The organism is Pseudomonas sp. 5Ae-yellow, assembly GCF_014077575.1.
Classification (GTDB): domain Bacteria; phylum Pseudomonadota; class Gammaproteobacteria; order Pseudomonadales; family Pseudomonadaceae; genus Halopseudomonas; species Halopseudomonas neustonica.
The window spans coordinates 1-115,343 of the sequence record NZ_JACGWE010000004.1 but is presented as its reverse complement, the minus strand read 5'-3'; the positions used below and the strand labels follow the sequence as shown (position 1 = coordinate 115,343).

Here is a 115,343-nt window from a genome sequence, read left to right as displayed (position 1 = left end):
TGTTGTGTCCTGATCATGAGCAAGGAGAAAAGGAATGCTGATACTCACTCGACGGGTTGGTGAGACCCTGATGGTAGGTGATGAAGTGACCGTGACCGTTCTGGGTGTCAAGGGCAACCAGGTTCGAATCGGCGTGAATGCCCCGAAAGAAGTGGCTGTACACCGTGAAGAAATTTACCAACGGATCCAGAAAGAAAAAGATGAAGAACCAAATAACTAATTTTATTAGGTTTTTCCTTGCAATAAGAAAAGCGCGCAGTTAATATTCTGCGCGTGTTACGGAGAGGTGGCCGAGTGGCTGAAGGCGCTCCCCTGCTAAGGGAGTATATCTCAAAAGGGTATCGCGGGTTCGAATCCCGCCCTCTCCGCCACTTTGTGGTTTGTAGGTTGTCAAACGTTAGCTTCTGAAATTTAAAGAAAAAAATGTTTGACAGGATAAAAAAACAGCCTATAATTCGCACCCATAATGCACTCGTAGCTCAGCTGGATAGAGTACTCGGCTACGAACCGAGCGGTCGGAGGTTCGAATCCTCCCGAGTGCACCAAACAGGAAAACCCACTGAATTCAGTGGGTTTTTTTTTGCTGTCACAAAAGTACAGCTGAGCGCGACGGCAAAGCCTGCTAGGCTGAAGCGCAATCTCATTGGTGTGATCTGCTTGATCCGCTTGTGCTGAATCCCGTGCTTCGGGCCTGCTAGGAATGCTGCTATGCCGGACCTCAATAGAAAGTCTCCAGAAAGCCTGCAGGACCGACTGGATCAGGTGCAGGAGCTCCTTAGTCGGCAACGTCTGGTCGAAGACCTGGTACACAAGCAGGAAGGTCCTCAGCAGGAGCTGGTTGAGCACTTGGTGCATCAGCAAAACCTGGTAAAGCTTCAGCGCAAGCTGGACGAGCTGCATCCCGCCGACGTCGCCTATATTCTCGAATCTCTCCCGCTATCTGAACGCCTTGCCGTATGGCAGTTGGTCAAAGTCGAGCGCGATGGTGAGATTCTGCTCGAAGTGTCCGATGCGGTGCGCGAAACGCTGATCGCCGATATGGATAGCGACGAGATCTTGGCTGCAGCCAATACCCTTGATGCGGATGAGCTGGCAGATCTTGCCCCCGACCTGCCGCGCGATGTTGTGCGTGAGCTTATGGATACGCTGGATGCCCAGCAGCGCGATCGCCTGAAGTCGGCGTTGTCGTACGACGATGATCAGGTCGGTGCGCTGATGGACTTCGATATGATCACCATCCGTGATGATGTCAGTCTGGAGGTGGTCAGTCGTTATCTGCGCCGCTTTGATGCCCTGCCAGACCATACCGATAAACTCTTTGTGGTAGATACCGATGGCCTGCTCAAGGGCGTATTGCCAATCAAGAAGCTATTGGTCGGTTCGCCTGATGATGTGGTTGTTGACGTCATGGTGGAGGATCCGGTCGTTTTTGATCCGCAAGACGATGCGGGTGAGGCCGCTCAGGCGTTTGAGCGCTACGACCTGGTATCTGCCCCAGTGGTTGATGCGCGTGGCCGCCTGTGCGGCCGTCTGACCATTGACGAGATGGTCGACTACATTCGTGAAGAGAGTGAGGCTGAGGTGCTGAGCGCGGCGGGTCTGCGTGAAGAGGAAGATATCTTTGCCTCGGTCTGGAAGTCGGTACGTAACCGCTGGGCCTGGTTGGCGCTCAATCTGTGTACTGCGTTAATTGCCTCGCGGGTTATTGGTCTGTTCGAACATTCGATTGAGCAACTGGTTGCTCTGGCGGCATTAATGCCTATTGTTGCTGGTATTGGCGGTAACTCGGGCAACCAGACCATTACCATGATTGTTCGTGGTGTGGCGACGGGGCAGGTGCAGGTAGCGCACGGCAAGCGCCTGTTGCGCAAGGAAGCCAGCGTTGCGCTGATCAATGGTTTTTTCTGGGGTGCAGTGTTGGCTGGCATAGCCATGGTTTTATACGGCAGTCTGCCGCTGGCGGTCGTGTTGATGTCCGCAATGACGCTGAATATGCTGCTGGCGGCCTGTATGGGAGTATTCATACCCTTGATTCGACTGCGCCTGGGTGGTGACCCGGCACTCGGTTCAAGTGTGCTGATTACCGCTATAACCGACAGCGGAGGCTTCTTTATCTTCCTCGGGTTGGCCACTATCTTCCTTCTTTGATCGGCTCGCAGGTGCAGGCTTGCGGTGTCGCGTTGATTGCCAAAAATGTCACATCAGGATACATTAAGCCGTTTTTCCGTGTGGGAGGGCCGCTTAACTGTGGTCCAGATGTGCTAGCACCCACTGTATTTTTCCAACTATAAGCAGCATGGCTTTACCCCATGCCCTGAGCTGCAGGAGATAAAATGGAACCGACCAATATGGTTGCCGAAGGCGTGGAACTGATGTTCCTTGGAATGGGATCAGTCTTTGGGTTTCTGATTCTGCTGGTTACTTGCACCAGCATCATGTCTGTAATCTTGTCGCGTTTTTTCCCCGAGGCGCTGCCCGCGCCAAAGAAGCCTGCGCGTAAGTCCAGCGCTGCCCCTGCCAGTGTTGACCCGGATGTTGTCGCCGCCATTGGCGCTGCTATCAAGCAGCATCGTTCGCGTCGCAGTTCCTGACACCTCTTTCGCGGTTTTCACCATTAAAATCATAAAGGCCATAACACTATGACCGATACTAAAAAGCCCTTGGGCATTACCGATGTGATCCTGCGTGATGCGCATCAATCCATTCTGGCTACCCGTATGCGACTTGACGACATGCTGCCGATTGCCGGCAAGCTTGATCAGGTTGGTTTCTGGTCTGTCGAATCCTGGGGCGGGGCGACTTTTGATTCCTGCATTCGCTATCTTGGCGAAGATCCATGGGAGCGCATTCGTGCGCTGAAGCAAGCGATGCCGAATACCCGCCAGCAAATGTTGCTGCGTGGTCAGAACTTGCTGGGTTATCGCCACTATGCTGATGACGTCGTAGAGAAGTTTGTTGAGCGCGCTGCCGTTAACGGCGTTGATGTGTTCCGCGTGTTTGATGCGATGAACGATCCGCGTAACCTGGAAACCGCGCTTAAGGCCGTCAAGGCGCAGGGCAAGCATGCCCAGGGCACCATCTCCTACACCACCAGCCCGGTGCACACCCTGCAGATGTGGGTCGACTTGGCCAAGCAGATCGAAGACATGGGCGCTGACTCCATCGCGATCAAGGATATGGCCGGCATCCTGAACCCTTATGTGGCGTTCGATCTGGTTACCCAGCTCAAGAGCACGCTAAGCATTCCGGTGCACATGCAGTGTCACGCAACAGCTGGTCTGTCGACTGCGGCAATCATGAAGGCAGCAGAAGCGGGTATCGATAACGTCGACTCTGCGATTTCCTCCATGTCCATGACCTACGGTCACTCACCGACCGAATCTGTTGTGGCAATCTTCCAGAACAGCGAGCGTGATACCGGTTTGAACCTGGAACTGCTGGAAGAGGTCGCCGCCTATTTCCGTGAAGTGCGGAAGAAGTACGCCAAGTTTGAAGGCAACCTGAAGGGCGTTGACTCGCGCATCCTGGTTGCGCAGGTGCCGGGCGGCATGCTGACTAACATGGAAAACCAGTTGAAAGAGCAGGGCGCCAGCGACAAGTTTGACGACGTTCTGGCTGAGATTCCACGTGTTCGCGAGGATCTTGGTTTTATCCCGCTGGTTACTCCGACTTCCCAGATTGTCGGTACTCAGGCAGTTATCAACGTACTGACGGGTGAGCGCTATAAATCGATCACCAAAGAAACCGCTGGCATTCTGAAAGGCGAGTATGGCTCTGCACCAGCGCCGTTCAATGCTGAGTTGCAAGCACGCGTGCTGGATGGTGCCGAGGCAATTACCTGTCGCCCTGCGGACCTGCTTGAGCCAGAGATGGATAAGCTGACTGCTGAGCTGAAAGGCCTGGCTAGTGAAAAAGGCATTAAGCTTGCGGACGATGCAATCGACGATGTCCTGACCTACGCCTTGTTCCCGCAGATTGGTCTCAAGTTCCTGGAAAACCGTGGCAATCCGGATGCATTTGAGCCGGTACCGACTGGTAACGAGCTGCCTGCGGCTGCCAAGGGTGCGGGCCCTGAGGCTTACACCGTCAGTGTTAACGGTAAAGAATATGTAGTGCAGGTTACTGATGGCGGCGATATCTCCGGTATCAAGCCCATTGGCGAGAGCGCCGCTCCCGCTGCTGCAGCTGCTCCGGTAGGTGACGGCGAGCCACAGGGTGCGCCACTCTCGGGTAACATCTTCAAAGTGCTGGTCAATGTCGGTGACGAAATTGACGAAGGTGAGGTCGTGATGATCCTCGAAGCGATGAAGATGGAAACCGAAGTACGTGCGCTGCGCGGCGGCACGGTTACTTCCATTGATATCAAGGTTGGCGACGCGGTTGCGGTCGGCGATACCTTGCTGACCATAGGTTAAGGGGGACTTAATGGATAAGCTCCTCCAACTGTGGCAGACCACAGGCATCTATCACATGGTCTGGGGACAGGCCGTCATGATTATTGTCTGTTTTGGTCTGATCTACCTGGCTATTCGCAAGGGTTTCGAGCCACTGCTGCTGATCCCGATCGGCTTCGGCGGTATTCTGGCCAACCTGCCCGTGGCCAACATGGCGCAAGGCAGCGGTATTCTGCACCTTATCTATGAAGTCGGCTTGCCGACCAGCGTCTTCCCGCTGCTGATCTTCATGGGTGTAGGCGCGATGACCGATTTCGGCCCCATGCTGGCGAACCCGCGTACGCTGTTGCTGGGTGCCGCTGCGCAGTTCGGTATCTTTGGCACGCTGCTGGGCGCATTGGCGTTGACCTCTGCCGGCATCCCCGGATTCGAGTTCTCGATGAAAGAGGCCGCTTCCATCGCCATCATTGGTGGTGCTGACGGACCGACCTCGATCTTTGTGACCGCGAAATTGGCGCCGGACCTACTGGGGCCGATTGCCGTTGCTGCCTACTCCTACATGGCGTTGGTGCCCTTGCTACAGCCGCCGATCATGCGCGCTCTGACGTCGCAGAAGGAGCGTGGCATTGTCATGACTCAGCTGCGCGTGGTTAGCAAAACCGAGAAAATCATTTTCCCGTTGTTGCTGCTGATGCTGGTCGCATTGCTGTTGCCTGACGCTGCACCATTGGTAGGTATGCTCTGCTTCGGCAACTTGATGCGTGAATCGGGTGTGGTTGAGCGTTTGGCTGACACTACGCGTAACGCGCTGATCAATATCGTCACCATAGGTTTGGGTTTGGCTGTTGGCTCCAAGCTATCTGCTGAGTCTTTTCTGCAGATCAAAACCCTGGGTATTCTGGTGTTGGGTATGCTGGCCTTCTGCGCAGGCACAGCCGCGGGTGTCTTGATGGCGAAGTTGCTGAACCTGTTCAGCAAAACACCGATCAACCCGCTGATCGGCTCTGCCGGTGTTTCAGCGGTGCCAATGGCGGCAAGGGTATCCAATAAGGTCGGCCTGGAAACCAATCCGCACAACTTCCTGCTGATGCACGCGATGGGTCCAAACCTTGCGGGTGTAATCGGCTCGGCGGTTGCCGCTGGTGTTCTGCTGAACTTTGTTGGTTAAGTCGTTTGCCAGACGTAAAAAACCCGCTCATTGAGCGGGTTTTTTTATGCTTGGTTGGTTACCAGGCGCTGCTAACCAAGCGATATACAGTGCGCAGCGAGCGTGGGTTACTGCTGCTCGTTAGCCAGCAGTGCCAACAGCGCATTTTGCTGACGGCGGCTCATTTCACGATACCGAACCAGGAGCGCCTGTTCTGAGGAGGACAGGTCATCCAGTTGCTCGTTTAACGCTTGGCGCGACGGTTGGGTTTGCTCAGGCAGAATGGGCAGATCAAGAAGGCTATGTTCGAGCCTGGCGATGATCTCGGAGTTCATGCTGCGGTGATGTTGCTTGGCGACGTCGGCAATGCGGTCGCGCATGCCCTCGGGCAGCCTTACAACGAACTTGTCTGCGGTGCGGCTGGTGTAGTTTTGAGTAGCAGTTTTCATAGGGCAACAATGATCGCTTGTTTGAAGTGAGTTGGTACTGGCCAAGCGGAAAAATGCAGCAATTTGCGCTTTGACAGACCACCACGCGGCTGAATGCAGCTGAATAATATAATTATAGACAACTAGAGCCTGTTAAGTGCCCTAGTTAATCCTGTTTTTTTACACTGCGCCAGTGGGTGACAAAAAAATGTCTCCGTTTTGTGACGGAATTACGACGAATGGCATTTAGCCATGAATGCCGATGCGGTGGTCAAAGTCGTCAGTATTCAGTTAACATGCGCTCTTAATTGATCGAGTTCAATGAGTTGGCACCGTCAGCTCATGCTCTTTACGCGCTTGTAGCTCAGCTGGATAGAGCAACCGCCTCCTAAGCGGTAGGTCCCCGGTTCGAATCCGGGCTCGCGCACCATTTATAGCAAAGGCTTGCGCGATGTTAATCGGCAAGCTTTTTTTGTTCCAGGTGGGCGCTCTTGCCTGCCGTTCAGCCGTTAAAATGTCCAGCATGCCTGCTTTTCCCGTGCGGGGTATAGAACCGAGCGGGCGGATGAATCAGGAGATTTCGGTGACTACTATCGGTTCGCAAGCCGTCTCTGATGCCTCGCTATCAGCTCGAGATGTTTATCAGTTATTCAAAAACGTAGCGCTAGGCCTGATTGAGGTGGAGCCCCTCACTCCGCAATGGTCTGAGGTGGAAACCGGGCGTGTGATTGTGTTGCTGGGGGACTATCGCGTGACCTTCTGCAAAGATGCAGGTGAGTTGGATTATTGCCTCAGCTGTGAGTCGCCTGACGGTCAGCTTGCCGATATAAATGATTGGCCGGCCAGAGGAACTGATCCACTTGAATTACTGAGCGTCTGGGAGCGCAGGCAGATGCTGTCAGCGCTCCAGGCTGCAAGCAAAGGTTAAGCGATTGTGTATTCAGGTGAGGGCAGTCCTTTCCTCGTTCTATATCTGGTGCTTTCCGCTCAGGCTCTTAATATCTAAACCTTTCTCCTTCCCCTCATGTAGATGCTCTTGTTGCTCATTGACGCACTCGGATATTCATTGATAGCGTATAGCTATAAGCCGCTTTGAATTATCTCAATGGCGTCAGCTGTCTGCCGTGCTTAACTTAGGGGCAGGTTGCAGGCACGCACCAAGGCTCATAACGCCTTCAACGCTGTTTGTGTAAGCCGTAACACCCAATACTGAAGCGGAGATCGACATGAGTGACAAGAAAGCAGGCGGATGCCCAGTGATGCATGGTTCAAACACCAAGTTAACGGGGCGGGGCACCATGAATAAGGATTGGTGGCCTAACCAGCTTAATCTGAGCATCCTGCATCAGCACAATCCCAAATCCGATCCCATGGGCGATGGTTTCGATTACGCTGCTGAATTTAATAAGCTCGACTTGGCTATGGTCAAGCGTGACGTTGCGGCACTGATGACCGACTCCAAGGACTGGTGGCCTGCCGATTACGGTCACTATGGTCCCTTCATGATTCGCATGGCGTGGCACTCTGCCGGTACTTACCGTACTGCTGACGGTCGCGGCGGCGCCTCCACCGGTAACCAGCGGTTTGCACCCTTGAATAGCTGGCCGGATAACGCCAACCTCGACAAGGCCCGTCGCTTGTTGTGGCCGATCAAGAAAAAGTACGGTAACAAGCTGTCCTGGGCCGATCTGTATATTCTCACCGGCAATATGGCGCTGGAAACCATGGGGCTTAAGCCTTTTGGCTTTGGCGGCGGTCGCGAGGATATCTGGGCCCCCGAAGAGGATATCTATTGGGGCGCAGAGGAGGAGTGGCTGGCAACCAGTGATAAACTCAATAGCCGCTACTCGGGTGACCGCGACCTGGAAAATCCGCTGGCCGCTGTGCAAATGGGTCTGATTTATGTCAACCCGGAAGGACCAGACGGTAAGCCGGATCCGTTGGCATCAGCACGCGACATTCGCGATACCTTTGAACGTATGGCGATGAATGACTACGAAACGGTTGCGCTCACTGCCGGTGGTCACACCTTCGGCAAGGTGCATGGTGCGGGCGACGCCGCGCATGTGGGGGCTGAGCCTGAAGCCGCGGCTATTGAAGAGATGGGTCTGGGCTGGAAGAGCAGCTTTGGTACCGGCAAAGGCGCTGACACCATTACTAGTGGTCTTGAAGGTTCCTGGACGCCGACGCCAACCCAATGGGATATGAGCTACTTCGATGTGCTCTTTGGCTACGAGTGGGAGCTGACCAAGAGCCCTGCCGGTGCTCACCAGTGGACACCGAAGAACCTGGCAGAGAAAGATCACGCGCCCGATGCCGCGGACCCAAGCAAGCGGGTGGGTATCATGATGTCTACCGCTGATATGGCGATGCGTGAAGATCCCCAGTACCGCAAGATCGCGCAGCATTTCCATCAGAATCCGGCTGAGTTCGCTGATGCCTTTGCACGTGCCTGGTTCAAGCTGACGCACCGTGACATGGGGCCAAAGGCACGCTACCTGGGACCGGACGTGCCAGCTGAAGACCTGTTGTGGCAGGACCCTGTGCCAGCAGTCGATCATGCTTTGGTTGATGCTCAGGATATTGCAACGTTGAAAGCCAAGCTGTTGGCATCGGGCTTATCGACAGCCGAACTGGTATCCACCGCCTGGGCCTCGGCCTCCACCTATCGCGACTCCGATAAACGTGGCGGCGCCAACGGGGCGCGCATTCGTTTGGCGCCCCAGAAAGACTGGGAAGCTAACCAGCCGCAGCAGTTGGCCAAGGTACTCAAGGCGCTGGAAGCAGTGCAAGCGGACTTTAACTCAGCCCAATCAGCGGGTAAGAAAGTGTCGCTGGCGGATTTGATCGTGCTTGGCGGAGCTGCAGCGATTGAGCAGGCAGCAGGCGCTGCTGGTCACCACATTGAGGTTCCGTTTGCACCGGGCCGCACTGACGCGACTGAGGAGCAAACAGATGCAGAGTCGTTTGAGCCTCTGAAGCCTGAAGCGGACGGTTTCCGTAATTATCGTCGCGCTCGCTTTACTGTCGCCGATGAGGAAATGCTGGTCGACAAGGCGCAGCTGCTGGGTCTCAGTGCCCCAGAGATGACGGTACTGGTGGGTGGTCTGCGCGTATTAGGCGCGAACCATGGTGCCAAGCAGCACGGAGTGTTTACCGACAGCCCCGGCACCTTGAGCAACGACTTTTTCGTTAACCTGGTGGATATGGATACTACCTGGGTACCCGTTGCTGGCGATGCTGATGTTTTTGAAGGGCGTGACAGTAGCACTGGCGCTATCAAGTGGACGGGGACACGAGTTGATCTGATTTTCGGTTCAAACTCGCAGCTGCGTGCGCTGGCGGAAGCCTATGCTCAGGACGATGCCAGTGAGAAGTTCGTCAGCGATTTCGTTTCAGCGTGGAACAAGGTAATGAACGCTGATCGCTATGACCTGATCTGATTCTCCTCTGTTAGTAAGCAGTAACCCTCGGGCGCCTTTTGGCGCCCGAGGTGTTTTCGGGCTTTGTTTCTGGCTTTGGCCCGTCGCTTGCTCAGCTTGATTCTCAGTACGAGAAATGAGGATGGATAGTTAGCCCGTAGGCTATTCTGAATAGTCTGATTTATGGGTTTTGATAAGCCGGTAGTGTTAATAGAGGCTCTGCCGTCGCAATCACCGTCGCAAACCAGGCAAAAGACCCAGAAAGATGTGCTCCATGTATATTTTCTGTCACGCCATACCTGTAACCTGCGGCTGCAATTGATACGGCTTGGATATACTAAGATTGTTCCTCTCTATGCTTTAAGGAACTCTGGTCCAGGCTGGTTGGTCCACAAGCGCTGATGGCTGGCCAGGTTTATGTCTGGCTGTGTCGCGGTCAGCTCTTTGAGCGTCAAGCGGAAGATGGTTCAAAATCTTGTCCGCGTTAAATTGCTATATCCACTCGTTTTGTATTGCACGACTATTTGCACTGGAGCATTGATGTCTCACGCCCTGATGGCTTTTTCCTCTCTGTATTTCGCTACTCTGCTGATGCTGCTCGGAAGTGGTTTGTTGAGCACTTATCTGGGTTTGTACCTGTCCGCGCGGGAGGTGAGTGAGATCTGGATTGGCGTGCTGATGACCGGCTACTATGCCGGCTTGGTGCTGGGGGCGTCGGTTGGCCACAGACTGATCGCACGAGTGGGTCATATTCGCGCATTTGTGGCCAGTGCCGGAATCGTTACTGCCTCTGTACTAGGGCATGCGCTCACAGACAACGTATCAGTCTGGTTGGCTCTGCGGCTGCTGACCGGTATGGCAATGATGTGCCAGTACATGGTGCTGGAGAGCTGGCTAAACGAGCAAGCCGAGTCGCACCAGCGCGGCATGGTGTTTGCCAGCTATATGGTGGTGACCTTCCTTGGGTTGGTGCTGGGGCAGGTGGTATTCACTGTCATGCCTGAACTGCAGATCGAGCATCTGCTGTTTGTAGCCATGTGTTTCTCGCTTTGTCTGGTGCCCGTCGCGGTCACCAAACAGATTCACCCTGCGCCGCTGCATCCCGCACCGCTAAAAGTGAAACTCTTTGTACAGCGCATTCCGCAGGCGTTGACCACGGTTGCAGTATCAGGGCTGATGCTGGGGGCTTTCTACGGTATGGCGCCGGTCTTCGCCAAGACCGAGGGGCTGACCACATCGCAGATTGGTGTTTTTATGGCGGTAACTATTTGCGCAGGCCTTATGGCGCAGTGGCCTGCGGGTTGGTTGTCTGACCGGGTTGACCGTAGTCATCTGATTCAACTGAATGCCATCGTACTTACGGGTGTTGCGCTATTGATGGCGCTTGATTTACTGCCAGGCATGGCCTTGATGGTCCTGACAGCGATCTTTGGTTTTCTGGTTTTTACGCTTTATCCGCTTGCCGTCGCCTTGGCCAATGACCATGTTGAGCCCGATGATCGGGTGCCGTTGTCGGCAATGCTGTTGGTGACCTTTGGCTTGGGTGCCAGCATTGGCCCGTTGTTGAGTTCGGTAATGATGAAGGTATGGGGGCCCGAAATGCTCTACATCTTCATGGCCTGCTGTTCGATGGTACTGGTCTTCAGAGTGCGTGCCGCTACGGTAACGGGTGAGCATCTGGTTGAAGAGGCGCCACTGCACTTTATGCCGGCAGCAGGTAACCTGGCCAGCTCGCCTTTGTCTGCAGCGTTCGACCCCCGCGTTGACGAACAGGCTGTCGCTGATCAGATGCAGGATGACGTCGTAGAAGAAGAGGAAGCCATGAGTGAAGCAGAGGTGGCGGCAGCCGATGCGGATCAGGATGATCATCGCCCCGGCTGATACGGTACTTTCTAAAAGAGATCTTCCTTCTCGATCCGGCGCGCCTCACGTTGCAAGTAGTTTACATAGCGATCTATTTGGCGCTGGGCGAGGGGGGAAGGCTGTTGGAAGTGAATGCCAATTTGTGTTTCGTTGGCGGTTTCTATGAAACTAACGTGGCGAATAACCACGGCCAGTTCAAGTCTTCCTGTCTCTGGTAGATGCAGGTGGCAGGGCGAGAATAGCTCGCCCGGCTGAAGTGATGAGCACTGATCCCCTTCAATACGCGCTTTGCATCCGGTCGCTGAAATATCCATCAAGTAGGTAGTCAGCGTGCGTTGACGTTCTGGGTGGTTCAGCTCTAATGGGACATCAGCTGTACGTCGCACACTCGCACGAAACGCGCCGCGCTTCTGATGATACATTAGCTCTTTAGGCAGTTTGGTTGAGTATGCCGGGGCTTCATCAAATACGATTTGAGTGGCTTGGCCAGCGGCACAGCTCCAGCGCATGTGTATGCCTTCATGCCATGCGTCTATTTTGAATCCTTCGCCCTGGCTGGCATAGCGATCGCCCTCACGGGGAATCATTTCGTCGAGACAAAGGGCGTCGGCATCTGAGTCGACGTTGACGATAAAGCTCTGAAACTTCTGCGCGCGGTCATCAAAGGTGATGATTAGTGGATCGCGAGACTGCATCAGAGTTTTGAGTAAGGCTGTTATCTCAATGGCGGAGCGAACTTCGCGGGGCGGCTGCGGGCCTGCTTCTTGTGATAGTAGGGTAGACACTTCGAGCTCTCGATTTTATTGATTTAGCTGAGATAACTATACAGCAAGCTGGCTGTTTGGTATCAGTCTTAGACCTTTGTGAGGTCGCGGGAGATACCGGTACGACTCCGATTACCCAGCTGGTCATAGACATTTTGTCCGGATTCACCCTGGTTGCGTAAAAGGTCGAGTAGGCTGGAAGTGCTGTTTTGACTATGGCGCACCAAACGCGCGTTGCCGTCGTTGGCTGCTTTGCATTGCCCAAGGCGCTCAATGAAGCCTTGGTAGGCTGCGCTTAGCTCTGCATCGCCCAAGCTGGCGATATGACTTTTCAGCCCGTCGTCAGCAATATGCTGTGCGCTGCAGTAAGCTTTGATGCGGAAGTCGTGATTCGCCAAGGCTTCGATGAGCGGGCGTTTTTCCTGCAGGATTTTTTCAAGTTCGTCCATGTTTTGCTGGACGATTGATTCTCTCTCGCGCTCTGACAGTGCAAGATAATGCTCACAGTCCTGATCAGCCTGTTGAAGGATAGAGCTCAACTCATGCATCGGTATCTCCGTAAGCATGGGCCTGGATCAGATAGCTGCTCAGCTTTCTAAGCTAAGCAGCTTGTCGGCAATCCGCGTACTGTCGACCTGATAGCTGCCGTCAGCAATGGCCTGTTTTATTTGGTTGACCCGCTCACTGTCGACTTCCGGAAGGTCGCGCAAACGTTCTTCGATCGCCTGAAATTGCTGTGCTTGCGGGCTCAGGCTGACAGAGGAACGCTCGGTGCTGGTTTCTTTCGCTGCAGTGGTAGTCGCTGTTTCTGTCGTGTCGAGCGCGGCGTCACGCTTGCCAGCTGTATTGCTTGTCTGGCTGTTACGACTGGCCCCAGAAGGACCATTTGTCGAGTTGAAGTCAATGACCATGATGGTTTCCTCAAACTGTAAAATCTTCTCTAATTGCTTTAACGGCCGCGAGGCTGAAAACTTTAGGGAAAATAAGTGTGAAAAGCATCACTGTTTGGCGTGCTCGGCTCTGACGTGAGTATATCCGAAAATTCCTTGTTCATCACATGTCTACCCTGACTTGCCCCGCCGCGCTCACACGCGCTTTTATTTCACGGTTTGATCGTGTGTTACGCACTCTTATCTGGGCGCCCACCGCACCGTTCTCCATCGCTTCACCTGGCATTTTCACTGACACGCTACCGTTGCTGGCGCTGATCACAACTTTGTCGCCGCGGCGGATAACTTCATTCTGCGCAATGATAGCGAAGGTAACTATGGTGTCGGGTGCTACTGGTCGGGTCAAGCGCATGCCGATGGCCTGCTCCGGCTCAACCAGATACTTGTCGCGCAGCAAGCTGGTGTCTCGCTCCTGTAGTGTCAGATCACTGGCGCTGAGTACGGTGTCCCTGGAAAGGGGGCGGGCGCTGACGAGCACCTGCTGATAGAGGCTGACCTGGCCCGGAACGAAAAGGCGCCAGGGTGAGTCGCTGTTGCAGGTTAGCCTGACGGTCACTCGACCAACGGGAATATTCGGACTTTCCAGTTCTGCGCTAAGCTGTTCTTCAGGGCATAGCGGCAGGCGTAATCGGGCATCAAGCCGATTGAGCTTGATTTCGTAGCGCCCGGGCTGGCCAGTGCGAGCAATATGTTCCTGTACTTCTTGCTCAAGAAACTGATTGGTCGCGCCGATAAGCTGATCAATGAGGGGGGTCGCGAACAGTGGCGAGGAAAAAAATATCGTCAATGCCGCGCACCTGGTGAGGAAACGCATACAATTACCTTTAATAACAAACGATCGGTGCGTGTCATTTTACTGTCGGTTCGATAGCCTTATTGTCGTACTGCATGAAATATGCCGCATTGAGCACAATACGAAAAGGAGCTGCCCATGGCTGGTGTAATGGATTCAGTCAATCAGCGTACACAGCTGGTTGGCCAGAATCGGTTGGAGCTGCTGCTGTTCAGGCTGGCAGGTAATCAGCTGTACGGTGTGAATGTGTTCAAGGTCAAAGAGGTGTTGCAATGCCCTCGCCTGACCATGATGCCGAGGCTGCATCCGGTCGTGCGCGGAGTGGCGCATATTCGCGGCGGAACCTTGCCCATTCTCGATTTGAACCGGGCGACCGGCGGCCCGGGGCTTGATAATCTCGACACCGCGTTTGTTATCATTACCGAGTACAACTATAAGGTGCAGGGGTTTCTGGTTCGCTCGGTCGAACGTATCGTCAATATGAACTGGTCAGAAATTCATCCGCCGCCAAAGGGCACTGGGCGTGATCATTATCTGACAGCAGTGACGCGCGTTGATAATCAGATGGTTGAGATTATTGATGTCGAGAAGGTCTTGGCTGAAGTCGTGCCAACCAACGAAAAAATCTCAGAGGGGGTCATCAGTCAGGAAACCCAGGCGGAAGCTGTCTCGCGCAAGGTGTTGATAGTCGATGACTCCTCTATCGCGCGCAAACAGGTGTCTCGATGTTTGCAGGAAGTGGGGGTAGAGATCATCACGCTCAACGATGGCCGGCAGGCGCTGGACTGGCTTCGCGCGCAAGCCGACCTGGGCGAAGATGTGAGCAAGACGCTACTGATGATGGTCTCGGATATTGAAATGCCCGAGATGGATGGCTACACGCTGACGGCAGAGATCCGCAATGATCCGCGGCTGAAAAACCTGCATGTGATGTTGCACACTTCACTGTCAGGGGTATTCAATCAGGCAATGGTCAAGAAAGTGGGCGCAGATGATTTTCTCGCCAAGTTCAAGCCTGATGATCTGGCTCAGCGTGTTATTGATCGGCTTCATGCTCTGCGCGAGCAGACTGATTAGCCGATGGTGATAACTTTATCGACTACAACAACACAAGGCGGCCCGTGTGACTTTGGCTAATCAGGACTTTCAGGCTTTTCGTGAGTTTTTGGAGAAGGCCTGCGGCATTGTGCTGGGTGATAACAAGCAGTATCTGGTATCAAGCCGGTTGAATCGCTTACTGGAGCAGGAAAAAATTGGCAGCCTGGGGGAGTTGGTAAAGCGTATTCAAAGTCAGCCGCGCAGTAATTTGCGCGAGTTGGTTATTGATGCAATGACGACTAATGAGACTCTCTGGTTTCGCGACGTCTATCCTTTCGAGGTGCTCAAGAAAAAGCTGATTCCGGAGTTTATCAAAAGCAATCCGAACCAGCGCTTGCGTATCTGGTCTGCTGCTTGCTCTTCCGGGCAGGAACCCTACTCGCTGAGCATGTCGATTGACGAGTTCGAGCGGAGCAATGCGGGCCAACTGCGCAGCGGTGCGCAAATTGTCGCGACCGATCTGTCTGGTGGTATTTTGAACGCCGCCAAAAGCGCAGAATACGACAGCCTTTCGGTTGCCAGGGGGCTTTCGCAGGAGCGGCTGGCACGTCATTTTGATCAGTTGGCGCCTGGCCGTTGGGCGCTGAAGCCGGCGTTGCGCAATCGCGTCGAGTTTCGTGCTATCAACCTGCTCGACAGTTATTCGATGCTTGGCAAGTTCGATATTGTGTTCTGCCGTAATGTGCTCATTTACTTCTCGGCTGACGTAAAGAAGGACATCTTGCGGCGTATTCATGCCACGCTGAAACCCGGTGGTTATTTGATGTTGGGCGCCTCTGAGGCTCTCAATGGTTTGCCGGAGCTGTATCAGATGGTCCAGTGTAATCCGGGTATCGTTTACCAGGCACGTTGATCTCTGCTTAACGTATTGCCGCTGACAATGGCGGCAATACTTTTGCCGCTTTACCTCCCCTCCGATTTATCCTTTGTTGCCGTTTGCCGGTAACTCCTTGCCGCTTTTGCCACATTTTTTTTTCGCAACTAGCTGAATTTTATGGGTTTTTACTTTTGGCACGCTGCTTGCTTTGTTGTTGGCATAGAGGCTTTTTGGCTTTGTGCCAGAACGAGGAAGGTTGCCATGAGTATCAGTTTCGACAACGCATTGGGTGTGCATGAGCAAGCACTCAAGTTCCGCTCCCAGCGGGCTGAGGTGCTGGCTAACAATCTGGCTAATGCGGAAACCCCAAACTACAAAGCGCGTGACCTGGAGTTCAGTGCCGTACTGGCGGCTCAGCAGCCAGGTGGCAGCCAGTCAGTCAGCCTGGCGCAAACCAACTCGGGTCACATTGCCGCCGATAGCCTCATAGACCAAGTGGCTGGGCTGCGGTTTCGCACCCCGCTACAGCCTTCGCTCGACGGCAACACAGTAGATGCAGAGGCAGAGAAGGCCGCTTACGCACAAAATGCGATCGACTTTCAGGCCAGCTTCACCTTCCTCAACAGCAAATTCAAGGGCCTGATGACAGCCCTGCGGGGAGATTAAACCATGTCTCTTGATAAAGTTTTTGATATCGCTGGCTCTGGTATGAGCGCGCAGTCGCTGCGGCTTAACACCGTGGCCAGCAATATTGCCAACGCCGAGACGGTTTCGAGCAGCATTGATCAAACCTACCGTGCGCGTAACCCGGTTTTTGCAACCATCTTCAGTGCTGAGCAGGGCGCTGGCGCCTCCTTGTTTAGTGATCAGCAGCAAGTTGGCGAAGGTGTTCAGGTTTTAGGTGTTGTTGAGTCCGACGCGGAGTTAGAACCGCGCTATGAGCCCGATCATCCCATGGCGAATGAAGATGGTTATGTGTTTTATCCCAACGTAAATGTGGTTGAAGAAATGGCTAACATGATGTCTGCTTCCCGGTCCTACCAGACCAATGTGGAAGTCATGAATACCGCCAAAACCATGTTGCAACGCGTCCTGACCCTGGGCCAGTAAACGGAGACATACCGACATGAGTGTCAGCAATAATGTGGCAGTGGGCAACAGTGTATTGGACCAGTACAAGTTCGATACAGATCGTGAGCCTAAGAGCGACGAGCTGGGCAAGGATCAGTTTCTCGAGTTGTTGGTTGCGCAGATGAACAATCAGGACCCCCTTTCCCCGCAGGAAAACGGTGAGTTTATTGCCCAGCTGGCGCAATTCAGTACGGTCGAAGGCATCGAGAACATGAACACCTCGATGGAGGCTTTGCTCAGTGGTTATCAGTCTTCACAGGCGTTACAGGCATCTTCTCTAGTGGGTCGTACCGTGATTGTGCCGTCTGATCAGGCGATTGTGGATACGGCTACCGGGGTCGAAGGTCAGTTCGCTCTGCCGGAAGACAGTGGCGCAGTATCTATCAAGGTGCTCGACAGCGCCGGTAGCCTGGTGAATACCATCAACATGGGTGATCTCAAAGCCGGGATGCATGATTTCAAATGGGATGGCAAGGATGGTAGCGGCAATGTCTTGCCGCCAGGTGCCTATACCTTTGAAGCGACCGCAGCGGTAGGTGGTACAACCAAGCAGTTGGCTACGCTGTTGCCGGCCAACGTGGATAGTGTATCGCTGGGGGCTGGCAATAATGGTGAGTTACTACTCAATGTGGCTGGCCTGGGCAGTATCAGTTTATCCAACGTTTACTCGATTAAATAACAGTCGTCCGCATCAGGCTGAGGAGAAATATTATGTCTTTTAATATCGGTTTGAGTGGTATCCGGGCGGCAGCTTCCGATCTGAATATCACAGGTAATAATATTGCGAACGCCGGTACCGTCGGCTTCAAAAGCTCGCGTGCCGAGTTTGCTGATGTCTATGCCGCCTCGGTTTTGGGTACTGGCAGCAACGCCCAAGGCAGTGGCGTGAGGTTGCAGAATACGGCGCAGTTGTTTACCCAGGGCAACATCGGTTTTACCGAGAACAGCTTGGACATGGCCATCAACGGTAACGGGTTCTTCGTTACCAGCAAGGATGGTGCGCTGTCTTATACTCGCGCTGGCTATTTTGGCACTGATAGCGACGGTAATATCGTCAATAACGCAGGTGAGCGCTTGCAGGGGTTTGCGGTCAACGCGGTATCCGGTCAGATCGATCAAGGCATTCAGACGGATCTTCGTGTTGATACGCGTTCAGCTGATCCGAATGCCACTACATCTATCAGCTCGACGCTGAATCTGAATTCTACACAGACCCGGCCCCCGGTCTACTCGCAAGGCTATGATACTGCCTATGCGGCTTCAATCGCTGGCGCCGTCGATCCTGCCAACCCGACGCCGGCTGAAATCGTGGCGGCCGAGACCGCAGGTCTGGCGGCGGCGCGAGCTACCTTTGATCCGACTAACTCGGCGTCTTACAACAGCTCTACGTCGGTGAAGATTTACGATAGCCTGGGTAACGATCACGTATTGACGAAGTACTTCGTGAAAAATGACGCGAACAGCTGGGATATGTACGTCCTGGTAGACGGTCGTGACCTGCAAAGCGGTACGCCTGCTACCGATCCAGCTTTTGATCCGACGGCAACCACGCGTTATGACGTGGACTTTAACAGCGTGGGTGAGCTGGTTAGTCCTCAGCCATACAACATAACCGGCTGGCAGCCGCTGGATAGTGAGGGGCAGCCAACGGGGGCCGAATCTCCGGTAGCGAATCTCGACCTGAATCTCACTGGCTCCACGCAATATTCATCCAGCTTCGCGGTGACCGCAGTATCGCAGGATGGCTTCACTACGGGTGAGCTGGCTGGCCTGGGTATCGATAAGTCCGGCTTGCTGGTGGCGCGCTATACCAACGGGCAAACTCGGGTTCAGGGGCAGGTGGTGCTTGCTACCTTTGCCAACCAGCAGGGCTTGAGCCCCTTGGGTAATACGGCTTGGTCGCAGTCATTCGAGTCGGGCGAGCCGGTAATAGGAGCGCCTACTACGGGGACATTGGGCAGTATTCAGTCCGGTGCGCTGGAGCAGTCGAACGTTGACATTTCCGAGCAGTTGATCAATTTAATCGTGGCGCAGCGCAACTATCAAGCTAATGCCAAAACCATTCAGACTGAAGATGCGGTGACCCAGACCATTATCAACCTGAGGTAAGTCGTCAGCGTATAAAACGGCGATCTCAGCGGCAATACCGGCAAATAGGCGTGCCGGTATTGCCGCTTTTTTTTGTCCTTTATTTTTTAAGTCTATGATTTTTATTGCTTAAATAGTAAATGTGGGTTGATGGCATGGTCTGTGCTTTATCTTCTGTATCAAGAGCAAAAGCGGCAATTCTTTGTCGCGTCAGTTGATGCGGGAGAAAGGACATGGACAAATCGCTATACATATCCATGACGGGGGCAAGCCAAAACGCGTTAGCGCAACGTTCGCACGCCAACAACCTGGCAAACCTCACCACCACCGGGTTTCGCAAGGACTTTGAACAAGCGCGCTCCATGCCGGTTTTTGGCGATGGGTTTGCTACCCGCGCCTATGCAATGACTGAGCGTCCTGGCACCGACTATTCCGCCGGAAGCATGCAAGAGACAGGTCGCGAGTTGGATGTTGCCGTCCAGGGCGAAGGTTGGATAGCAGTGCAGGCTCCAGATGGCACAGAAGCTTACACGCGTGCTGGCAACCTCAAGATTGATGCTTTTGGGATTCTGCGTACCTCTGGTGGCCTGCCAGTGCTGGGTAACGGTGGCCCCATTGCGATCCCGCCAGCAGAAAAGATCGAGGTTGGCTCGGACGGCACCATCAGCATCCGTGCCCTGGGTGAAGCACCCACGGTCATGGCAGAAGTAGATCGCATCAAACTGGTTAATCCTGATCCTGCCAGCCTGCGTAAGGCGGAAGACGGCCTGATGCGCGCTGATGGCGGCCTCGAGCAACCGGCCGACGGGGCTGTGCAGGTTGCGACCGGTTTTCTGGAAGGCAGCAATGTCAATGCGGTTGAAGAGATGACCTCGATGTTGACGCTCGCACGGCAGTTTGAGCTGCACATCAAGATGATGCGCACCGCTGACGAGAACGCTCAGGCGTCAGATCGCGTCCTGCAAATCAGTTAACGTTTAATAGCAGTGTCAGTTAACTGACACGCGAGGAGAGACACCATGCTCGCAGCACTTTGGGTCAGCAAAACCGGTTTGTCCGCTCAGGACACCATGCTCACCACTATTTCCAACAACCTGGCTAACGTATCAACTACGGGTTTCAAGCGTGATCGGCCGGAGTTTGAAGATCTGCTGTATCAGGTCAAGCGCCAGCCTGGCGGCCAGAGTACTCAAGACACGCAATTGCCTTCAGGTTTGCAGTTGGGTACGGGTGTACGGGTGGTGGGTACCCAGAAGATATTTACCGAGGGCACGCTGCAGACCACTGAGCAGCCACTGGATATGGCGGTCAATGGCCGCGGGTTCTTTCAGATCCTGATGCCCGACGGCAACATTGGCTATACCCGTGACGGTAGTTTTCATCTCGACGCCGATGGTCAGATTGTTACGTCCAATGGTTTCCCGCTTGAGCCTGGCATTGTGCTGCCAGATGACGTCCAGACACTGACCATAGGTGAAGACGGCACCGTCAGCATTTCGGTATTTGGCAATCCCGGCATTCAGCAGATTGGCAATATTCAGACCTCGGATTTCATCAACCCGGCGGGGCTGCAGTCGATTGGTAATAACCTGTTTTTGGAAACCGCCGCCAGCGGCGCGCCGCAGAACGGCAATCCGGGCGATAACGGTCTGGGTACTGTTCTGCAGAACACCCTTGAGAACTCCAACGTCAGTGTGGTTGAAGAGTTGGTCAACATGATCACCACTCAACGCGCTTACGAAATGAACTCCAAGGTTATTTCCACCGCAGACCAGATGCTGCAGTACATCAGTCAGAATCTCTGACGGGAGCTTAGTGTCATGAACTTCTTGCGTAACGCGTTGGTGCTTTTTGGCTTGGTGAGCCTGGTTGGCTGCATGCAGATGCCGCCAACCCGGGACGACCCGGCTTATGCCCCGGTTTTGCCGCGCACACCCTTGCCGCAGGAGTTGAACAACGGCGCTATTTACCAGCCCGGCTTCGAGATGAGTCTGTACAACGACCGTAAAGCGCATCGCGTCGGCGACATTATCACCATCACGCTGAGTGAGCAGACGGCCGCGCAGAAGAAGGCTGAGAACGAAATCGATAAAGAAAGCAACGTGTCCATTGGTAACCCAACCCTGTTAGGCAATACGGTTGGGTTCAAGGGCCTGGATCTGGGGGTGAGTGTTTCCGGTAATCGTGGCTTTGATGGTTCCGCCGACGCCAACCAGAGCAATAGCCTGACGGGCTCCATAACCGTAACTGTGGCTGAAGTGCTGCCTAACGGCATTCTGGCGGTACGTGGTGAAAAATGGATAACGCTGAACCAGGGCGATGAGCTGATACGTATTTCCGGTCTGGTGCGCGCGGATGATATTGGGCCGGATAACACCGTGCTGTCGACTCGGGTCGCCGATGCGCGCATTACCTATTCGGGTAACGGCGCTTTTGCCAATGCCAGTCAGCCGGGTTGGTTGAACCAGTTCTTCCTCAGCCCGCTGTGGCCTTTCTGACAGGAGAGACAAGATGCGCTTTTTATCGCTCTGCCTATGTCTGTTGTTGGCCAGTCCGCTGGTACAGGCTGATCGCCTGAAGGATATCGGCAGTATTGCCGGGGTCCGCAGTAACCAACTGATTGGCTACGGCCTGGTGGTTGGCCTGGACGGCTCGGGTGACCAGACCAGCCAGACTCCCTTTACCGTACAGACCTTCAATAACATGTTGGCGCAGTTTGGTATTACGGTACCGCCGGGTACTCGAATCCAGATGAAAAACGTGGCTGCTGTAGCGATTCATGCTGATCTGCCTGCCTTTTCGCGGCCGGGGCAGACCATCGACATCACAGTCTCTTCGATTGGTAATGCCAAGAGTCTTCGTGGCGGCAGCCTGTTGATGACGCCGCTCAAGGGTATTGATGGGCAGGTCTATGCTATTGCGCAAGGCAACCTGGTGGTGGGTGGCTTTGGCGCAGAAGGTGCGGACGGCTCGCGCATCACGGTAAACGTGCCCAGCGTGGGCCGTATTCCCAACGGTGCCAGCGTCGAGCGCGCGGTTGCCAGCCCCTTTAATTCCGGTGATCACTTGACCTTTAACCTGAATCGTCCGGACTTCACTACCGCCAAACGGGTGGTAGATGAGATCAACAGGACTTTCGGCCCTGACGTGGCGCAAGCCTTGGATGGCGGCAGTATTCGGGTGCGTGCGCCTATTGATCCCAATCAGCGCGTGGATTATCTGGCTATGGTTGAGAATCTGCGGATTGAGCAGGGTAACGCCGCGGCCAAGGTCATCATCAATTCGCGTACCGGCACCATCGTTATTGGTCAGGATGTGCGTGTGCAGCCAGCCGCGGTAACCCACGGCAGCCTTACTGTCACCATCAGTGAGAACGCGCAGGTGAGCCAGCCCGATGGCGTGCTGGCTGGTGGTCAGACCGTGATTGCACCCAGCTCGCAGATCAACATTGATCAGGGTGATAGCCGCATGTTTGTCTTCAATCCAGGTGTATCGCTGGACGAAATTGTACGTGCGGTAAATCAGGTAGGCGCGGCTCCTGGTGACCTGATGGCTATTTTGGAAGCACTCAAGCAGGCCGGCGCCTTGAACGCCGATCTGGTTATCATCTGAGTCGGGAGGCCAGCATGAGCATCAACAACAGCAGTCTCAACTACACCGACCTGAACAGTGTTAGTCAGCTGAAGTCAGGACCCAAGGCCAATAGCCCGGAGAATATCCGCAAGGTGGCTGAACAGTTCGAGTCGTTGTTTGTGAACATGATGGTCAAAAGCATGCGTGATGCCAATGCGGTTTTTGCTGAAGGCAACCCATTGAATACCCCGCAGACCCGGCATTATCAGGATATGTACGATAACCAGCTGTCGATTCACTTGGCGGAAAGCAAGGGCTTGGGGATGACCGATACCCTGATGCGTCAGTTGTCGCCGCAAGGCAGTACGACAGCCGCGTCTGCCAATGCTGGCAAACAGGCAGTAGAAGGGCTTGATCAGTCAGCTTTGCTGGCGCGTCGCCGACTGGCGATCTCATCCAACTATAGCGATTGGGCACAGCGTCACGCCCAGCAGAGCGCCATAGGTGCGCCTGACAGCAGTGAAAGCAAAGATAGTTCAAGCGTGGTGCAAAACTGGCAGCCGCTGCGCGCCCTGCAGGCGGCCGCTCGCAACGCTGAGAGCCCGTCCAGCGCACAGATGGTGAATAGCGATAGCGCTGCACGTACGCGCTTTGCCAATGCCGATGAGTTTGTTGAAACCATGCTGCCGATGGCTGAAAAAGCCGCTGCCAGGCTCGGTGTCGATCCACATTACCTGGTGGCCCAGGCCGCTCTGGAAACGGGTTGGGGCAAGTCAGTGATAAAAGGGAGCGATGGTGCCAGCAGCCACAATTTATTCGGTATCAAGTCGCATGGCGGTTGGCAGGGCGATTCTGCGCAGGTGATGACGACTGAGTTTCGCAACGGGGTAGCGGGTAAAGAGCGCGCCGCGTTCCGCAGTTATGATTCCTGGGAACAGAGCTTTGAAGATTACGTCAGCTTCCTGGAAACCAACGGCCGCTACCAGCAGGCTCTGGGCAGCACCGCCAACCCGGATTCCTTCTTCCGTGAACTGCAGCAGGCCGGTTATGCCACTGATCCGCAGTACGCCAGCAAGGTCTCGCAGATTGCTCGCAAGTTGATCAGTGAAAGTGACACTCGTGTAGCTAACAATACCGCAGCGGCTGATAGCGCTGAGGGCAGGGCATAATGGCTGACCTTTTTGGTATTGGTCTCAGCGGGCTCAAATCGGCTCAGACACAGCTGTCGGTCACCGGCCAAAACATCAGTAACGTCAATACCCCTGGCTATAGCCGCCAGACTGCGGTGCAGTCGACGCAGCTGCCCATTTTCACCGGCGCTGGTTACATTGGTAACGGTAGCAAAGTGGTGGATGTTGATCGCATCTATAATCAGTTTCTAACCAATCAGGTGCGCTCCAGCACCTCCAGCAACGCTGAAGTCAAAGCTTTTCAGTCGCAAATGGAGCAGCTTAATACGCTGGTCTCCAGTAGCGCGACCGGTATCACCCCAGGCCTGCAGAATTACTTTGATGCGCTGCAGACGGCGATCGAAGACCCGTCCAATCTGCCCGCACGCCAACTCTTTTTATCCGAGGCTGAAGGATTGGCATCACGTTTCAATACGGTACAGAGCAGTCTGGCGGGGCAGAACCAGTTTATCGGACAGCAGATGGGCACGCTGGCTGATCAGGCGAGCCGCCTGTCGGCTACCATTGCCGAGTTCAATGACAGCATTGCCAAGGCAGCAGCCAACGGTGCTCAGCCTAACGACTTACTGGACTCACGTGACGAGGCCGTGCGCGAGCTCTCCAAACTTATCGGTATCAGCGTGGTACCACAGGACGATAATCAGATTAACGTCTTTGTTGGGTCTGGCCAGCCCCTGGTGGTGGGTAGTGAGGCTTCAACCCTGTCAGTGCGCAACGGTGCGTCTGACCCTTCACGGGTCGATGTTGTGCTGACCAGTGGTGGCTCGACGCAGGATATTACCTCACTGCTTAGTGGTGGCGAACTGGGCGGTCTGGTGCGCTATCGTCAGGATGTGCTGGATCAGGCGTTGAACTCGATTGGTCGACTGTCATTGTCGATTGCTAATGAGTTTAACCAGCAGCAGGGGCAAGGGCTTGACCGTAATGGTAATGCGGGCTCACTGCTGTTCAACGACATTAATAGCGACGCGCTGGTGGATGGGCGCAGCCGTGCGCGGGCTAATAACAGCGACCCGAATGCCAAGCTGGACGTGCTGATCACCGATACTTCGCAGCTTGGTACCTCGGATTACGAGGTGGTTTTCAGTAGCTCGACCGAGTTTACCGTCCGCCGCACCTCTGATAACAAGGTAACCGGCCCCTACGATCTGACCAGTGCGCCGCCGCCAGAGCTGGATGGTATTTCCATTGAGTTGAGCGCCGGTAGCGTAGGTGCTGGCGATCGCTTTTTGCTGACCCCAACCCGTTATGCCGCGGCCAATATAGATGTGGTGATGACGGAACCTCAGGAGCTGGCGTTTGCTGCGCCGGCCAGCAGTGACGCCAATCTGGATAATCGTGGTACTGGTAGTATCACTCAGCCGGTGTTGACTGGTGGGCCTTCACCTATTGATCCTGCTGCGCTGCAGACCTTGCTGCCGGTTGATCTGAGCTATGACTCGGCAACCGGAGAGCTGACTAGCTCCAGCGGCACACTGACACCGTCTCCGTTGGTTATTACCCCTGGCCAGACGAACGACGTCGAGCTGACCGTGGGCGGCTATACTTTCAGTATGCAAATGAGCGGCAGGCCAAAGGACGGCGACAGTTTTAGTGTCAACTTCAATACGGGTGTCGCCGATAACCGCAACGCGTTGGTGATGTCCGAATTGCAGACGTCCAAAGTGCTGGGCAAGGCCAATGGTGCTGATGGCTTCTCCTTCGTTGATGGTTATGGTGATCTGGTGCAACGTGTGGCCACTTTCACAGCTCAGGCGCGAACGGATGCGGAATCGACCGGTGCTGTGCTGCAACAGGCAACGAATAACCGGGATTCCGTCTCGGCTGTCAGCCTGGACGAAGAAGCAGCAAACCTGATCAAGTTTGAGCAGTACTACAACGCCTCGGCTCAGGTTATTCAAGTTGCGCGGTCTTTGTTCGATACACTGCTCAGCAGTATTCGCTAACGGGTAACAAAATATGCGGATTTCCACCATTCAGCAGTTCAATAGCGGCGTGCGGGGCATTCAGGATAACTATGCCAACGCGTCACGTACGCAGGAACAGATCAGCACCGGTAAACGCATTTTGTCGCCCGCTGATGACCCGGTAGCAACGGTGCGTCTGTTGCAGTTGAGTCAGGAGTCCAACAAGCTGGAGCAGTACAAGAGCAATATGACCGCCGCCAACAACAGTTTGGCGCAGGAAGAGGCTATTCTGAATTCGGTCAACAACTCTCTGCAGCGTGTGCGTGAGATTGCACTGGAAGCCGGTGGTGGTGGTTTGACCGATGCCGATCGAGGTGCGCTTGCCACTGAGCTTGAGCAGCGTGAAGAGGAGCTGCTGGATTTGTTCAACAGCCGCAACGCCCGCGGCGAATACCTGTTTGGTGGCTATCAGAGTAGCGAAGCCCCTTTCATCAAGAACCCTGATGGCAGCTATAGTTATCAAGGTGACGAAGGTCAGCGCTCGGTGCAGATCGCTGGCTCAAAAACGGTAGCCTTGAATGATAACGGCAAAGATTTGTTCGTTGATGTGGGTAACGTTAACCGGGTACTGACTGCCGCCGATGCCGCCAATACCGGTACCGCGCGTATCTCGCTTGGCGTGGTTGAGAACAAGAACGACTACGATCAGAATTTTTATCCGCAGGGCAGTGTGAGTATCGTTATAGGCGCTACCGCCGATACCTACGAAATAGTCGATAGCGGCGGTACCCCCTTGGTGCCTCCGGTGACCGGTGCGCTTGAAGAAAACGATGACGGTGGTTACAACATTCGTTATGCCGGTGTTTCCGTCGTTTTGGGTGGTGCACCGGCGGCGGGCGACAGCTTCACCATCACCACCGGGGACAGTACCGCTACCAGTGATAAGCGTGAAACGCGTGGCATCCTGGAAACCATTGCGAACCTGCGTGAGACGCTGGAAACCCCGACGACCAGCAGTGAAGACAAGTTGCAGCGTAGGGACGTGATTGCCATCACTCTCGACAACCTCGACAACGCCATGAACAGTGTATTGCAGGTGCAGACCACCATAGGCGCGCGAATGAACGTGATTGAGTCGACGCAGCTGCAAAACGGTGAGCTGTCGCTGATCAATACGTCGGTCACCTCCGAGTTGGAAGACCTGGATTACGCCGAAGCATTGAGCCGTCTCAGCTTGCAAACAGTCGTGCTGGAAGCGGCGCAGCAAAGCTTCGTCAAGGTCAGCGGCCTGAGTCTGTTTAACCTCTTGTAGCCCGTTCTGTTGCGTTAGTGCGCAACAGGCGCTGGGCTAACGGCTGCAGCTTTCAACATCGCTATAAAGGCAATCGCAGCCGGAGAAAGCGGGCGTTGCAGACGGGTTACCAAGCCAAAACTGGTGCCGGGCATGAGCTTGGGCCAGTCGAGCAGCACCAGTTCACCCCGCGCCAGTTCTGCTGCCAATGTACTGTGGCTGGCAAAACTCAACGCGTCGCAGTTCATTACCAGTCGCTTGAGCACGTCCAGGTTGTCGCATTCCAGACTGATCAGCGGTGTATCTCGCGGAAAGGTGTCTTGCAGCAATTGCTCAATCACGCCAGGTAGCCGGAAGCTTGCTAACGGGTACTCGGCTAATTGTGCTGGCGTGAGTTGTTTGGCTTGCTTGATCAGCGGGTGGCCCGCGCGACAGAACAACAGGCTTGGCTCCTGCTGCAACGGCTCCACCTGCAGCAATGGGTCGCCCTCTAGTTCGCGAATATCCGCTACGAAAAGCTCGAGTTCTTCGGCCAACAGTTGGCGCCGCAGTGCAACCCAGTGTTGAATCTCCAGCCTGACTCGCACGCCTGGGTAGCGCTGGTTGAACTGGCCCAGAACGCGTGGCAGCAGATCGGCAGCCGGGAAGGGGCCTGCGCCGATGAGTAACTCACCTTCTTCGAGGTCATTGAATTGGCGCAGTGCATTTTTCAGTGACGTGCTCCCGGCCAATAGACGCTTGGCGTGCTCCAATACCAATTGCCCCTGCGGTGTCAGCTCCACGCCCTTCCCGCCGCGTTTGATCAGGGCGCAGCCCAGGCGGTGCTCCAGCGTCTGGATACTGCGGCTTAATGCTGGCTGACTAAGGCCAATAGCTTCACCGGCGCGGATAAAGCCCTGGTGTTCAACCAGGGCTGCAAAGTGGCGCAGTGACTTTAGGTCCAGCGGAGATTGTTCACTCATCGGCTCGCCAGTGATTCAATGATGGGACAGTCAGGTCGGTCATCGCCATGGCAGCAGTTGGCTAGGTCAGCCAATGTGTTGCGCATGGCCTGCAGGTCAGCAATCTTCTGTTCCAGTTCCTGCAGGTGTTGCTGCGCCAGACGTTTGACCTCGCTGCTGCTACGTGAGCGATCCTGCCATAGCATTAGTAGTTGTGCTATTTGCTCCATACTGAAGCCCATCTCACGTGCGCTATGGATAAAACGCAGGCTGTGCAGATCCGTTTGCGTATATTGGCGGTAGCCGGATTCACTGCGCGCCGGCGCGGGTACCAAGCCGATCTGTTCATAGTGGCGGATCATTCTTGCGCTGAGACCGCTGGCCTTGGCGACTTGACTGATGTTCATGGTTTCTCCGGGGTCCAGCGCTTCAACAGCAGCGCGTTGCTGACCACGCAAACACTACTAGCGGCCATCATCGCACCAGCCAGCATCGGATTCAGCAGGCCTACCGCCGCTAGAGGAATACCGACGCAGTTGTAAACAAACGCCCAGAACAGATTCTGTCTGATTTTACGCCAGCTAGCCCGCGATAACGAAAGCGCTGCAGGAACCAGCAGCGGGTCGCCGCGCATCAGCGTAATGCCAGCACTGTGCATTGCAACGTCGGTGCCCGTGGCCATAGCCAGGCCGATATCCGCTGCGGCCAGCGCTGGTGCATCGTTGATCCCGTCACCCACCATGGCAACCACACTATGTTTAGCACGCAGACCTTGTACTACCTCTGCTTTTTCATTCGGCAGTACACCGCCCCGAGCCTGCAGTATCCCCAGTTTTTGCGCGACTGAGTCTGCGGCGGCCTGGTTGTCGCCGCTAAGTAGCAGTGTCTTGATGCCTTGGTCGTGAAGGCGGGCAACGGCTGCGACTGCGCTAGGTTTGATGGTATCGGCAAAGGCTAGCATAGCCACTGCGCGTGGCGGGTTGTCGGCGGCCAGCCAGGAGATTGTCGCACCGGCGGTAGCCTGTTTCTGGACGTCGACGAGCCAAGCCGATAGGTCAATACCCTGGTCGGCCATCATGCGCTCGTTACCAAGCCATAGTTGCGTGCCGTCCACCATTCCTTGAGCGCCTCGTCCCGCGCAGACCTTGAAGCTGCTGGCTGCCGGCGCACTGACTGAATGCGCCTGGGCAAAATCGCATACTGCCTGCGCAAGCGGATGCTCTGCCTGCTGCTGAATAGCTACCGCCCAAGCCAATGCCTGCTCCTGCGTAATATCCTCAAGCAACTGAAAATTGGTGAGAGAGGGCTGGCCCACCGTCAAGGTACCGGTTTTATCGAAAACCACGGTATCAACCTTATGCGCTTGCTCCAAAGCGATGGCATCGCGGATAAGAATGCCGTGCTTTGCTGCCACGCCGGTGCCGACCATAATCGCGGTAGGTGTCGCCAGACCCAGTGCGCAGGGGCAGGCGATAACGAGCACGGCTATGGCATTGAGCAGAGCTTGTTCTGGCCCAATAATCAGACTGCCGATTACCCAGGTGAATAATGCGATCAGCATGACAATAGGTACGAAGATCGAGCTGACGCGGTCTACCAGGCGTTGTATCGGCGCTTTGGACGATTGTGCACTCTCTACCAGCCTGACAATCTGGGCCAGCCGCGTCTCTGCGCCTACTGCGCGGGTTTTCAGCAGCAGCAGGCCGTCCTGATTCATGGCGCCCGCGCTAACGCTGTCGCCAGGCTCTTTGCTCACCGGCAGGCTTTCACCCGTCAGCATCGACTCGTCCACATGGCTGGCACCGTCGCTGACTTCGGCATCCACAGGGATGCGTTCGCCGGGTTTGACCACGACCAGGTCATCGACCATTATCTGGTCGAGTGGCACCAGTTGGTCCTCTGCGTTACCAGTGCGCCTGCGAGCCGTGTCGGGGCGCAAGGCGCTAAGCGCGCGTATGGCTTCAAGTGTCTGCCCTTTGGCGCGGCTTTCCAGATACTTGCCAAGCAGGATAAAGCTGACAATGGTTGCGGAGGCTTCGTAGTAGAGCGCCGGATTCTCGCCGGGCGCGGCCTGCAGCAGGTGCCATGTGCTCAAGGCCCAGCCGGCGCTGGTGCCCAGGGCAACCAGCAGGTCCATATTGCCGCTGCGATTACGCAGCGCATGCCAGGCTCCCTTGTAGAAGCGTGCGCCAAAGATGAACTGCACTATCGAGGCAAGCACCAGCTGGAGCCAGGGCGGCAGCATAAAACTGTGATTGCCAAAGAGGGCAGGGATCATCCCTATACCCAAGGGCAGGGTAAAGGCGACAGCCAGTATCAGCCACGCCCGCTCCTTGCGCAGCTCGCTCGTCTGTTCGCGGTCCTGATGTTTGCCGGCGTCCAGCCACTGGCCGGGATAGCCAGCGTTAGCTAGCGCATCCAATACCAACTGGTCATCGGCGCCTTTGAGTAGGGTGATACGGGCTTGCTGACTAGCCAGGTTGACCTCGGCGCTGAGCACGCCCGCAATGTTCATCAAAGCCTGTTCTGCACGGCGCACGCAGCTGCCGCAGTTCATACCCTTGAGTTGAAGTTGACGCTCTTCTCGCTTTGCCGGGTAACCCGCCTTGTCCAGTCGAGCACTGACAGAACGCAGCTCCTCGGCGGTGGTGAAGTCGAACCGGGCGCTATTGGCGGCCAGGTTGACTTCCGCTTGCTGAATGCCTGTTGTGCTTGATAGCAGCTGTTCGACGCGGCTGACACAGCTGCCGCAGTTCATGCCGCCCAGTGTCAGGGTAATGGTCTGCATGTGGGTTCTCCAATTCTGCTGATGAACTCAGCATGCACCTTGACACCATGTGAGGGTCAAGCGGCGGCACTAAAAACCCAATTTGGGACCGCCGCTGCCTTCACCCAGTTTCAGGCCGACCTTGAGAATCCAGTCGTTATCCATGGCGGCAACGACCCAACTGTGGCCTTCCCATTGAATATGGTCGCCGACCACCGGGTGGCCGCCAAAGTGACGGCTGAAGAAAGCAGCCAAAGTCAGGTCCTGCATGTCTTGTGGCACATCAAAGCCATAGAATTTGCCGACTTCGCCCAGCTGCGCGTCGCCCTCCAGGATGAAGTCACCGAAGAAGTTTCGGCTTTCCAGGTAGCGGGGCGCCTGGGCTTTACTGAACAGCTTGGACAGTGCAGGAAGGTCGCGGGGTCTGCCGACAACGCAGAGCACGTCGTTCAGCGCTAACTGGGTGCTACCGGTCGGATGCAACAGACGATTACCGCGGAAAAGTGCTGCAATGCGCGTTTCGGCCGGCATAGTGAGATCGCGCAGGGCGACACCCACACACCAGTTGGCGTTGTCCAGTTGATAGATCAGTAGCTCGAAATCACCCTGTATGGCGGTATCCAGACTGGTGCGCTGCAGCGGCTCGGGTTGCGGTGGAATCTCCACCTTGCATAGCCGCGCAACCCAAGGCAGTGAGGAGCCTTGCAGCAGCAGAGAAACCAGTACCACGACAAAAGCCAGGTTGAACAATAGCTGTGCCTGCTCCAGTCCGGCCAATAATGGAAAGAGCGCAAGTATGATCGGGACTGCGCCACGCAGCCCAACCCAGGCGATAAACAGGCGTTCTCGCCAGGAAAACACAAAGGGCGCCAGACAGATGAGAACCGCTATCGGCCGAGCAACCAAAATCAGGAAGAGCGCGATCAATACCGCAGGCATCGCGATGATCAGCATTTCGCTGGGCGTGACCAATAGCCCGAGCATCAGGAACATGCCGATTTGGCTGAGCCAGGCCATACCGTCCTGCACCTGCAGAATGTTCTGCAGATTGCGCACGCGCTTGTTACCCAAAATCAGGCCGGTCAAATAGATCGCCAGAAACCCGCTACCGCCAATTTTGTTGGTGACGGCAAAGACCAGTATGGCGCCGCTGGTAATGAGTAGCGGGTAAAGCCCCACCGGCAAATGTACTCGGTTAACCAGCCACACCAGCAAAAAGCCGCCGCCCAGGCCGCAGAGCGCGCCAATACCGAATTGTTCGATCAGCAAGAGGGCGAAGTTCCAGCTAAAGCTGGTCTGTCCGCTAGACAGCATTTCAACCAGGGTAATGGTCAGGAAGATCGCCATCGGATCGTTGGAGCCGGATTCGATTTCCAGGGTAGCGCCAACGCGTTGTTTGAGGTTCAGGCCTTTGCCCTGAAGCAGGGAAAAGACGGCGGCAGCATCGGTGGAGCCCACAATGGCGCCCAGCAGCAAGCCTTGCAGCCAGTGTAGATCCAGCAGCCAGGCAGTGAGCCCGCCGGTCAGGGTGGCGCTAATCAGTACACCAAGACTGGCCAGCGACATCGCCGGCCATAAACCGACGCGGAAGTTCTCCACGCGAGTACGCATGCCGCCATCAAGCAGGATGATGGCCAAGGCAAGGCTGCCGATCAGAAACGCGCTGCTGGTGTCCTCAAAGGCAATACCGCCCAGCCCGTCTTCGCCTGCCAGCATGCCGATCACGAGAAAGATCAGCAGCAGCGGGATGCCCAGCCGGGAAGAGAGTGAGCTAGCGAGTACGCTGAAGCAAAGCAGCAGCGCGCCAATCATAAAGATGGTGTTGATGTAATCCATTTAGCGCTTGCCTGAAAGCCGAATGATAGACGCCTCTACTATATAGCCTCCCAGCCTGATGAGTAATAAAAATACTGTATAGTCAACACTTTGCGTGGCAAGAGGTGAGTATGGAAGCAGAATTTTGGCAAACCCGCTGGCAGCGCGGGGAAACAGGCTTTCACAAGAGCAGAATAAATCCGCTGCTCAGTCGTTGGTGGCCTGCGTTGCAGGTGCGTCCGAGTGCACGGGTCTGGGTGCCGCTGTGTGGCAAAAGTCTGGACATGCTCTGGCTGCGTGACCAGGGGTATGAGGTCCAGGGGGTGGAGCTTGCTCGCACTGCAATCGAGTCCTTTATCAGCGAACAGAAACTGGCCCTTACATGGCAGCAGCAGGATGAATTTGATGTTGCCATAGGCGCAGGTTTTGAGTTGCTGTGCGGCGACTTCTTCAAGCTCACCGTCGAGCAGATGAAAGACATTACTGCAGTCTATGACCGGGCTGCGTTGATAGCCTTGCCGCCCGATATGCGCCGTGCCTATGTCGCACATACTCGAGCCATATTGCCGCCGGGCTGGCAGATGCTGCTGGTGACCCTCGACTATCCGCAGCAGCAAAGGCCGGGGCCGCCCTTCAGCGTCCCGGACGATGAGGTACACAGTCTGTTTGCGGGCTGCCGCATTGAACTACTTGATGAGCAGGATGTGCTGGCCGATCATGCGGTCTTTGCCGCGCAAGGTATGGAACAGCTAGTTGAGCGGGTATACCGTATTCAAAACTGAAGGCGCTGTTTTTATTTTAACGTCCTTACTGTTCGCGGAGTTGCGATGCTGGCCGCCCTAGCTCTGGTATATAAACTGCTGCCGCTTTACGCAACTGTGGCCTTGGGTTGGGTTGCGGGCCGTTACCTGGATGCCAGCGGCAGGCACATTGCCGGCATCATGATGTACATAGTGACGCCTTCCGTGATTTTTGCCGGGGTGATGAATGCGCCGCTGTCGACTGAGGTGGTCATGCTGCCTTTTTTGACCTTCAGTTTGTGCTCGTTGCTTGGGCTACTGCATTTGTTTGTCGCGCGATGCTGGTTACATGACGGCAGTGCCAATATGATCCCGTTATCGGTGGGCACTGGTAATACCGGTTATTTTGGTATCCCGGTGGCACTTCTGCTCTTCGGCGAGCAAGGCTTGAGTATCTACATCGTCTGCATGCTGGGTACCACGCTGTTCGAGAACTCGGTCGGATTCTATCTGGCGGCGCGTGGCCGTTTTGGGGTGCGTGACTGCGTGCTCAAGGTTGCTCGTCTGCCTTCGTTGTACGCATTCTTTCTGGCTGTAGCGCTCAACTACAGCAACGTCAGTATTCCCGCAGCTTTTATGCCCCTGTTCGACAACCTGCGGGGTGCTTATAGCGTCCTTGGCATGATGATCATTGGCATGAGCATTCTTAGCTTTCAAGGTTTGGCGGGCAATCCGCGGTTCACGGCGCTGGCGTTCTTTGGCAAGTTTGTCAGTTGGCCACTGGCTGCATTGGTGTTCTGGTTGCTCGACAGTCAGCTATTGCATATCTACGATGCGGCGGTTTATCGCGCAATCCTACTCATCTCGATCACGCCCATTGCGGCCAACACCGTTGTTATCGCGACCCTTCTGGATACGAGTCCACAGCAGGTGGCTGGAACGGCTTTGTTGAGCACCTTGGTCGCGCTGGTCTACATCCCGCTGGTAATCGCACTTGTGTTTCCAATGATCGCATAGTGGCGAGGCGCCTTTTTTTGTAAGCCAAGGATTTTTATTCTGAAAACGACTAAAAATCGTTAATGTTTTGGGCATTTTAGTCGATACTTAAAATAGGAAGCCAAGCATTGTGGGTAGGGAGTCTACCTGTGGTTCGCCGCGTTGTGATCTGATGCAAGCCAAGGATATTGGTCTTTTCCGGAGTGCTCTCGGAAGCTATTCACATGCGGTCGTTACCAGCCTCCAAGGAGTAGGTAGGGTCGCATGAGACGTCCCCCGATATCGCTGCCAATAAATAAAGAGTGCACACTCATGATTAGTCTATTTCGCAACTTGGGTTTCCGCTGGAAGCTCACCCTGCCTATTCTGGTTCTAGCCGCCTTATTCGTCGTTTTGGGTTTATCCGCCATATGGGCGGTAAATAATGTTGAAAGTCGATTGATCAGGGTATCTCAAGAGTTGTTACCACAGAGCTCTACCATTCTCGAAGCAGACCGCGATCTTTACCAGGCTCTTCAGGCCGAACGGGCATTGCTGGCAGGTGTTGATTTCCCCGGTTTGGCCGATGACCAAACCGGTAATATGCAACAGGCCAGTGATCGTATTGCCAAGTACGGCGCCTCCACGGAATCACCCGAAGGCAAGGCCCTGGCTGCGGACTTTGCACGCGCTTTTGACGTCTGGAAGCGTACCTCTCTGGAAAGCGTGCGCATGGCCGCTGCCGGTAACGCAGAGCAGGCGAGACAAACCAGCTTTAATCGCGGCTATGAAGAGTTCAGTAAGGCGCGCGGCTTGATCGACCAGATGACCGAGCTGGTCAATGCCGAAGCGGCGCAGGAACGCATCGAGGCTGAAGAGGATGCCAATGCCAGCTATGCACGAGTGGCCATGGTCCTGGGGGTTGGGGTTGTAGTTTGCGTCTTGATGATCGCTTTTTTTCCGGGGCTGATTATCAATCCGCTGAAGGACCTGTTGCAGCGGATTCGCGATATCGCCGATGGCGAAGGTGATCTTACCAAGCGCGTTGTAGTTCATTCCAAGGATGAGCTGGGCCTGCTTAGCGAGGCCGTTAACGATTTTCTTCAGCAGCTGCAGACGCTGATTCAGCAGGTCGCGGAATCGACTTTGCAGGTTGCTTCTGCATCTGAGGAGATGAGTGCTATTGCCACTGGGCAGGAGCAGTTGGTCAACGAGCAGCATTTGGCGATTGACCAGGTCAGCACCGCCGCGACCGAAATGAGTGCTGCCATTCACGAGGTCGCTGATAACGCGCACAGCACAGCTGATGCTGCCAGTACTGCCGATAAGCAGGGGCACGAGGCGTCCGATATTGTTGGTCAGACCATGAATGATTTGCGTCGTTTGGCCGCTGACGTGGCGGAAGCCGCCGGGGTTATCGATAACCTGGAGCAGGATACCGACAAGATTGGTGGTGTGTTGAGCGTCATTGAAGGCATTGCCGAGCAAACCAACCTGCTGGCGCTGAACGCCGCGATCGAAGCAGCGCGAGCTGGTGAGCAGGGCAGAGGTTTTGCGGTGGTGGCTGACGAAGTGCGAGCTCTGGCCGCAAGGACGCAGGACTCCACACGCGATATTCAGCAGATGATCCAGAAGCTTCAGGCCGGTGCCGGGCAAGCCGTTACTGTTATGCAGCGCGGCGCAGAGTTGGCCGCGCAAAGCGTTGAGCGGGCAACGACGACCGAAAGCTCGCTGGCAGAGACGTCAGCTTCGGTAATGCGGATTAACGATATGGCCGCCCAAATCGCCGCTGCCTGCGAAGAGCAGAGCCAGACAACAGAGGATATCGCACGCAATATCAGTGGTATTCGCGATCTTTCCAACCAGTCCGCGCAGTCTTCGCAGGAGAGCCGTGACGCCAGTAACGCCCTGGCTCGCCTGGCTGCCACACTGCAACAACAGGTTGGTCGCTTTAAAACCTGATATTCGGGTTGTAACTTACGGGTAAGCAGTTACAATAGCGCGGCCTGACATCAGCTCAGGCCGCTATGGTGACCCTGCCGGTCCCCTCGCAATGATTCGCCGTGAACCTGGTCAGGCCCGGAAGGGAGCAGCCACAGCGGTTACATCGTGTGCCGGGGTGTGGCTGGTAGGGTTGCCACCCATATTTACCTCTTGTTTCTTCCCTCTTCTTAAGTCAGCTTCGCCGGCAAACAGATAGTCCGCGTTTGTTTGGGCGCAAAGCCGTGCGCGCCTGCCTGGTTTTGCGGCCAGGCAGGCGGTCACTGGCCAGCCCGACGGCTTCTACGCCACGCCCTGCCTTTTCTCTGCTGCTTTGCATTACGCTGACGGCTTGGTCGGCACCCGCTTGCAGGCGGGTGATCATGCTTTGAATTTCGGTGGTGGATTGCTGCGTGCGCGAAGCAAGTGCACGTACCTCATCAGCTACCACAGCAAAGCCGCGACCCTGCTCGCCGGCGCGCGCAGCCTCAATAGCGGCGTTCAGCGCCAGTAGATTGGTCTGCTCGGCAGTACCCTGGATGACGCTCAGTACTGATGTGATGTTGCCGCTTTCTTTTTCCAGGCTCTGGATAACGTCGGCAGCGCGCTCAACTTCTTCGGCCAGGGTTTGGATGGCGTCGATAGTCTGGGTAGCCAGTTTGCGCCCCTGCTGGGCTTCCTGTTCGGCTTGGTGTGATGCTTCTGCTGCTCCTGCCGCGTTTCGAGCCACATCTTGAACGGTAGTGGTCATCTCGTGCATGGCGGTGGCGACTTGAGCTACCTCGTGGGTTTGCTGGCGCACTCCACTGCCGGTTTGCACGCTGATCGCGGAGGTTTCCTCTGCTGCGGCCGCCAGTTGGCTGCTGGAACCGGCGACTTGACTGATGGTTTGCTGGAAGCGTTCGGCCATGCGGTCAAAGGCCTGGCTGATGCGGCCAAGCTCGTCCTTGCTGCGATCATTGGTGCGGGCGGTGAGATTCCCCTCTGCGAGCTGATTGCTGGCGTTTTCGAGGCGCGCAACGGCTGCACTGATGCCGGCAATAATGCCCCACGCCAGCAGCGCGAGCACAGTGATCGCCAGCAGGGTAGTGACGGCTGCAAATACCAGATTGTCTCGATAAGCGGTTCTGGCCGACTGGTACTCCTGCTCGGCTATCTGCAGTTGCAGGTCGAGCATTCTGTCAAAGGTACGTTCCAGTGCGCGGCTATAAGGTTGCAATGTGCCGAGCAAGGTTTGGTTGGCTTCGGTAAAGCGCTATTGTTGCAGCTGGGAGACAGTGGGGTCGATACCCTGTATGAGCAAGTTGTCTAGCTGCGGTGCTGCGGTGTCGGCGAGCTGCTTTTCTTCGGCTGTGAGGTAGGTTGCCAGGTAAGCTTTCCAGTCATCCGTTACTCGCTTTCTGGCCGCTGTAACGGAGTTGATATGCTGATCTATCGCATGGTTATGGCTCGCACTAAGCGGTTGTGAGGGGGGCGTGCTGTAGCGCGTACAATAGCTCAGATTGTATATGTTGCAGCTCATACTTGATCCGGCTCAGTTGCCCGGTAGGTACCAGACGATCGAGATAGACGCTTTCCAGCGAGTCGGCTGACTTGCTGATGGCTCTTACGGCAGCGACGCTCAGCAAAACCAGCAGCAATACCGCAAAGATGATCAGGCCAACCAGTCTTGTCTTGATGGTCAGGTTATTCAGTTTGTTCATTAATATAGCAATCCGAAAATACGGGGAGGTGGGATGTCGCAGGCAATGAATATCGGTCTGCAGGCGCATTCGAACGCCTACTGGGTGCTATTCACTGAAATCACTACCATGTGACAGGCCTTAAAGGCCTCTTTCCCTCGCATTGTCGCCCCTGCTTGCGATACATTATCCGCCAGCATTCGAACCAATGGAACCGAACCTAGCCAATGAGTTATCAGGTATTAGCCCGCAAGTGGCGCCCCCGTCTATTCCGTGAAATGGTTGGGCAAACGCATGTGTTGCAGGCGCTGATCAACGCGCTGGATAACAACCGGCTGCACCACGCCTATCTGTTTACCGGCACCCGCGGTGTGGGTAAAACCACGATCGCGCGTATTCTTGCCAAATGCCTGAACTGTGAGCGGGGGGTAAGTTCCGAGCCGTGCGGGGAGTGCTCCGCCTGTCGTGAGATTGATGAGGGGCGTTTCGTTGACCTGATTGAGGTCGATGCGGCCAGCCGCACCAAGGTAGAAGATACCCGCGAACTGCTGGACAACGTGCAGTACGCGCCTTCGCGCGGCCGCTTCAAGGTCTACTTGATTGACGAAGTGCACATGCTGTCCAGCCACAGTTTCAACGCCCTGTTGAAGACGCTGGAGGAGCCGCCGGAGCATGTAAAGTTTTTGCTGGCGACGACCGATCCACAGAAGCTGCCGGTCACCATCTTGTCGCGGTGCTTGCAGTTTTCGCTGAAGAACATGCCGCCAGAGAAGGTCGTCGAGCACTTGCGTCATGTGCTTGACGAGGAGGCTGTTGGTTTTGATGACGAGTCGCTCTGGTTACTTGGCCGTGCCGCTGATGGCTCAATGCGCGATGCGCTTAGCCTTACCGACCAGGCCATCGCCTTCGGTAACGGAGCCTTGCAGGTGGCCGAGGTGCGCAGCATGCTTGGTACTATTGACCATGGACAGGTATTTGGCTTGCTGGAGGCGTTGGTAGCCCATGACGCCCGTGCATTAATGCAGGCTGTCGCCGATCTGGCTGAGCAGGGCGCTGATTTTGCTGGCGTGATGGCGGAGCTTATTTCTACCTTGCAGCGCTTGGCTATTGCTCAGGTGGTGCCCGAGGCAGCAGACAACAGCTTGGGTGACCAAGCTCGCCTGTTGGAGCTGGCCGGGCGCATCAGTGCAGAAGACGTTCAGCTATTTTATCAACTGGGGCTGCATGGCCGTCGCGATTTGCCGCTGGCCCCGGAGCCGCGCGGTGGTTTTGAAATGGCGTTGCTGCGGATGCTGGCGTTTCGTCCAGGTACGCTGGGTGATGGCCCGACGGTGAGCGCGCCAGTCAGTCAGGCCAGAGCGCCTGAACCCGCGCCGGAAAAGCCGGTCGGACTCAGCCAGGCCAAGGCTGAGCCCGCAAGCGAGAGGCCAGCAGCCGGTGCTGAGCTATCTCAGGGCTCACCCGACAGCCCAGCCAAAGTCTCCAATGCGTCCGAGCCAGCTGCTAGGGTGACCCCTGAAGTGGCCGGTGAACACGGCGATGCGCAACAGGATGTTGCCCCCGTGGAGGTGGAGCAAGATTCCCGGCCGGTTGACGATCACGCGGACGATGGCTCGCCCGCTGCAGCGAGGCCCGCACCACAGCAACCGCTGAACTCGCGCACCCCGGTCAAGCCGCCACAGAATGAACCGCCTGCTGAATGGCTGGAAGCGCCGCCGCAGGATGACGTGCCCGACCGTGAGGACGATGAAGAGCCACTGGATGTTTCTCAATATCTGGGCGACTGGTCAGATGAGCCGGTCATGGCCGTCGAGGACGCTTTAGTTGATAGTGCTGACGAAATCAGCAGTTTGCCTACGGCGACGGGCGTGGCTGCACACTGGTTGGCATTGTTTGATCAGCTTGGATTGTCCGGTCTGACCCAGAGTATTGCTGCACACTGTGAGCTGGTCGCAAACGAGGGTGGAGCCTGGAAGCTGCACCTTGATCCCGGCCACAGTGCGCTATACAACGAAAATCATCGGTTGCGGCTGCAGCAGGCCATTGGTGCTCAGCAAGGCAGTGATATCCGCCTGGAAGTTGAGGTGCAGGCGCCGCAACAGGAAACGCCGGCGATTGCGGCTGCACGCCGCAAGGCGGTGAGGCAGAAGGCAGCCGAGGCGAGTATTAACGGTGATCCTATGGTCCAACGTCTGTGCAGTGAGTTTTCGGCTGAAATTTGTGAGGGCAGTATCCGCCCCATCGATGCGCCCGTTATTTAATCGTTAGAGGACAGAATCATGATGAAAGGTGGCATGGCAGGCCTGATGAAGCAGGCTCAGCAGATGCAGGAAAAAATGGCCAAGGTGCAGGAAGAGTTGGCTAACGCCGAGGTGACCGGGCAGTCTGGCGCGGGCCTGGTATCCGTGGTGATGACCGGCCGCCATGATGTGCGTCGGGTTAGCATTGATGACAGCCTGATGCAGGAAGAAAAAGAGGTCCTTGAGGACCTGATCGCTGCCGCATTCAATGACGCGGTGCGTAAGCTGGAAAAGGAAAACCAGGAGAAGATGTCCGGTATGACCGCAGGCATGAATTTGCCCGACGGCTTCAAGATGCCGTTCTGAACCAGCTGAAGGCGATACCTAGATGAGTTTTAGCCCCTTGATTCGGCAAATGATCGAAGCGCTTCGCGGCTTGCCGGGTGTAGGCCCGAAAACCGCCCAGCGCATGGCATTGCATTTGTTGGAGCGCGACCGCGCTGCGGCTGCGCATTTATCCAAGGCGCTCGATCAGGCGATTGCCGGTGTGGGCTATTGTCGTCGCTGCCGCACGCTAAGTGAGACTGAGCTCTGCGAGATATGTACAGACGAGCGGCGTGATGCCAGCTTGCTCTGTGTTTTGCAGAGCCCGGCTGATGTGTGGGCAGTTGAGCAGGCCGGTGGCTTCAATGGGCGTTATTTTGTGCTGAAAGGGCACCTGTCTCCCATTGATGGTATGGGGCCGGATGAAATAGGTGTGCCCGCGTTGGTCGATTGTCTGGAAGGTAGCGAGGTGACGGAAGTCATACTGGCAACCAATCCGACCGTGGAAGGCGAGGCGACGGCGCATTACATCGCCAGCTTGCTGCGTCCACGCGGCATCAAGGTGTCGCGTATTGCTCACGGTGTACCGCTGGGTGGTGAGTTGGAATATATCGACGGCGGCACGCTGGCGCATGCGCTGGCAGGCCGCACCCAGGTACTCTGATCTGAGTGCGGCTTGGCAAGGCGTTCAGCCGGCCAGTGTGCCTTGCTGGAAGTCACGCACCGCCTGGTGTATCTCGGCCTCGCTGTTCATCACGAAGGGCCCGTACTGAACCACTGGCTCGCCAATAGGTTTGCCGGCGATGATCAGCAGTCGAGCGCCTTGGCCGCCTGCTTTAAGTTCTAGCAGATCCCCTTTATCGAACCGACCCAGTCGGCCGGCTTTAAGGCCGGTCTGGCGCTCCTCGCCGTGCACCTCGATGTCACCTTCATAAACGTAACTCAACAGGTTATGGCTGCCAGGCACAGGCAGTGTCACCGGTTCGCCGGGTGTCAGGTGGATGTCTAGGTAGAGCGGCTCGGTTGACTTGCCGGTAATAGCCCCCGACATTGTTGCGCCGTTCAGCTCCAGCGCCCCGGCAATTACCTTGAGTGAGCCACCTTTGCCAGTGGCGTATTCGGGGATGGCATCAGCGGGCAGGTCCTGGTAATGAGCCGGCTGCATCTTTTCTGCTGCTGGCAAATTCACCCACAACTGAAACCCGCGCATGGTGCCGTGGTCCTGCTGCGGCATCTCGGAGTGAATAATGCCTCGTCCTGCCGTCATCCACTGGACGCCACCGGGCTCAAGCAGTCCTCGATTACCCATGTGGTCTTCGTGCAGCATTCTGCCTTCAAGCATATAGGTAACAGTTTCAAAACCACGGTGGGGATGCGATGGGAAGCCGCCGATATAGTCTTCAGCGCTGTCTGACCCGAATTCGTCGAGCATCAGAAATGGATCAAAGCGTGCACTGTTGCTGCCGCCGAACACACGGGTAAGTTTGACGCCGTCGCCATCTGACGCAGGTTGGCCGACGATGGCTTCAAGCAGATCTCGTTTCTTGAGCTGGGACATGACGCACCTCCTTGGTTAATCGATGCGTCATTGTAGTAACAGATAATTCGATTTAATAACGCAATAATTGCGTCATTCGTATCTGTTTTGCTGATCATGCTGCCAGGTCATGCTCCGGCTTTGGCGGCCTCGACATCATGGTCAAGCGCATCGATCAGCCGTTGATAAGCTTGGCAGGCATCAAAACTGCTGTCTGCAGGGTTCTCTTCCTGCAGCTGATTCATGCGGTCGCGCAACTCTTCAGCTTTGTCAGGATTGTTCTTGGTCATGTCATAAATCATTTGAGCTACTACGCCAGCCTTGTCGATGGCTATTTTCGGCGTGCAGACTTCCGGTTCAGGGGCTGTATCAGCAGAGACCTGAGTGGCTGACAGGCAGAATAATCCGGCAAGCAGCAGTGCTGAAAATTGTTTCATCATGACCTCGTATTTGGGTATCCAAGTGTTAATGGTAGCCTTATAGACGCCGAGCTCCAAGCGAGCAAATGAAGCGTTGTGACCCGCGGTGAAGTACAGAAGGGTATTGCGCTGAGAAAAGGGACGATAAATGCAGCGTTGTAGGGCAGTTTTGGTGGGCTTGCTGGTTTTTTGCTGCGCGCATGTGTCGCAGTCGATCGCAGCGACGCTGAGGGTGGGGTTTGGTGCTAGTAAACCGCCCTATGTCTATGAACATGAGTCACGCGGGCTCGAGTATGATCTGGTTGCGGCTGCGCTGCGTGAGGGCGGTGATGAGTTAAGGCCCTATTATGCCCCGGCCGAGCGCCTGCATCGTATGTTTAAGCAGGGTGAGCTGGATGCCATGGCGACTACTGGCAGCGCCAGCGATGTGGGCGCTTTTTATTCTGACAGTTACATCGAGTATCAGAACGTGGTCGTTAGTCTGGCCAGCAGGGATATTGTGCTACAGCGTATAGCGGATCTGGACGCGCTCTCGGTGAGTGCTTTCCAGCGCGCACGCTATATGCTGGGTGCTGAGTATGCTGCCATGGTTAGGCGTAATCCGGCGTACCGCGAAGAACCGCGCCAGATTATCCGTAGCTTGCTGCTCTATGCTGGTCGCGTGGATGCGGTGGTGGCTGATGAGCGGATTTTTAACGCGTTTAATCCACTCATAGCTGGACAGGTCGATGTAGCGCAGCCAATAACCATTCATCGGCTGTTTGCGCCTACGCCCTACAGCGTTGGTTTTGTTGATAGTGCAGCAAGAGACCGCTTTAACACTGGTTTGGCAGCTCTTCGCGCCAGCGGTGAGTATGCCCGCATCGTGGCGCGCTACGCTGCTCAGTGATGCGGGCGAATACTTCAGTTACGTCCTTTTTGCCATTCACTCTTGAGACTGTTCCAGAAGGTTCTCAGGCTCAGTACCTTGTGGTCTACCGCATCAATAAATTCATCTAGATGCTCGATAAGGTCGTGCTGACTTTCATCGTTGTCCTGGTGATGAGCCAGTTGGTTTTCCAACTGGTTAAGTGATTCACGCAAGGCCTTTATGCGCTCTTCGGTTTCCTGTCGACTGTGTTGACTCATTGGTTCGCTCCTTGCGTTTAAATTTGGCCGATGCCGATCAGTGCGAGTGGTAGCACGAAGAAGGTGCCGCCGATGTAGCCGGCAACATAAAGTTTGTTGCGCTGAGCCAATGTGGCCAGGCCTTCGGCAAGGCGCGGTGGGATCTGGCGTAAAAACGGGATGCCGTAGATAACAGCGATGCCCAGCAGGTTGAAGAACAGGTGAACTAGTGCGATCTGCAAGGCGAGCACCGCGTTGTCGCCGCTTATAGCGGTGGCGGCCAGCAAGGCCGTTACGCAGGTGCCGATGTTGCTGCCTAGGGTAAAAGGGTAAACCTGGCGCATCGAAAAAACGCCGGTGCCGGCTAGTGGGACGATCAGTGAAGTCGTGGTTGAGGACGATTGCACCAACACAGTAATAACGGTGCCGGACGCCATGCCTGAGATCGGCCCGCGACCAACACTGGCGTGCATTATATCCTTGGCGCGCCCCACCATCACCTTGCGTAGCACACGGCCGATAGCTGAGACGACAAACAGAATCATGCCCACGCCGATCAGGATCAAGGCGATACCCTGCCAGACAGATCCTGGTAGCCAGGATACACACAGCTTGAGTAGGTCAATGGCGGGCGCAAGTACGGTTTTCATCAGATTGACGCTACCCATGTCCAGGCTGGCGTCGCTCACCAGGAGTGCGGCGACGACTTCCGAGCTGCGCTGCAATGGGTGAAAAAGCAGCTCGATCGGTAGCAGGATAATCACGGCCAGGATATTGAAAGCGTCGTGCACCGTAGCGGCAGAAAAGGCACGGCGAAACTCCTCACCGTTGCGCACGTGACCCAGTGCAACGATAGTGCTGGTCAGCGAGGTGCCGATGTTGGCGCCCATAATCAGGGGAATGGCAATTTGCACCGGCAGGCCGCCCGCTACCAGGCCAACAATGATCGAGGTTACCGTGCTGGAGCTTTGGATCAGTGCGGTGGCGACCAGCCCGATCATCAGCCCGACAAAGGGGTTGGTGGCGAAGGCGAAAAGCTCTTTGGCATTGGCGCCAGCCGCTGCCTTGAAACCACCGCCGATGGCACCGACGGCCGCCAGCAGTAAATACACCAATACCACCACGGTCAACCAGGAGAGCCATTGGCGGCTGGCGGGCTGGGTAGGTTCTTGTGAAAGCGGTTCCTGCGCAATAGAGGGGGCTTGGCTGCTCATCCAGGGCGTCCTGTTTCAGTGAAGGTTATGCTGGCCTTCTACTGTCTGCCGCGATTGCGGTGAAAACATGACGACGGGATGAATTTGCGATGACAGGGTGCTGTGGCTAGTCCTGTGCGGCCAGGAAGTCCCTCAGCATGTCGGGCGGTACGTCGCGCTTGTGGCTCAGGCTCGCGTCTCCAGTATCGGGGTGGAATACGATCAACAGCTCTTTTCGTTCAAGCTGCTTGCGTACCTGCGCAACGCGTTGCTCAAGACTGTCCTCAAAGCCATTATCGGTGCCGTCACGGGTGACGAAATCTTCGAGCAGGCGTTGCAGGGTTTCGGTTTCGAGCATTTGGTAAGGGATCAGCATGGGGTCGACTTCTCGGATGACTGTAAGTGCAATGGTACACTCGCAGGCCCTTGATTGACCGATTGACCTGCAATGATTACTGATCCGTTATTTTACCTGTACGCCATACCTGCCGTCCTGCTCTATGGCATTGCCAAGGGTGGTTTCGGCGGTAACATAGCCATTCTGTCAGTCCCTTTGATGGCGATGGTCGTGGCGCCCCAGCAGGCCGCAGCTATTCTGTTGCCGATACTCTGTGCCATGGATCTGGTCGCGTTGCGGACTTTTCGCGGCCGTTGGGATAAAACCAACCTGCGTATTATCCTGCCGGCAGCGCTGGTAGGGGTGGCGTTGGGCGCTCTGACCTTTCGCTACCTCAACGACTCTCACATCAAGCTGTTGATTGGCGGCATTGCTTTACTGTTTACGCTGAATATTTTGTTGCGCAGGGGTGTTGCTGACCCGCGTCCAGCCAGTCTTTGGCGTGGCAGTTTCTGGGGCATGATATCCGGCTTTACCAGTTTTGGTATCCATGCTGGTGGCCCACCTATCAACGTTTATATGTTGCCGCAACGCCTGGAAAAAACATTGTTGATGGGCACCATTGCGGTGTTCTTTACCGTAGTCAACTGGGTAAAGGTGCCGGCCTATGTATATCTGGGCCAGTTTTCCACCGAGAATTTGCTGACCTCTCTGGTTTTGCTGCCGCTCGCGCCCATTGGTGTGCGGTTGGGTTTCTGGATGCTGCAGCGTAGCAATGAGCAGTTAATCTATCGTCTTTGCTATATCTTTCTGTTTTTTACCGGTGGCAAACTTTTCTATGAAGGGGTTATCGGCTTGGTTGCTGCCTGATCAGCCGTTTCAGGCTGCTGTACAGGGGTGTGCTCTGGACAGGTTTGGCCAGGTAGTCGTCCATACCTGCCGCCATACCCTCGAGGCGGTGGCTGTCCAGAACATGGGCAGTCAGCGCCACAATAGGTATGCGTCTTAGGTGTTCGCGTTGCTCATGGGCGCGGATACGTCGCGTTGCCTCAAAGCCGTCCAGTACGGGCATCTCACAGTCCATCAGAATCAGGTCATAGCGCTGTGGATCATCCCGGTAGGCGCTTAAGGCCTCGGCGCCGTTGACTGCAATGTCAACGCTATAGCCGACCTTCTCCAGTAAGGTGCGCACGACCAACTGGTTTACCTTGTTATCTTCTGCGATTAAAAGATGCCCACCCGTCTGCTCGGTTGCGCTGTCGCGGCTCTGGATGTTGTTAGCGCCAGCATCGTGATCCAAGGCTTTTACTTGCCGCATCAGTTCGCGCATCTGCGTTGGTAACACGGGCGTGCTGTGAGTGATTAAACCCGGGGGCGCTACAGAGGTTGCGGGCTGAGTATTTGGGCTATGTAGCAAGAGTGTTTTTAGCTGCTGTTGCAGAGCTGAATGCACCAGCCGGTCTAGGGGGGCATCCGCTATCCCTGCAGTGGCCAATACCAGCAGATCATAGCCTGCGATTGCCGGTTGTTGGCTTTGGTCATCCAGGGCGCAGCAGGTGACATTGCAGCCGAGGCGTTCCAGTTGTAAGCGATAGGTAAGTTGCGCTCTGGGTTGCGCTGCGACGAGCAGCACCCGGTTGTCGATGCTGGTTGTTTGCGTTACTTCAGCGGCGGCTTCAGGCAACGCGATAGTGAAATCAAAGCAGGCGCCATTGTCAGGTTCGCTGACCAGGCTGATCTGGCCTCCCATCAGGCCAACCAGTTCCTGGCTGATCGTGAGTCCGAGGCCGCTGCCGCCGTAGCGTCGGGTCGTGCTGCTGTCTGCCTGAGTAAAAGAGCGGAACAGATTTTTCCTGGCCTCGACCGCAACGCCGATGCCGGTGTCGGTCACCCTGAAACGCAGTTGCCAGAGTCCTGTCTGGTCCTTGTCGGGCAAACCGGTCACATCGATCGCTACATGGCCACGTTCGGTAAACTTGACCGCGTTGCCAAGCAGGTTGAGGAGTACCTGCTTGAGCCGGGTCGGATCACCGATCAATTGGCCAGGTACCTCGGGTGCTAGGCTGCAGTAAAGACTCAGGCCTTTGTTCAGGCTTTGCGCGGTAAACAGGCTGGCAGTATCGGATACCAGTTCCTCCGGATCGAAGGCAATTGCTTCCAGCTCGACGTTTCCGGACTCCAGGCGGGCAAAGTCGAGGATATCGTTGATAACCGTGATCAAGGTATTGCCTGATTTGCTGATGGTATCCAGGTAATAACGCTGTGTGCCGTCCAGTCGGGTGTCGCGCAGCAACTGCAGCATGCCCAGTACGCCGTTTAGCGGGGTACGAATTTCGTGGCTCATGCGGGCAAGAAAACGGCTCTGCGCCTGCGTTTCCAGACGTGCCTGCCGTGCTTGCTCGTCAGCCTGGTAGCGCGCTTCCTGTAGTGCCTTGATTCGATCGGCGAGGCCCAGCGAGAGGATGAACATTTCTACGCAGATACCCAGCTTGACCCAGGTCGTACCGTAGGAGGAACCAAAGAACTCATAACCGAGTGAGCCTGCGGTAGACAGCATCAGCGAGCAGAGCAGCAGCACCCAGGCGCAGGTGTAATAGGAACCGTAGCGGAAGCCCGCACGCCACACGCGCAAGCCGCTGAACAGCAGGATGGCAGAGCTGACCAGGACGAACAGGCTTGCTGCTCGGTTATACAGGTCATGACTGATCAGCGGCAGCAGCACCATGCTCAGCAAGACCAGCACTATCTTGGCCTGTAGCAGGCGATCGAGGCGCGGGAAGTGCGCTGCGGTATGCAGGAAGTGCCGACTGAACTGCGTCGCCACGGCGCAGTGCATGAACATCAGGGTATAAATTGACAGCGACTGCACCGTATTACCCGGTGCCACCCATTTCCATAGCACGCCGTCGAACGCGATCATGAACAGCATCATGTTGAAGGCATAGATCAGGTACCAGAGGTAGGTTACCTCGCGCAGCGATACCAGCAGGAAGAGGTTGTAGGCAAAGAGGCCAAGCATGATTCCGTAGAACAGCCCCGCAGCCAGAGAGCTGTTTTCCTGCGCCACGGCGTTGGCCGGCCAGGTAGAGGCATATAGCGGAACGAATACGGTGCTGGTGGTTTCAACGCGCAGGTAGAAAGGGTTGTCACCGGGCGCCAGGGTTACCGCCAGCCAGTGATTGCGCACTTCGATAGGTCGCTGCGCTTCGCTGATGTGATCGCCGCTTTGCTGGTGCTGAACGCCATCTGTGCCAAGTTGGTAGAGGTCCAGCTGATCGAGCAGGTTGTAGTTGACCTCAACTACCGCGTCCAGCGGCAGCTCGTTTGGGTTGCGCAGGGTAAAGCGTAGCCACCAAACCGAATCATTCTTGCCCTGGTTAACATGCTTGCCGTTGGTAGTGCGCCAGTCTTTTGCGGTCGTCTTATGCAACACCTGGTCCAGCGACATGCTGGCGCTGGGGTCCTCAAAGATCTGCAAGTGTGAGACCAGGTTGACCCGCGGAGTCTTGGTGTCCAGGGTCACAGCGGCAAGCTGCGCTGAAATAGGCGCTGTAGGCACAGGCGTGTTGGCTGAACTCGCCCCACAGTGCCAGAGCATCAGAACAAGGAACAGCAGGCTTAAGCGGCGCTCGCGCATCGGTATTCTTACCTGATCAAGCCATCAGCTGATTATTGTCTTTGTGGTGCGATGGCGTTGGCCAAAGGCTAGCACAACCTGGTCAATCTGGTGATAAGCCGTGCGTGCCTTTCTGACTACCGGTTTGCTCGCCACGGATCAGGCGACGTAACAGAAAGCGGTTTGGATGTACCGCTTCTGCCAGGTCCCTTGGCAGTGGTAGCGGTTCGCCGGTGATCCAGGCCGCCACCAGCTCGCCGCTCAGAGGGCAGCTGATCAGACCACGTGAGCCGTGCGCGGCGTTGATATACAAATCTTGATGCCAAGGCGCTGCTGAATCGGGCTGTTGCGAGGCATCCTTGGCCAGTATTGCGTAGCGCTGGTTGAACGGGTCGGGGTCGGCGACGGGGCCAACCAGCGGGAGATAATCAGGCGCGGTACAGCGCAGTGCCGCTCGGGCTTGTAGTTCATCGGCCTGTTCGCGATACGGCGCAAAGCTATCGTTGAGTTGTGGCGATAGTGCGGCAAGCAGGTCCAGGTTACTGAGGTTCTCTTCGGCACTGGGCTGGTTGTCCAGCCGATCAAAGCGGAAACTGGCGCCCAGGTGGTGCTGATCCTGTTTGGCGGGTGATATGTAGCCATCTGCACACAGCACCGTTTTCAGGTTGAGGCTATCAGCGGTGGCCGGCAAGTGGGTGATCTGACCGCGAATAGCCTTCAGCGGCAGGTGACCACTTTGCTGGAAGCGAGCGCTTTCATGGGCGCAGCAGATAATGACGACCGGGGCGCTGACCAGCGTGTCGTCAACCTGATCAATAATGTGCCAGTTGCCGTCTTCACGCTGCAGACGATCTGCACTCGCCAGTGGTTGAATGTCGATCAGCGCATGATGTGCCAGTTGGCGGCATAGCGCTGGTGGGTTGACCCAGCCAGCGCCAGGGAAGAAAAGCCCGGAGGTATTAATCTTTACGCCCGCCAGTTCGCTGGCCTGCGATGCGTTGACGGTGTGCAGAAAATCGGCTGCGTAGTCCTGAGCGGCTAACTGAGATTGGCGCTCGGCTTCCTTGGCGTTTTTTGCCAGCTGGAGTACGCCGCAGGCTCGCCAGTTGTGCTCGCCCTCAGGTAGCTCACGTCGCAGTGTACGCAGGCTGTATTGATAACTACTTTGAATGAAGCGCGACAGTGGCGGGTGATGCGGCGAGAGCTTGGCGTAGAGGATGCCTTGCGGATTGCCTGACGCCTCCTGCGCTAGTTCTGAGTGACGTTCCAGCAAGGTTACGCGCCAGCCGCGCCGGGCCAACGCGTGAGCGGTGCTGCAGCCGGCGAGGCCACCCCCTATAACCAACGCGTGGCGTTCAGTGCGCTGTGGTGGTTTCGGTCTGGCGAACCAGGGCGGCTGCCATCCGGGCGTAACCTGGCCCGCCAGTTCGCCGCTCAGCATCTCTCGCTTGCGGCCAAACCCCTTGACCTTACGCATGCTGAAGCCCGCTGCTTGCAGGCCGCGACGCACCTCGCCAACGCAGGTGAAGGTGGCGACCGTGGCATTGGGTGCAGATAGCCGCGCCATCTGCTGGTATAGGGCTGGTTGCCACATATCGGGGTTCTTGGCCGGCGCAAAGCCGTCCAGGAACCAGGCGTCCACGCTGGCATCCAGCTGCGGTAGAGTGTCGAACACATCGCCAATCAGCAGTGTCAGGGTTACGCGGCCTCCGGCCAGGCCAAAGTGTTGCCAGCCTGGCGCAAGACCGCTGTATTGCGCTAGCAGCTGGTCAGTCCATTCGGCCAGTTCAGGCCAGATGCTCAAGGCTCGACGCATATCCGTCGGTGTTAGCGGATATTTTTCGGTGCTGACAAAATGCAGGTGTGCGCTCTTGGGGGCAATCTGATCCCAGAGCTGCCAGGCAGCCAGGAAGTTGAGTCCGGTACCAAATCCGGTCTCACCAATACAGAAGCGTGATTCGGCTGGCAGTGAGCCAAAGCGCTGGGCTAGTTGGTTGTGTTGCAGGAAAACATGGCGTGTTTCATCCAGGCCAGCATCACGTGAGAAATAGACGTCGGCATATCGGATGGAAAATGGTTGCCCACCCTCTATCCAGTCCAGCTCTGCGTGGTAGGAAGTTGGCTCTGTCACTGTTGCTCCGGAATCAAAAAGTCGGAGCTATTGTAACGCTGCCAAGAGCAGACTGCTGCGTTGGCTCAGGCTGATATTCAACTCATATTAGGTAATATCAGCAGCAGCCAGGTAGCAAGAAAGACCAGGGCAACAGTCGACCATTTTGGTTTTATCAGGGTTCTCATGGCGTACGCCTTTTATTGTTATGTGCTGTCAGCGCCTTGTGAGCACTTTGCGATGCGCTCGCCGCGGGTGGCGGCTTTACGCAAGGGCGCGAGACTAATGCATACCCAAAGGGGTTAAGCCTCCCGCCACACGCTATTTATATCATGTGTCTAAGGTGAGTTTAGTGATCCAAATCGCGTCTATTAGACTAATTGGCTACTAGACTCGGCGCGCATGTCGCCAAGCAATATGAAACTGCCATCATTTTGTAATCTAACGCCTGAAGCGCCCACGTGTGTAGGCGCCTAGCTTGCCAATGGATCAACTTAATTGGTCGGTCCGCGCGGCCATGATTAAATCGTTGCGATGCACGCCGCCTAGCCCATGGCTCCACCAGGTAACGGTAACCTGCCCCCACTCGGTTAGCAGGGCAGGGTGATGGTCTTCCTGCTCGGCGAGCGCGCCAACCTGATTGGTAAATGCGAGAGCGGCGTTGAAGTCCTTGAAGGAATAGACCTTTTCAATGCGCTCGACCGAGTCGACCTGCTTAACTACCCAGTCAGGCAGCTGTGCAAGCAGGCTATCGATCTGTTCGCTAAGCAATTTTTTTGCATTGGCTTGGCTGGTATCGAGTGCTTCGGTGCTGAGATCAGACATTGAGTTCTCCTGTTTAATCGAGTGCTGACCAGCATAGCAGCAGGTCAGCGCTTATAACGTGCTCTGCTACATAAGCGTATGATAGCTAGCAGTTCGTTGGACATTCTGAGTTGGGGGCATATGTGATTCGCTTGCGGTGGCTAAGACGGGGCCTTCGGTTTATTGGATGGCGTGCAGACAGCACTAGCCACCGAGAGAAAGCGATATCGGCATTGGGCACCACGGTGTCCCTGTTGCTGATCTATTGGACTACTCATCTTGGCTTTGGTGCCGAGGGTGCGCTTTGGGTTACCGGTTCCATGGGGGCCAGTGCGATTCTGGTGTTTGCCATCCCGCACGGCGCCTTGTCTCAGCCTTGGCCGGTGATCGGTGGTCACGTGCTGTCGGCTATCTTTGCTATTGCCTGTCTGCAATGGTTGCCGGGCACGCCCTTGATGGCTGCGTTGGTGGTAGGCGGCAGTGTGCTGGTGATGATGTATGCACGTTGTTTGCATCCGCCTGGCGGTGCCACGGCCATGATAGTCGTGCTGGGCGGTCCAACGGTGGCCGATGCTGGCTATGGCTTTGTGCTGTATCCGATCCTGCTTGATTGCGTGATCATCGTATGTGCGGCCATGTGTTTCAACAGCCTGTTTGAGAGTCGCCGCTATCCGTTGGCGCTGGTTAAGCATGAGGTTACTCGTCCACCGGGCATCGCACCGGAAGACTTCGAGCACGCGCTCAAGCAAATGAACTCCTTCATGGACATTCAATTCGATGACCTCTTGCGCTTGGTTGAGCTGGCTAACGCTAACGCACAAAGCAAGGGTGTGACTGCAGATGAGCTGACGGAAGGCCATTTCTATAGCAACGGATTACCCGGCAGCAACTGGTCGGTCCGTGAGGTGCTCCAGGTGGTCCGCAGGCCGGGCCGGGCGGGGCGAGTGCGCTACCGCATCGTCAAGGGCCGGGGTGAAGGTGGTAACGGCATCTGCCGCGCCAGTGAGTTCGTGCGCTGGGCTCGCTATAGAGTTGAGGCTGACAAGAACGGCACGGCCTGGCACCGTGTCGAAGTATCCTGATGCTGCAGAACCATAACAGTTTGCCCTGCAACAGAGGGGCAGCTGTCTCTATTCGCTTTGCCGGTCGCGTTTTAAAATAGTGTTTTATTCTCACTTTTATTCGAGTTATCCCCCATGCATGTGTCATCCGGTCGCTGGCTGTACGGTTTTTTATTGACGTTGACCACGACCATGCTCTGGGGCGTACTACCCATCTTGCTAAAGGAAGTGCTGCAGGTCATGGACCCCTATACCGTGACCTGGTATCGGTTTCTTAGCGCCGGTCTGGTGTTGTTCTGCTGGTTGGCGGCAAAACGACGTCTGCCTTCAATCAGGGCGCTGTCGTCACGCAATCGCGGTTTGCTTATCGTCGCGATCGGCGGTTTGGCCTGCAATTACGTGCTCTACGTGATGGCACTGCAACGGCTGACGCCCGGTACCATGCAGTTGATCATTCAGGTGGCGCCGATCATGCTGATGTTCGGCAGTATGCTGGTGTTCCGTGAGCGTTTTGGTATTGGCCAGCTTATAGGTCTGCTGGTGCTGATTCCGGGGTTTGGGCTGTTCTTCAATCAGCGTTTGCTGGAACTGCTGACGCAGATGACGAGCTATACCACGGGAATTCTGATCGCCATTGCCTCGGCGTTCAGCTGGGCTTTGTATGGTTTGGCACAGAAACAGTTGCTGACCATCTGGTCGTCGGTCACCGTGATGATGGTGATCTACCTGGCGTGCTCGGTGCTCTTGTGGCCGCTGGCTTCGCCGCTGGAGGTACTGCAGTTATCCACGCTGCAACGTTGGCTGTTGCTGGGCTGCTGCCTCAATACGCTGGTTGCTTATGGCGCCTTTGCCGAAGCTTTGGCGCACTGGGAAGCCTCGCGGGTCAGCGCGACCGTCGCCACCACACCGTTGTTCACTTTCTCCCTGGTCGCGCTGGGTTCGATGCTGTGGCCGAGTGTGATCGAGCCTGAGTTGCTTAACTCGCTGGCTTATCTGGGCGCGCTGATGGTGGTGGGAGGCTCTGCGTTGATCGCGTTGGCACCCAGCCTGATTCAGAATCTGCGCAACCGGCGGCTTCGGCGGTTGAGCATTACGCCACCGCCGGCGCCCTGATCACGTTTTGGGCGCGTGGTCACCGAGCATCAGCTCGGGTCTGACTGCGGCATCGAACTCGTCTTCACTCAGATAGTTCAATGCCAAGGCGGCCTGCTTGAGCGTAGTGCCCTCGCTATAAGCCTTCTTGGCGATATCGGCAGCCTTGTCGTAACCGATAACGGGGTTCAAGGCGGTAACCAACATCAGGCTGTTATCCAGATGCTCTCGCATGCGTTCAGCATTCGGCTGCAGGCCTTCAACGCAGTGCTCACGAAAACTGTTACAGGCATCGCTCAGTAGTCGGATTGATTGCAGCAGGTTGTGAATGATGACCGGTTTGAATACGTTCAATTGCAGTTGGCCGTTGCTGGCGGCGATGCTCAGGGTGGTGTCGTTGCCAATTACCTGACACGCGACCATGGATAGCGCCTCGCACTGGGTCGGGTTGACCTTACCCGGCATGATTGAGCTGCCAGGCTCGTTGGCGGGCAAGCGCACTTCGGCAAAACCAGCACGAGGCCCACTGCCGAGCAGGCGCAGATCATTGGCCAGTTTCATCAGGGTTACCGCCAGCTGTTTGCAGGCGCCATGCAGTTGCACCAGGGGTTCATGCCCGGCCAGGGCGGCGAATTTGTTGTCAGCGCTGGTGAACGGCAACCCGGTCAGCACGGCTACTTCACGGGCGAATTCATTGGCGAAGCGTGGCGGAGTATTAAGCCCGGTACCTACCGCAGTGCCGCCCTGGGCCAACGCCAGTACCGCAGGCATGGCTTGCTTGACCGCGTGTATGCCCATGTCGAGCTGGGCGACGAAAGCCGATAGTTCCTGACCAAAGGTGACTGGTGTGGCGTCCATCAAGTGAGTGCGGCCGATTTTGATCAGCTGTGCGTGCCGGTCAGCCTGGGTCTGCAAGGCGTCGCGCAGTGCAGCTGCCGCAGGCAGCAAATGCTCGTGCGCTTGCCGTGCAGCGGCAATGTGCATGGCGCTCGGAAAGGTGTCATTTGAGCTTTGCGACTGGTTGACCTGATCGTTCGGATGAACCGGGTGCTTGCTGCCCAGCGCTTGGCCGGCCATTTCGTTAGCGCGGTTTGCTATCACCTCGTTGGCGTTCATGTTGCTCTGTGTGCCGCTACCGGTCTGCCAAACGGAAAGCGGAAACTGCTCATCCAGCGCGCCGCTGATGACCTCGTCTGCCGCGCGTTCGATCAGGCTGGCCAGCTCTGCATCCAGCTCGCCTAGTTGGCAATTGGTCCGCGCGGCGGCTTTTTTGATGATGCCCAGTGCGTGCACTACCGGTAACGGAATGCGTTCTTCGCCGATAGCAAAATGCGCAAGGGAACGCTGGGTCTGTGCGCCCCAGTAACGTTCGGCGGGAACGTCGATGGGGCCCATGCTGTCGGTTTCGGTACGTGTCGGCATAATGGCTTCCCTGAATTGCTTGAATGAATAGATCGGCTGCTGCGTGCTTACCTTGCAGGATAGTCTGCATGTGATACAGCTTGTCGACTATGCAGCTTGGACTCTATCGCGCATGGGTGGTTCGCTGCGCGTACATTTGCATTGGGCTACAATGGCAGCCCGCTTTTCCCCGGAGGTGATCATGGGCACTACCCAACAGGCATTGGAACAGGCGCTGCAGGCGCTGGCGCCGAGCCATATCGAGCTGGTCAATGAAAGTTATATGCACAGCGTACCGCCGGGGTCGGAGTCGCATTTCAAGGCAGTGCTGGTGAGTGACGAGTTCAGTGGCTTGAATGCGGTCAAGCGCCACCAGGCGGTTTATCGCGCGCTCGGCCCGCTCATGCAGGAGATCCATGCGCTGGCGCTGCACACCTATACAGCCGATGAGTGGCAGGCACGCCAACAGGCCCCAGCTTCACCGAATTGCCTGGGTGGAAGTAAGGCGGACCAGTAGCTGGCGACTGGTCGCTGACTGCTGTGGCGGCTTGAGTCTATTCAGGTATCCCGTGTCGTCAGTGGTTCTGTCGGTCGCGGCTCTTTGCTAGAATACCGCGGTGCGAAATAGCGTTCGAGCTGTCTGGATGCCTGAACGCACTATCCAAGGTGCGCCCTTTACGTGGGCGTCAACTGAATAAAAGAGGTAAGCATGTCTGCAATTGTTGTTGTGGCGCTCTACAAGTTCGTCTCGCTGGAAGATTACCAGGCCTTGCGCCAACCGCTGCTCGATACCCTTATGGCCAATGGTGTGAAAGGCACGCTGTTGCTCGCTCGCGAAGGGATCAACGGCACGGTAGCCGGGCCGCGCGACGGTATGGATGCGGTGCTTGCATGGCTGCGCAGTGATTCGCGTTTGAGCGACCTGGACTACAAGGAGTCGCTCTGTGACGAAATGCCCTTCTATCGCACCAAGGTCAAACTGAAAAAAGAGATCGTTACTCTCGGCGTGGACGGTATTTCACCCACCAAGCGCGTGGGGACCTACGTCGAGCCGCAGGATTGGAACGCCTTGATCAGCGACCCGGAAGTACTCTTGATCGACACCCGCAACGATTACGAAGTGTCCATCGGTAGCTTCCAGGGGGCCGTCGACCCTAAAACCAAAACCTTTCGCGAGTTTCCCGAGTACGTCAAGGCACACTACGATCCGACCAAACACAAAAAGGTTGCGATGTTCTGTACCGGCGGTATTCGCTGTGAAAAAGCCTCCAGCTATATGCTGGAAGAAGGTTTTGATGAGGTTTTCCATCTTAAGGGCGGGATTCTCAAGTACTTTGAAGAAGTGCCTGCCGAGCAGTCGATGTGGGATGGCGAGTGTTTTGTCTTCGATAACCGCGTGACAGTGCGCCATGACCTGGCACCGGGCTCCTTTGATCAGTGCCATGCCTGCCGCCATCCGGTCTCGGCAGAAGACATGGCATCGGTGCTCTACGAGGAAGGTATCAGTTGTCCGCATTGTTACGACAGTCTGCCCGAAAAGACCCGGCAGCGGGCAATCGAGCGGCAGCGCCAGATTACACTGGCCAAAGTGCGTAATCAGCCGCATCCTATCGGTCAACCACAACACCTGGCATCGCCTAACGCCAAGGCAGACTGACCGCGACGCCAATCGCCGCCTGTGAGGTAATTCATGAGCCAGCGCCTTATCTATGTAATGGACCCCATGTGCTCATGGTGCTGGGGCTTCGCTCCGGTCATTGATGCCATTACCGAGGCCTATCCTCTGCTGCCATTGCGTCTGGTCGCAGGTGGCTTGCGGGCCAACCACGGCGCGCCACTGGATGAGCATACGCGCGCGGTGCTGGCTGAGCATTGGCAGACGGTCGCTGAAGATTCAGGCCAGCCAGTGGGTGATCCGCAGTCGCTTCCCGGCACCTTCGTTTATGACACCGAACCCGCTTGTCGGGCCTTGGTCGTAGCGCGAGAGTTGGACCAAGCCAAGGTCTGGCCTTTTGTGCGCGCAGTTCAGCAGGCATTTTATATTGATGTTGAGGACGTCACGCACGCTGCTGTGCTGGTGGCATTAGCCGAATCTGTTGGTTATCCGCCAGCTGAATTTGGTGAATTGTTTGATCAGCAGAAGACCCGCGAGATGACCCTGGCCGATGTAGCCTGGGTAGCTGATCTGGGGATGGCGGGTTTGCCGATTTTACTTGCCGAGCGAGAAGGGCAGTTGGCACTCTTGGCTAACGGCTGTCAGCCTGCGGATCAGGTGCTGGGTTTATTGGCGCGTTGGGTCGAGGCAGGGCAAAAGGCGGGTGTGGTTACAGCCTGACTGCGAGCCTTGCTAGAGCGTGCTCGCAGTCAGTATCTCAGCGCTTATTTGCGCGGCGAAACCAGTGCGGGTTTGGGCTTTTCTTCCGGCGCATGGAACAGCAGGAAAAGCTGAGTCAGCACGCCAGGAATGTGCTCCATCATGTCTTCGACCATATCCTGGTCTTCTTCAATCTCAATAAACTCAGGCTGATCAGCAAAGAGCCCCGAGCCAACCATCACGGGCAGCAGTAGTTCGCTTACCAGTTCTTCGTCATTGTTGAACCAGGCTTCCTCGCGCAAAAACACGCCTTCCATGAAACCGATACACCAGCTGCGCAAGTCAGAGTAGTCCGGCTCATCACCGAGGCTCAGTTCGCAGGGCAGCTCCATATCCTCATCGCTGGCCAGTTCACGCGCCAGGCGGATTTTCAGCTCGCGCAGGGTACTGACGATATCGGTCTTCTGCTGATCGTCAGCATAGTTTGGGGTTTCGGCAAACAGCTCAGCCAGCCACTCGTCTTCAGCCACGTCTTCGGGGCTAACCGACAGGGCTGTCAGGTAGCCGCAGGCGGCCATATAGTCCAGCGCTTCATCGTGCAGGTCATCGGCGTCCAGGAATTGCTGTAGTCGCTGGAGTTGATCATTAAATGACATGGGACACCTCTCTATGATTATTCCGGCATTTTACGCATGCCCCCGGACAATTGCCAAAGACGTTATACTCGACGACCCAAAGAGTTGGTCCTGAACTGCATAGGAGTTTCATGCGCGAGCAAGCCCTGCAACAACTTCGCGACGTTTTTGGCTATGGCGAATTCCGTGGTCAACAGGCTGATATCATCGACCAGGTGGCCACCGGTGGTGACGCTTTGGTGCTGATGCCGACGGGTGGCGGCAAATCTCTGTGCTATCAGCTGCCAGCATTGCTGCGTGATGGCCTGACGGTTGTGGTCTCGCCGCTGATTGCCTTAATGGAAGATCAGGTTGCCACCCTGACCGAGCTAGGTCTGCGCGCAGCTGCCTTAAACTCCACGTTGAGCGATGATCAGCAGCGCGAGATTGCACGCCAGATGCGCGCAGGGGAACTTGATTTTCTTTATATGGCGCCGGAGCGCCTGCTCAAGCCGCGTACCCTGAACTTTTTGCAGTCGCTGAATATTGCGTTGTTTGCCATAGATGAAGCCCACTGTGTGTCGCAGTGGGGGCATGACTTCCGCCCGGAATACCTGCAACTGGGGCAATTGAGCGAGCTGTTTCCCGGTGTGCCGCGCATGGCGCTGACCGCAACAGCAGATGAGCGCACCCAGGCCGAAATTGTGCAGCGTCTCAAGCTGGAAGACGCCGCGCACTTCATGTCGGGCTTCGACCGACCCAATATTTTTTACCGTATTGTCCCCAAGGATAAGCCGCGTCAGCAGTTGCAACAGTTTTTGCGTGGTCATCGCGGCAATGCGGGCATCGTCTATTGCCTGTCGCGTAAGAAAGTTGAAGATACGGCCGCCTGGTTGAGTGATCAAGGCTGGCCGGCGCTCCCGTATCATGCTGGTTTGCCGCCAGACCTGAGGGCTACGCACCAGAAGCGGTTCCTCAATGAGGAAGGCCTGATCATGGTGGCAACTATTGCTTTTGGTATGGGTATCGATAAATCCAACGTGCGCTTTGTTGCCCACCTGGACTTGCCGAAAAGTATTGAAGCCTATTATCAGGAAACCGGGCGTGGTGGTCGCGATGGCCTGCCGGCCGATGCCTGGATGGCCTATGGGCTGCAGGATGTACTGATGCTCAATCAGATTATGGCCAACTCCGAGGGTGATGAGCGCCACAAGCGCATCGAACGGCATAAGCTGGACGCCATGCTGGCGCTCTGTGAGATGACCAGTTGCCGTCGTCAGGCGTTGTTGGGCTACTTTGGCGAAGAGCTGGCTAAACCCTGCGGTTATTGTGACAACTGTCAGGAGCCCGTCGCTACCTGGGACGGTAGCGAACCGGCACGCATGGCATTGTCCACTGTCTACCGCAGCGGCCAGCGCTACGGGGTTGGGCATCTGGTCGATATCTTGCTTGGCCGCGATAACGAAAAAATCCGCACTTCCGGACATCAACACCTTTCCACGTACGGTATTGGCAAGTCCTTGGCTGAAACAGAATGGCGTTCGGTGTTCCGCCAGCTGATTGCCCGCGCGCTGGTTGAAATCGATCTGGACGGCTTTGGTAGTCTGCGGCTCGCCGATAGTTGCCGCCCCTTGTTACGCGGCGAGGAGACCCTGTTACTGCGTAAGGATGTGACGCGTACTAGTGCGCCGCTTGGCAAGCCCGGCAACAAGGCAGTCATTGCCGACGCTGATCGCGAGCTGTGGGAGGCGCTGCGTGCCAAGCGCAAGCAGCTGGCCGATGCGCATGGCGTACCGCCTTACGTCATCTTTCCCGACAGCACCTTGGTCGATATGCTACGGCAACGTCCGGATACGTTGCAGGATATGGGGCTGGTCAGCGGGATTGGTTCGCACAAGCTGGAGCGTTATGGCGCGGACTTCCTGCAGGTGTTGCAGCAAACGGGGGCGGGTAGCGAGCTGGTTGAGCAGGACGCCAAAGCTCAGGCCCATGAAATCAACGCGCTGGTACTCTCGGGTATGAGTGCAGAGCAGGCCGCGCTGCAGGTAGGCAAGCCATTGAGGCAGGTTTACAGCCAGTTGGCACAGGCGATTGCCACGGGTGATCTGACGCTGGAGCAGGCTATTGATATCGGCCCGGCTCAGCTCGAGCGCATTCAGGATGCCTTTCTCAATCATGACGGTGAAGATTTGCCCGGCGTGCGTACCCTGGCGCGTGAACTGGATGAAGCTATAGACGAAGGGGTGCTGCATTGCATACGCGCCGCGCTGGTGGCAGAGATCAGCGGTTGAGAATGCTCGGGCGCAACCAGTAAATCAGAAGGTTTGCCCGAGCTTCATGTAAAAGGCTTCCTGGCCTTCTTCATTGGCGCCCAGACCAAAAAATAGTGGTCCGAGCAGTGTATCCATTCCCAGTAGCAGGCTGCCGGCACCGAAGTAACCGGTGTCGAAGCCTTCTTCATCGCGGTTGTAGACCCGGCCATATTCCAGACTGGTACCGACGTAGAGTGGTAGGCTGAGAATATCGAAATAGCTGGGGTTTAGCCGGCGGTAGTACACCATCCGTCCTAGTTGATAGTTTTGCCCGGCTAGTCCGTCTTGCCGGTAGCCTGAGAATAAGCCGGGGCCGCCCAGAATGAAGCTGCTTTGCGCCACGTTGACGTCACTGTCTGTGCGACCTATAAAGGCCCCCAGCTGCATACTGTTGAGACCAAAGCCAAACGCCTTGTTGGCTTTGATCTCAAATTGTTGATAGCGCTCATCGGCGCCTAGGTCGGGTTCTGATTGCCGCCAGCTGATGTTGGCTTCGTCGCCGGAGTGAGGGAAGTTCACGTTATCCAGGGTGTCGCGATTGAACTCGATACCGTAAAAGGCCTCTTCAAAGTTAATACTGGGGGATTCCGGGTCACCGACGCGGACTTTGGATTGCCCCCAGTAACGTGACAGGCCAAAGCGCACCTCACCGGTATTGGCTATCTGCCGACCCAGGTTGATGCCGGTACCGTAGCGGCGCTGGCGATAGTCCACCACCGGTATATCGTCCTGAAGCACTTCAACGTTGCGCGACTCACCGTCGACGAAGGGCGCGATAAAGTAACGCGAGCCATAGTCCAGTGGCTGGTAGAACTCGGAGTAGAGGATCTGGTGCGCGCCTACTTGCAGGCGTGTCAGCCACTCCGCGCCCAGCGGGTTGAGGCCGTTAACGCGGAAGCTGGCACCGATGTTGTATTGGCTGCCACCTTCAAAGTCATCGACCAGATTCAGACCCAGGCGCAAGTAGTCCGTGCCTGTGCGGCGTCCGGCCGTGTGGATAAGCAACGTATTGTGACCATCCTCGTGCACTACCTCGTAGGTGACGCGACTGAAGTAGTCGGTACCGTAAACGGTGCCCATGTCGGTCTGCAAGCGAGCGAGATTAAGCGGCTCGCCGACTTCTTGCCGGATCATGGCGAGTACCACTTCGTCAGCAACCTTGCCGCTGTTGTCGACTTCTATAGCATCAATGATTGCCTGGCGCTGGGGGCGAGCACTGGCAAGATTGCCGCCGCTAACCGGTTCTCCCGGGTTGATGAAAGACAGCGCCTGATGAGAGGTGCGCAGGCTGGCGGCACCAGCCTCTATCGCCTCGGCACTGCGTTCAAAGCTGTTAAAGCCCATATCACCCAGTTGTGGCTGTAGCAACAGATCCTGCGGTCCCAGGGTGGCCAATTGTTTCTCGGAGTTGGCGCGGGTCAGCAAGGTGGTGGTTTGATCCATGATGTCCAATACGCTTTTCAGCTCTTGCGTGGACTTCAATGGGGTGCCGATATCAACCACGATAACGCGGTCAACGCCCATGGCACGGGCGACATCAATGGGCAGGTTCTTGGATAACACGCCATCGACCAGTAGGCGGCCATCGACTTCTACCGGTGAGAAAAAGCCGGGTAGTGCCAGGCTGGCGCGAATGGCCAGGGGCAGGTGCCCATGATCAAAAATAACGGCTTCGCCGCTGGCGATATCCGTTGCTACCGCACGGAAAGGGATAGGTAGTCGGTTGAAATCGTCAATTTCGTTGGTATGCACCAACAGGCTTTCCAGTTGCAAGCCCAGGTTTTGTCCTTGCAGCAGGCCGAGAGGAAAGCTGAGCTTGCCGTGATCGAAACTCAGACGCTGTTTGACCAGAAAGTCGCGATCATCCTGCTTACGTCGGAAGGGTATGTCTTCGCGCAATGGCGCGTCGGCGAGGGTATTCTGCCAATCCAGGTCAAGCGCTATCTTCTCCAGCTCTTCAGCACTGTAGCCCGCAGCGTAGAGACCGCCGATGACCGCACCCATGCTGGTGCCGGCGATCGCGTCAATCGGGATATTCATCGCCTCAAGCTGCTTGAGAACGCCGATGTGCGCGAGCCCACGTGCCCCGCCGCCAGATAGAACCAAGCCCGTACGCAAGGGTTCGGCGCAAGCCCAACTCGAGAGGGTGAGCAACAGTAGCAGTAGAGCCCGTTTCAGCATGCTTGGCTTCCAGACGACAGATAGCGTTATTAAAAGCGGCCATTGTATACGAAGGCCAGCCTTTGTGCGGCGCTCAAAGCAAGTTGGGGACTGTCATCGCAGAGACGTATTAGTGTCACAAACCAGTCACGCCCACTGCGTAGCCTGACAGCATCTTCCAAAGGAGATGGGCGTATGAACAGTGGCGTGTCGTTGCCGACAGAAAAGAAGCAGAAAGTGAAAACCTTGTGGATTTCGGATCTGCACCTGGGTACGCGCGGGTGTCAGGCTGAAAAGCTCGCAACCTTTCTCAAGTCCTATGATTGCGAACATCTTTATCTGGTCGGCGACATCATCGACGGTTGGCGCTTGCGCAAAGGTATTTACTGGCCCCAGTCGCACACCAATGTGATGCGGCGCGTTCTCACGATGAGCAAGCGCGGTACGCGGGTGACCTACGTTACCGGTAACCACGACGAGTTCTTGCGCCGCTATTCGAGCCTGCAGCTGGGCAATATCGAGCTGGTCGACGAGGCGATTCATACGACGGCCGATGGGCGTCAGCTGCTGGTCATACACGGTGATCAGTTTGACGTCATAACCCGCTGCCATCGCTGGTTAGCCTTCCTGGGTGATCATGCCTACGAGTTCAGTCTGGTCCTCAACCGCTGGTATAACCATTGGCGCAGCCGGTTTGGTTATGGCTACTGGTCGCTGTCTGCCTACCTTAAGCAGCGGGTAAAGAAAGCCGTCAACTTCATCAGCGACTTTGAGGATGGGATAGCCCACGAGTGCGTCAAAAGAGGCTATGACGGCGTGGTCTGCGGGCACATTCACCATGCCGAAATTCGCCATGTGAAAGGCATCGAGTACCACAACTGTGGTGATTGGGTGGAGTCCTGCACGGCGTTGATAGAGCACGAAGATGGTCGCATTGAGCTGTATCGCTGGGACGATGCCGTGCTACTGGAGCGCGCGGATGAAGCCGATGCGTTGAAGGCGAGAGCGGCGGCCTGAGCGGTGCCCTGGGGCAGGTGCACTGCCTTCGGGCAGGTTAGACAATGACTTTGTCCTTAAGCTTGCGCGCCGCCTGCTCCAGGGCCGTTACGATCTGATCCTTGTCGTAGTTGCGAATATTGTTGGTATCAAGATACATGGAGAAGCCCGCCATCTCGTGCTCAACAAAGGTCGGCGCAATACCCAGCTCGCGCCGCAGACCAACGACCTGATAGATCTGTACTGGTCGCGAAAAGCCCTTGACGCTGATCTGACCTTTGTCACGGCACATGATGATGTCTTTGATCAGCGAATAGGTTTCGTGCGAAATCAGGATTTCACCAGCGTCGGCGGCGCTTTCGAGCCTGCTTGCCAGGTTCACCTCGCGTCCGATGATGGTGTAATCCATGCGCGTGGCGGCGCCAAAGTTACCGACGGTGCAATAACCCGTGCTCAAGCCCATGCGAATTTCCAGCGGCTTGGTGATACCGCTGCTACGCCACTGTTGACGCAAGACCTTCATGTGCTTGCGCATGGCAATGGCCATGGAGACGGCGGCCTCTGCATCTTGCTTGACGCCACTGCTCTTCGGGTCACCAAAAAACACCATGACGCAGTCGCCAATAAACTTGTCGATGGTGCCACCATGCTGCAACGCAATGCGTGACATCTCCGTCAGGTAGCTGTTCAGCAGGTCGGTCAATGCTTCAGCTTCCAGCTCTTCTGCCAGTTCGGTAAAGCCACGAATGTCAGAGAAAAAGACGGTTAGTTTTTTTCGGCGCGTCTCCAGTTTGACCGTGCGTTTACCGGAGAAAATCGACTCCCACACTTGCGGCGACAGATACTTGGACAGGTTGGCGGCCAGCTTGGCGGTTTTCTCCTGCTCGGCACTGATTACCGCCTGAGCCGCTTCCAGATTTCTGCCTTGGCGATGGACGAAGGCCGCAGTCGTCAGGATACAGAGGCTGGTGCTGAGAATACTGGTTACCGAGACGAGCACGGAGCTGTGCACGTTAAGCTCGGGAGTGAACGCGGCTGCGCAAAGCAGCATGCCAGCAATGGTGAGCAGCCAACTGGCAATGAGATAGGTCGTACCGCCAGCGATCAGGCAAGAGAAGCCAAGTAGTAGTGTGAACATCAGGCTGGGCACAAAGTTAAAGCCCACTAGTGCCACGAACATACCGGTATGCAGTGCGTCCAGCGCGAGCAGAATCAGGCGCCGTGGTACCTGGTTATTGTGCATCAGCCATTTGGGTAGATATTGGGCCAACTGCGGGTAGGCAAGAGCATAGAGGATCGCAGCTAGAACAGTATTGGTATGGCCGTTCTCGACCAGCACGGCAGCAAAGGTCACCGCGACGGACAAATAGGCTATGACCCTGGAGTAGTAGCCTTCCAGTGGCGGTCTAACAGGAGTTATACGGCTTTTTGCAGTCATGATCAGTCGGTTTCCAGGGCCTGGTGAGATATCCGGGCTGGGAAATGCCAGTCGAACCATCTCGCTGGCTGATCATAATATGACTGGGTATCCGGGGGGAACACCAAGGTTGCCCCGCAATCGTGCGATCTGGGGTCTATTGACCATTCGTCAGGCGCGGCGCCAGCCAGTTAAATGCCGTACTTTCCTGTCTGGCGCGCTACTTTGGTGCGTTTTACACCATGGGGTTGATCCGTTGCCGGAGTCAGTCCATGGATTTGTAAATTGAGCGTTTTGGCTTGGCGAATACATTGCGTAGCATCGGCTCGAAAAACGCCAGCGGCTCACTTTCGTAGTCGGCGTCAAACGCGGTTGCGTCATATTTGGCGCAGAATTCGGCCGTGTATTGATACAACGGGTGATCCTTGAACTGGTCGCGCAGGTGACGATCCATGCCCAGGTGGTGAAAGAAATAATAGCCCTGAAAAATACCGTGTTTCTCGACCATCCACAGGTTTTCTTCGCTGACAAAGGGCTTCAGGATGGCCGCAGCGATATCGGGGTGGTTGTAGCTGCCGAGGGTGTCGCCGATGTCGTGTAATAGCGCGCAGACGACGTATTCCTCGTCACGGCCATCGCGGTGTGCGCGTGTGGCCGTTTGTAATGAATGCTGCAGACGGTCAATCGGGAAGCCGCCAAAGTCGCCGTCGAGCAGCATGAGATGGGCAATGATGCGGTCAGGCAACTGCTTGGCGAAAGGGCGGTAATGATCTGAAATGATGCCCCAGTCTTCGGCGGTACCTTCCTGCATCGCGCTAAAGGTTGCACGTTGCTCACCCATGGTTGAGCTCCTCTTATTGTGGTTTTGGATCAGGCTTTGTTGGCATCATAGTTCCACAAGGCGGGGCTGACTGTCGCGCTGCTGACATTCGAAGTGTATGCAAGGTTAAAAGCGAATTCGTCCGGTCAGTGCATCACGTAACATGACCCAGTCGCCAAGCAAGCTATAGAGTGGATAGGTAAAGGTGGCGGGCCTGTTGTGTGCAAAAAAGAAGTGACCGACCCACGCAAAGCCGTAGCCCGCAACCGGGATGGCCAGCAGCAGCCACCAAGCCTGAGATACCACTACGCAGGCCAGAATAAGTAGTACCAGAGCGCTACCGGCATAATGCAGGCGGCGGCAGATGTCATTCTGATGTTCGCTCAGATAGTAAGGGTAGAACTCAGCGAAGCTGCTCAATCTCTCTTCCGTGCTGTGGTTTTTATGTTGGGACATAGTAACTCCGGATCGGCTGGATTTATTCGCTGCAGGTTGTTCCTGAGGATTGCAATAGTGAGGCGTTGAATTGCCACTATAGTGTAGGCTGTCGCTATAGCCATGGCCTTGTGCGCCAGAACGCTATCTGCGTTTGGCAATTTATCTTGGTGGTAACTTTGTTCTATGATCTGGCGCCAATTAACATCGGTTTCACCGTCAAATTGATCATCCTTGTTGCGAGAAATCATGGGGCACGCTGAACGCACGACATCTGCTGGCTGGGCCAGGGCTATTGTTCAAGCGCTGGAGAACAGTGGCCTGAACGCGGCTGACCTGTTTGCTGATTTAGGCATAGAGGCGGCAGTGCTCAGCGATCCCGATGGGCGTATTCCGCAAGACAGTATGACGCGGTTATGGCAGCGTGCAGTGGAAATCTCAGGTAATCCGGCGATTGGCTTGAATATGGCGCAGACTATGCGCCCTGGCCATTTCAGCGTGGTTGGCTATGCCATGATGTCGAGTAGTACCTTGCTGGAAGGCTTTGGCCGTGTCGTTCGTTATCAGCGCATTCTGGGAGAGTCGGCGGATCTCGTACTTTCGGTCGAACCCGGTTTTTATCGCATCAGCTTTGGCATCCACGGCGATCGTGTACCGGCATGCGCGCAGAGTCGGGACGCGGCCATGGCTTATGCCTTGGCTTTTTGCCGTTGGATGACGGCGCAGCACATTCGCCCGTTACGGGCGACCTTCGATATGCCTGAGCCCGCTAACCTGAAGCCCTACACAGAGCTGTTTGATTGCCCGCTTGAATTTGGCGCCAGCGCGCATAGTCTGGAGCTGGCGCGTGACTTGATGGAGGCGCCGCTAGCCTCAGCCAACCCTATGCTGGCGCAGTTGCATGATCGCTTTGCGGGTGATTATCTGGCGCGTTTTGAAACGGACCCGATAACCCATCAGGCGCGGCAGGTTCTCTGCCGTTTGCTGCCGCAGGGTGAGCCAAAGCGTCAGGCGGTGGCGACGGCGATGAAGATGAGTACCCGTACCTTGCAGCGACGGCTGCAGGAGGAAGGAATCAGCTTTCAACAGCTGCTGGAAAAAACCCGGCGGGAACTGGCGCTGCAGTATCTCGGTCAACCCAAACTCACATTGTTTGAAATTGCTTGTCTGCTGGGTTTTGCTGATCCAAGCAATTTTTTCCGCGCGTTCAAACGTTGGTTTGGGTTACCACCAGGTCAGTATCGCGAACAGGTGTTGCTGAACGAGCGGCAGAGTCAATCGGAGGATGAATGTCAGTAGATGCTCTTAGCGCTCTGCATCAGCGTGTTTCAGTACCCCGCCTGATAGGGCCCGCACCTGATCCCGAGCAGCAGCAGGCAATGTTCGATGCGGCATTGCGTGCGCCGGACCATGCCTATCTGCGGCCCTGGCGCTTTCTGGTCATGCAGGATGAGGGGCTGGAGGCGCTGGGTGAGCTGTTTGGTAAGGCGGCGCTGGCGGATACCCCGGATCTGTCGGCCGACACCTTGGCTCGCACACAGGGGTTACCGCTGCGGGCGCCGCTGATGATCGTTGCCATTAGCTGTCATCACGAACACCCTAAGGTGCCCTTCATTGAGCAGGATCTCGCCTGCGGCGCGGCTGTCAGCAATATGCTGATTGCGGCGCATGCGATGGGGCTGGGCGCCGTTTGGCGTACCGGCGCGCTGGCTTATCACCCACTGGTGAAGCAGGGCTTGGGGCTGGCCGAAAATGAGCAGATCATTGCTTTTTTGTACGTTGGTCACCCGGCTGGTGAGCGCAAGCAGGTGCCGCAGCTCAATAGTGATGACTTCTTCCAGCGTTGGCCCCACAGCACCTAGTGTTGTGGTAACTCAACCACTGCTTTAAGTCCGTTGCCGTCGGCACTGGTAAAGGTCAGTTTGCCGTTGTGGCGTGCAATAGCGCGCGCGGCAATGGTCAGCCCGAGCCCGTATCCGGTGTCTGGTGCTTGTCCCGGCAAGCGCACGAAGGCTTCAGTGAGCCTGTTCAGCCAAGGCTCCGGTACGCCTGGCCCTTGATCTTCCACGCTGATTTGCCAATGTGCCCCCTGTTTTTTTACCTGGATGCGGATACTGCCGTCCTGCGGGCTAAAGCGCTGGGCATTGCGTAGCAGATTATCGAAGGCGCTGGCCAACTGATCGGGCCAGCCGCTCAGGCGCAGATCACTTTTACCTTCAAGAGTAATCTGTAGGTCAGGGCTGGCGAACTGGGCATCTTCAACCACCTGCGCAAGCAGCGGATCCAGCGCGAATGATTGGGCCGGTTCTGTCGGGCTATCGAGTCGACTTAGGCTGAGTATCGCGTCGATCAGACGGTCCAGGCGGTCGCATTCAAGATCCAGGCGCTGCCATAGCGCGGCGTCAGCATTTATCTGGCGCTGGCTACCCAGCGCCACACCAACGCGCAGTCGAGCAAGCGGAGAGCGCAGTTCATGGGAGATGTCGCGCATTAACTGCTGTTGGCTTTCCAATAACGTCTGTACTTGTCCTGCCATATGTCCGAATTGCCGCGATAAATCGCCAATCTCATCTTTACGTTGGTTGACGCGGTCGAGGGTTTTGGCTTGGAATTGGCCACTACCCAACGACTGAGCTGCCAAGCCAAGTTCGCGCAGCGGAGCTGTCAGGTAGCGGCTAAGCAACAGACTGAGTAGCGCCAGTAGGCCCATGCCCATGGCAATATTGAGTAGCAACCGAATGGGGGCTCGCTCGCTGTTCCAGAGGCCCGGTTCGGCGATATGGACTGCCAGCAGGTAGTCATCGTGCTCTGTTTGCCAGCTAAGTTGCAGCATTCTGCCGCGCGATCGTGGCGGCGGTGGCATTGAGGGCCGTGGGCGGGCTTCATCGTTCGGGTCAATTCGTGGGCCGCGTCGCAGCGTGCCGGGTAGCAGGCTTTGGCCATTGCTATCGAACAGGCGCGCACTTATTTGATGTTGTCGCCGCTGTAGCTCAAGCCAGGCTTGTGCTGCAGCGGCGCCTTGTTGTTCATAGCGGCTGGTCAGTTGCGCGGCAAAGTCACGCAGAGGTGGGTTTAATTGCAGCAGCAGCCAGTCCTGCTGCAGTGCGCGACTGACCAGAAAGCCTGAGCCACCGACCAGCAATGTGGCGAGCCAGAGTACGGCAAAGACTTTCCAGAACAGGCGCATTCATGAACTCCGCTGGTGGTCGGTTATGGCTTGGCGCATGGGCGGTCGTCGCGGTGCTCACGACGTTCTGCCATGCGCTCGCGACGCTCTGTCCGCATTGCTTCTGCCTTGTCTCGCTGCTCTGCTGTCAGCACAGCATCCATCCGTGATTTGGCTTCTTCGCGCAGCGCTCGCATCTTGGTGCCTTCTTCTGCTCGAATCTGGCGGATTTGCTCTTGTTGTTCGCTGGTCAGTGATAATGCTTCAGTCATGCGCTGCATGCCACGCTCATGCCGATCATTGTTGGCAGCGCCTGCCAGTGCTGCGCCAGACATAAAGGTGGCAACGATAAGCGTGGCGGTAAGTAGGCGTTTTTTCATGGTATTTCTCCGAGTCGACCTGGCCGGGTTATCCCGGTCATTGGCTACAGAGTGTAAAGATCGGTATGTCAGCTGTAGCCGGGACTTGGTAAAGATTTGGTAAAGATGGCGTTACCAGACAGGGTCAGGCGCTGAACAGGTAGCCGCGGCTACGAATGGACTGGATGCGTGGATGACCCTCTGGGTGCGCGCCGAGTTTGCGGCGCAGGTTGCTGATATGCATGTCCAGGCTGCGATCATAGCTACCCAGATTTTTCCCCAAGGCGCTGAGTGATAGCGTCTGGCGGTCGACCAACTGCCCGGGTTTTTCCATCAGGGTGCGCAGGATCAGTGCCTCGCTTTGGGTCAATTGCAGTGGCTGGTCGTCTAGCCAGGCGAGCAGGCTGTCGTAGTCGAGCTTGAGATTGCCCGCTTGTAGCTGGTTATTGCTGCCGGGTTGGCTGCGACGCAGTAGTGCTCGCAGGCGGGCGACCAGTTCGCGCGGATCGCAGGGCTTGGCCAGATAGTCGTCTGCCCCCAGCTCGAGCCCCAAAATCCGGTCGACCGGCTCGCCGCGGGCGCTCAGCATGAGTACTGGCGTTTTGCAGCTTTGGCGCAGATGCCGAAGAATATCGAGACCATTCATGCCCGGTAGCATCACGTCCAGAATGATGGCAGCAAAATTACCCTGATTCGCCGCCTCTAGGCCACTGGGGCCGTCGTGGGCAGCGCTCAGCTCAAAGCCTTCGACCGCCAGCCAGTCTTTCAGCAGCTCACAGAGTTCCTGGTCATCGTCGATGATCAGTACCGGGTGTGGCGTCAGTTCAGCCATTCGTTGCGTTTGCGCCGCCCGATTTTTGCCAGCATGAAACCGAGAAACAGGCTGGCCGCAACGGTAAGGCCGCCGACCAGAAACCAGCGCTGGCGCTGCTGAACCAGAGCGGTCTGTGCACTCAGGCGCGCGGCTTGATTATTGTTGCGCAGCTCCTGGTTCTCTTGCTGCAGTTGCTGGAAAGACTCGCCGGGTGAGTTGTTGGCCAATTGATCCGCAAGCCGTTGGCGCTCGGACTCCACTTTGGCCAGTTCTGCCTGCAAAGTACCCAGATCCTGCTCTTGATTGGCAGACTCATTGGTTACCGTGGTCTCTGTAGCCAGTTCTGCTTCCTGAGCGGTCGCAGCAGCTGCAAACATCAGCGTACTGAGCAGCAAGGCCGGAGCAGAGAAACGTTTGAACATGAGCAATATCCTTGGATTAAGCTGGAAAGACACGCTTGAAAGGTTTTACCGTGACCTGTTGATAAACACCAGCCGCGACATACGGATCAGCATCAGCCCAGGCTTGCGCTTGCTCAAGTGAGGCGAATTCCGCTACCACCAGGCTGCCGCTGAAGCCAGCACTGCCAGGGTCGGCTGCATCAACCGCCGGGTGTGGGCCGGCGAGCAGCAGGCGGCCTTCGTTCTGCAGTGTCTGCAGGCGCGCGAGATGATCGGGACGGGCGGCCAAGCGGGCGCTCAGGCTGTCTACTTTATCGGTAGCCATGATGGCGTAGAACATTGCACTTCCTTGAAACGGTGGTTGTGTGTAGGGTGCCGGCTTGCTTGCGTCGAGCGCGGTTGGGCACCTGATATCGTTCATGTTGCTTAGGTATTGAACCAGCTTAGGCCGCATAATAGGCGAAAAGCGCGCTGTCCCGTCAAGCGCTGGACCCGAAGGAGAGTCATTTGTTAGCTGATTTGCATATGCATAGCACCGCCTCCGATGGTGCTCTGGACCCTGCCGAATTGATGCGTCGTGCCAGTGAAGCGGGCGTGGAGCTTATAGCACTGACTGATCACGACTGCGTCGATGGTCTGGAAAGCGCTGCCAAGACGGCTGGTGAGCTGGGTATGCGCTGGGTCAGTGGCGTAGAAATGTCGGCGCAATGGTATGGCCACACGCTGCATATTCTCGGGTACGCTTTCGACCCGCTCCATCCTGTGATGATGCAGTCCTTGGCTGAGGTGCGTGATGGTCGCTGGCGGCGTGCTGAGCAGATTGACAAACGCTTGGCTGCCAAGCGTATGCCGGGCGCCTACGAGGGTGCTGTAGCGGCGCAGTTGGCCGCGGGTGGGCAGGCAGATCAGCCACCGGGTCGGCCGCATTTCGCCGACTGGATGGTGACCGCCGGACATGTCAGTGATCGCGGCGAGGCTTTTCGTAAATGGCTGGGATCAGGCAAGTTGGGGGATATCAAGCAGCACTGGCCGACCCTGCCTGAAGTAGTACAGCAAATTCGCAGCTCTGGCGGAATAGCGGTAGTCGCTCATCCTTGGCTCTACGGTTTGACGCGCAGCAAATTACGCGCCTTGTTGCGCGAGTTTGCCGCCGCCGGCGGTCGAGGTATCGAAGTGGCTAACGGCAAGCAGCCGGTCGAGCAAGTTGCCTATCTGGGCAAGCTGTGTGTTGAATTTGGTTTTCTTGCCAGTTGCGGCAGTGATTTTCATACGCCGGATTCACCCTGGACCGGGCTTGGCAAAATGACCGCTTTGCCGCCAGATTGTGAGCCCGTCTGGGATGATAGGCTGTTTGCGAGCTAAACTTGAGTAGTGGCAAGTCAAACCTCGTAACCCAACGCAGAGTACCCTTAGATTATGAGTCAGTTTTTTCACGTTCATCCAGCCAACCCCCAGGCGCGGCTTATTCGCCAGGCTGCAGATATTATTCTGCAGGGCGGGGTAGTCGCTTACCCCACGGACTCGGCCTATGCGCTGGGGTGCCGTTTGGGTAATAAAGAGGGGCTGGAGCGCATTCGCCGCTTGCGCCAGCTGGATGACAAGCACAACTTCACCCTGGTGTGTCGCGATCTGTCCGAGTTAGGAGTGTATGCCAAGGTGGATAACACCATCTTTCGGTTGCTCAAGGCGACTACCCCTGGGCCTTACACCTTTATCCTCAACGCCACGACCGAAGTACCACGCTTGCTGCTGCACCCCAAGCGCCGCACTATCGGTCTGCGTATTCCGGATCATCAGATCACGCTGGACCTGCTGGCGGCGCTCGGTGAGCCAATGATGAGCGTCACCTTGATGCTGCCCGATGACAATCTACCGCTCACGGACCCGGAGCGGATCCGCGACTTGTTGGGCAAGCAGCTGGACTTGATCATTGATGGCGGCGCCTGCACTGTGGAGCCTACCACTGTGCTTAGCTTGCTCAATGGCGAGGTAGAATTGATGCGCGAAGGCCTCGGTGACCCGGAACCTTTTGGTATCAGTCGCAGTGTTCAGCATGAAGACTGAGCAGGAACGCTGACGTAGCCGGCAATATCGGTATAATCGCCCCCTAATCATAGCCACAATACTTTCAGGAGTTACCCTTGAGTTCTGTTGATTCGCAGCGCCGTGTTTTGTCAGGCATGCGCCCTACCGGGCGTTTGCATCTGGGCCACTATCACGGCGTGCTAAAAAATTGGGTCAAGTTGCAGCACGAGTTTGAGTGCTTTTTCTTTGCCGCCGACTGGCACGCACTGACTACCCATTACGAGAATCCTCAGGGCATCGAGCAAAGCGTATGGGACATGCTGATTGACTGGCTGGCGGCAGGTGTCAGCGGTAACTCATCCACGCTCTTTATTCAGTCGCAAGTGCCCGAGCATGCCGAATTGCACCTGTTGCTGTCGATGATGACGCCGGTCAGCTGGCTGGAGCGCGTGCCAACCTACAAAGATCAGCAGGAAAAACTCAAGGATAAGGACCTGGCGACCTATGGCTTCCTCGGGTACCCCTTGCTGCAGAGCGCAGACATTCTGATTTATCGCGCAGGCCAGGTACCAGTGGGTGCCGATCAGGTCGCGCACGTCGAGATAACACGCGAAGTGGCTCGTCGCTTCAACCATTTGTACGGCAAGGAAGTCGGCTTTGAAGAAAAGGCCGAAGCCGCCGTGCACAAAATGGGTAAGAAAGCGGCCAAGTTGTATAACAACCTGCGCAAGGCTTATCAGGAACAGGGCGATGCTGATGCGCTGGAAACGGCCCGCGCACTGCTGAAAGAGCAGCAGAACATCACCCTGGGCGATAAAGAGCGTCTGTTCGGCTTCCTTGAGGGCGGCGGCAAGGTGATCCTGCCTGAGCCGCAGGCGCTGCTGACGCCTGACTCCAAGATGCCTGGCCTGGATGGCCAGAAAATGTCCAAGTCGTATGGCAATACCATAACGCTGCGTGACACAACGGATGAGGTGTCGGAAAAAGTCCGCCGCATGCCTACTGACCCCGCTCGAGTGCGCCGCACCGATCCGGGTGACCCAGCCAAGTGCCCGGTATATCAGCTGCACCAGGTATACACCGATCAGGCTACCCATGATTGGGTCCAGGAAGGCTGCCGTAGTGCCGGTATTGGCTGTATCGATTGCAAAAAGCCAGTGATTGACGCCATCAGTAGTGAATTGGCGCCAATGCAGCAGCGTGCGCGTGACTATGAAGACAACCCCGATGCGGTTCGTTTGATTCTCAATGAAGGTACCGAGCGGGCGCGAGAAGCGGCGCGCGATACTCTTATCGAAGTGCGCCAGGCCATGGGCCTGCACTACCGGCAGTGATGCATGGCTGATCAGCCGCAGGATGCAGCTGTCAGCTCCTCTGCTGATTCCGCCATCCGCCCCGCCAAGCCTCTTGCGCTGGGCGGTGGCGGCCAGCAGGAACTTCCGTTCGCCCTGGTTTACGGGCAGGCCTACACGGAGATGCCGCAGGACCTCTATATCCCGCCCGAGGCGCTGGAAGTATTTCTCGAAGCCTTCGAAGGGCCGCTCGACCTCTTGCTCTATCTGATTCGCAAACAGAACATTGATATTCTGGATATTCCGGTCGCGGAAATAACCCGTCAGTACATGGGTTATGTCGAGCTGATGCAGGAAGTACGCCTGGAGCTGGCTGCTGAATACCTGGTCATGGCTGCCATGCTGGCCGAGATCAAGTCGCGTTTGCTGTTGCCGCGACCCGAACGCGAAGATGACGAAGAGCACGACCCGCGTGCAGAGCTGATTCGTCGTCTGCAGGAATATGAGCGTTTCAAGAAAGCCGCAGAAGATATCGATAGCCTTTCCCGCTTGGGTCGCGATTTTCAGCTGGCCCAAGCCGAAGTGCCTGAGTACTCCTCGCGTCGTCCACACCCCGACGTGGATATGCAGGAGATGCTGCTGGCGCTGTCGGAGGTTTTGCGCCGTGCGGATATGTTTGAGAGTCACCAGATCAGCCGTGAGGCACTGTCTACCCGCGAGCGGATGGCGCAGGTACTGGATAAGCTCAAGGGGGGCAACTTTGTGCCCTTTGTCAGCCTGTTCAACAGCAGTGAAGGCAAGCTGGGTGTGGTGGTTACCTTTATGGCGGTGCTTGAGCTGGTAAAAGAACAGCTGGTTGACCTGGTGCAGAGCGAGGCTTATGCACCTATTCATATCAAGGCGAGAGGTGAAGATGAGTCAGCCACCGATTGAGCATATTCTTGAAGCCGCATTATTGGCTGCTGGTCGCCCCTTATCGCTGGATAAAATGCGCGAGTTATTCGATGAGGGCCTGCAGCCCGGCAACGAGGACCTGCGCAAAGCACTGGGCAAATTGACCAAGCACTACAGCTCACGTGCGATTGAATTACGTGAGGTGGCCAGTGGCTGGCGGTTGCAAGTGCGCGAAGCGTACACCCCCTGGGTAAGTCGCCTCTGGGAAGAGCGGCCACAGCGCTACTCCCGTGCCTTGCTGGAAACGCTTGCCTTGGTTGCCTATCGACAGCCGATTACGCGGGGCGAGATTGAAGATATTCGCGGCGTGGCGGTTAGCAGTCAGATTGTAAAAACCCTGCTTGAGCGCGAGTGGGTGCGCATCGTGGGGCACCGCGACGTGCCGGGCCGTCCGGCCATGTACGCTACCACGCGTCAGTTTCTCGACTACTTCAACTTGCGCAGCCTGAATGAACTGCCGCCCCTGGCCGCTGTGCGTGATCTGGATGAACTGGCCGCGGGACTGCCCTTGCAGGATGAAGGCGTTGATGCCGCCGCCGATGTGGATACGCCCTGGATGCCGGTTGAACCCTTGAAGCCACTGGAACCGGGGCAAGGTGAAAGTGGCTTTCATCATCTGCTCGATGAGTTGAACGCAATGGAAGCCAACCTCAAAAGTGACTTTGATGACATGCCGGTCTCGGACATGCCGGTCTCGGACATGCCGGTTGCGGACATGCCGATACGCTCCGCCAGTGGCGCGCCGGCAGATGATGCGGATACTTCGGACGAGTGAGCTGGCTGGCGCGGCGCACTGGTGCTATTCTTCGCAACCTTGATTAATTCCTACACCGGGAGGTGCCCGCATGACTGATGTAACCGAAACCGAATCCCCCTCTATCCCAGTTCCTGGCGAAAAGCTGCAGAAAGTACTCGCACGCGTCGGCCTGGGTTCGCGTCGCGAAGTTGAAGGCTGGATTTCCGCTGGCCGCGTCACCGTTAACGGTCATGTTGCCGAGTTGGGCTGTCGCGTCGATAGTCTCGATCAGATCAGCGTCGATGGACGTCCGCTCAAGCGTGACTTGAACACCGAAATCGTGCGCCGCGTCATGCTCTACAACAAGCCCGAAGGTGAGGTTTGTACCCGCGACGACCCTGAAGGTCGCCCCACGGTTTTTGACCGACTGCCGCGTCTGAAACAGGGCCGCTGGATCAACGTCGGTCGTCTCGACATCAATACCACGGGTCTGCTGCTGTTTACGACAGACGGCGAGTTGGCTAACCGCCTTATGCACCCGTCCTATCAAATGGACCGTGAATACGCGGTGCGGGTGATGGGTGAGGTGGAAGACGAGATGATTGAGCGCCTGAAAGAAGGCGTCATGCTTGAGGATGGTCCTGCCAAGTTTACTGATGTGGTGGCTTCCGGCGGTGAAGGTATCAACCGCTGGTTCCACGTTTGCCTGCTGGAAGGCCGCAACCGCGAAGTGCGCCGCCTGTGGGAATCCCAGGGTCTGCGCGTCAACCGTTTGAAGCGTGTGCGCTTCGGGCCGGTGTTTCTCGGGCCGGAACTGCCGGTTGGTCGCTGGCGCGAATTGAAGCAAAACGAACTGGATGCCCTGAGCCTTGAAGTGGGACTGGATCCGATCAAGCTGCCGGTGTTGAAAACCAGTGAAAAGGAGAAGCAGCAGCGTTTGGCGCGTAAGCCGTCGATGCACCAGGCCCGTCAGCCTCGCCGCACCAAGGTGCCGCGCAAATGAAGTTGAAGGACTAGTAGAATTTAAAAAATGCGCCATATTAGTGGCGCTTTTTTTTGCCTTTTTTTTAATCGCCATTTTTTTGATCTTTTTTGGTGCAATTGTTTGAGGTGAGCAGGGTGCTTTGCTATTGTCGCTCCATTAGTTGATGTTCAACAGTGAGGTTGACATGCGTGCTTCAGGGATAAGAACGAAAAAAAATAATGGGTTGTTCAATAGAAACCCTTCACCCAAGCACCCGCTTACGGCGCTCATGTTGGCGTCTGGGCTGCTGCCGGGATGGAGTCTGGCCAATGATATTACGCTGCACACTGGCAGTGGCGGGCAGACCAATACCGTTATCTCCGTCAGCGGCGCCAACACTGATATCACCACCGCAACGGTGCGTGGCCAGACCGGCTTCAACTCCTTCGGTAACTTCACTGTTGATACGGGTAACACGGTTAATCTGCACGTACCGGGTGGCGCCAATAATCTGGTTAACCTCGTGCATGATTCGCGTGCAGTGGTTAACGGCACGCTGAATGGCCTGAAAGGCGGCAAGATTGGTGGCAATATCATTTTTGCTGACCCACACGGCTTTGTAGTCGGCGCCTCCGGCGTTGTGAATGTAGGCAGTCTAACGGTTACTACCCCCAATACCGCGACCATGGACGAGCTTCACCGTGTTGCCGTAGTCGATGGCGCAATGACCGGTGATCAGGCTGACGACTATGTGGCCAAGCTGGCGGCTGGTGAGCTACCCAGCGCCGAGCTGGCAAGTGACGGCAGCAACGCCATTGTCATCAGTGGTATGGTCAACACCAATGGTTCGATCAAGCTGCACGGCGCATCCGTTCTGATCGAGGCAACCGCCGGACTGGAGTCTGGCACAGATGTCGCCCGCACTGTCTTCAACAGTACGGTGAATACGGACGGCCTGACTATTGGCGACGGTATTGCCCGTGCTGATGGCGGTATCGTTATTACCGCCACCGATAATGTTGAGATTTCTGGTGAGCTGGCTGCCTTGATGGCTGATGACTCTGGTGCTCAGGTGCAGGTTGCCGCGCGCAAGTCACTGGAGCTCAACGGCAATGCGCTAATCAGCACCACTGGTCAGAACAGCAAAGATGGCGGTGATGTCATCGTTGAAGCGCCCTCAATTACTCTCACCGACAACGCTCGTATCGTCACCCGCGCCACCGGCGCAGGTAGTTCGGGCGATATTGCCCTTAACGCACTAAGCGATATCAGTTGTACCTTCTGCGACGAGGATGCCGAGGCGCAGACCCTTGATGAGCTGAAGAATGGCATTGAGCGTCAGGCCAATCCATGGTTGTCGGCCAATCTCGGCAAGGCTGAGATCATCATTGGCGAAAATGCAGAGCTGGATGCTGGCCATGCCACCGGTACCAATGCCGGAGATGTCACTCTGGATGCCTATGGCCTTAATCGGCAGATGGCAGGGTACGCTGAAGCCGGCGCCCGGATTGACGTGGACGGTAGTATCACCGGCCGCAACGTTACCATCACAGCTGATGCACGTGCCGGGGTCGCCCGAGATATTCTCGGTATGCTGCTCAGCAAGTACGACCTCAAGAACGACATCTCCCAGCTTGCATCCGATAATGGCTGGACCGAAGCGGAAACCTGGGCCAACGTGCTCGATACGTTGGCTGATCCGATCAAGGCGTATGCTGGTACCACAGATACCAATGCATTCCTCGAAACACCCACCAACTTCAGCGAACTGACCCTGCTTGTGCCGAACCTCTCGGCCTACATCGCCAAGGCTGATGCGGTTGTTGATATTGGTGCCACTGCCAACCTCAACACGTCTGAAGATTTGACCGCGTGGGCGTCCACTTCGCGCAATGTTTCCAGCTCCACCTGGAGTATTCCGGTTCTCGGCAAGAAAATTCCGTTTGGTTTTGATGCCGCGTACGGTCAGATTTCCGGGCTGACCGAAGTGGCGATAAACGAGGGTGCCACGCTCAACGTCGGCCAGGATCTAACGGTAGTCGCGCACAGTGACAATAGTCTTTCAGTTACTGCTGCCGCGGAAAACAGTGTGGACGGCGAAGGCAATGCGCTGAAGACCATGGGGCTTGGCTTCGGCATGGCGATGAGCGATATCACTACCCGCGCCGTAGTTGCCGATGGCGTCAATTTGACCGTAGGCCGCGATGTCAGCGTACTTGCCCTGACCGAGCAGGAACTGGAAAACAGCGTCAGCTTCAAGGCCAGCGGAGAGGGTGCCACCGGCGGGCCGGCAGTCGGGGTATCACTGTTCAATAGTGATACCTACGCCGAATTCAGTGCGGATTTATCCGGTGCTCGTAATCTGAATGTTAACGCGGCCAACGTAGTCTACAAACAGATCACGTCCGTTTCTGTCTCTGCTGGTGCGTCCGACCCCGGGTATCTCGACAAGCTCAAAAAGAAGGCCAATGAGCAGGTCGCCAAACCCGTCACCGATTACTTGGGCGATAGTCTCAAGGACTTTTTTGGTATTACACCCAAAGCCAAGGACGATACCGATAGTTCTACACCCGCGACTGAAAGCAAGTTTCGTCTGGCATCGGCGGTGGACGTGACCTTGTCTGATCACAGTGTTAGATCGGTACTGGGTGGTGGCACTGCCGCGCCCATGATCGACATTAGTGGCGACCTGGTAGTGAATGCATGGCAGCAGCAAAAGAATCTGCACAACGCCGCCGAAAGCACCGTGAATGCCTCGGCCAAGCGTGAGGATGGAACGACCGATGGCGCAGAGGTGTCACTTAGCGTTGCTGCAGTCTATACCGAGCTGGATCAGCAAACCCATGCCATCATTGGCGATGGTACCCAGGTCAATGCCGGCCGCATTGGTGTGGGCGCTCGTTTCGAGCAACCTATCGGGCTGCTTGGGCTGGACCGCTGGAGTTCACTGAAACAGGTCTACGCCAACCTCAAGCTGCTGAGTGAAGGCCCTCAAGCGGTCGTCGGCAAAATTGCCACCCAGTACGCGAATTCGACGGGTGAAGCTGACAAGCTTGGCATGGCTGGCTCCTTGTCGATTCTGCAAAACCGTATTGATACCCTGGCTTGGGCCGGTGATAACGTTAGCCTGACCGCAACCTCGAATGATGGTGCGCCCTGGTCCAGCCTGCTCGCGGCAATACTGCCCGAACTGGACAGCACTACAGCACTGGAGACCCGGCGTGAAGCGCTGCGCACGCTGGGCTGGGAGTGGTCATCACCGCTACAGCTAGTGGCGGATAATCAGCTTGAGCAGTTAGCAATTTCCGGCAACTTTGATGCCTTGTTTGGCTCGACCAGTGCAGACGGGGGTGCGGTTGGCGCTGGTCTCAATATCCAGATTACTGACAACCAGGCGGTTTCTGGTATCGGCGCCAGTGGCGCATTGACCGCAGAAGCCATCAACGTGGGTGCCCTGCAGAACGAGTTGATCATCGGCGTTAGTCCCTCGGCAGGCAAGGGCGCGAGTGTTGCTGGCAATGGCTCGATCGTCGTCAGCGTCGTCGACAGTACCGTGCACGCTTCGGTGCACAGCAGCACTGATGTGACGGCCGATACGGTCAACATCGAGGCTGATCATGAGCTCGGCTTATGGAGTGCCGCTGGCGCTATCGCTGCGTCCGAAAATGTCGGTATCGGGGCCGGTGTCGCAGTGAACGTCGTCAACACTGATGTTTACGCATTGGTTGGCAACAACGTCGGCTGGCGGCCTGACTCCCTGTCGACGGGGCTGACAGATAGCACCCGGGGCAACTGGCTGGTCAACGATCTTACGCTCAGCGCACAAAGCTCCGGGCAAAGTGGTGCTTTCTCGATTGCCGGAGCGCTGGCGCGCTCGGAGCAGGAAAAGGAGCAGCAGGACGAAGCAGCCAGCCAGAGTGGCGGTGCTGACTCCGGCTCGCAGGAAAAGGCTGGTAGCCTGGGTGAGGCGATCAAGACTTCGTTGACCAATGGTCTTGCGCTGATTACGGGTGAAGTGCAAAACGCTAAGGACAGCGCCGTTTCCACTGGTGAAGCGGCGATGGACAAGATAGGCGAGTATTGGGAAAAACTGCAGACTGCATTCAACGGTGACAGCAGCAGTGATGGCAGTGACGGTACCACCAAGGAAGGCCTCAGTCTGGCAGCTGCGGCCTCTGCCAGCGTCAACGTTTCAGCGCAGAAGAACCGTGCCCATCTGGGCAGTATCGTACTCGATCCGCGGGATGCCGATGGCAGCAAGGTCAATGTGCTTTCGCTCAATCAGACCCACCAGTTCAGTGGTTCCGGCGCAGGCGCCCTGACGCTGTCTGGTGGTGACAAGAGCCAGCACAGCGCTGCATTAGCCGGTGCGGTTGCCTACAACCAGCTGAACAACGTGACCGAAGCGCTGATGCAGGACAGCGTTCTGCGTAGTAATGATCTGCTCAAGGTACAGGCCGCCAGCGGCGGTGATCAGATTGCCATGGGGTTGGGGCTGTCGGTCGCTGCCGGTGGTGAGAGCAACGTGGCGGTAGCCCTGTCCGGCTCTGCCGGCGTGTTCAACAACCAGACACGCGCTGCGGTAATTGATAGCGACGTTGCGCAGCGCAGTGCCGCACCCGGCACTATTGCTGTAAATGCCTACGACCGTTCCCGCTCACTGCTGGGTGGCGGCTCCTTCGCGGTGAGCAAGGAGAAGGGCGGGAGCGCCGGCGGCTCGATGGTTCTGGCTATCATGGGCAATCAGCTTGAGTCCGAATGGCTGGGCAGCACGGCTAGTGATTTCGACAGTTTTGAGGTCAAGGCCAACAGTGCTTCTCGCGTGTTAGCCGGCGCGCTGGCGGTGGCTGCCAGCACGGGCCAGCAGAGTGGTTCGGGCGCTGGCTCATTGTTTGTTGTCGTGATGAATAACAAGGTCAAGGCGAGCGTCGACAAGACTGACAACGCAGATTCGTCACTGACTGGCGCAAACGTCACCGTCGCCGCCGCGAGTGTTCCGGGTAGTGATGCTCTGAATAGTATCTTTAATTACGACGCCAGTGCCGATAATGCGCTAAGTGAAACAGGTCTGGACATGACTGGCAGCAGTGCTACCTCACAGATTGAGGTGGAGGCTGAGACCAATGATGAGCTGTTCAGCGAAGACGGTATTGATACCGATACCGATGAAGCTTCCAGCACTGCCGATACCACCACACGCAATCTATTTGATAGTGGCGATATCGCCGGTGAAGCCGTGCTGGCTATCGCTGGAAGCGTCGCAGGCACTAGCGGCAAGACGGCAGTGGGCGGCGCTATTGGTGTGGTTTACAACGGCAGCGACTACAGCGCCAGCGTCGCCAATACCGATATCGATCTGACCGGCGATCTGGGTATTATTGCGCGCAATGAAACCGACGTGTTGGCGGGCACCATTGGCGCCGCTGTTGCTTCAAATATTGCCGTTGCGGGCTCGGCTACTGCGTTGATTGGCCGTGGCAAGGTATCCGCGGATCTGGATATGAATGGCCGGACCCTCAAGGCAGATGATCTCACCGTTCAGGCGCTGAAAACCGGTGGTTTCTATTCGCTGGCCGGGAGTATCGCTGGTAGCACTAATACCGCTGCGGTGGGCGCTGCGTTCAGTATCAATGACATGCAGCAGAGCGCTACTGCTAACGTCATTGGCGGTACTTACGAGCTAACGGGTGACGCGACGCTTAATGCTGCTCAGCAGAGCCGTATTATTACTGCGGCGCTATCGGGTGCGGTCTCTGCCAGTGGCTCCGGTGTTGGCGCGGCAATGACGTACAACCGTATTGCCGATACCACCACGGCAGAGCTCTCTTCGGCGCTGATGAGCGCGCGTAATCTGTCCATTTCTGCCAGCCAGCCCAACCTCGGCGCTAGCATCTGGTCGCTGGCGTTCAACCTGGCCGCTGGTGGCGGTACCGCTGGCGTTGGCGCAGGCGTTGCGGTCAACCTGATCGACGCCGAACGGGAGGCCAAGCTGACCGACAGTACGGTCAATTTGAGCGGCGACGCCAGCCTGGTGTCCGCTCTGGACGGCGAAATCTGGAGTATTGGTATTGATGCTGCCGGTGGTGGAACCGCTGGCGTCGGCGGCTCCTTCGCTGCCAACAACATCAATGGCAGAGACGAAGTCAGCATCTCCGGCAGTACGGTCAATGCCCTTGGCAACGATCAGACTCTGACGCTGGACGCCAGCGCCGGTGCGGGTCTCACCATTGCTTCGCTGGCAGGCTCAGTGACCGGTGGCGGAACGGCTGCCGTCGGGCTTGCTGCATCGGTCAACCGCATTGCGGCAGATCGCAGCGCTTTGATTGAGGGCGCTAGTTTGATCGATGGCTTTACCGATGCCGGTCTGAAAAGTGGCGTGCAGCAGACGATCTATTCTATCGCCGTCGCTGGTGGCGGTGCCGGTACGGTAGCCGTTAACGGAGCGACTACCACTAATATCCTGGACGGTGAGGAGCGTGCAGAGATTCTCGCTAGCGAATTGACGAATGTCGGCAGTCTGTCGCTCTCGGCTGCCGAAGGCTCGCGCACTATCTGGGGCATGGGCGCGGTGATCAATGGCGCTGGCGGAACGGCGGTTGGTGCGGCCAACGTCAATAACATTATTCTCGCCAAGCGGGTGGCGAAGATCGAGGACTCGCTGGTTACGGTAACCGGCTTGCTGAATGTGGCCAGCGGCGGCGATGCGCTGATTCGCTCGGCAGCACTGGGCGGCGGCGGGGCCGGTACAGCCGCGGTCGGAGCATCGATTGCAGTCAACGTGGTCGACGGCGAAGAGTCGGCTAGCATCGAAGGCAGTGAAATCAAGGGTGCTAGCGAACTGAACGTCGAGGTCACCAAGGGCGAGGTCGATATCAAGACCCTGGCCGGCAACGTGCAAGGAGCGGGTGCTGGAGCGGGTGCTGGTGCGGTAGCGGTCAGCACGGTTACACAAGTGCGTCAGGCGTGGATCAGCGACAGCAGTCTGGAGCTGGCAGCTGGTGCCGATGCCCGAGTTGAGGCGCTTACCCAGGCTAATATTGATACGCTTGCCCTCAGTGGCGCCGCAGCAGGTACGGGCGCTGCGGCGTTCTCCAACACGAGTAACAACATTGATGCACGCACATACGCACGCGTTCTGAACAGCGGCGGTGAGGCGGATCAGATGCTGGTTAAGGCGCGTGACGCCTCCAGTATCAACTCTCTCTCCGGTGGTATCGCGGCGGCGGGCAGTGTTGCTGCGGGGGTTGCTACAGCGATCAACCGTATCAATAACGACATTGAGGCAAGGGTTTCTGGTCGCCATACGGACGGTGGTTTCACACTGAACGATCTGGCGGTTCAGGCGCAGTCGGATGCCGAAATCAATACGATTTCCGTTTCTGGTGGGTTCTCCGGAACGGTCGCGGCCAGCGGCGGAGTCTCTACCAGTATCCTGGATACCAGCGCGCGCGCGCTGATCAATGGTGGTGCTGGCGTACTGGCGCAGAACAACGTTGCGGTCACCGCCTTCAACAGCGATATCATCAACTCCTCCGCAGGTGTGGTTGCCGGCAGCGGCAATGCAGCAGTATCCGGCCTGCTGACGGTCAATGTGTTGCAGAGCGATACCGAGGCCGCCATCCGCGATGCGGCTACTGAGGTGACTGCTCTGGCGCTGGGTGATGGTGTTTCGGTCGACAATGGTGAGGTCGAGAACGCCCCTGATCCGGACGCTTGGGCCGATACTGAGCAGTTTGATCCCTCGCTCGACCTGGGTACCGGCAGCGAGTTGGTAAATGGCGTGGCGGTCCGTGCCACCTCGTTGCAGCAGACTGGGCAGGTAAGCGTAAGCGCCGCTGTCTCGCTGGTTCCACTGGCTAGTGCCTCGGTCGGTGGTGTCAGCAATACCCAGGTGCTGGGTGGTTCGACCCTGGCGGCGATTGACCAGGCGCAGATCAATCAAAGTAATACAGGTGCGGCGGCAGACCAGCAGGTCAGCGTTGGTGCCGCGAGCCACAGTTACAGCTTTGGCGGCGTATTGAATGCGGCGTTATCTCTGGGGGCTGCGGCCGTTGCCGTAACCGCAGATACCGGTGTTATCAGCCGAGATGTTACTGCGCGGGTACGTGGTGCCAAAGTTACCACTCGGGGCGCGATGGATGTACATGCAAACGCGACTAACTCGGCCAGCAACATTGTGCTTAGTGCCTCCGGCGCGATTGTCGGTATTGCAGGTAGCGCGGCGGTGCTGGTTCTGGAAGGTAGTACCGGGGCGCTGGTGGATGGTGGCAGCGATCTCACTGTCGGTAGCCTGGATGTCACAGCCAACGCCATCAATAGCCTGGCTCCCAGTGCGGATACAGCCTCTGGCGGTGCGGTGGGCGCCGGTGCGGGTGTCGCCGTCGGCTACAACCGCAGCACAGTCCGTGCTTGGCTTGGTGCTCAGCCAGGTAGCCTTGAAGGGCGTACCAGCGTCACCAGCGGTGGTGCAATCAGTATTGAGGCGGACAGCCTTACTCGCCTCTTGGGTAATAGTATTAGCGTTAGCGGTGGTGGAGCGGCCATGGCTGGTTCGGTCAACGTGTTCATCGTTGAGAACGTGACCGAAGCTGGCGCTGGCAAGCTCGACCTGGGCTCGTCGGCTAATCGGGCGGCAAGCCTTACAGTTGATGCTTATGACAAGCTGATTGCCCTGAGCAATGCAGGCTCGGCCGCAGTTGGAGGCTTATCCCTTGGCGCCAGTGCGAACGTACTGGTCGCCAACAACGCAACCCGGGCAATGCTTCTCGATTCGCAGGTTTATACCAGCGGGGCGATCCAGGTGGGCGCCGCGCGCGACGTGGATGTGGAGCTGTATACCGTCACCGGAGGCGTCGGCGGTAGTGCGGCACTGGGTGGTAGTGTTGGCTTACTGATGTTGGGGTCGGGTTCCACTGCTGTTGAAGGTACCGACCCGCTGGATGAGCTGAATCAAAATGGCACTGGTACGCTATCGATGGTTGATGGCTTTACCAGCCGCGATACTCAGGTTACTGAGTACGATACCGTGGTTTACGACAGCGCCACCGGACAGTATGTGGTCGAGCGTCGCAGCAACTCGGCGGAGACGAGCCTGATTAATCAGAGCGGCCAGATTGGCTCGAGTGCCGATCGGCTCAAGGCAGGTACTACTTACTCCCATGAAACACTGGCGCGTATCAAGGGCGGCCGCGTTGATAGTCTGGGTGCCGTCAAGGTCAGTGCTATCGATTCCATCGCTACCCGAAACTTAAGCGGATCGCTACAGCTGGGGGCTACTGCTGCAGTGGGTGCTGCTGTGTCTTACACACTCTCTAATGCCCGAGTGACCACTGATGTTGATGCGACCGTAATAGCCGAATCGTTGTTGACGACGGCGCAAAGCAAAGCGCTTAAAGACGAACCAGCAGTCAAGGTCGAGAGTTATACCGGTGCTGCCGGGTTCGGCGCAGGTATCGGCGCTGCGGTGTCGGTCGCTGAGATGAATAATATTGTCAGCGTCAAACTAGCGGGTGATCAACGCTATAGCTCAAGCCTCAACGCCTCGGCTGCAGACTCTCTGGGCTTATCAGTTACCGCAGATGGTGCGGCGTTTGGCGCTGTTGCGGCGGGCTTGGTGATTGGTACCGGGCTGCGTGACAGCGAAGTGGGTGTCAGCGTTGCCGCTGACAGCAAGTTAAGCGCCAACGGAATTAATCTTTCTGCTCAGGGTGCCGGAGCGTTAGAGGTTACAACGGTTGGTGCAGCGGGTGGTTTGGTTCTGGCCGGTACCGCAGTTGCCGCGCTGGGTATCGACAGCACGCGGGTCACTACAGAAGTAGGCGATCGTACGATTCTGGATGGCGGGGCTAATGGTGTGTTGGTGCAGGCTAGCGCCGCACCACAGATTGATGTTAGCGCCATGGGTGTCAGTGTATCGGGTGGGGCAGGCGTTGGGGCTTCCTACGCGCGGGCGCAGAGCAGTAGCAAGGTGACTGCGAAGCTGGGCAATGCGGTTGATGTAAAAGGGACTGGTGGCCTCAAGATCTTGGCTAAGCTAGACCATCAGCGCACTGGCTCAGAGGTTGATCCGGACGAGGCGGCGGTCAGGGCACGTTCGATGGCCGGTACTGGCGGGCTATATTTTTCTGCCAATGGCTCGGTTGCCGAGGCGATCAATAGTTCGTCGGTACGAGCAACTACTGGCACCGACCTGAAGCTGCCCTCCGGCCGCGTTGAGATCGATGCACAAAGCCATACTCAGCAGTATGCCGAGGCGACGGGTATTGCCGTGGGCGGTCTTGCCGTAGGAGCTTCTGTCGCCGAGGCGCGTTCCACCACTGTAACAGAGGCTATTCTCGGTGATCGGGCGAATGATCGTGACGGTGCTTCTTTAATCACTGATCTGTTGGTATCGGCTGATGGCGAAGATATCAATCAGGCGAAAAGTATTGCCGGTAGCGGTGGTTTGATTTCAGGCAACGCCACTATTGCGCGTACCCGGACCTCTGGAACCGTGCTTGCAGACATTGGCAAGGCGGTTGATATCGCTGCCTCCAGTCTTGCGCTCACCGCTAAGTTCAATGCGCTTTACGGCACCCATGCAAACTCGGTTAATGCCGCTGTCATAGGCGGCAGCGGGGCTGGTTCCGACAACGAGGTCACGGTTAGCACCACCGCACGAATCAGCGACGACGCCGAGTTGTACGTCCTGCGAGATGTGCTACTGAGTGCCAACTCAAACATTTACACTCGCCATCTGGGTGAGGCTGCGACCGGTGCCGGTGGTGGCGTTATCAGTGGTCAGGCGGTTTTCAATCAGTCTGATGTAATAGCGGATAGCAAAGTCGATATCGGGGAGCGCACCATCCTGGTTGCCGGTCTCGCTGGTGGCGATTACGACGGCAAGCTAATCGCCCGAGCCTTTACCCGTCACGAAGCCTCCGAGGATGTCACTTTGAGCACCGGTGGCGCCATTGCCGGAGGCGGGGTCAATAACGTTCACAACGCGACCTTTACCAATACCGTGAAAGTAGGGGAAGACGCCTACCTGAGTGCCTATGGCCAGATTGGTCTAGGTACCTACACCCTGTCTTCAACGGCAATCGAGGCGCTCGTCAGCACGTGGGGGGCGGCGGGGGTCGGTACCGCTAACGCGCAGGCAGACATCAGCAGTCTGCAGTCAGTCTCGGTTGCCGATGGCGCAACGCTAGCCGCACTGGGCAACATAGATCTGTCCGCCGGGCGTGATCCGGAGGGTCTGTGGCAGACCCGTATTAGTGCCGATAGCGTAGCTCACAGTGTGGTGCGGGGTATCATTGCGGTACCTGACGCGCGTGCGGATAGCAATATTAACAACGCTGCCAGCGTTATCGTTGAGCAGAACGCGTCTGTGTTGGCTGCGCGCAATATTACCGTGGGTGGTTACAACGGAATTACCTCAGCTCTTGCCGATGGCGAGGCGCGTGGTTATCAGCTCGGATTTATCCCGATTACCAGCCGTGATAGCCACACCAGCGAGGTGCGTGGCAGCTCTGCCCGGCTTGATGGTCGATTCCTGGCTGGCCGCTACAACGAGCTGATCATCGATATTGCCGCCGATGGCAGTATTACCCAGAGCGCAGGTCTGCCGACTGCGGCACTGAGTACTTCTAACTTTGTCCCGGCCGACTTTCTGAATAGTTACTCGGGGATGGATCCGATTACCAGGCAGATCCTGCTGAGCACCATTTCCAGCACTGCAACCGGGTCAATTGAACTTGGTTCTCTCTTGGCGGCTGGTGGCAATATCACCGTCAATGCAGATAGCCTGTCCGGGTCCGGCAATTTGACTGCCAACGGTGGGGCAAAGATTCAGATCACCAACCGCAGCAGCAAATACCTTCTGTTGGGCGATGCGCTGATTCCGGATGAACCGGGTGGTCATGTCCTGTTTACCGGCGGTGCTGGACGCTCCCAGTTCACCAGCGGTCTGATCAATGAAGTCAACGCAGATCGTCGGGCGGAAGTCCGTATCGACAACAGCTATGCGGGATACTCCGGTAACGTCAGCTATGGTCCGGCTATTTTCCTTACCGGGGATATCTACAACCTGGGCGGCCTGGTGCACATCTCCAACGCCAAGGGGTCTCTTGGCCAATTCGGCTCAACCTACGGGCAGCAGGTACTGATAGAAGTACCGGAAGGCTCGATGTCGGTATTCCAGCCCAATGGCTACTGGGCTGTGGGCTCCAACCCGTTATCCGAGTGGAAGAGTTTTGCTGGGGTGACCGGCTCGGCCAACACTGCTATCGAGTTGATCGCGAACTACGTATACGGCCCGGTGGGGATAGTGCTTAACAACTCGGGCTTGCTGATTCGGGCGGGCGGCAGTGGCCAGTCGGGTAGCAGCGACATTCTCTTTGGTGGTTGTCTGCCGGCGTCTTTGAGTAGTGGCTCAAACTGCTCGCAGTCTACAGCGCAGTCTTACACGGGAAGTGCTCTGCAGTTCCGCGGCATTGATAACGCCGCTTCCTGGATACCGACCATTGGTCTGCGCTCTTTAAACAAGAGCACGGCCAGCTATGACTCGGCTGATCTGACCGGCAGTGCTGCGAGCAAGCAGATTGTTGGTGGTCAGGTGGGTATTCAGGCGCGCTACATCGACATTAACGGGACTATCTCCAGCGGTCAGGCAACCAGCCGTAGTCTGACCGTTAGCGCGAGCTTGGATAGCTGGCTTGCCAACCATGCTTGCGCGTCCCGTACCTGTGTGTCAGCGGTAGATATCCCGCTTGGGTATCTGTCTGCCTCCGCAGGCAGCGCTCCAATAGCGGCCAAGTACGATTTTGTGAATCAGCGCATTCTTGTCGACGATGTCAACGCTTCGGGCGGTGGGTTCGTTTACATGAAAGGGGCGATTATCAGTACCAATCCGCTTGGCCGTATTGAAGTCAACAATGGCTACGGACAGGTCACCATAAATAATTTGTCTCAGGCGAAGCTACAACTTGGCAATATTGATACTGGTGCCGGCTCAGTGGGTATTGTTCAGATTGTTGATACGCTCAAAGATAGGGTGAATGGCCAGTACGCCAGCAGTTGGTATGTACATACTCAGGGTAGTGGCCTGTCTGTATTTGATAACCGCAACGGTGGCAGCTCGATCAGCAGTGCCTATCTGGTCGGCAGTTCATCGGCCAGCAGCGCAACCTACACCCCGGACGCTAATGTGCGTTATGGGTGGAGTCAGCAGGCGTCGCTGAAACGTGAAGTGAGTCGAGATGCTGATAGCTTCTATGTCAGTGATTGGGTATGGAACTACCCTTCCGGGCAGCCGAATGATCCCTGGAATGTGGGCAGTGGCAGCCTTTTCTATGGTAATGGCACCGAGGGGGTGTATGAGCAAGACATTAGTGGGTCAGTGGGGGATTTCTACAGCATTGGGGTTAACTACCACGGCTGCGATGGCGGTATTGGCTCAAATTGTAACTGGAGCTTCAAAGCCAGTGATCAGTACGACAGTGGTGATCGTGCCGGTGAGTACTATGCTCAGTGGGGTTATCGCTTTGCGCGCAGCGCGCAGCTCACGATCAGTCACTCGGTCAAGGCAGATAACCCGTTCCAGATTGCGTTTATCGGCAACGCTACCGGTTTAATCGATGCAACCACGACCAACGATCTGTATGTCGGTGGTCGGCTCAACAATCCGGGTGGAAGTACCGTATTGACTGCCGGTGGCAATATCGTCGGCATGCCGGACGCTAACTCCTACAGCATGCATCTGACGATGACGGCGGCTGGAGAAGTGGGCAATGCGGGTAGTCCCTTCGCCGCGAGTTTGGCACCCGGCGGCACGCTATCGGTGTTGAGCGGTTCTGCGGGCGTAAATCTGGATATTGGTTCGGATGTGATCATCAAACAGGTTGATGCTGGTAATGGCAGCGGGGACGTTGTGATATCAGCGTCCGGCAACCTGCTGGGCAGTAGTGTTGTTGCGGCAACTACACCGCACGTTCGTGGACGTAATATCACGCTCTCCAGTGTGGCTGGCGGTATCGGTGAGAGCGGCAAAGCGCTGCGCGTTCACGGCAAAGAGGTAGCGACTGCCAATGGGGGTAGCGAGCACGGCGTGCTCAATGCTTTCGCTAATCGCGATATCTACCTGCATGAAACCGAAGGTGACAGTTGGGTAGGTAGCATCCGGTCCGAAACCGGTGATGTCTGGCTTCGCGTTCAGAGTGGCTCGCTATATGATGCTGGCCGCCGTCTCGCCTCCGATACCCTGGACGAATCCCAGCGCCAAGCGGTGTGGGAAAAACTCAGTCTGACTGAAGCCTATGGCGCCGAAGAGAATATCTACGCCACCTCGGTCAAGCCGTTCCAGAATATGGTTGACGCCAGTTACCGCGAATACTGGCAGCTAAAAGCGCTGGGCAGTGTTGCTGGTTCGGACTTTGTGCTTGATGACGCGAACCTCGCATTTATTCGACCGCTGGCAGAGCTGAGACTTGGAGCCTCGGGCGTGACTGACGCGCAGGTAAAACAGTTTGTCAGTGAGCGCTTTGCCGAGCTTGAGTCTTTCTTCGCCAGCAATATCGACGCTGACTGGCGCACACAGAGTGCGTTCCAGAGTTACGACGCATCGTTTGCTTACAGTGCATCTGCGGTGCAGGTTGAGGCGTTGACCAATGACGCAATCTGGACAGCGGGCGAATTACTCTATGCGATTGACCAGACTGCTCTTGGGCCATCTTCGGGCACCTCCGTGGGCTCAGCCGAGCCCAATTTGTTCGGGCGCAATGTCAGTATTCAGGTCGCTGGTGATGTGGGGCAACTGGCCGACGCGCTGGAAATTAGTCTGGCCGATTTGAAAAACGGTAACCTCAGCGTTCAGCAGGCCGCTGCGCTCGCGGTCGCTAATGCGCCAGGCGATGTTGTGCTGAATCGCAATGCGGGCGGTGAGGTGGTCAGTCTATCGGTCAGCCGTACCTCACCATTCTATTTGGAAGCATCCGAGCGCTTTGATGCTGATGTCGGCGGCTCTCTCTACCTGCAATCTGCTGGTGACCTCAAGGTTGGTGTTGTCAACGCGCTAAAAAATGCGCGCCTGGCCGCTGCCGACGGAATTCTTGCGGCACAGGGAGCTGGTACCGGTCGATTCGGGATTGGTCAGGATCTGACCCTGCTGGCCGGAACTGGCAGCCTGGGCACCGATGACAGTGAGCAGAGCATGCTTACACTCAACGTTGGCGGACGCCTTTTGGCGGCGTCTGCTGGCCAGGATGTTGCACTGCAATGGGCAAACGGCGACTTCCGTATTGGTCAGGTGTTTGCGGTTGGCGATATCCACCTCAATGCGCTGGATGGCAGCCTGCTTGGGCAGTTCGATCAGTTGAGTGTCAGTGGGCGCAATATCCATCTGTTAGCCAGGGACGACATCCGTGGTGCAAACGGGGCGCTGGAAGTCGAGCTCGAATCTACTGCAGCAGGTGAGGTATCGGGGCTCGCTGGTGGCGAGGCACTGCTTAGCAGCGGTAAGTCGCTGTCGGTTGGCGAGTTCGTTGCAGGTGGCTTATTGAGTCTTTCTAGCCAGGCAGACTTGGCCGCTAGCAACCTGCAGTCCGGTGCAAATATGCAGCTAGATGCACAAGGTAAGGTCGAGCTGAAGCGAGCTGAGGCCGCCGGACACTTGCTGATCAACAGTCTGGATGCAGTATCGCTTGCCGACAGTGCAACAGCGGGTAGCAACCTGACTGTGATCGCAAGCAGCCTGGATATGGCAGATGGCAGTCGCTTCAGTACTGGCGGCACGCTTGCGTTGACGACTACCGGTGATATGCGTCTGGGCCTGCTGGACAACACGGGCACTGCCGCGACGCAGTTTCTGGTCAAGGCAGGTGGCTTGCTGCTGGCTAACGGCGACGGACAGGTCAATCTTCGCGGCACGCACGCGGGTATCGCTGAGCTGGAGGCCGGTCTCGGTATCGGCACCGAGGTTACACCGCTGCTGGTTGACCTGCCTAAGCTGACCCAGGTTGCAGCGATAACGGGTGACATTTTCCTGCAGCAGCAAAACGAGTTGAGAATTGATGAGCTGCTGTCCCAAAACGGCCGGGTGGTGCTCGGTAACGACGGGGGCTTGCTATCAGCAGGTTTGCTGGACGCTTATCAAACGCTCTCCTTCGTTGGCGGCAGTCTCTCGGCCGACAAGCTCTGGACTCGCACCGATGATATGTACCTGAACCTTGCTAATGATCTGGATGTAACTGCGCTGAATGCCGCTGGTCGACTGGATCTGCTGGTAGGACGGAACGCGCGGTTGGGCACAGCGGAGGTGCAAGGGCTGTCCGACATCAATGTCACGGGCGACCTGCAACTTGATGCGCTGCACGCGCGCTCGAATACGCTGTTGTCGCTGGGTACTGGTTCCTCGCTGGGGTTGTTGGATGTAACCGGTGACCTGAATCTTGCGGTCGATGGCCTGTTGAACTTGACCCAGGCAGAAGTCACGGGTGATGCGCAGCTGCAGCACCGTGGCGTGGCAGGTACCTCGCTGGAGTACGGTGTCTTGAACGTTGGTGACAACTTGTCGGTCACCGGCATAGGTGACTGGGTGGGGGGGCAGGCAAATGTTCAAAACGATGTTGTGTTCGACGTCGGTTCTGCCAACCTGGGCAGCGTTGACAGCACAACCGGTGCTCTGTCGTTGCAATCAGAAGGGCTGTTTGCCGCCCAGTCGCTGACCAGTCGACAACAGTCGGTTGAGCTGCAAGCTGGGTCTGCGCTGCTGGGTAATGTGCAGGCCGCGACCACCCTGAAAGTGAATACCAAGGGTGATCTGACCATCGCAAATGGCCGCAGTGGCGGCAATCTGACGCTGACTGCCGAGCCTGGCTTCACGGGCACTATTCGCTTTGGCGAGCTGGCTGACCCGGACGCACTCGATGTGCTGGTGCCGGCTCATCTCTACTCCGGCGCCGACATCCTGGTGCAAACCGATGGTGACGTCTTCGGTGGCAACGCAGAGGCGGTTGGCGAAGTACGCATGGTTGGCCGCAACCTGAACTTTGGGCGTGCTCAGAGCCTTGGTGCCGATGTCTTCCTGCAAGCAACGGGTGATGCAGATCAGGGTGATGGCAACATCACGGGCCTGCTGGTCGAAGCGGCGCGGGATGTATCCATTCTTGCCAATGGCAGCCTGTTCATGCCGACGGTGCGCTTCGGTGGTACCTATTCGCTGAAAGCGGGTCGCGATCTCACCGTAGGTATCGGTCAGGATCTCAATGTAAGTGGTGCCGCTGAAGCGGGGAGAGATCTGACCTTTATTGTTGGTGGTTATGTCGACTTGGCAAATGTGACTGCCGGACGCCATGTCAGCATTACGTCTGGCGAGTTCATCAATATCGATGACAGTGTCACCGCAGGTGGCAACATTCTGCTGGCGACAGCAAATGGCGGAATTACCGTTGGTAACGGCGTTATCTCTACTGGTGTGCCCTATCAGGGTGAGTTGCTGAGCGGCAATATTCAGCTCACCGCGACGGGCGATATTCGCGCTACCACGGTTAGCTCAGCATTGGGCAACGTGGATGCTGAGGGGCATCACCTATCGTTCGATAACCTGTTTGCTGAACAGGATGTGAATTTGCTGGCACTGGGCGCGATTGTGGTTAACGAGAGCGTCGGCGGAGGCGATCAGGACTGGTTTGCGAACGAGGATATCAGCTTCCAGCGTTTACTAGCGGGTGGGCAGGTGCTACTCGATAGCCTGCTTGATACCCGTGGTGATCAGGTTGTTGCTGATGCAGGCCTCACAGTCAATGCGGGTTGGCGTGCGGGTGTTGCTTCTCCGGCGAACATTCAGTTCCGACAGGTCGTTGCGCCGTCCATGAGTCTCTGGGCTGGCTCAGCAATTGAGGTGGCAGATGCTCAACTCGGCCAGTCGGCAGATCTCCACGCCCAAGACGTTCAGCTAACAGCCGAGCATACGGGTACTGGTACGCTGCAATTGTTGGCAGAAGGCTTGAACAACAGCGGGGCTGCGGGTGATCGTTTATTAGTCAGGCTTCAGGCCTCAGCGGTGAATACCTCGCTGTTGGACATGGTGTACACCGACTTTGAAACCTCCGGCGCGATTGCTGATTTCGCGGATATTCGCAACGCCGACTACCTGCGCTTGCGTACCCCGCAGACGCTGCTGATTGGGGATAACCTATCGCCGGCTTACCGGCCGGAAGCCAACGTCCAGTTGTACGAGCTTGATAAGGCGTTCTGGTTGTTCCAGAACGGCGTATCTACCTATACCGACGCCTATGTACTGCACCGAGATGCTACGCATCTGGTCCGTGTCCCGAACTTTGCCGAAGGGCATCAGGACGGCGGGGTTGATTATCAGGGCATCACCGCGGCTCGGTACGCTCAGGCAATGCTCGCGCCTGACCTGATGGATCTGCGGCTCGGGCAGTTGCTGAATCAGGCTGCAGGTTACCCGTCGGCGCCCGCCACGCAAGTGCAGGTGCCGGGGGTTATGGGGCCGGTGAATCTGCAATGGCAGCAGGACTCAACCAACAATGACGGTGAAGAGGAGCGGTGGGACATCTGATGACAACTCAGTCAAGGACTAGTAAGCGAGTATGGATGCTGGCGGTGGCTGCAATGCTGCCCTGTGTTGTCGAAGCTCAAGTGGTTCTGCCCGGTGGTGTTAGTCCTGGGCAGGTTAACCCGAGTTTGCAGCGCGAGCAGATCGATGCTCAGCGGCGTCAGCAAGCGATTGAGGAACGGGCGCGTCGCGTAGATATACCCGCATTGCAGGGTGAGCAACCGGAGCAGGGCGATGCGCTGCCGGCGGATAGTCCGCCCTTCGTATTGAGTGGCATCAGCTTTAATACGTCGGTCTTCATTACACAAGAGCAGCTAAAGGAGATCGCCGGCCAGTATGTCGGCCGTGAGATCACCTTTGCTGATCTCAATCAGATGATTCGTCAGGTGAATAAGCTGTACGCCGATGATGGGCAATTGACGGCGCGGGCAATTATTCCTCCTCAGTCACTCGACGACGGTCAACTGAGGGTTGTGCTGGTCGAGGCAAAACTGGACGGCGTTAACTTTACTGGCGAGGGAGAGAGTGTTGATGAAGCGTTTTATCGTGAGCGCTTGAACCTGACCGAGGGGGAGACGCTAAACAGCCCGATGCTGATCGAGGCCATTCGTCGCTTCAATGCCACCAGCCAGGGGCCGCAGATATCGGCTGGACTGGCGCCGGGGGAGCGTTTCGGTACAACCCGAGTTGACGTTGAACGGTTCGAACCAAAGCGTTTCGATTGGTCGTTGTTCGCTAATAATTATGGCAGTGAAGGTACTGGGTACGAGCAGTTGGGCGGTACGCTCAACTGGTTTTCACCGACCGGGGCCGCCGATAATATCAGTGCGGTTTTGGTGGGTACTCGCGGCAGTCAGTATATGAATCTGCGCTACTCCCGCCCGGTCAACCGCCGCAACGGCTTTGCCTGGGTCGAGGCCGGAGCCAATAGCATGGAGATCAAGCGAGGGCCGCTGGCTGACCTGAATATTGAAGGTGATTCCAGTAACTATGGCATCGGCTTTGATCAGCCGTGGTGGCTGTCGGATCGCTGGTTGCTGTTAGGTGGACTGGGTTATACCTCCCAGACCTCAGAAACGACGCTCGAAGGGGTTACTCTCAGCGAGGTGGATATTCAGGAGGTTTTCCTGAAGGGCCAGTTCGAGTATCGCGCAGCTCCATGGTATGCGCGCTACGAGCAGCGTATACGTCAGGCGTCGCCGGACAACGCGTTAACCGGAGATAGCGGTAACTTCACCATCTTGACCGGGGATCTGTATACCTCGCGCCAGCTGGGCGAACGTTACGAGCTGGTTGGCAAGGCTGGCTGGCAATACGCAACCCGTCAGGAGGAGTTGCCATCTGCCTTGCACAAGCAGTTTGGTGGTATCAGTGCCCAGCGCGGCTATGAACCTGGCATCATTACTTCGCCCTGGGGCGCCAACTTCAGCGTTGAAGGTTATTGGAGTGCCAATGATCGTTGGCAGCCATTCCTGTTCATGGATTACGGCAGGGCCATGGAGTTGGGCGATGAAGATGTTGATCTTATCAGCGGCGGAGCGGGGGTTAATAGCCGCTGGTGGAATGACAGGATCTCTGCAAGCCTGCTGGTCGCAGGTGCATTCAAGGATGTGGTGCCCGATCAGGACAGCGGACAGGTATTGTTGCAGCTGGTATTCCGTTAAGCGTTATTTCTATTTCGTCGCTACGACGCCAGAAAGGCAATGACGCTCGGGCAACAGTAAAACGCGGCTTGTGATGCAGTAAGAAAAGGCTCTACGCTCGGTCAGTAGTAAAACGAAATAACCGGACAAGAAATCAAACAGGGAGTAAGAAGGATGTCAACGCTGTTACTTTACAAGGAAATCAAGGCGCTTAATCGTGATCAGCACAAAGCGCTTAAATTAAAGACAGACAAAGGATGCGAGTTCGCTGCAGGAACGCACATCGTACCTTTGGCGGGGCTGGAATTTTTTCAGGCGGCGCGCAGCTATCCGATCGTATTCGTTGGCGAAGGTGAAGGGCTCAGCCCAATCGCGCTCATGGGGCTCAAGCAGGGGCTAAACAGCTTCGTTGATGATTCTGGCCAGTGGCGCGCGAATACCTATGTTCCTGCGTTTATTCGTCGTTATCCCTTTGTGCTCGCGCAATCGGACAATGATGGGTTTACAGTTTGCTTTGACGAAGCTTACGCGGGCTGGAACGAAGAGGAAGGCCGCGAGTTATTTAGCGAGTCCGGTGAGAACAGCGAATACTTGAATGAGATGATTCAGTTTCTGCAGAACTTTACTGCAGAGATGCAACGCACAAGAGAATTTGTAAATGTTCTGCAGGAAATGGAACTGTTGGAGTCTCGTACACTAAAACTCACCCACGTTAGCGGTGAAACTTTTGTACTCAAGGATTTCCACGCCGTCGATGAGGAGCGCTTCCTCGCATTGGGCGATGAGCAGGTTCTCAGGTTGAATAAAGCCGGGTTCCTCGGTTGGATTTACGCCCATTTGATGTCGTTGGGCAACAGCAACCTTTTGTTTGAACACTATCTGGCGAACCGCCCTGACAGAACGCACTGAGCGTTCTTTTAGTTGCTTTTGCCTTGGCGCCATTGACCTTCGTCAGTGACCTGGTTTCGGCCATCGTGCTTAGCCTGATACATTAATAAATCTCCGCGATTGATCAGGCTTTTTACGGTGTCGTCGGTACGCATGGTAGCCAATCCAATGCTGACGGTCAGTGGGATTGGCTGGCCGTCCAGCTCGAACTGCATATGCTCCACGGATTCGCGAATTCGTTCAGCCACCATACGACCAGCTTCCAGTGTGGTGGTGTTGAGCAGCACCACAAACTCCTCACCGCCCAGTCGGTATAAGCCGTCCACAGCGCGAAGCGAATCGCTGATGCAATTGACTACGGCTTTAAGTGCAGCATCGCCGTAGGCATGCCCATATCGGTCGTTGACCTGCTTGAAATGGTCTATGTCCAATACCAATAGCGCGAGAGGCTGCTGGTTGCGATGACTTTGGCGGATATCGCGCTCCAGGTTCTGGTTCAGCGCTAGCCGGTTGCCCACCCCGGTCAGCGCGTCATTCAGAGCGCAGGCGAGTGCCTCGCGGTACATAAGCGCGTTCCGCAGGGGAAACAGCAGGGTGCCTATTAACGTCTCTATGGCCAGCAGCTCTTTTTCGTCGAAGCGCTGTTGTCGGCTGAACTGGAGTTCGCCCAGATAGTTGCCCTGGTGGGATACGCGGTAGCTGCAGCGGTGTACGCCTGATTGGCCGACGCAGAAGGCGTTGGGGTCAGCGTTGTGCTGATACTCCAGTCCATCAATCTGCAGTAGCTCGCGCAAACCTTGGTAGAACTGGCTCAATACGCTATCCACTTCCAGTGTGGTTTGCAGGTTTCGCAGCAGTTTCTGCTGTATTTGCTCAAACTGTGCGCCCTGTTGAACTGCGGCGCGGCGAGCTGTGTTGGTTTTCAAACTACTGCCGAGTTTTATGCGGGCGGTATCGAAGTCGATGGTATTTCCCTGCGTGTGCATAATGGCGAGTCCTGGTGTGAACGCTTATGCAGGAGTTCAAGCAAGCAATGTGCCACTATTTATATTCTATATTTTTCAATGTGTTGTGTTGTCTGAGGGAAGGTTTTAAGTATAGGGGCGGCAAGAAATTGCCGCCCCTTTTGCCAGCGCTGCCGCCTGGGGTGGGCGGCTCGTCAGAATTTTGGCTACTGAGCGTCGATAGCCTGGCCATTGGTCTTGCGACTATCAGGGCCTAATAAATAAAGGAAGGCGGGCATGATTGCGCTCGGCTCAGGATTATTCTCTGCCGGCTCGTTGGGATAGGCCTTGGCGCGCATTTTAGTGCGGGTTGCGCCGGGGTTCAGGCTGTTGACTCTGATCTCGCTGGTGCCGTCCTGCTCGTCTGCCAAAGTCTGCATCAGGCCTTCTACGGCGAACTTGCTGACGGCGTAAGGGCCCCAGTAGGCACGCCCCTTGCGACCAACACTGGATGAAAGCAAAACCACTGAGGCATCGGGCGCGGCGCGCAGCAGCGGCATCATGGTCTTGGTGAGCAGGAAGGGCGCATTAACGTTGACTTGCATGACTTTTAGCCAGGCGTCCGCTTTGACTGTATCCATCAAGGTACGCGGGCCTAGCTCGGCGGCGTTATGGACCAGGCCATCAAGCTTGCCAAAGGTATCGAACAACTGGTCGGCGAGATCTTCGTAGTCCTTTTCCAGTGCGGTTTCCAGATTCAGCGGGCAGATGGCTGGCTGTGGGTGGCCTGCGGCCTCGATCTCGTCGTACACAGCTTCTAGCTTGCTCAGCGTGCGACCAACCAATACCACGGTCGCGCCATGTGCTGCGCAGCTCAGTGCACACGCACGACCGATGCCGTCGCCAGCGCCGGTAATCAGAATAACGCGGTCCTTCAGCAGGTCTGCGGGGGCGGTGTAATCAAACATGCAGTGTCTCCTTTACGCGCCGCGCCTCCAGCCAGAAGCGGAGTTCAGTCGCGTTGTTGATGCTGTGGGTTGCTTGCCAGCTGGCGGGATCATCGCCGGCAGGAATATAGCCGTAAAGCGCGGCGACAGTGGCGGTTCCGGCTGCATTGCCAGACTGAATGTCGCGCAAATGGTCGCCGACGAAGACGCAGTCGCCGGGTTCTACACCCAGCTCTGCGCAGGCTTTGAGCACCGGCTCAGCGTGGGGTTTACCGTGCGTAACCTGGTCCGGGCAGATCAGGCTGCCACAGCGCTCTGCCAACCCCATGGCCTCGATCAGTGGGATGCTGAAACGACTCATCTTGTTGGTCACCACACCCCACGGCAGGCCTTCGGCGTCTAGCCAGTCGAGTAGGTCCATGATGCCCGGAAAGGGGCGGGTGTGGACTGCCAGTTGCTGCGTATAGCGACGCAGGAAGTCTTCGCGCAGATCGTCAAAGCCAGCGCCATCTGGACGCATGGAAAAAGCAGCGCAAAGCATGCCAACCGAGCCGTCGGACACCTGACTGCGCACCAGTGCGGGATTAGCCATTGGCTTGCCGTGTTCCTGCAGCATGGCGTCGATAATGGCCATGAAGTCATCAACGGTGTCGAGCAGGGTGCCATCCAGGTCGAACAGAACGCTGGTGAGCATCAGGCGTCAGCTCCACGCTGGCAATGGATCATGTAGTTGACGTCGACATTGGCCTCCAGCTTGTAAATCTTGGTGATGGGATTGAAGGTCAGCCCGGTCATATCAAGCAGGTTCAGCCCGGCTTCACGCGACCAGCCACCCAGCTCGGCAGGGCGGATAAACTTGGCGAACTCATGGGTGCCACGTGGCAGCATGCGCAGTACGTATTCGGCGCCGACGATAGCGAACAGAAACGACTTGGGGTTGCGGTTGATGGTCGAGAAAAAGACGTGTCCGCCGGGTTTCACTAGCTTGGCGCAGGCGCGTATCACTGAGCTGGGGTCGGGCACGTGCTCGAGCATCTCCAGGCAGGTCACAACGTCAAAGCGGCCGGCGTGTTGCTCGGCAAACTCCTCAGCGGTGCTCTGCTCGTAATTGACCTCTACGCCGGACTCCAGTTGGTGCAGGCGCGCGACCGACAAGGGCGCTTCGCCCATATCGATGCCGGTGACCGTAGCGCCACGCTGGGCCATGGCCTCGGCCAGAATGCCGCCGCCGCAACCGACGTCCAGCACTTCCTTGCCTGCCAAAGGCACGCGCTCATCAATCCAGTTGCTGCGCAGCGGATTGATTTCGTGCAACGGCTTGAACTCGCTGTTGCGATCCCACCAGCGGCTGGCTAGCGCTTCGAACTTGGCTATTTCGGCACGATCAACGTTAAGACTCATGTGTATCCCCTTTGCGAATGCGTGTGGCCAGTTCACTGGCCTGCTGCAGTATCGGACCGATATCCAATGAGCAGAGTTTCCCTGCTCGCAGCTTCTGTTTGCCGGCTACCCATACATCAGACACCTGGGCAGCGTTGCAGGTATAAAGCAGTTGTGAAACGGGCTCGTACGTTGGCTGCTGAGCCAGCCCGGAAAGATCAATCGCTGCCAGGTCGGCGGCCTTGCCTATCTCCAAAGATCCGGTTTCTTCCGCCAGTCCCAATGCCTGGGCACCGGCCAGTGTTGCCATATGCAGCGCGGCGTGGGCATCCAGTGCGGTTGGATCGCCAGCGATCAGCTTGGCCAGAAAGGCAGCGCTGCGCATTTCACCCAGCATATCCAGATCATTGTTGCTGGCAGCGCCATCGGTGCCCAGTGCGACGTTGATCTGCTGATCCAGCAGGCGTTTTACCGGCATGGCGCCACTGGCCAGCTTCATATTGGATTCGGGGCAGTGGATGACCTGCACACCATGCTCGCTGAGCAACCTGAGGTCATCGTCATTGACCTGAGTGACGTGGACTGCCTGCAGACGCGGGCTAAGCAGGCCCAGCTGCTGCAGACGTTGCAGTGGGCGCATGCCGGTAAGGCGCACGGCCTCTTCCACTTCAAAGGCGGTTTCGTGAATATGCATGTGAATCGGCAGGTCCAGCTCGTCAGCCAGGGTGCGGATGCGGGTCAGGGTCTCGTCGCCCACGGTGTAAGGCGCATGCGGGCCAAAGGCAACGCTGATCAGCTCGTTGTGGCGCGTTTCATCATGCAGCTTGAGGCCCTTGGCGATGCCTTCTGCGCTATCGCGTGCACCGGGAATCGGGTTGTCGATAACCGGGAACGCCAACTGCGCGCGGATGCCTGCATCCATCGCGGCGGCTGCGGCAATGTCAGGATAGAAATACATATCGGCAAAGCAGGTGGTGCCGCCCTGCAACATTTCAGCAATCGCCAGCTCAGTGCCCAGACGGACAAAGTCGGGATTGACCCAGCGACCTTCGGCAGGCCATATATGGTCGGTCAGCCAGGACATCAGCGGCAGGTCGTCGGCAAGGCCGCGGAACAGGCTCATAGCCGCATGGCCATGCGTATTGATCAGGCCAGGGATCAGTAGATGATCCGGTAGCTCACGCCGCTCGCGTACGTTTAGCTCATGGGTCTTGTCTGTTGGTAGCAGCGCAATGATGCGCCCCTGGTGCACGGCTATGGCATGCTGCTCCAGCACCAGACCACGTGGTACCACAGGTACTATCCAGCGTGGCAGGATCAGCAGGTCGAGTTCGTCGGGTAGAGTTGTCATGTCGAGTTCGTCTTGTTTCATGCTCGGGAGTATAACCTTAGGCTATAGGGGCGTGCAGTGGATTAAGCTGAGTATCATGGCCGCGCGGCTGGATTGGCTCGGGTTGGCACTGTCAAAGCAGGATCGAGCGAGAACAGGGTTTATCGGTTTAAGCGGAACAAGGGGAGCTCGCTATGCTGCAGTCCAAAACATTGAGTAGTGAGCAGGTATCGCTGGAATCCATCGAGTGGTTGGGCAATGGCCATCTGCGTTTGCTGGATCAGCGCAGGCTGCCTGATCGAATTGCTTATCGCGACTGTAATAATGTAGCGGAGGTGGCCGAGTCTATCGCCAGCCTGGTGGTGCGCGGTGGTCCGGCGATGGGTATTGCTGCGGCCTATGGCATTGCCATGGCCGCGCAGCGTATTCGCACCAGTGACAATTGGGAAGCAGCGCTGGCGGCGGATTTCGACATGCTCGAAGGCGCACAGTCAACCGCGATCAGTCTGTCCTGGGCGCTGGGTATCATGCGTGAAACCCTGCGTAAGTTGACGTTGCCACAGGATGTGCCGGCGCGTCTGTTGCAGGCAGCCATTTCTGTACATGAAAGCGATCGTGAGGCTAACCGCAGTATGGGACGGCTGGGCATGCAACTGATTGGCCGCCGGCAAAAAAAGCCGCAGAAAATCATGCTGCACTCCAATGACGGGGCTTTGGCTACCGGTGGTTATGGCACCGCTTTTGGTGTGGTGCGTGCGGCGCATGAGGCTGGTCTGGTTGATCAGGTGTATGTCAGTGAAACCCGGCCCTTACTGCAAGGCGCGCGATTGACCGCCTGGGAGCTGGCGCAGGCCGGGATTCCAGCGCAGCTGCATATTGATAGCGCTGCAGCGCACCTGATGAAGAGCCAAAACATTGCCTGGGTGGTGGTTGCCGCAGATCGCATTGCTGCCAATGGTGACGCTATTTGCAAAATAGGCACATACGCTCTCGCAGTGCTGGCCATGCATCATGGCGTGCGCTTTATGGTCGTAGCGTCCAGCTCTTGCATTGACCTGGCGCTGGAGGTGGGCGACGACCTGGCGCTGGAGGAGCGCTCAAGTCGGGAGTTGCTGCAATTCGGTGAGCGTGATTTTGATACCGGGATAGCGGTCAGTAATCCGGTATTTGACGTGACCCCGGCTGACCTGCTGGATGTGATTGTCACCGAGAAGGGCGCAATCGAGCGTCCGGACGAGCAAAAGCTGGCCGCTTTGCTCAGTCATCACCGCTTACATTGAGCCAGCAGCCCCTGAGCGCGCTCAGGGGCCTTTTTAGCCTCTGCTTTATGCTCCCGCCCATGGTCTGTCTGTGGTATCCTGTGCGGCTTTGAACGGGCGGGTTGAGCGGTGTTGCGGCCAAATCGCCGCCGCCTTCGCAGGTGAGCGCTGTCATCCCCCTTGTGCGCTTGAATAATGCTATTGGCATCAATGAGTTGCCGACAATAAAAGGAATGCCGTTTCATGGGTGAACTGGCCAAAGAAATCCTTCCAGTCAGTATTGAAGACGAACTGAAACAGTCCTACCTCGATTACGCCATGAGCGTGATCGTCGGGCGGGCCTTGCCGGACGTACGTGACGGCCTCAAGCCGGTGCACCGTCGGGTGTTGTTCGCCATGAGCGAGCTGAACAACGACTGGAACAAGCCCTACAAAAAATCGGCCCGTGTGGTCGGTGACGTTATCGGTAAATACCATCCGCACGGTGATTCGGCTGTCTATGACACCATCGTTCGTATGGCCCAGCCGTTCTCGTTGCGCTATCTGCTGGTCGATGGTCAGGGTAACTTCGGGTCGGTCGACGGTGATAACGCGGCCGCCATGCGTTACACCGAAATCCGCATGACCAAGTTGGCCCATGAGCTGCTGGCCGATCTGGATAAGGAAACGGTCGACTGGGTGCCCAACTACGACGGCACCGAACAGATTCCTGCGGTATTGCCAACCAAGGTTCCGAACCTGCTGATCAACGGCTCCAGCGGTATTGCCGTAGGTATGGCGACCAATATTCCACCGCATAACCTGACGGAAGTGGTTAACGGTTGCTTGGCCTTGATCGCCAACCCTGATATGACCATCGATGATCTGATGGAGCATATCCCCGGCCCAGACTTCCCTACTGCGGGCATTATCAATGGCCGTGCCGGTATCGTAGAGGCCTACCACACCGGCCGTGGCCGTATATACGTGCGGGCCCGCTGCGAAATTGAAGACATCGACAAGGTGGGTGGTCGTCAGCAGATCATCATTCACGAGCTGCCGTACCAGTTGAACAAGGCACGTCTGATCGAAAAGATCGCCGAGCTGGTCAAAGAGAAGAAGATTGAAGGTATCTCTGAGCTGCGCGACGAGTCTGATAAGGACGGCATGCGCGTGGTTATCGAGCTGCGTCGTGGCGAAGTGGCCGAAGTGGTGCTCAATAATCTGTATCAACAGACACAGATGCAGGGTGTATTCGGTATCAACATCGTTGGCCTGCTGGATGGGCAGCCGCGCATCCTCAATCTGAAAGAGCTGCTGGATGCCTTTGTGCGTCACCGCCGCGAAGTGGTTACCCGTCGCACTGTGTTCGAGTTGCGCAAGGCGCGTGAGCGTGGCCACATCCTCGAAGGCCAGGCGGTTGCACTGTCCAATATCGACCCGGTTATCGAGCTGATCAAGAAGTCGCCTACGCCAGCCGAGGCCAAGGTGGCGTTGATCGCTAAAGCCTGGGAGCCAGGTGCGGTAGTCGAGATGGTTGAGCGCGCCGGTGCTGAATCCTGCCGCCCGGATGGACTGGATGAGCAGTACGGATTGCGCGAAGGAAGGTACTTCCTGTCACCAGAGCAGGCACAGGCGATTCTTGAATTGCGCCTGCATCGCCTGACCGGTCTTGAGCATGAAAAGCTACTGACTGAATATCAGGAAATCCTCAAGCAGATTGGCGAGTTGCTGCGCATTCTCAACAGCCAGGAACGCCTGATGGAAGTGATCGTCGAGGAACTGGAGCTGATTCGCGACAACTACGGTGATGAGCGTCGCACTGAAATCGTTGCGTCTCGTATGGATCTCACCATCGCCGACTTGATTACTGAAGAAGATCGCGTAGTGACTATCTCTCACGGTGGCTACGCCAAGAGTCAGCCGCTGGCTGATTACCAGGCGCAGCGCCGCGGTGGTCGTGGCAAGGCCGCTACAGGCGTCAAGGATGAGGATTACGTCTCCCATCTGCTGGTTGCGCACAGTCATACCACGTTGCTGCTGTTCTCCAGCCGCGGCAAGGTTTACTGGCTGAAGACCTATGAGATTCCGGAGGCGTCGCGCACCGCGCGGGGGCGTCCGCTGATCAACCTGCTGCCGCTGGAGGAAGGTGAGTTTATTTCCACCATGTTGCCGGTTGATGAGTACACCGACGGCTGGTTCATCTTCATGGCGACCGCCAAGGGTACCGTCAAGAAGACGCCGCTGGAGCAGTTCAGCCGTCAACGCAGCGTGGGTTTGATTGCGCTTGATCTGGAAGAAGGCGATACGCTGATTTCGGCTGCGCTGACCAATGGCGAGCGCGAAATCATGCTGTTCTCCGACGGTGGCAAGGTCACTCGCTTTAAAGAAACCGACGTGCGCGCTATGGGTCGTACTGCGCGCGGTGTGCGTGGCATGCGTCTGGCCGAAGGCCAGAATCTGGTTTCCATGCTGATCGCCGAGGAGGGTTCGCAGATTCTTACGGCCTCGTCGCGCGGCTTTGGCAAGCGCACTGCGGTAGAAGATTTCCCGCAATACAAACGTGGTGGTCAGGGCGTTATCGCCATGGTCTCCAACGAACGGAACGGGCCGCTGGTCGGCGCAGTACAGGTCGTTGATGGCGAAGAGATCATGTTGATCTCGGATCAGGGCACGCTGGTTCGTACCCGCGTCAGCGAAGTTTCCTGCCTGTCGCGCAACACGCAAGGCGTGATGCTGATTCGTCTGGCAGCAGATGAGAAGCTGGTCGGTCTGGAGCGTGTGCAGGAGCCCTCGGAAGAGGAGCTTGAAGCAATGGTAGAGCTGGATGAAGAGGGTAATCCTCTGCCGGTTGAGCCTGTTGCCGCCAGTGAAAACGATGAGCAGCAACCCTTGGATGATCAGGAGTAATCGTGAGTAAGCGTCTGTTCAATTTCTGTGCGGGTCCGGCGGCGTTGCCGGAAGCGGTCTTGCAGCAGGCTCAGGCTGAGCTGCTGGACTGGCAGGGCAAGGGTTTGTCGGTGATGGAGATGAGTCACCGCAGCGACGAGTTCGTCAGTATCTCGCAAAAGGCCGAGCAGGATTTGCGCGACCTGCTGACGATTCCGGACAACTATAAAGTGTTGTTTTTGCAGGGTGGCGCCAGTCAGCAGTTTGCGCAGATTCCCTTGAATCTGATGCCTGAAGGCGGCACTGCCGACTACATTGATACCGGTATCTGGTCACGCAAGGCTATCGACGAAGCCTCGCGGTTTGGTGCGGTCAATGTTGCTGGCAGCGCAAAAGCCCATGACTACTTCGCTATTCCGGGCCAGAACGACTGGCAGTTGTCGCAAGACGCAGCCTATGTGCATTACTGCCCCAACGAGACTATTGGTGGCCTGGAGTTCAACTGGGTGCCCCAGACGGGTGGCGTACCGCTGGTAGCGGATATGTCCTCGAACATTCTGTCGCGCCCGATTGACGTCTCGCAGTTCGGCATGATCTACGCTGGCGCACAGAAAAACATTGGGCCCAGCGGCTTGGTAGTGGTGATCGTGCGTGAAGACCTACTAGGTAATGCACGGGCAAGCTGTCCCACCATGCTGGATTACGCGGTAGCGGCGCAGAACGACTCCATGTACAACACGCCGCCGACGTTTGCCTGGTACCTGTCCGGCCTGATATTTAGCTGGTTGAAGGAGCAGGGCGGTCTCGAGGGTATGAAACGCATTAATGACGCCAAACAGCGCAAGCTGTACGCCGCCATCGATGCCAGCGAAATGTACAGCAATCCGATCAATATCGCTGATCGGTCGTGGATGAATATTCCCTTCCGTCTGGCCGATGATCGACTGGATAAGCCTTTTTTGGCTGGCGCTGAAGAGCGCGGCTTGCTGAATCTAAAGGGCCACAGGTCGGTAGGTGGTATGCGCGCGTCCATCTATAACGCGGTGCCTGAAGCCGCAGTAGATGCACTGGTGGCCTATATGGCCGAGTTCGAACAGCAGCACGGTTGATTTCCATGTCAGATGAAGACCAGTTGAAGGCGCTGCGTAAGCGCATCGATACGATTGACGAAAAAATTCTCGACCTGATCAGTGAGCGCGCAGCCTGCGCGCAGACAGTAGCTCAGGTTAAGCAGAAGTCCCTGCCGGCGGATGCCAAACCGGTGTTTTATCGCCCCGAGCGCGAAGCCTGGGTGCTCAAGCATATTATGGAGCTGAATCAGGGGCCGTTAGACAACGAAGAAGTCGCGCGCCTGTTTCGCGAAATCATGTCTGCTTGTCTGGCGTTGGAGGAGCCGTTGCGGGTGGCCTACCTGGGGCCGGAAGGCACCTTTACCCAGGCAGCAGCGCTGAAGCATTTTGGTCACTCGGTGATCAGTGTGCCAATGGCGGCGATTGACGAGATCTTCCGTGAAGTGGCCGCGGGTGCCGTGCAGTTTGGTGTGGTGCCGGTGGAGAACTCTACTGAGGGCGCCATCAATCACACGCTGGACAGCTTTCTTGAGCATGACATGGTCATCTGCGGCGAAGTTGAGCTGCGCATTCACCACCACCTGCTGGTGGGTGAGAACACGCGTGCAGACAAGATTTCCCGCGTGTACTCGCATTCGCAGTCGCTCGCACAATGCCGCAAATGGTTGGACGCGCACTATCCAAACGTCGAGCGCGTAGCGGTGGCGAGTAATGCCGAGGCCGCCAAGCGAGTCAAAGGCGAATGGAACTCCGCCGCTATCGCCGGTGATATGGCCGCTGAGCTTTACGGTCTGACCAAGTTGGCCGAGAAGATCGAGGATCGCCCGGATAATTCGACGCGATTCCTGATCATCGGCAGTCAGGCAGTGCCGCCAACGGGGGATGACAAGACCTCGGTCATTATTTCCATGCGCAACAAGCCGGGTGCCCTGCATCAACTACTGCAGCCGTTCGACTTGAACGGCATCGATCTGAGTCGGATCGAAACCCGTCCGTCGCGTAGCGGTAAGTGGACCTATGTGTTCTTCATCGACTTTTTCGGCCACCAGCATGATCCGCTGATCCGTGACGTACTGGAAAAGATCAATGATGACTCGGTGGCCCTGAAGGTACTGGGGTCCTACCCAAAAGCGGTACTTTGAAACGTCAGCGACAAGCTGTAAGCCTCAAGCTGCAAGATGCGGCGGCCTGGCTTGCAGCTTGTCGCTTGTAGCTTGAGGCTTGTGTATGACTTGTGACTTTCTCGCTCTGGCGCGCCCGGGCGTACAAAAACTATCCCCTTATGTGCCAGGCAAGCCGGTAGAAGAGCTGGCGCGTGAGTTTGGCCTGCGTGCGCAGGATATCGTCAAGCTGGCGAGTAATGAGAATCCGCTGGGCCCCAGTCCGGCGGTCAAGGCAGCTATTTCAGCAGCCCTGGCAGAGATGACACGCTACCCCGACGGCAATGGCTTCGCCCTCAAGCAAGCGCTGTCCGCCAAGCTGGGCGTTGCGACCTCGAATCTGACGCTGGGCAATGGCTCCAACGATATTCTCGAGCTGGTGACCCGTGCCTTCGTGGGGCCTGAGCATGAAGTTATCTTCAGTGACCACGCCTTTGCGGTGTATCCCATTGTGACTCAGGCTGTCGGAGCCAAAGCGGTAGCGGTCCCTGCGCGTGACTGGGGGCATGATCTGCCTGCCATGGCGGCGGCTATTACCGATGCGACGCGGCTGATTTTTATTGCCAATCCCAACAACCCGACAGGCACCTGGATCGAACGTAATGAGCTTGAAGCCTTTCTGGCGCAAGTCCCGGAGAACGTTCTGGTGGTGCTGGACGAGGCTTATACCGAATACGTTGAGACGGATGACGTTCCTAATGGCGTCGACTACCTGAGTCAGTACGACAACTTGCTGGTCTCGCGTACCTTTTCCAAGGCTTACGGCTTGGCTGCGCTGCGGGTCGGTTATGGCATTTCCAGTCCGCAGGTGGCTGATGCCATGAATCGCGTGCGCCAGCCCTTCAACGTGAACAGTCTGGCTCTCGCTGCAGCGCTGGCGGCGCTGCAGGATGAGGCTTATCTGATCGAAAGCCGTCGCATCAATCGCCTGGGCATGCAGCAGCTGGAAGATGGCTGCGCAGCGCTGGGGCTTGGCTGGATTCCCTCCAGAGGGAATTTCCTCGCGATCGATCTGGGACGAGAAGCTGCGCCGGTCTTTCAGGCCCTGCTGCGTGAGGGGGTCATTGTGCGTCCGGTCGCCAATTACGGTATGCCTAATCATTTGCGCGTCACTGTGGGCTTGCCGGACGAAAATCAACGTTTCCTCGACGTGCTCAAGCAGGCACTGATCAGTGGTTGATGTAACCGACGTGTCATCGGTAACTCCCATAATCGGACGCCTGACGGTGGTCGGTCTGGGTCTGATTGGCGGCTCATTTGCCAAGGGCATGCGCCAGAGCGGCCTATGCACCGAGGTAGTGGGCTGTGATCTGGATCCGGTCGCGCGTCGCCAGGCGGTGCCGCTGGGTGTGGTTGACCGGGTAACGGCTGATTTGTCAGAGGCTGTGGCGGGCGCCGATATGATCATGCTCGCGGTGCCCGTATTGGGTATGCGCGCGGTGCTCGAGCAGCTTGCTGCGATGCCATCGCAAACTGCCGTAATTACCGACGTGGGCAGCACCAAGGGTGCTGTGGTCAAAGCGGTGGAAGAAGTCTTCGGGCGGGTGCCAAGCAACTTCGTGCCGGGGCACCCGATAGCTGGCTCAGAGAAAAGTGGTGTCGAGGCGGCGCGAGCTGATCTGTTCAAGCATCACAAGGTTATTTTAACCCCGCTTGAGGACACCAGTAAGCAGGCATTGGCGCTGGTGCAGCAATGCTGGCAGGCGCTGCAGGCGGATGTAGAGCAGATGAGCATGGCCGATCATGATGAAGTGCTGGCCGCGACCAGCCATCTGCCGCACCTGCTCGCTTTCTCTCTGGTCGATACCCTGGCCGGGCGTAACGAAAATCTGGAGATCTTCCGCTATGCCGCTGGCGGGTTCAGAGACTTTACCCGTATCGCAGCAAGCGATCCGGTGATGTGGCGAGATGTTTTTTTGGCCAACCGGGACGCCGTATTGCGCAGCCTGGATGCCTTTACTCAGGATTTGAGCCGCTTGCGCGATGCGGTCGAAAGCCGGGATGCCAATACCTTGTTGGGCGTATTTACCCGAGCCAAGTCGGCGCGTGAGCATTTCAGTACTATTTTGGCCCGCCGGGCCTACATGGAACCTATGCAAACTAAATCCATTAATTTCGTCGCCAGTCCCGGCGGCAAGGTGCAGGGCCAGATTCGCGTGCCCGGCGATAAATCCATTTCTCACCGCTCCATCATGCTGGGTTCGCTGGCTGAAGGCGTGACTGAGGTCGAAGGCTTTTTGGAAGGCGAAGACAGTTTGGCTACCCTGCAGGCCTTCCGCGACATGGGTGTGGTGATCGAAGGTCCGCATCATGGCCGCGTGACTATTAACGGGGTAGGCCTGCAAGGGCTGCAGGCGCCGCCTGGTTCGCTGTATTTGGGGAACTCCGGCACGTCCATGCGCCTGCTGTCAGGTCTGCTGGCGGGTCAGACTTTTGATACCGTGCTGACTGGTGATGCGTCCCTGTCCAAGCGTCCCATGGGGCGCGTGGCCAAGCCGCTACGGGAGATGGGCGCCAAAATCGAGACCGCTGACGAGGGTCGTCCGCCACTGCGTATATCGGGTACTGGTCGCCTGATGGGTATGGACTACAGCATGCCAATGGCCAGTGCTCAGGTTAAGTCGTGCGTCCTGCTGGCTGGCTTGTATGCCTCCGGCAGTACCTCGGTGACCGAGCCTGCGCCGACGCGCGACCACACTGAGCGTATGCTCAAAGGGTTTGGTTACCCGGTCAAGGTCGATGGGGCAATGGTAACTATCGAGTCTGGTCACAAGCTGCAGGCCTGCAAGATCGATGTGCCCGCAGATATTTCGTCCGCCGCCTTCTTTATGGTTGCGGCGAGTATCTGTGAAGGCGCTGATCTGCTGCTGGAGCACGTCGGTATCAACCCCACGCGTATCGGAGTCATCAATATCCTGCGCGAAATGGGCGGCAACATCGAGATGTCCAACGAGCGCGAAGTTGGCGGTGAGCCGGTTGCTGATATTCGGGTACGCTACGCGCCGCTCAAGGGGATCGAAATTCCCGTTGATCAGGTGCCTTTGGCTATCGACGAGTTTCCGGCACTCTTTATCGCTGCTGCCTGTGCTGAAGGGCGCACTATTCTGCGTGGTGCGGAGGAGTTGCGAGTCAAGGAGTCTGACCGTATCCAGGTTATGGCTGATGGTTTAATTACACTAGGCGTCAAGGCAGAGCCTACGCCGGACGGCATCGTGATCGATGGCAGTCGCATTGGTAGCGGCAGCGTCGAAAGTCACGGTGATCATCGTATCGCCATGTCCTTTGCAGTGGCGGCATTGCGCGCCGAGGGCGAGATACACATTAAGGACTGCGCCAACGTGGCGACATCATTCCCGGACTTCGTTGGTCTGGCGCAAGGCGTCGGCATGCGGGTCCGTCTGGAGGAGAACGCGTGACTGAACAAGCTATTCCGGTGATCACCATCGACGGCCCCGGCGGGTCGGGAAAGGGCACTATCGCCGGCTTGCTCGCCAGTCGACTGGGTTGGAATCTGCTGGACTCGGGCGCTCTGTACCGAGTCTTGGCCTTTGCCGCCGTTAATCATGGCGTATCCCTGACCAATGCAGAGTCGCTGGAAATGCTGGCCGGGCATCTGGATGTGCAGTTTGTCGCAGGTGAAGATGCCCGCGAGCAGCACATCATCCTGGAAGGTGAAGAAGTGACTCGCGCGCTGCGCACTGAAACAGTGGGTGCTGGTGCGTCACAGGTTGCGGCTATACCGGGAGTGCGCGCCGCTTTGCTGCAGCGTCAGCGCGCCTTTCGCGAGGCGCCAGGTCTGGTTGCTGATGGCCGTGATATGGGCACCGTGGTTTTTGCCGACGCCGAATTGAAGATCTATCTGACCGCCAGTGCCGAAGAACGTGCAGGTAGGCGTCATCGGCAGTTGCTCGAAAAGGGCGAAACTGCTAATCTGGCGAGTCTTCTCGATGAGATTGTTGCGCGGGATGATCGGGATATGAATCGCAGCATTGCGCCATTGCGGCCGGCTGATGATGCAATCCAGATTGATTCCACGCAAATGAGCATTGAAGAAGTACTTGAAATGGTTCATCAGGAAGCGCAAAAACGCGACCTTTTGGGCTGATCAGGCTGCTCTATCCGGGCAACCAGCCAAACCGGAAAGAGCATTGATACCATCAACCCACGCAAGCTGGTGGCGTGGCGGGTAAGTCGCTGATCGGCGCGCTCTTGAGCGGCTGGGCGGTAGCTGCCTTTATACTTAATTTACAGGATTCCAAATGAGCGAAAGCTTTGCCGAACTTTTTGAAGAAAGCCTAAAAACCCTTGATATGGAGCCGGGCTCCATCATCACCGGTATCGTTGTGGACATCGACTCCGACTGGGTCACCGTTCACGCCGGTTTGAAATCAGAGGGTGTTATCCCACGCGAGCAGTTCCTGAACGACCAGGGTGAACTGACTATCGAAGTGGGTGATGAGGTTCACGTTGCACTGGATGCCGTTGAAGACGGTTTCGGTGAAACCAAGCTCTCCCGCGAGAAGGCCAAGCGTGCCGAGTCGTGGAAAGTCCTCGAAGCTGCTTTCGCTGCAGAAGAAATCGTCAAGGGTGTTATCAACGGCAAGGTCAAAGGTGGCTTTACCGTCGACGTCAACACCATTCGCGCGTTCCTGCCTGGTTCCTTGGTTGATGTGCGTCCGGTTCGTGACACCACTCACCTGGAAAACAAAGAGCTGGAATTCAAGGTCATCAAGCTGGACCAGAAGCGCAACAACGTTGTCGTTTCCCGTCGCGCTGTCCTCGAAGCCGAAAACTCCGCAGAGCGCGAAGCGCTGCTGGAAACGCTGCAGGAAGGTCAGGTGGTCAAGGGTATCGTCAAGAACCTCACAGATTACGGCGCATTCGTCGATCTGGGCGGCGTAGACGGCCTGTTGCACATCACCGATATGGCTTGGAAGCGTATCAAGCATCCGTCTGAAATCGTCAATGTTGGCGACGAGATCGATGTCAAGGTGCTGAAGTTTGACCGTGAGCGCAATCGCGTTTCTCTGGGTCTGAAGCAGCTGGGCGAAGATCCATGGGTCGCTATCACTGGTCGCTACCCAGAAGGCACTCGCGTTACTGCCAAGGTCACCAACCTGACCGATTACGGCTGTTTCGCAGAGCTGGAAGAAGGTGTAGAAGGCCTGGTTCACGTATCCGAAATGGATTGGACCAACAAGAACATCCATCCTTCTAAAGTTGTCAACGTTGGCGACGAAGTAGAAGTTATGGTTCTGGATATCGACGAAGATCGTCGTCGTATTTCTCTGGGCATCAAGCAGTGCAAGATGAACCCATGGGAAGAGTTCTCCAGCAAGTTCAACAAGGGCGACAAGATCTCCGGTTCCATCAAGTCCATCACTGACTTCGGTATCTTTATCGGTCTGGACGGTGGCATCGACGGTCTGGTTCACCTGTCCGACATCTCTTGGAACGAAGCCGGTGAAGAGGCAGTACGCCGCTTCAAGAAAGGCGACGAGATCGAGACTGTTATCCTGTCTGTTGATCCAGAGCGTGAGCGCATCTCCCTGGGCGTCAAGCAGCTGGAAGACGATCCGTTCTCCAACTTCGTTTCCCTGAACGAGAAAGGCACCATCATCACTGGTACCGTCAAGGAAGTTGATGCCAAGGGCGCTGTAATCACCCTGGCTGACGATATCGAAGGCACTCTGAAAGCCTCCGAAATCAGCCGTGACCGTGTTGAAGATGCACGCAACGTTCTGAACGAAGGCGACGCTGTTGAAGCCAAGATCATCAGCATCGATCGTAAGAGCCGCGTCATCAGCCTGTCTATCAAGGCGAAAGATGTTGAAGACGAGAAAGAAGCCATCCAGGACCTGCGTAAGCAGGAAATGCTGGCAGCTGGTCCGACCACCATTGGTGATCTGATCAAGCAGCAGATGGAAGGCAAGGGCGGCAACTAAGCCTCTCGCTTTTCCTGCATAGAAAAAGGGCGACTTCGGTCGCCCTTTTTTGTGTCCGCGCTCTAAGCGCCAAGCCTCAAGCCTCAAGCTGCAAGCTGCAAGCCGCAAGCCGCAAGCTCCAAGCTCCAAGCTCCAAGCTCCAAGCTCCAAGCTCCAAGTCGGAAGCTAGAAGCTAGAAGCTAGAAGCTTAACCCCCAACCCAAACCCGCTTAGCTGTTACTCCAGTGCCGGTGGTTGTGTGCTCAGCCCGCAGGCCGCACTGGTTTTGCTTCCAGCTTCTAGCTTCTAGCTTCAAGCTAACTCCCACCCAAACCCGCTTAGCTGTTACTCCAGCGCCGGTAGTTGTGTGCTCAGCCCGCAGGCCGCACTGGTTTTGCTTCCAGCTTCCAGCTTCCAGCTTAAAGCTAACTCCCACCCAAACCCGCTTAGCTGTTACTCCAGCGCCGGTAGTTGTGTAGTGGTCAACTGATTCCGGACAGTGGATAAAGTTTTTCCTCTGCCTTGGCAGGTGCTAAACCATCATTGAATTGATGTGGTCTTAGCCAGTTGTACCGTGTCATCAGGTAATAGCTGATGT

Annotated in this window: 90 protein-coding genes, 3 tRNA genes, 1 other RNA gene and 3 pseudogenes; 60 read left to right on the top strand and 37 right to left on the bottom strand. The window is 56.6% G+C overall.

The features are described from left to right. Positions 1–34: 34 nt before the first annotated feature. The 7 genes from csrA (at position 35) to H4J77_RS04305 (ending at position 5,562) form a co-directional block, all read left to right on the top strand. A complete protein-coding gene (csrA, locus tag H4J77_RS04335; protein ID WP_083724804.1) occupies positions 35–220 on the top strand; it encodes a carbon storage regulator CsrA in 186 nt (61 codons plus the stop codon). Positions 221–280: 60 nt separating this feature from the next. Continuing rightward, positions 281–371, top strand: a tRNA-Ser gene (locus H4J77_RS04330). A 97-nt stretch (positions 372–468) separates the two neighbouring features. Continuing rightward, positions 469–545: transfer RNA gene (locus tag H4J77_RS04325), tRNA-Arg, on the top strand. Between the two features lie 163 nt (positions 546–708). Further along, positions 709–2,148, top strand: a complete 1,440-nt coding sequence (gene mgtE, locus H4J77_RS04320; RefSeq protein ID WP_123891431.1) for a magnesium transporter — start codon at positions 709–711, stop codon at positions 2,146–2,148. Between the two features lie 185 nt (positions 2,149–2,333). After that, positions 2,334–2,591 (top strand): OadG family protein, encoded by a 258-nt coding sequence (locus H4J77_RS04315; protein ID WP_123891432.1) that lies wholly within the window; start codon positions 2,334–2,336, stop codon positions 2,589–2,591. A gap of 48 nt (positions 2,592–2,639) precedes the next feature. After that, positions 2,640–4,415 (top strand): sodium-extruding oxaloacetate decarboxylase subunit alpha, encoded by a 1,776-nt coding sequence (gene oadA / locus H4J77_RS04310; RefSeq protein WP_123891433.1) that lies wholly within the window; start codon positions 2,640–2,642, stop codon positions 4,413–4,415. Between the two features lie 10 nt (positions 4,416–4,425). Beyond that, a complete protein-coding gene (locus H4J77_RS04305; protein ID WP_123891434.1) occupies positions 4,426–5,562 on the top strand; it encodes a sodium ion-translocating decarboxylase subunit beta in 1,137 nt (378 codons plus the stop codon). A gap of 107 nt (positions 5,563–5,669) precedes the next feature. Here H4J77_RS04305 and H4J77_RS04300 read toward each other — a convergent pair whose 3' ends face one another. After that, positions 5,670–5,990 (bottom strand): Arc family DNA-binding protein, encoded by a 321-nt coding sequence (locus H4J77_RS04300; protein WP_123889713.1) that lies wholly within the window; start codon positions 5,988–5,990, stop codon positions 5,670–5,672. A gap of 332 nt (positions 5,991–6,322) precedes the next feature. On the opposite strand from H4J77_RS04300, the gene H4J77_RS04295 reads away from it, so the two are divergent. The 4 genes from H4J77_RS04295 (at position 6,323) to H4J77_RS04275 (ending at position 11,272) form a co-directional block, all read left to right on the top strand. Then, positions 6,323–6,399 (top strand) — tRNA-Arg (locus H4J77_RS04295). Between the two features lie 153 nt (positions 6,400–6,552). Continuing rightward, the gene (locus H4J77_RS04290; RefSeq protein WP_182247178.1) at positions 6,553–6,897 is read left to right on the top strand and encodes a hypothetical protein; all 345 of its coding nucleotides are present in this window, start codon (positions 6,553–6,555) and stop codon (positions 6,895–6,897) included. A gap of 298 nt (positions 6,898–7,195) precedes the next feature. Further along, positions 7,196–9,412 (top strand): catalase/peroxidase HPI, encoded by a 2,217-nt coding sequence (gene katG, locus H4J77_RS04280; protein ID WP_177412336.1) that lies wholly within the window; start codon positions 7,196–7,198, stop codon positions 9,410–9,412. Positions 9,413–9,931: 519 nt separating this feature from the next. Next, positions 9,932–11,272: an MFS transporter gene (locus tag H4J77_RS04275; protein ID WP_123889709.1), complete on the top strand. Its 1,341-nt coding sequence runs from the start codon at positions 9,932–9,934 to the stop codon at positions 11,270–11,272. Positions 11,273–11,283: 11 nt separating this feature from the next. Here the strand turns inward: H4J77_RS04275 and H4J77_RS20165 are convergent, their stop codons facing one another. The 4 genes from H4J77_RS20165 to flgA form a co-directional block, all read right to left on the bottom strand. Further along, positions 11,284–12,039 carry a flagellar brake protein gene (locus tag H4J77_RS20165; protein ID WP_123889708.1) on the bottom strand — a complete coding sequence of 252 codons (756 nt, stop codon included), beginning with the start codon at positions 12,037–12,039 and terminating at the stop codon, positions 11,284–11,286. A gap of 68 nt (positions 12,040–12,107) precedes the next feature. Further along, complete coding sequence (locus H4J77_RS04265) at positions 12,108–12,566, bottom strand: flagella synthesis protein FlgN (RefSeq protein ID WP_182247176.1); 459 nt, start codon at positions 12,564–12,566, stop codon at positions 12,108–12,110. Between the two features lie 39 nt (positions 12,567–12,605). Further along, positions 12,606–12,929: a flagellar biosynthesis anti-sigma factor FlgM gene (gene flgM, locus H4J77_RS04260; protein WP_123889706.1), complete on the bottom strand. Its 324-nt coding sequence runs from the start codon at positions 12,927–12,929 to the stop codon at positions 12,606–12,608. 142 nt (positions 12,930–13,071) lie between these two features. Then, a complete protein-coding gene (gene flgA / locus H4J77_RS04255) occupies positions 13,072–13,755 on the bottom strand; it encodes a flagellar basal body P-ring formation chaperone FlgA (RefSeq protein WP_259364718.1) in 684 nt (227 codons plus the stop codon). Between the two features lie 144 nt (positions 13,756–13,899). Between flgA and H4J77_RS04250 the strand changes: the two genes are divergently transcribed. From H4J77_RS04250 to flgL, 13 genes are all read left to right on the top strand, one after another. Next, positions 13,900–14,838 carry a chemotaxis protein CheV gene (locus H4J77_RS04250; protein ID WP_123889704.1) on the top strand — a complete coding sequence of 313 codons (939 nt, stop codon included), beginning with the start codon at positions 13,900–13,902 and terminating at the stop codon, positions 14,836–14,838. Between the two features lie 46 nt (positions 14,839–14,884). Beyond that, positions 14,885–15,712, top strand: a complete 828-nt coding sequence (locus H4J77_RS04245; protein WP_123889703.1) for a protein-glutamate O-methyltransferase CheR — start codon at positions 14,885–14,887, stop codon at positions 15,710–15,712. A 225-nt stretch (positions 15,713–15,937) separates the two neighbouring features. After that, on the top strand, positions 15,938–16,342 hold the full coding sequence (gene flgB / locus H4J77_RS04240; protein ID WP_123889702.1) for a flagellar basal body rod protein FlgB: 405 nt from the start codon (positions 15,938–15,940) through the stop codon (positions 16,340–16,342). 3 nt (positions 16,343–16,345) lie between these two features. Then, a complete protein-coding gene (gene flgC / locus H4J77_RS04235) occupies positions 16,346–16,786 on the top strand; it encodes a flagellar basal body rod protein FlgC (RefSeq protein ID WP_123889701.1) in 441 nt (146 codons plus the stop codon). Positions 16,787–16,802: 16 nt separating this feature from the next. After that, complete coding sequence (gene flgD / locus H4J77_RS04230) at positions 16,803–17,486, top strand: flagellar hook assembly protein FlgD (RefSeq protein WP_123889700.1); 684 nt, start codon at positions 16,803–16,805, stop codon at positions 17,484–17,486. A gap of 32 nt (positions 17,487–17,518) precedes the next feature. After that, on the top strand, positions 17,519–18,916 hold the full coding sequence (locus H4J77_RS04225; RefSeq protein WP_123889699.1) for a flagellar hook protein FlgE: 1,398 nt from the start codon (positions 17,519–17,521) through the stop codon (positions 18,914–18,916). A gap of 212 nt (positions 18,917–19,128) precedes the next feature. Continuing rightward, entirely contained in the window at positions 19,129–19,869 is a 741-nt protein-coding gene (flgF, locus tag H4J77_RS04220) for a flagellar basal-body rod protein FlgF (RefSeq protein ID WP_123889698.1), read from the top strand. A gap of 45 nt (positions 19,870–19,914) precedes the next feature. Then, positions 19,915–20,700, top strand: coding sequence for a flagellar basal-body rod protein FlgG (gene flgG / locus H4J77_RS04215; protein ID WP_123889697.1), 786 nt, complete (start codon positions 19,915–19,917; stop codon positions 20,698–20,700). Between the two features lie 15 nt (positions 20,701–20,715). Beyond that, positions 20,716–21,393 (top strand): flagellar basal body L-ring protein FlgH, encoded by a 678-nt coding sequence (flgH, locus tag H4J77_RS04210; RefSeq protein ID WP_123889696.1) that lies wholly within the window; start codon positions 20,716–20,718, stop codon positions 21,391–21,393. Positions 21,394–21,406: 13 nt separating this feature from the next. Further along, positions 21,407–22,507, top strand: coding sequence for a flagellar basal body P-ring protein FlgI (locus H4J77_RS04205; protein WP_123889695.1), 1,101 nt, complete (start codon positions 21,407–21,409; stop codon positions 22,505–22,507). A 14-nt stretch (positions 22,508–22,521) separates the two neighbouring features. Continuing rightward, positions 22,522–23,637 carry a flagellar assembly peptidoglycan hydrolase FlgJ gene (gene flgJ / locus H4J77_RS04200; RefSeq protein WP_182247173.1) on the top strand — a complete coding sequence of 372 codons (1,116 nt, stop codon included), beginning with the start codon at positions 22,522–22,524 and terminating at the stop codon, positions 23,635–23,637. After that, positions 23,637–25,604, top strand: coding sequence for a flagellar hook-associated protein FlgK (flgK, locus tag H4J77_RS04195; protein WP_182247171.1), 1,968 nt, complete (start codon positions 23,637–23,639; stop codon positions 25,602–25,604). The genes flgJ and flgK overlap by 1 nt, the downstream gene beginning before the upstream one ends. A 13-nt stretch (positions 25,605–25,617) precedes the next feature. After that, a complete protein-coding gene (flgL, locus tag H4J77_RS04190; RefSeq protein WP_182247169.1) occupies positions 25,618–26,877 on the top strand; it encodes a flagellar hook-associated protein FlgL in 1,260 nt (419 codons plus the stop codon). 14 nt (positions 26,878–26,891) lie between these two features. Here flgL and H4J77_RS04185 read toward each other — a convergent pair whose 3' ends face one another. From H4J77_RS04185 to H4J77_RS04170, 4 genes are all read right to left on the bottom strand, one after another. Beyond that, positions 26,892–27,818: a LysR family transcriptional regulator gene (locus H4J77_RS04185; RefSeq protein ID WP_182247167.1), complete on the bottom strand. Its 927-nt coding sequence runs from the start codon at positions 27,816–27,818 to the stop codon at positions 26,892–26,894. After that, positions 27,815–28,204: a Cu(I)-responsive transcriptional regulator gene (gene cueR / locus H4J77_RS04180; RefSeq protein WP_123889690.1), complete on the bottom strand. Its 390-nt coding sequence runs from the start codon at positions 28,202–28,204 to the stop codon at positions 27,815–27,817. The genes H4J77_RS04185 and cueR overlap by 4 nt, the downstream gene beginning before the upstream one ends. Continuing rightward, a complete protein-coding gene (locus H4J77_RS04175) occupies positions 28,201–30,585 on the bottom strand; it encodes a heavy metal translocating P-type ATPase (protein WP_182247165.1) in 2,385 nt (794 codons plus the stop codon). Before H4J77_RS04175 ends, cueR begins: the two co-directional genes overlap by 4 nt. Before the next feature lie 69 nt (positions 30,586–30,654). Beyond that, positions 30,655–32,400, bottom strand: a complete 1,746-nt coding sequence (locus H4J77_RS04170) for a potassium/proton antiporter (RefSeq protein WP_182247163.1) — start codon at positions 32,398–32,400, stop codon at positions 30,655–30,657. 110 nt (positions 32,401–32,510) lie between these two features. Here H4J77_RS04170 and H4J77_RS04165 point away from each other — a divergent pair, with 110 nt between their 5' ends. The 5 genes and pseudogenes from H4J77_RS04165 (at position 32,511) to ffs (ending at position 36,228) form a co-directional block, all read left to right on the top strand. Then, positions 32,511–33,161, top strand: coding sequence for a thiopurine S-methyltransferase (locus H4J77_RS04165; protein ID WP_182247161.1), 651 nt, complete (start codon positions 32,511–32,513; stop codon positions 33,159–33,161). Between the two features lie 45 nt (positions 33,162–33,206). Beyond that, positions 33,207–34,136 carry an AEC family transporter gene (locus H4J77_RS04160; protein ID WP_182247159.1) on the top strand — a complete coding sequence of 310 codons (930 nt, stop codon included), beginning with the start codon at positions 33,207–33,209 and terminating at the stop codon, positions 34,134–34,136. 243 nt (positions 34,137–34,379) lie between these two features. After that, positions 34,380–35,198: pseudogene (locus tag H4J77_RS20310) on the top strand (MCP four helix bundle domain-containing protein); the annotation flags it as partial. Between the two features lie 69 nt (positions 35,199–35,267). Continuing rightward, on the top strand, positions 35,268–36,056 hold the full coding sequence (locus H4J77_RS20305) for a methyl-accepting chemotaxis protein (protein ID WP_372237893.1): 789 nt from the start codon (positions 35,268–35,270) through the stop codon (positions 36,054–36,056). A gap of 75 nt (positions 36,057–36,131) precedes the next feature. Next, positions 36,132–36,228: signal recognition particle sRNA small type (gene ffs / locus H4J77_RS04150), an RNA gene on the top strand. A 42-nt stretch (positions 36,229–36,270) separates the two neighbouring features. Here the strand turns inward: ffs and H4J77_RS20160 are convergent. From H4J77_RS20160 to H4J77_RS04140, 4 genes and pseudogenes are all read right to left on the bottom strand, one after another. After that, positions 36,271–36,984 carry a methyl-accepting chemotaxis protein gene (locus H4J77_RS20160; RefSeq protein ID WP_404940751.1) on the bottom strand — a complete coding sequence of 238 codons (714 nt, stop codon included), beginning with the start codon at positions 36,982–36,984 and terminating at the stop codon, positions 36,271–36,273. Continuing rightward, positions 36,979–37,251, bottom strand: a pseudogene (locus H4J77_RS20300) (HAMP domain-containing protein); the annotation flags it as partial. The gene H4J77_RS20160 and the pseudogene H4J77_RS20300, both read right to left, overlap by 6 nt. Positions 37,252–37,329: 78 nt before the next feature. Continuing rightward, positions 37,330–37,596, bottom strand: coding sequence for a Tar ligand binding domain-containing protein (locus H4J77_RS20295; RefSeq protein WP_404940747.1), 267 nt, complete (start codon positions 37,594–37,596; stop codon positions 37,330–37,332). Continuing rightward, positions 37,529–37,777, bottom strand: coding sequence for an MCP four helix bundle domain-containing protein (locus H4J77_RS04140; RefSeq protein WP_182247153.1), 249 nt, complete (start codon positions 37,775–37,777; stop codon positions 37,529–37,531). Before H4J77_RS04140 ends, H4J77_RS20295 begins: the two co-directional genes overlap by 68 nt. Positions 37,778–37,983: 206 nt before the next feature. Between H4J77_RS04140 and dnaX the strand changes: the two genes are divergently transcribed. Genes dnaX through recR form a run of 3 tightly spaced genes read left to right on the top strand, consistent with a single transcriptional unit; the run spans position 37,984 to position 40,984 of the window. After that, positions 37,984–40,017, top strand: coding sequence for a DNA polymerase III subunit gamma/tau (gene dnaX / locus H4J77_RS04135; RefSeq protein ID WP_182247151.1), 2,034 nt, complete (start codon positions 37,984–37,986; stop codon positions 40,015–40,017). An 18-nt stretch (positions 40,018–40,035) separates the two neighbouring features. Next, positions 40,036–40,362, top strand: a complete 327-nt coding sequence (locus H4J77_RS04130) for a YbaB/EbfC family nucleoid-associated protein (RefSeq protein ID WP_123889682.1) — start codon at positions 40,036–40,038, stop codon at positions 40,360–40,362. Positions 40,363–40,384: 22 nt separating this feature from the next. Further along, positions 40,385–40,984 (top strand): recombination mediator RecR, encoded by a 600-nt coding sequence (gene recR, locus H4J77_RS04125; RefSeq protein WP_123889681.1) that lies wholly within the window; start codon positions 40,385–40,387, stop codon positions 40,982–40,984. A gap of 24 nt (positions 40,985–41,008) precedes the next feature. Here recR and H4J77_RS04120 read toward each other — a convergent pair whose 3' ends face one another. Both H4J77_RS04120 and H4J77_RS04115 read right to left on the bottom strand, forming a co-directional pair. Next, on the bottom strand, positions 41,009–41,878 hold the full coding sequence (locus H4J77_RS04120) for a pirin family protein (protein ID WP_182247149.1): 870 nt from the start codon (positions 41,876–41,878) through the stop codon (positions 41,009–41,011). Positions 41,879–41,985: 107 nt separating this feature from the next. Continuing rightward, entirely contained in the window at positions 41,986–42,354 is a 369-nt protein-coding gene (locus H4J77_RS04115) for a hypothetical protein (RefSeq protein WP_123889679.1), read from the bottom strand. Positions 42,355–42,478: 124 nt separating this feature from the next. Here H4J77_RS04115 and H4J77_RS04110 point away from each other — a divergent pair, with 124 nt between their 5' ends. After that, positions 42,479–43,165 (top strand): transporter substrate-binding domain-containing protein, encoded by a 687-nt coding sequence (locus tag H4J77_RS04110; RefSeq protein WP_310734930.1) that lies wholly within the window; start codon positions 42,479–42,481, stop codon positions 43,163–43,165. Between the two features lie 14 nt (positions 43,166–43,179). Here the strand turns inward: H4J77_RS04110 and H4J77_RS04105 are convergent, their stop codons facing one another. The 3 genes from H4J77_RS04105 to H4J77_RS04095 form a co-directional block, all read right to left on the bottom strand. Next, entirely contained in the window at positions 43,180–43,404 is a 225-nt protein-coding gene (locus H4J77_RS04105) for a hypothetical protein (protein WP_123889677.1), read from the bottom strand. A 17-nt stretch (positions 43,405–43,421) separates the two neighbouring features. Continuing rightward, the gene (locus tag H4J77_RS04100; protein WP_123889676.1) at positions 43,422–44,597 is read right to left on the bottom strand and encodes a Na/Pi symporter; all 1,176 of its coding nucleotides are present in this window, start codon (positions 44,595–44,597) and stop codon (positions 43,422–43,424) included. A 106-nt stretch (positions 44,598–44,703) separates the two neighbouring features. After that, entirely contained in the window at positions 44,704–44,952 is a 249-nt protein-coding gene (locus H4J77_RS04095) for a YheU family protein (protein ID WP_123889675.1), read from the bottom strand. 72 nt (positions 44,953–45,024) lie between these two features. Here H4J77_RS04095 and H4J77_RS04090 point away from each other — a divergent pair, with 72 nt between their 5' ends. Continuing rightward, complete coding sequence (locus H4J77_RS04090) at positions 45,025–45,783, top strand: sulfite exporter TauE/SafE family protein (protein ID WP_123889674.1); 759 nt, start codon at positions 45,025–45,027, stop codon at positions 45,781–45,783. Here the strand turns inward: H4J77_RS04090 and H4J77_RS04085 are convergent. From H4J77_RS04085 to H4J77_RS04075, 3 genes are all read right to left on the bottom strand, one after another. After that, positions 45,761–48,550: a hybrid sensor histidine kinase/response regulator gene (locus tag H4J77_RS04085; RefSeq protein WP_182247145.1), complete on the bottom strand. Its 2,790-nt coding sequence runs from the start codon at positions 48,548–48,550 to the stop codon at positions 45,761–45,763. The genes H4J77_RS04090 and H4J77_RS04085 overlap by 23 nt on opposite strands. Before the next feature lie 82 nt (positions 48,551–48,632). Then, the gene (gene mnmC, locus H4J77_RS04080) at positions 48,633–50,660 is read right to left on the bottom strand and encodes a bifunctional tRNA (5-methylaminomethyl-2-thiouridine)(34)-methyltransferase MnmD/FAD-dependent 5-carboxymethylaminomethyl-2-thiouridine(34) oxidoreductase MnmC (protein WP_182247143.1); all 2,028 of its coding nucleotides are present in this window, start codon (positions 50,658–50,660) and stop codon (positions 48,633–48,635) included. Between the two features lie 468 nt (positions 50,661–51,128). Further along, positions 51,129–51,464 carry a 4a-hydroxytetrahydrobiopterin dehydratase gene (locus H4J77_RS04075; protein ID WP_182247141.1) on the bottom strand — a complete coding sequence of 112 codons (336 nt, stop codon included), beginning with the start codon at positions 51,462–51,464 and terminating at the stop codon, positions 51,129–51,131. Positions 51,465–51,697: 233 nt separating this feature from the next. Here H4J77_RS04075 and H4J77_RS04070 point away from each other — a divergent pair, with 233 nt between their 5' ends. Continuing rightward, positions 51,698–52,525 (top strand): HPP family protein, encoded by an 828-nt coding sequence (locus H4J77_RS04070; protein WP_123889670.1) that lies wholly within the window; start codon positions 51,698–51,700, stop codon positions 52,523–52,525. Positions 52,526–52,639: 114 nt separating this feature from the next. After that, positions 52,640–53,617 (top strand): DMT family transporter, encoded by a 978-nt coding sequence (locus H4J77_RS04065; RefSeq protein ID WP_123889669.1) that lies wholly within the window; start codon positions 52,640–52,642, stop codon positions 53,615–53,617. Here H4J77_RS04065 and fumC read toward each other — a convergent pair whose 3' ends face one another. Then, positions 53,618–55,018 (bottom strand): class II fumarate hydratase, encoded by a 1,401-nt coding sequence (fumC, locus tag H4J77_RS04060; RefSeq protein WP_182247139.1) that lies wholly within the window; start codon positions 55,016–55,018, stop codon positions 53,618–53,620. Between the two features lie 181 nt (positions 55,019–55,199). Between fumC and H4J77_RS04055 the strand changes: the two genes are divergently transcribed. The 3 genes from H4J77_RS04055 to H4J77_RS04045 all read left to right on the top strand — a co-directional run bounded on the left by H4J77_RS04055 (position 55,200) and on the right by H4J77_RS04045 (position 57,332). Then, positions 55,200–55,514, top strand: coding sequence for a BolA family transcriptional regulator (locus H4J77_RS04055; RefSeq protein ID WP_182247137.1), 315 nt, complete (start codon positions 55,200–55,202; stop codon positions 55,512–55,514). Between the two features lie 192 nt (positions 55,515–55,706). Then, on the top strand, positions 55,707–56,654 hold the full coding sequence (locus H4J77_RS04050) for a rhodanese-related sulfurtransferase (protein WP_123889666.1): 948 nt from the start codon (positions 55,707–55,709) through the stop codon (positions 56,652–56,654). 33 nt (positions 56,655–56,687) lie between these two features. Next, the gene (locus H4J77_RS04045; protein WP_182247134.1) at positions 56,688–57,332 is read left to right on the top strand and encodes a DsbA family protein; all 645 of its coding nucleotides are present in this window, start codon (positions 56,688–56,690) and stop codon (positions 57,330–57,332) included. Positions 57,333–57,376: 44 nt separating this feature from the next. On the opposite strand, the gene H4J77_RS04040 is transcribed toward H4J77_RS04045, so the two are convergent. Continuing rightward, entirely contained in the window at positions 57,377–57,967 is a 591-nt protein-coding gene (locus H4J77_RS04040; RefSeq protein ID WP_123889664.1) for a YecA family protein, read from the bottom strand. 110 nt (positions 57,968–58,077) lie between these two features. Here H4J77_RS04040 and recQ point away from each other — a divergent pair, with 110 nt between their 5' ends. Then, positions 58,078–60,216, top strand: coding sequence for a DNA helicase RecQ (gene recQ / locus H4J77_RS04035; RefSeq protein WP_182247132.1), 2,139 nt, complete (start codon positions 58,078–58,080; stop codon positions 60,214–60,216). A 24-nt stretch (positions 60,217–60,240) separates the two neighbouring features. Here the strand turns inward: recQ and H4J77_RS04030 are convergent, their stop codons facing one another. Beyond that, entirely contained in the window at positions 60,241–62,418 is a 2,178-nt protein-coding gene (locus H4J77_RS04030; RefSeq protein WP_123889662.1) for a patatin-like phospholipase family protein, read from the bottom strand. A 174-nt stretch (positions 62,419–62,592) separates the two neighbouring features. On the opposite strand from H4J77_RS04030, the gene H4J77_RS04025 reads away from it, so the two are divergent. Next, a complete protein-coding gene (locus H4J77_RS04025) occupies positions 62,593–63,414 on the top strand; it encodes a UDP-2,3-diacylglucosamine diphosphatase (RefSeq protein WP_123889661.1) in 822 nt (273 codons plus the stop codon). A gap of 37 nt (positions 63,415–63,451) precedes the next feature. Here H4J77_RS04025 and H4J77_RS04020 read toward each other — a convergent pair whose 3' ends face one another. The 3 genes from H4J77_RS04020 to H4J77_RS04010 form a co-directional block, all read right to left on the bottom strand. Then, complete coding sequence (locus H4J77_RS04020; protein ID WP_182247130.1) at positions 63,452–64,831, bottom strand: adenylate/guanylate cyclase domain-containing protein; 1,380 nt, start codon at positions 64,829–64,831, stop codon at positions 63,452–63,454. Between the two features lie 244 nt (positions 64,832–65,075). Then, positions 65,076–65,651, bottom strand: a complete 576-nt coding sequence (locus H4J77_RS04015; RefSeq protein WP_123889659.1) for an HD domain-containing protein — start codon at positions 65,649–65,651, stop codon at positions 65,076–65,078. A 105-nt stretch (positions 65,652–65,756) separates the two neighbouring features. Continuing rightward, a complete protein-coding gene (locus H4J77_RS04010; protein ID WP_182247128.1) occupies positions 65,757–66,086 on the bottom strand; it encodes an Mpo1-like protein in 330 nt (109 codons plus the stop codon). A gap of 228 nt (positions 66,087–66,314) precedes the next feature. Between H4J77_RS04010 and H4J77_RS04005 the strand changes: the two genes are divergently transcribed. Both H4J77_RS04005 and H4J77_RS04000 read left to right on the top strand, forming a co-directional pair. Continuing rightward, positions 66,315–67,364 (top strand): AraC family transcriptional regulator, encoded by a 1,050-nt coding sequence (locus tag H4J77_RS04005; protein ID WP_182247126.1) that lies wholly within the window; start codon positions 66,315–66,317, stop codon positions 67,362–67,364. After that, entirely contained in the window at positions 67,355–67,927 is a 573-nt protein-coding gene (locus H4J77_RS04000; RefSeq protein WP_182247124.1) for a nitroreductase, read from the top strand. The genes H4J77_RS04005 and H4J77_RS04000 overlap by 10 nt, the downstream gene beginning before the upstream one ends. On the opposite strand, the gene H4J77_RS03995 is transcribed toward H4J77_RS04000, so the two are convergent. From H4J77_RS03995 to H4J77_RS03975, 5 genes are all read right to left on the bottom strand, one after another. Next, positions 67,924–69,252, bottom strand: coding sequence for a HAMP domain-containing sensor histidine kinase (locus H4J77_RS03995; RefSeq protein ID WP_182247122.1), 1,329 nt, complete (start codon positions 69,250–69,252; stop codon positions 67,924–67,926). The two genes, H4J77_RS04000 and H4J77_RS03995, sit on opposite strands and share 4 nt — an antisense overlap. A gap of 23 nt (positions 69,253–69,275) precedes the next feature. Next, complete coding sequence (locus H4J77_RS03990; protein ID WP_182247120.1) at positions 69,276–69,611, bottom strand: hypothetical protein; 336 nt, start codon at positions 69,609–69,611, stop codon at positions 69,276–69,278. 124 nt (positions 69,612–69,735) lie between these two features. Next, entirely contained in the window at positions 69,736–70,422 is a 687-nt protein-coding gene (locus tag H4J77_RS03985; RefSeq protein ID WP_182247118.1) for a response regulator transcription factor, read from the bottom strand. Then, a complete protein-coding gene (locus H4J77_RS03980) occupies positions 70,410–70,826 on the bottom strand; it encodes a hypothetical protein (RefSeq protein WP_182247116.1) in 417 nt (138 codons plus the stop codon). The genes H4J77_RS03985 and H4J77_RS03980 overlap by 13 nt, the downstream gene beginning before the upstream one ends. Before the next feature lie 16 nt (positions 70,827–70,842). Next, positions 70,843–71,145 carry a YciI family protein gene (locus tag H4J77_RS03975; protein ID WP_123889651.1) on the bottom strand — a complete coding sequence of 101 codons (303 nt, stop codon included), beginning with the start codon at positions 71,143–71,145 and terminating at the stop codon, positions 70,843–70,845. Positions 71,146–71,312: 167 nt separating this feature from the next. On the opposite strand from H4J77_RS03975, the gene H4J77_RS03970 reads away from it, so the two are divergent. The 9 genes and pseudogenes from H4J77_RS03970 to H4J77_RS03930 all read left to right on the top strand — a co-directional run bounded on the left by H4J77_RS03970 (position 71,313) and on the right by H4J77_RS03930 (position 97,884). Then, positions 71,313–72,167: a PHP domain-containing protein gene (locus tag H4J77_RS03970; RefSeq protein WP_182247113.1), complete on the top strand. Its 855-nt coding sequence runs from the start codon at positions 71,313–71,315 to the stop codon at positions 72,165–72,167. A gap of 54 nt (positions 72,168–72,221) precedes the next feature. Then, complete coding sequence (locus H4J77_RS03965) at positions 72,222–72,869, top strand: L-threonylcarbamoyladenylate synthase (protein ID WP_123889649.1); 648 nt, start codon at positions 72,222–72,224, stop codon at positions 72,867–72,869. Positions 72,870–72,946: 77 nt separating this feature from the next. Beyond that, complete coding sequence (locus tag H4J77_RS03960) at positions 72,947–74,164, top strand: tryptophan--tRNA ligase (protein WP_123889648.1); 1,218 nt, start codon at positions 72,947–72,949, stop codon at positions 74,162–74,164. A gap of 174 nt (positions 74,165–74,338) precedes the next feature. After that, a complete protein-coding gene (locus H4J77_RS03955; protein WP_372237894.1) occupies positions 74,339–75,055 on the top strand; it encodes a ScpA family protein in 717 nt (238 codons plus the stop codon). Continuing rightward, the gene (gene scpB, locus H4J77_RS03950; protein WP_404940746.1) at positions 75,030–75,851 is read left to right on the top strand and encodes an SMC-Scp complex subunit ScpB; all 822 of its coding nucleotides are present in this window, start codon (positions 75,030–75,032) and stop codon (positions 75,849–75,851) included. The genes H4J77_RS03955 and scpB overlap by 26 nt, the downstream gene beginning before the upstream one ends. 70 nt (positions 75,852–75,921) lie before the next feature. Then, positions 75,922–76,809, top strand: a pseudogene (gene rluB, locus H4J77_RS03945) (23S rRNA pseudouridine(2605) synthase RluB); the annotation flags it as partial. Positions 76,810–77,065: 256 nt separating this feature from the next. Continuing rightward, positions 77,066–95,335, top strand: a complete 18,270-nt coding sequence (locus H4J77_RS03940) for a leukotoxin LktA family filamentous adhesin (protein ID WP_182247109.1) — start codon at positions 77,066–77,068, stop codon at positions 95,333–95,335. A 53-nt stretch (positions 95,336–95,388) separates the two neighbouring features. Next, complete coding sequence (locus H4J77_RS03935; RefSeq protein WP_259364724.1) at positions 95,389–96,996, top strand: ShlB/FhaC/HecB family hemolysin secretion/activation protein; 1,608 nt, start codon at positions 95,389–95,391, stop codon at positions 96,994–96,996. 153 nt (positions 96,997–97,149) lie between these two features. After that, entirely contained in the window at positions 97,150–97,884 is a 735-nt protein-coding gene (locus tag H4J77_RS03930; RefSeq protein ID WP_182247105.1) for a SapC family protein, read from the top strand. A gap of 8 nt (positions 97,885–97,892) precedes the next feature. Here the strand turns inward: H4J77_RS03930 and H4J77_RS03925 are convergent, their stop codons facing one another. From H4J77_RS03925 to H4J77_RS03905, 5 genes are all read right to left on the bottom strand, one after another. Then, on the bottom strand, positions 97,893–98,849 hold the full coding sequence (locus H4J77_RS03925; RefSeq protein ID WP_182247103.1) for a GGDEF domain-containing protein: 957 nt from the start codon (positions 98,847–98,849) through the stop codon (positions 97,893–97,895). Positions 98,850–99,034: 185 nt separating this feature from the next. Next, positions 99,035–99,775: a YciK family oxidoreductase gene (locus H4J77_RS03920; protein ID WP_123889640.1), complete on the bottom strand. Its 741-nt coding sequence runs from the start codon at positions 99,773–99,775 to the stop codon at positions 99,035–99,037. Continuing rightward, positions 99,768–100,448, bottom strand: coding sequence for an HAD-IA family hydrolase (locus tag H4J77_RS03915; RefSeq protein ID WP_259364712.1), 681 nt, complete (start codon positions 100,446–100,448; stop codon positions 99,768–99,770). The genes H4J77_RS03920 and H4J77_RS03915 overlap by 8 nt, the downstream gene beginning before the upstream one ends. Further along, positions 100,448–101,155: a bifunctional 2-polyprenyl-6-hydroxyphenol methylase/3-demethylubiquinol 3-O-methyltransferase UbiG gene (gene ubiG / locus H4J77_RS03910; RefSeq protein ID WP_123889638.1), complete on the bottom strand. Its 708-nt coding sequence runs from the start codon at positions 101,153–101,155 to the stop codon at positions 100,448–100,450. The genes H4J77_RS03915 and ubiG overlap by 1 nt, the downstream gene beginning before the upstream one ends. Beyond that, positions 101,145–102,485 (bottom strand): TRZ/ATZ family hydrolase, encoded by a 1,341-nt coding sequence (locus H4J77_RS03905; RefSeq protein WP_182247248.1) that lies wholly within the window; start codon positions 102,483–102,485, stop codon positions 101,145–101,147. Before H4J77_RS03905 ends, ubiG begins: the two co-directional genes overlap by 11 nt. A 176-nt stretch (positions 102,486–102,661) precedes the next feature. On the opposite strand from H4J77_RS03905, the gene mtnA reads away from it, so the two are divergent. The 8 genes from mtnA to rpsA all read left to right on the top strand — a co-directional run bounded on the left by mtnA (position 102,662) and on the right by rpsA (position 114,766). Beyond that, the gene (gene mtnA / locus H4J77_RS03900; RefSeq protein ID WP_123889714.1) at positions 102,662–103,744 is read left to right on the top strand and encodes an S-methyl-5-thioribose-1-phosphate isomerase; all 1,083 of its coding nucleotides are present in this window, start codon (positions 102,662–102,664) and stop codon (positions 103,742–103,744) included. A 222-nt stretch (positions 103,745–103,966) separates the two neighbouring features. Beyond that, the gene (gene gyrA / locus H4J77_RS03895) at positions 103,967–106,612 is read left to right on the top strand and encodes a DNA gyrase subunit A (RefSeq protein ID WP_182247101.1); all 2,646 of its coding nucleotides are present in this window, start codon (positions 103,967–103,969) and stop codon (positions 106,610–106,612) included. A gap of 2 nt (positions 106,613–106,614) precedes the next feature. Beyond that, positions 106,615–107,700 (top strand): 3-phosphoserine/phosphohydroxythreonine transaminase, encoded by a 1,086-nt coding sequence (gene serC / locus H4J77_RS03890; RefSeq protein WP_182247099.1) that lies wholly within the window; start codon positions 106,615–106,617, stop codon positions 107,698–107,700. 5 nt (positions 107,701–107,705) lie between these two features. Further along, positions 107,706–108,803 (top strand): prephenate dehydratase, encoded by a 1,098-nt coding sequence (pheA, locus tag H4J77_RS03885; RefSeq protein ID WP_182247097.1) that lies wholly within the window; start codon positions 107,706–107,708, stop codon positions 108,801–108,803. Between the two features lie 85 nt (positions 108,804–108,888). Beyond that, complete coding sequence (gene hisC, locus H4J77_RS03880) at positions 108,889–110,001, top strand: histidinol-phosphate transaminase (protein WP_182247095.1); 1,113 nt, start codon at positions 108,889–108,891, stop codon at positions 109,999–110,001. Further along, positions 109,994–112,237 (top strand): bifunctional prephenate dehydrogenase/3-phosphoshikimate 1-carboxyvinyltransferase, encoded by a 2,244-nt coding sequence (locus H4J77_RS03875; protein WP_182247093.1) that lies wholly within the window; start codon positions 109,994–109,996, stop codon positions 112,235–112,237. Before hisC ends, H4J77_RS03875 begins: the two co-directional genes overlap by 8 nt. Then, entirely contained in the window at positions 112,234–112,926 is a 693-nt protein-coding gene (cmk, locus tag H4J77_RS03870) for a (d)CMP kinase (protein WP_182247091.1), read from the top strand. The genes H4J77_RS03875 and cmk overlap by 4 nt, the downstream gene beginning before the upstream one ends. A 154-nt stretch (positions 112,927–113,080) precedes the next feature. Next, positions 113,081–114,766 (top strand): 30S ribosomal protein S1, encoded by a 1,686-nt coding sequence (rpsA, locus tag H4J77_RS03865; RefSeq protein ID WP_123889631.1) that lies wholly within the window; start codon positions 113,081–113,083, stop codon positions 114,764–114,766. Positions 114,767–115,343: the final 577 nt, after the last annotated feature.

Bases quoted from the DNA above. Each gene is read 5' to 3' on its own strand.
- csrA (WP_083724804.1), top strand. From the start codon at position 35: ATGCTGATACTCACTCGACGGGTTGGTGAGACCCTGATGGTAGGTGAT.
- mgtE (WP_123891431.1), top strand. From the start codon at position 709: ATGCCGGACCTCAATAGAAAGTCTCCAGAAAGCCTGCAGGACCGACTG.
- H4J77_RS04315 (WP_123891432.1), top strand. From the start codon at position 2,334: ATGGAACCGACCAATATGGTTGCCGAAGGCGTGGAACTGATGTTCCTT.
- oadA (WP_123891433.1), top strand. From the start codon at position 2,640: ATGACCGATACTAAAAAGCCCTTGGGCATTACCGATGTGATCCTGCGT.
- H4J77_RS04305 (WP_123891434.1), top strand. From the start codon at position 4,426: ATGGATAAGCTCCTCCAACTGTGGCAGACCACAGGCATCTATCACATG.
- H4J77_RS04300 (WP_123889713.1), bottom strand. From the start codon at position 5,990: ATGAAAACTGCTACTCAAAACTACACCAGCCGCACCGCAGACAAGTTC.
- katG (WP_177412336.1), top strand. From the start codon at position 7,196: ATGAGTGACAAGAAAGCAGGCGGATGCCCAGTGATGCATGGTTCAAAC.
- H4J77_RS04275 (WP_123889709.1), top strand. From the start codon at position 9,932: ATGTCTCACGCCCTGATGGCTTTTTCCTCTCTGTATTTCGCTACTCTG.
- H4J77_RS04265 (WP_182247176.1), bottom strand. From the start codon at position 12,566: ATGCATGAGTTGAGCTCTATCCTTCAACAGGCTGATCAGGACTGTGAG.
- flgM (WP_123889706.1), bottom strand. From the start codon at position 12,929: ATGGTCATTGACTTCAACTCGACAAATGGTCCTTCTGGGGCCAGTCGT.
- H4J77_RS04250 (WP_123889704.1), top strand. From the start codon at position 13,900: ATGGCTGGTGTAATGGATTCAGTCAATCAGCGTACACAGCTGGTTGGC.
- flgB (WP_123889702.1), top strand. From the start codon at position 15,938: ATGAGTATCAGTTTCGACAACGCATTGGGTGTGCATGAGCAAGCACTC.
- flgC (WP_123889701.1), top strand. From the start codon at position 16,346: ATGTCTCTTGATAAAGTTTTTGATATCGCTGGCTCTGGTATGAGCGCG.
- flgD (WP_123889700.1), top strand. From the start codon at position 16,803: ATGAGTGTCAGCAATAATGTGGCAGTGGGCAACAGTGTATTGGACCAG.
- H4J77_RS04225 (WP_123889699.1), top strand. From the start codon at position 17,519: ATGTCTTTTAATATCGGTTTGAGTGGTATCCGGGCGGCAGCTTCCGAT.
- flgF (WP_123889698.1), top strand. From the start codon at position 19,129: ATGGACAAATCGCTATACATATCCATGACGGGGGCAAGCCAAAACGCG.
- flgG (WP_123889697.1), top strand. From the start codon at position 19,915: ATGCTCGCAGCACTTTGGGTCAGCAAAACCGGTTTGTCCGCTCAGGAC.
- flgH (WP_123889696.1), top strand. From the start codon at position 20,716: ATGAACTTCTTGCGTAACGCGTTGGTGCTTTTTGGCTTGGTGAGCCTG.
- H4J77_RS04205 (WP_123889695.1), top strand. From the start codon at position 21,407: ATGCGCTTTTTATCGCTCTGCCTATGTCTGTTGTTGGCCAGTCCGCTG.
- flgJ (WP_182247173.1), top strand. From the start codon at position 22,522: ATGAGCATCAACAACAGCAGTCTCAACTACACCGACCTGAACAGTGTT.
- flgK (WP_182247171.1), top strand. From the start codon at position 23,637: ATGGCTGACCTTTTTGGTATTGGTCTCAGCGGGCTCAAATCGGCTCAG.
- flgL (WP_182247169.1), top strand. From the start codon at position 25,618: ATGCGGATTTCCACCATTCAGCAGTTCAATAGCGGCGTGCGGGGCATT.
- H4J77_RS04185 (WP_182247167.1), bottom strand. From the start codon at position 27,818: ATGAGTGAACAATCTCCGCTGGACCTAAAGTCACTGCGCCACTTTGCA.
- cueR (WP_123889690.1), bottom strand. From the start codon at position 28,204: ATGAACATCAGTCAAGTCGCCAAGGCCAGCGGTCTCAGCGCAAGAATG.
- H4J77_RS04175 (WP_182247165.1), bottom strand. From the start codon at position 30,585: ATGCAGACCATTACCCTGACACTGGGCGGCATGAACTGCGGCAGCTGT.
- H4J77_RS04170 (WP_182247163.1), bottom strand. From the start codon at position 32,400: ATGGATTACATCAACACCATCTTTATGATTGGCGCGCTGCTGCTTTGC.
- H4J77_RS04165 (WP_182247161.1), top strand. From the start codon at position 32,511: ATGGAAGCAGAATTTTGGCAAACCCGCTGGCAGCGCGGGGAAACAGGC.
- H4J77_RS04160 (WP_182247159.1), top strand. From the start codon at position 33,207: ATGCTGGCCGCCCTAGCTCTGGTATATAAACTGCTGCCGCTTTACGCA.
- H4J77_RS20305 (WP_372237893.1), top strand. From the start codon at position 35,268: ATGAGTGCTATTGCCACTGGGCAGGAGCAGTTGGTCAACGAGCAGCAT.
- H4J77_RS20160 (WP_404940751.1), bottom strand. From the start codon at position 36,984: ATGGCCGAACGCTTCCAGCAAACCATCAGTCAAGTCGCCGGTTCCAGC.
- H4J77_RS20295 (WP_404940747.1), bottom strand. From the start codon at position 37,596: ATGAGCTGCAACATATACAATCTGAGCTATTGTACGCGCTACAGCACG.
- H4J77_RS04140 (WP_182247153.1), bottom strand. From the start codon at position 37,777: ATGAACAAACTGAATAACCTGACCATCAAGACAAGACTGGTTGGCCTG.
- dnaX (WP_182247151.1), top strand. From the start codon at position 37,984: ATGAGTTATCAGGTATTAGCCCGCAAGTGGCGCCCCCGTCTATTCCGT.
- H4J77_RS04130 (WP_123889682.1), top strand. From the start codon at position 40,036: ATGATGAAAGGTGGCATGGCAGGCCTGATGAAGCAGGCTCAGCAGATG.
- recR (WP_123889681.1), top strand. From the start codon at position 40,385: ATGAGTTTTAGCCCCTTGATTCGGCAAATGATCGAAGCGCTTCGCGGC.
- H4J77_RS04120 (WP_182247149.1), bottom strand. From the start codon at position 41,878: ATGTCCCAGCTCAAGAAACGAGATCTGCTTGAAGCCATCGTCGGCCAA.
- H4J77_RS04105 (WP_123889677.1), bottom strand. From the start codon at position 43,404: ATGAGTCAACACAGTCGACAGGAAACCGAAGAGCGCATAAAGGCCTTG.
- H4J77_RS04100 (WP_123889676.1), bottom strand. From the start codon at position 44,597: ATGAGCAGCCAAGCCCCCTCTATTGCGCAGGAACCGCTTTCACAAGAA.
- H4J77_RS04095 (WP_123889675.1), bottom strand. From the start codon at position 44,952: ATGCTGATCCCTTACCAAATGCTCGAAACCGAAACCCTGCAACGCCTG.
- H4J77_RS04090 (WP_123889674.1), top strand. From the start codon at position 45,025: ATGATTACTGATCCGTTATTTTACCTGTACGCCATACCTGCCGTCCTG.
- H4J77_RS04085 (WP_182247145.1), bottom strand. From the start codon at position 48,550: ATGCGCGAGCGCCGCTTAAGCCTGCTGTTCCTTGTTCTGATGCTCTGG.
- H4J77_RS04075 (WP_182247141.1), bottom strand. From the start codon at position 51,464: ATGTCTGATCTCAGCACCGAAGCACTCGATACCAGCCAAGCCAATGCA.
- H4J77_RS04065 (WP_123889669.1), top strand. From the start codon at position 52,640: ATGCATGTGTCATCCGGTCGCTGGCTGTACGGTTTTTTATTGACGTTG.
- fumC (WP_182247139.1), bottom strand. From the start codon at position 55,018: ATGCCGACACGTACCGAAACCGACAGCATGGGCCCCATCGACGTTCCC.
- H4J77_RS04055 (WP_182247137.1), top strand. From the start codon at position 55,200: ATGGGCACTACCCAACAGGCATTGGAACAGGCGCTGCAGGCGCTGGCG.
- H4J77_RS04050 (WP_123889666.1), top strand. From the start codon at position 55,707: ATGTCTGCAATTGTTGTTGTGGCGCTCTACAAGTTCGTCTCGCTGGAA.
- H4J77_RS04045 (WP_182247134.1), top strand. From the start codon at position 56,688: ATGAGCCAGCGCCTTATCTATGTAATGGACCCCATGTGCTCATGGTGC.
- H4J77_RS04040 (WP_123889664.1), bottom strand. From the start codon at position 57,967: ATGTCATTTAATGATCAACTCCAGCGACTACAGCAATTCCTGGACGCC.
- recQ (WP_182247132.1), top strand. From the start codon at position 58,078: ATGCGCGAGCAAGCCCTGCAACAACTTCGCGACGTTTTTGGCTATGGC.
- H4J77_RS04030 (WP_123889662.1), bottom strand. From the start codon at position 62,418: ATGCTGAAACGGGCTCTACTGCTACTGTTGCTCACCCTCTCGAGTTGG.
- H4J77_RS04025 (WP_123889661.1), top strand. From the start codon at position 62,593: ATGAACAGTGGCGTGTCGTTGCCGACAGAAAAGAAGCAGAAAGTGAAA.
- H4J77_RS04020 (WP_182247130.1), bottom strand. From the start codon at position 64,831: ATGACTGCAAAAAGCCGTATAACTCCTGTTAGACCGCCACTGGAAGGC.
- H4J77_RS04015 (WP_123889659.1), bottom strand. From the start codon at position 65,651: ATGGGTGAGCAACGTGCAACCTTTAGCGCGATGCAGGAAGGTACCGCC.
- H4J77_RS04010 (WP_182247128.1), bottom strand. From the start codon at position 66,086: ATGTCCCAACATAAAAACCACAGCACGGAAGAGAGATTGAGCAGCTTC.
- H4J77_RS04005 (WP_182247126.1), top strand. From the start codon at position 66,315: ATGGGGCACGCTGAACGCACGACATCTGCTGGCTGGGCCAGGGCTATT.
- H4J77_RS04000 (WP_182247124.1), top strand. From the start codon at position 67,355: ATGTCAGTAGATGCTCTTAGCGCTCTGCATCAGCGTGTTTCAGTACCC.
- H4J77_RS03995 (WP_182247122.1), bottom strand. From the start codon at position 69,252: ATGCGCCTGTTCTGGAAAGTCTTTGCCGTACTCTGGCTCGCCACATTG.
- H4J77_RS03990 (WP_182247120.1), bottom strand. From the start codon at position 69,611: ATGAAAAAACGCCTACTTACCGCCACGCTTATCGTTGCCACCTTTATG.
- H4J77_RS03985 (WP_182247118.1), bottom strand. From the start codon at position 70,422: ATGGCTGAACTGACGCCACACCCGGTACTGATCATCGACGATGACCAG.
- H4J77_RS03980 (WP_182247116.1), bottom strand. From the start codon at position 70,826: ATGTTCAAACGTTTCTCTGCTCCGGCCTTGCTGCTCAGTACGCTGATG.
- H4J77_RS03975 (WP_123889651.1), bottom strand. From the start codon at position 71,145: ATGTTCTACGCCATCATGGCTACCGATAAAGTAGACAGCCTGAGCGCC.
- H4J77_RS03965 (WP_123889649.1), top strand. From the start codon at position 72,222: ATGAGTCAGTTTTTTCACGTTCATCCAGCCAACCCCCAGGCGCGGCTT.
- H4J77_RS03940 (WP_182247109.1), top strand. From the start codon at position 77,066: ATGTTGGCGTCTGGGCTGCTGCCGGGATGGAGTCTGGCCAATGATATT.
- H4J77_RS03935 (WP_259364724.1), top strand. From the start codon at position 95,389: ATGCTGCCCTGTGTTGTCGAAGCTCAAGTGGTTCTGCCCGGTGGTGTT.
- H4J77_RS03930 (WP_182247105.1), top strand. From the start codon at position 97,150: ATGTCAACGCTGTTACTTTACAAGGAAATCAAGGCGCTTAATCGTGAT.
- H4J77_RS03925 (WP_182247103.1), bottom strand. From the start codon at position 98,849: ATGCACACGCAGGGAAATACCATCGACTTCGATACCGCCCGCATAAAA.
- H4J77_RS03920 (WP_123889640.1), bottom strand. From the start codon at position 99,775: ATGTTTGATTACACCGCCCCCGCAGACCTGCTGAAGGACCGCGTTATT.
- H4J77_RS03915 (WP_259364712.1), bottom strand. From the start codon at position 100,448: ATGCTCACCAGCGTTCTGTTCGACCTGGATGGCACCCTGCTCGACACC.
- ubiG (WP_123889638.1), bottom strand. From the start codon at position 101,155: ATGAGTCTTAACGTTGATCGTGCCGAAATAGCCAAGTTCGAAGCGCTA.
- H4J77_RS03905 (WP_182247248.1), bottom strand. From the start codon at position 102,485: ATGACAACTCTACCCGACGAACTCGACCTGCTGATCCTGCCACGCTGG.
- gyrA (WP_182247101.1), top strand. From the start codon at position 103,967: ATGGGTGAACTGGCCAAAGAAATCCTTCCAGTCAGTATTGAAGACGAA.
- pheA (WP_182247097.1), top strand. From the start codon at position 107,706: ATGTCAGATGAAGACCAGTTGAAGGCGCTGCGTAAGCGCATCGATACG.
- hisC (WP_182247095.1), top strand. From the start codon at position 108,889: ATGACTTGTGACTTTCTCGCTCTGGCGCGCCCGGGCGTACAAAAACTA.
- rpsA (WP_123889631.1), top strand. From the start codon at position 113,081: ATGAGCGAAAGCTTTGCCGAACTTTTTGAAGAAAGCCTAAAAACCCTT.